The sequence below is a fragment of the Lentzea sp. NPDC003310 genome, assembly GCF_040610935.1.
Lineage (GTDB): Bacteria > Actinomycetota > Actinomycetes > Mycobacteriales > Pseudonocardiaceae > Lentzea.
In genome coordinates, this window is record NZ_JBEXNC010000024.1 from 1 (window position 1) to 113,534 (window position 113,534).

107 protein-coding genes and 1 riboswitch (1 of these 108 running past the window's edge) are annotated in these 113,534 nt (G+C 70.3%); of the genes, 73 read left to right on the forward strand and 34 right to left on the reverse strand.

Going from position 1 to position 113,534, the window contains the following annotated elements; all coding sequences use genetic code 11:
* Positions 1 to 462 precede the first annotated feature (462 nt).
* The 6 genes from pgeF (at position 463) to ABZX02_RS38060 (ending at position 4,251) form a co-directional block, all read left to right on the forward strand.
* A complete protein-coding gene (gene pgeF / locus ABZX02_RS38035) occupies positions 463 to 1,167 on the forward strand; it encodes a peptidoglycan editing factor PgeF (protein WP_355305963.1) in 705 nt (234 codons plus the stop codon).
* Positions 1,164 to 1,862: a YggS family pyridoxal phosphate-dependent enzyme gene (locus tag ABZX02_RS38040; protein ID WP_355305965.1), complete on the forward strand. Its 699-nt coding sequence runs from the start codon at positions 1,164 to 1,166 to the stop codon at positions 1,860 to 1,862. Before pgeF ends, ABZX02_RS38040 begins: the two co-directional genes overlap by 4 nt.
* A gap of 67 nt (positions 1,863 to 1,929) precedes the next feature.
* Entirely contained in the window at positions 1,930 to 2,583 is a 654-nt protein-coding gene (locus ABZX02_RS38045) for a cell division protein SepF (RefSeq protein ID WP_355305966.1), read from the forward strand.
* 18 nt (positions 2,584 to 2,601) lie between these two features.
* Complete coding sequence (locus ABZX02_RS38050; RefSeq protein ID WP_089950699.1) at positions 2,602 to 2,877, forward strand: YggT family protein; 276 nt, start codon at positions 2,602 to 2,604, stop codon at positions 2,875 to 2,877.
* A 48-nt stretch (positions 2,878 to 2,925) separates the two neighbouring features.
* Positions 2,926 to 3,741, forward strand: coding sequence for a DivIVA domain-containing protein (locus tag ABZX02_RS38055; protein ID WP_285638902.1), 816 nt, complete (start codon positions 2,926 to 2,928; stop codon positions 3,739 to 3,741).
* Positions 3,742 to 3,756: 15 nt separating this feature from the next.
* A complete protein-coding gene (locus ABZX02_RS38060) occupies positions 3,757 to 4,251 on the forward strand; it encodes a hypothetical protein (RefSeq protein ID WP_355305968.1) in 495 nt (164 codons plus the stop codon).
* 128 nt (positions 4,252 to 4,379) lie between these two features.
* Here the strand turns inward: ABZX02_RS38060 and ABZX02_RS38065 are convergent, their stop codons facing one another.
* Positions 4,380 to 4,844: a hypothetical protein gene (locus ABZX02_RS38065; RefSeq protein WP_355305970.1), complete on the reverse strand. Its 465-nt coding sequence runs from the start codon at positions 4,842 to 4,844 to the stop codon at positions 4,380 to 4,382.
* 179 nt (positions 4,845 to 5,023) lie between these two features.
* A complete protein-coding gene (locus ABZX02_RS38070; RefSeq protein ID WP_355305972.1) occupies positions 5,024 to 5,368 on the reverse strand; it encodes a DoxX family protein in 345 nt (114 codons plus the stop codon).
* Positions 5,369 to 5,616: 248 nt separating this feature from the next.
* Here ABZX02_RS38070 and ileS point away from each other — a divergent pair, with 248 nt between their 5' ends.
* Positions 5,617 to 8,721: an isoleucine--tRNA ligase gene (gene ileS, locus ABZX02_RS38075; protein WP_355305974.1), complete on the forward strand. Its 3,105-nt coding sequence runs from the start codon at positions 5,617 to 5,619 to the stop codon at positions 8,719 to 8,721.
* A gap of 50 nt (positions 8,722 to 8,771) precedes the next feature.
* Here ileS and ABZX02_RS38080 read toward each other — a convergent pair whose 3' ends face one another.
* On the reverse strand, positions 8,772 to 9,251 hold the full coding sequence (locus ABZX02_RS38080) for an SRPBCC family protein (RefSeq protein WP_355305976.1): 480 nt from the start codon (positions 9,249 to 9,251) through the stop codon (positions 8,772 to 8,774).
* A 25-nt stretch (positions 9,252 to 9,276) separates the two neighbouring features.
* Here ABZX02_RS38080 and ABZX02_RS38085 point away from each other — a divergent pair, with 25 nt between their 5' ends.
* Positions 9,277 to 9,846: a TetR/AcrR family transcriptional regulator gene (locus ABZX02_RS38085; RefSeq protein ID WP_355305978.1), complete on the forward strand. Its 570-nt coding sequence runs from the start codon at positions 9,277 to 9,279 to the stop codon at positions 9,844 to 9,846.
* Here the strand turns inward: ABZX02_RS38085 and ABZX02_RS38090 are convergent, their stop codons facing one another.
* Entirely contained in the window at positions 9,847 to 10,779 is a 933-nt protein-coding gene (locus ABZX02_RS38090; RefSeq protein WP_355305980.1) for a M28 family metallopeptidase, read from the reverse strand.
* Between the two features lie 139 nt (positions 10,780 to 10,918).
* Here ABZX02_RS38090 and ABZX02_RS38095 point away from each other — a divergent pair, with 139 nt between their 5' ends.
* The 5 genes from ABZX02_RS38095 to ABZX02_RS38115 all read left to right on the forward strand — a co-directional run bounded on the left by ABZX02_RS38095 (position 10,919) and on the right by ABZX02_RS38115 (position 16,374).
* Positions 10,919 to 12,397 carry a potassium/proton antiporter gene (locus tag ABZX02_RS38095; RefSeq protein WP_355305982.1) on the forward strand — a complete coding sequence of 493 codons (1,479 nt, stop codon included), beginning with the start codon at positions 10,919 to 10,921 and terminating at the stop codon, positions 12,395 to 12,397.
* Positions 12,398 to 12,469: 72 nt separating this feature from the next.
* Positions 12,470 to 12,584, forward strand: a riboswitch (SAM riboswitch).
* Between the two features lie 36 nt (positions 12,585 to 12,620).
* Entirely contained in the window at positions 12,621 to 13,952 is a 1,332-nt protein-coding gene (locus tag ABZX02_RS38100) for an aminotransferase class V-fold PLP-dependent enzyme (protein WP_355305984.1), read from the forward strand.
* 23 nt (positions 13,953 to 13,975) lie between these two features.
* Positions 13,976 to 14,725, forward strand: coding sequence for a signal peptidase II (gene lspA / locus ABZX02_RS38105; RefSeq protein WP_355305986.1), 750 nt, complete (start codon positions 13,976 to 13,978; stop codon positions 14,723 to 14,725).
* Positions 14,726 to 14,825: 100 nt separating this feature from the next.
* Entirely contained in the window at positions 14,826 to 15,710 is an 885-nt protein-coding gene (locus tag ABZX02_RS38110) for an RluA family pseudouridine synthase (protein ID WP_355306158.1), read from the forward strand.
* 73 nt (positions 15,711 to 15,783) lie between these two features.
* Complete coding sequence (locus tag ABZX02_RS38115) at positions 15,784 to 16,374, forward strand: NAD(P)H-binding protein (protein WP_355305988.1); 591 nt, start codon at positions 15,784 to 15,786, stop codon at positions 16,372 to 16,374.
* On the opposite strand, the gene ABZX02_RS38120 is transcribed toward ABZX02_RS38115, so the two are convergent.
* Entirely contained in the window at positions 16,363 to 17,259 is an 897-nt protein-coding gene (locus ABZX02_RS38120; RefSeq protein ID WP_355305990.1) for a LysR family transcriptional regulator, read from the reverse strand. The two genes, ABZX02_RS38115 and ABZX02_RS38120, sit on opposite strands and share 12 nt — an antisense overlap.
* A 23-nt stretch (positions 17,260 to 17,282) precedes the next feature.
* Here ABZX02_RS38120 and ABZX02_RS38125 point away from each other — a divergent pair, with 23 nt between their 5' ends.
* Entirely contained in the window at positions 17,283 to 18,056 is a 774-nt protein-coding gene (locus ABZX02_RS38125; protein ID WP_355305992.1) for an inositol monophosphatase family protein, read from the forward strand.
* Here the strand turns inward: ABZX02_RS38125 and ABZX02_RS38130 are convergent.
* Positions 18,053 to 18,892 (reverse strand): AsnC family protein, encoded by an 840-nt coding sequence (locus ABZX02_RS38130; protein WP_355305994.1) that lies wholly within the window; start codon positions 18,890 to 18,892, stop codon positions 18,053 to 18,055. The genes ABZX02_RS38125 and ABZX02_RS38130 overlap by 4 nt on opposite strands.
* A gap of 169 nt (positions 18,893 to 19,061) precedes the next feature.
* Between ABZX02_RS38130 and dnaE the strand changes: the two genes are divergently transcribed.
* Complete coding sequence (gene dnaE / locus ABZX02_RS38135) at positions 19,062 to 22,619, forward strand: DNA polymerase III subunit alpha (RefSeq protein ID WP_355305996.1); 3,558 nt, start codon at positions 19,062 to 19,064, stop codon at positions 22,617 to 22,619.
* On the opposite strand, the gene ABZX02_RS38140 is transcribed toward dnaE, so the two are convergent.
* Positions 22,616 to 24,214 (reverse strand): MOSC domain-containing protein, encoded by a 1,599-nt coding sequence (locus tag ABZX02_RS38140; protein ID WP_355305998.1) that lies wholly within the window; start codon positions 24,212 to 24,214, stop codon positions 22,616 to 22,618. The two genes, dnaE and ABZX02_RS38140, sit on opposite strands and share 4 nt — an antisense overlap.
* On the reverse strand, positions 24,214 to 24,690 hold the full coding sequence (locus ABZX02_RS38145; RefSeq protein ID WP_355305999.1) for a CGNR zinc finger domain-containing protein: 477 nt from the start codon (positions 24,688 to 24,690) through the stop codon (positions 24,214 to 24,216). Before ABZX02_RS38145 ends, ABZX02_RS38140 begins: the two co-directional genes overlap by 1 nt.
* Positions 24,691 to 24,774: 84 nt before the next feature.
* Between ABZX02_RS38145 and ABZX02_RS38150 the strand changes: the two genes are divergently transcribed.
* The 5 genes from ABZX02_RS38150 (at position 24,775) to ABZX02_RS38170 (ending at position 29,191) form a co-directional block, all read left to right on the forward strand.
* Positions 24,775 to 25,623 (forward strand): DUF427 domain-containing protein, encoded by an 849-nt coding sequence (locus tag ABZX02_RS38150; protein ID WP_355306001.1) that lies wholly within the window; start codon positions 24,775 to 24,777, stop codon positions 25,621 to 25,623.
* Complete coding sequence (locus tag ABZX02_RS38155; protein ID WP_355306003.1) at positions 25,620 to 26,276, forward strand: SDR family oxidoreductase; 657 nt, start codon at positions 25,620 to 25,622, stop codon at positions 26,274 to 26,276. Before ABZX02_RS38150 ends, ABZX02_RS38155 begins: the two co-directional genes overlap by 4 nt.
* A gap of 1 nt (position 26,277) precedes the next feature.
* The gene (locus ABZX02_RS38160) at positions 26,278 to 26,682 is read left to right on the forward strand and encodes a VOC family protein (RefSeq protein WP_355306005.1); all 405 of its coding nucleotides are present in this window, start codon (positions 26,278 to 26,280) and stop codon (positions 26,680 to 26,682) included.
* 96 nt (positions 26,683 to 26,778) lie between these two features.
* Positions 26,779 to 27,924: a cytochrome P450 gene (locus ABZX02_RS38165; protein WP_355306160.1), complete on the forward strand. Its 1,146-nt coding sequence runs from the start codon at positions 26,779 to 26,781 to the stop codon at positions 27,922 to 27,924.
* Positions 27,925 to 27,988: 64 nt separating this feature from the next.
* Positions 27,989 to 29,191 (forward strand): adenosylmethionine--8-amino-7-oxononanoate transaminase, encoded by a 1,203-nt coding sequence (locus ABZX02_RS38170; protein WP_355306162.1) that lies wholly within the window; start codon positions 27,989 to 27,991, stop codon positions 29,189 to 29,191.
* Here ABZX02_RS38170 and ABZX02_RS38175 read toward each other — a convergent pair.
* Positions 29,164 to 29,406, reverse strand: coding sequence for a glutaredoxin family protein (locus tag ABZX02_RS38175; protein ID WP_355306007.1), 243 nt, complete (start codon positions 29,404 to 29,406; stop codon positions 29,164 to 29,166). The two genes, ABZX02_RS38170 and ABZX02_RS38175, sit on opposite strands and share 28 nt — an antisense overlap.
* Positions 29,407 to 29,442: 36 nt before the next feature.
* Between ABZX02_RS38175 and bioD the strand changes: the two genes are divergently transcribed.
* The 4 genes from bioD (at position 29,443) to ABZX02_RS38195 (ending at position 32,067) form a co-directional block, all read left to right on the forward strand.
* Complete coding sequence (gene bioD / locus ABZX02_RS38180; RefSeq protein ID WP_355306008.1) at positions 29,443 to 30,162, forward strand: dethiobiotin synthase; 720 nt, start codon at positions 29,443 to 29,445, stop codon at positions 30,160 to 30,162.
* Positions 30,163 to 30,232: 70 nt separating this feature from the next.
* Positions 30,233 to 31,249 (forward strand): biotin synthase BioB, encoded by a 1,017-nt coding sequence (gene bioB, locus ABZX02_RS38185; RefSeq protein ID WP_090067528.1) that lies wholly within the window; start codon positions 30,233 to 30,235, stop codon positions 31,247 to 31,249.
* Positions 31,250 to 31,260: 11 nt separating this feature from the next.
* Entirely contained in the window at positions 31,261 to 31,446 is a 186-nt protein-coding gene (locus ABZX02_RS38190) for a hypothetical protein (RefSeq protein ID WP_355306010.1), read from the forward strand.
* Positions 31,447 to 31,473: 27 nt separating this feature from the next.
* Entirely contained in the window at positions 31,474 to 32,067 is a 594-nt protein-coding gene (locus ABZX02_RS38195) for a DUF2567 domain-containing protein (RefSeq protein ID WP_355306012.1), read from the forward strand.
* 30 nt (positions 32,068 to 32,097) lie between these two features.
* Here ABZX02_RS38195 and ABZX02_RS38200 read toward each other — a convergent pair whose 3' ends face one another.
* The 4 genes from ABZX02_RS38200 to ABZX02_RS38215 form a co-directional block, all read right to left on the reverse strand.
* On the reverse strand, positions 32,098 to 32,820 hold the full coding sequence (locus ABZX02_RS38200) for a putative hydro-lyase (protein WP_355306014.1): 723 nt from the start codon (positions 32,818 to 32,820) through the stop codon (positions 32,098 to 32,100).
* A complete protein-coding gene (locus ABZX02_RS38205) occupies positions 32,817 to 34,061 on the reverse strand; it encodes an MFS transporter (RefSeq protein WP_355306016.1) in 1,245 nt (414 codons plus the stop codon). Before ABZX02_RS38205 ends, ABZX02_RS38200 begins: the two co-directional genes overlap by 4 nt.
* 828 nt (positions 34,062 to 34,889) lie before the next feature.
* On the reverse strand, positions 34,890 to 35,570 hold the full coding sequence (locus ABZX02_RS38210) for an LON peptidase substrate-binding domain-containing protein (RefSeq protein WP_355306018.1): 681 nt from the start codon (positions 35,568 to 35,570) through the stop codon (positions 34,890 to 34,892).
* Between the two features lie 10 nt (positions 35,571 to 35,580).
* On the reverse strand, positions 35,581 to 36,249 hold the full coding sequence (locus ABZX02_RS38215; protein WP_355306164.1) for an NUDIX domain-containing protein: 669 nt from the start codon (positions 36,247 to 36,249) through the stop codon (positions 35,581 to 35,583).
* 100 nt (positions 36,250 to 36,349) lie between these two features.
* Between ABZX02_RS38215 and nadA the strand changes: the two genes are divergently transcribed.
* The 3 genes from nadA to nadC are packed head-to-tail and all read left to right on the forward strand — an operon-like array spanning position 36,350 to position 39,827.
* Positions 36,350 to 37,369, forward strand: a complete 1,020-nt coding sequence (gene nadA, locus ABZX02_RS38220; protein ID WP_355306020.1) for a quinolinate synthase NadA — start codon at positions 36,350 to 36,352, stop codon at positions 37,367 to 37,369.
* The gene (locus ABZX02_RS38225; RefSeq protein ID WP_355306022.1) at positions 37,369 to 38,982 is read left to right on the forward strand and encodes an L-aspartate oxidase; all 1,614 of its coding nucleotides are present in this window, start codon (positions 37,369 to 37,371) and stop codon (positions 38,980 to 38,982) included. Before nadA ends, ABZX02_RS38225 begins: the two co-directional genes overlap by 1 nt.
* Entirely contained in the window at positions 38,979 to 39,827 is an 849-nt protein-coding gene (gene nadC, locus ABZX02_RS38230) for a carboxylating nicotinate-nucleotide diphosphorylase (RefSeq protein WP_355306024.1), read from the forward strand. Before ABZX02_RS38225 ends, nadC begins: the two co-directional genes overlap by 4 nt.
* On the opposite strand, the gene ABZX02_RS38235 is transcribed toward nadC, so the two are convergent.
* Complete coding sequence (locus ABZX02_RS38235) at positions 39,824 to 40,603, reverse strand: carbon-nitrogen hydrolase family protein (RefSeq protein ID WP_355306026.1); 780 nt, start codon at positions 40,601 to 40,603, stop codon at positions 39,824 to 39,826. The genes nadC and ABZX02_RS38235 overlap by 4 nt on opposite strands.
* A gap of 24 nt (positions 40,604 to 40,627) precedes the next feature.
* Here ABZX02_RS38235 and ABZX02_RS38240 point away from each other — a divergent pair, with 24 nt between their 5' ends.
* Positions 40,628 to 42,127: an ABC transporter substrate-binding protein gene (locus ABZX02_RS38240; RefSeq protein WP_355306028.1), complete on the forward strand. Its 1,500-nt coding sequence runs from the start codon at positions 40,628 to 40,630 to the stop codon at positions 42,125 to 42,127.
* On the opposite strand, the gene ABZX02_RS38245 is transcribed toward ABZX02_RS38240, so the two are convergent.
* Both ABZX02_RS38245 and ABZX02_RS38250 read right to left on the reverse strand, forming a co-directional pair.
* Complete coding sequence (locus tag ABZX02_RS38245; protein WP_355306030.1) at positions 42,120 to 42,611, reverse strand: hypothetical protein; 492 nt, start codon at positions 42,609 to 42,611, stop codon at positions 42,120 to 42,122. The two genes, ABZX02_RS38240 and ABZX02_RS38245, sit on opposite strands and share 8 nt — an antisense overlap.
* Before the next feature lie 10 nt (positions 42,612 to 42,621).
* Entirely contained in the window at positions 42,622 to 42,843 is a 222-nt protein-coding gene (locus ABZX02_RS38250; protein WP_355306032.1) for a hypothetical protein, read from the reverse strand.
* Positions 42,844 to 42,870: 27 nt separating this feature from the next.
* On the opposite strand from ABZX02_RS38250, the gene ABZX02_RS38255 reads away from it, so the two are divergent.
* Positions 42,871 to 43,992 carry an aminotransferase class V-fold PLP-dependent enzyme gene (locus ABZX02_RS38255; RefSeq protein ID WP_355306034.1) on the forward strand — a complete coding sequence of 374 codons (1,122 nt, stop codon included), beginning with the start codon at positions 42,871 to 42,873 and terminating at the stop codon, positions 43,990 to 43,992.
* On the opposite strand, the gene ABZX02_RS38260 is transcribed toward ABZX02_RS38255, so the two are convergent.
* Positions 43,976 to 45,271 (reverse strand): M14 family metallopeptidase, encoded by a 1,296-nt coding sequence (locus tag ABZX02_RS38260; protein ID WP_355306036.1) that lies wholly within the window; start codon positions 45,269 to 45,271, stop codon positions 43,976 to 43,978. The genes ABZX02_RS38255 and ABZX02_RS38260 overlap by 17 nt on opposite strands.
* A gap of 132 nt (positions 45,272 to 45,403) precedes the next feature.
* Here ABZX02_RS38260 and hisD point away from each other — a divergent pair, with 132 nt between their 5' ends.
* From hisD to ABZX02_RS38280, 4 genes are read left to right on the forward strand one after another with little or no spacing between them, the layout of a single operon-like run.
* Entirely contained in the window at positions 45,404 to 46,720 is a 1,317-nt protein-coding gene (gene hisD, locus ABZX02_RS38265) for a histidinol dehydrogenase (RefSeq protein ID WP_355306038.1), read from the forward strand.
* Entirely contained in the window at positions 46,717 to 47,823 is a 1,107-nt protein-coding gene (locus ABZX02_RS38270; RefSeq protein WP_355306040.1) for a histidinol-phosphate transaminase, read from the forward strand. The genes hisD and ABZX02_RS38270 overlap by 4 nt, the downstream gene beginning before the upstream one ends.
* Positions 47,820 to 48,419: an imidazoleglycerol-phosphate dehydratase HisB gene (gene hisB, locus ABZX02_RS38275; protein ID WP_355306042.1), complete on the forward strand. Its 600-nt coding sequence runs from the start codon at positions 47,820 to 47,822 to the stop codon at positions 48,417 to 48,419. Before ABZX02_RS38270 ends, hisB begins: the two co-directional genes overlap by 4 nt.
* Positions 48,419 to 48,574 (forward strand): hypothetical protein, encoded by a 156-nt coding sequence (locus tag ABZX02_RS38280; protein ID WP_170176337.1) that lies wholly within the window; start codon positions 48,419 to 48,421, stop codon positions 48,572 to 48,574. The genes hisB and ABZX02_RS38280 overlap by 1 nt, the downstream gene beginning before the upstream one ends.
* 86 nt (positions 48,575 to 48,660) lie before the next feature.
* Here ABZX02_RS38280 and ABZX02_RS38285 read toward each other — a convergent pair whose 3' ends face one another.
* Positions 48,661 to 49,185 (reverse strand): RNA 2'-phosphotransferase, encoded by a 525-nt coding sequence (locus tag ABZX02_RS38285; protein WP_355306044.1) that lies wholly within the window; start codon positions 49,183 to 49,185, stop codon positions 48,661 to 48,663.
* A 58-nt stretch (positions 49,186 to 49,243) separates the two neighbouring features.
* A complete protein-coding gene (gene soxR / locus ABZX02_RS38290) occupies positions 49,244 to 49,708 on the reverse strand; it encodes a redox-sensitive transcriptional activator SoxR (protein WP_355306046.1) in 465 nt (154 codons plus the stop codon).
* Between the two features lie 56 nt (positions 49,709 to 49,764).
* On the opposite strand from soxR, the gene ABZX02_RS38295 reads away from it, so the two are divergent.
* From ABZX02_RS38295 to priA, 7 genes are all read left to right on the forward strand, one after another.
* Entirely contained in the window at positions 49,765 to 50,427 is a 663-nt protein-coding gene (locus tag ABZX02_RS38295; RefSeq protein WP_355306048.1) for a thiamine pyrophosphate-dependent enzyme, read from the forward strand.
* A complete protein-coding gene (locus ABZX02_RS38300; RefSeq protein ID WP_355306050.1) occupies positions 50,427 to 51,320 on the forward strand; it encodes a transketolase C-terminal domain-containing protein in 894 nt (297 codons plus the stop codon). The genes ABZX02_RS38295 and ABZX02_RS38300 overlap by 1 nt, the downstream gene beginning before the upstream one ends.
* Positions 51,321 to 51,417: 97 nt before the next feature.
* A complete protein-coding gene (locus ABZX02_RS38305; RefSeq protein ID WP_355306052.1) occupies positions 51,418 to 52,191 on the forward strand; it encodes a hypothetical protein in 774 nt (257 codons plus the stop codon).
* Between the two features lie 8 nt (positions 52,192 to 52,199).
* Entirely contained in the window at positions 52,200 to 53,012 is an 813-nt protein-coding gene (locus tag ABZX02_RS38310; RefSeq protein WP_355306053.1) for a hypothetical protein, read from the forward strand.
* A gap of 10 nt (positions 53,013 to 53,022) precedes the next feature.
* Positions 53,023 to 53,658: an imidazole glycerol phosphate synthase subunit HisH gene (gene hisH, locus ABZX02_RS38315; RefSeq protein ID WP_355306054.1), complete on the forward strand. Its 636-nt coding sequence runs from the start codon at positions 53,023 to 53,025 to the stop codon at positions 53,656 to 53,658.
* Positions 53,655 to 55,181, forward strand: coding sequence for a hypothetical protein (locus ABZX02_RS38320; protein ID WP_355306056.1), 1,527 nt, complete (start codon positions 53,655 to 53,657; stop codon positions 55,179 to 55,181). The genes hisH and ABZX02_RS38320 overlap by 4 nt, the downstream gene beginning before the upstream one ends.
* A gap of 9 nt (positions 55,182 to 55,190) precedes the next feature.
* Positions 55,191 to 55,922 (forward strand): bifunctional 1-(5-phosphoribosyl)-5-((5-phosphoribosylamino)methylideneamino)imidazole-4-carboxamide isomerase/phosphoribosylanthranilate isomerase PriA, encoded by a 732-nt coding sequence (priA, locus tag ABZX02_RS38325; RefSeq protein ID WP_355306058.1) that lies wholly within the window; start codon positions 55,191 to 55,193, stop codon positions 55,920 to 55,922.
* Here the strand turns inward: priA and ABZX02_RS38330 are convergent.
* Both ABZX02_RS38330 and ABZX02_RS38335 read right to left on the reverse strand, forming a co-directional pair.
* Positions 55,888 to 56,589, reverse strand: coding sequence for a Clp protease N-terminal domain-containing protein (locus tag ABZX02_RS38330; RefSeq protein ID WP_355306060.1), 702 nt, complete (start codon positions 56,587 to 56,589; stop codon positions 55,888 to 55,890). The genes priA and ABZX02_RS38330 overlap by 35 nt on opposite strands.
* Positions 56,590 to 57,035: 446 nt before the next feature.
* Positions 57,036 to 57,416 carry a PPOX class F420-dependent oxidoreductase gene (locus ABZX02_RS38335; protein WP_355306062.1) on the reverse strand — a complete coding sequence of 127 codons (381 nt, stop codon included), beginning with the start codon at positions 57,414 to 57,416 and terminating at the stop codon, positions 57,036 to 57,038.
* Between the two features lie 45 nt (positions 57,417 to 57,461).
* Here ABZX02_RS38335 and hisF point away from each other — a divergent pair, with 45 nt between their 5' ends.
* From hisF to hisI, 3 genes are read left to right on the forward strand one after another with little or no spacing between them, the layout of a single operon-like run.
* A complete protein-coding gene (gene hisF, locus ABZX02_RS38340; protein WP_355306064.1) occupies positions 57,462 to 58,220 on the forward strand; it encodes an imidazole glycerol phosphate synthase subunit HisF in 759 nt (252 codons plus the stop codon).
* Complete coding sequence (locus tag ABZX02_RS38345; RefSeq protein WP_355306066.1) at positions 58,217 to 58,576, forward strand: hypothetical protein; 360 nt, start codon at positions 58,217 to 58,219, stop codon at positions 58,574 to 58,576. The genes hisF and ABZX02_RS38345 overlap by 4 nt, the downstream gene beginning before the upstream one ends.
* The gene (hisI, locus tag ABZX02_RS38350) at positions 58,573 to 58,923 is read left to right on the forward strand and encodes a phosphoribosyl-AMP cyclohydrolase (protein ID WP_355306068.1); all 351 of its coding nucleotides are present in this window, start codon (positions 58,573 to 58,575) and stop codon (positions 58,921 to 58,923) included. The genes ABZX02_RS38345 and hisI overlap by 4 nt, the downstream gene beginning before the upstream one ends.
* A 3-nt stretch (positions 58,924 to 58,926) precedes the next feature.
* On the opposite strand, the gene ABZX02_RS38355 is transcribed toward hisI, so the two are convergent.
* Positions 58,927 to 59,529 (reverse strand): TetR family transcriptional regulator, encoded by a 603-nt coding sequence (locus ABZX02_RS38355; RefSeq protein WP_355306070.1) that lies wholly within the window; start codon positions 59,527 to 59,529, stop codon positions 58,927 to 58,929.
* Between the two features lie 47 nt (positions 59,530 to 59,576).
* Here ABZX02_RS38355 and ABZX02_RS38360 point away from each other — a divergent pair, with 47 nt between their 5' ends.
* The 6 genes from ABZX02_RS38360 (at position 59,577) to ABZX02_RS38385 (ending at position 65,452) form a co-directional block, all read left to right on the forward strand.
* Entirely contained in the window at positions 59,577 to 61,115 is a 1,539-nt protein-coding gene (locus tag ABZX02_RS38360) for an anthranilate synthase component I (protein ID WP_355306072.1), read from the forward strand.
* The gene (locus ABZX02_RS38365; protein WP_355306074.1) at positions 61,105 to 61,506 is read left to right on the forward strand and encodes a Trp biosynthesis-associated membrane protein; all 402 of its coding nucleotides are present in this window, start codon (positions 61,105 to 61,107) and stop codon (positions 61,504 to 61,506) included. Before ABZX02_RS38360 ends, ABZX02_RS38365 begins: the two co-directional genes overlap by 11 nt.
* Positions 61,507 to 61,638: 132 nt before the next feature.
* On the forward strand, positions 61,639 to 62,448 hold the full coding sequence (trpC, locus tag ABZX02_RS38370) for an indole-3-glycerol phosphate synthase TrpC (RefSeq protein WP_355306076.1): 810 nt from the start codon (positions 61,639 to 61,641) through the stop codon (positions 62,446 to 62,448).
* 35 nt (positions 62,449 to 62,483) lie between these two features.
* Positions 62,484 to 63,704, forward strand: coding sequence for a tryptophan synthase subunit beta (gene trpB / locus ABZX02_RS38375; RefSeq protein WP_355306078.1), 1,221 nt, complete (start codon positions 62,484 to 62,486; stop codon positions 63,702 to 63,704).
* Positions 63,704 to 64,495: a tryptophan synthase subunit alpha gene (gene trpA / locus ABZX02_RS38380; RefSeq protein WP_355306080.1), complete on the forward strand. Its 792-nt coding sequence runs from the start codon at positions 63,704 to 63,706 to the stop codon at positions 64,493 to 64,495. The genes trpB and trpA overlap by 1 nt, the downstream gene beginning before the upstream one ends.
* Before the next feature lie 396 nt (positions 64,496 to 64,891).
* Entirely contained in the window at positions 64,892 to 65,452 is a 561-nt protein-coding gene (locus ABZX02_RS38385; RefSeq protein ID WP_355306082.1) for a Uma2 family endonuclease, read from the forward strand.
* On the opposite strand, the gene ABZX02_RS38390 is transcribed toward ABZX02_RS38385, so the two are convergent.
* A complete protein-coding gene (locus tag ABZX02_RS38390; protein ID WP_355306084.1) occupies positions 65,449 to 66,597 on the reverse strand; it encodes an FAD-dependent monooxygenase in 1,149 nt (382 codons plus the stop codon). The two genes, ABZX02_RS38385 and ABZX02_RS38390, sit on opposite strands and share 4 nt — an antisense overlap.
* 528 nt (positions 66,598 to 67,125) lie before the next feature.
* On the opposite strand from ABZX02_RS38390, the gene lgt reads away from it, so the two are divergent.
* Genes lgt through ABZX02_RS38405 form a run of 3 tightly spaced genes read left to right on the forward strand, consistent with a single transcriptional unit; the run spans position 67,126 to position 70,191 of the window.
* On the forward strand, positions 67,126 to 68,103 hold the full coding sequence (lgt, locus tag ABZX02_RS38395; RefSeq protein WP_355306166.1) for a prolipoprotein diacylglyceryl transferase: 978 nt from the start codon (positions 67,126 to 67,128) through the stop codon (positions 68,101 to 68,103).
* A 3-nt stretch (positions 68,104 to 68,106) separates the two neighbouring features.
* Entirely contained in the window at positions 68,107 to 68,769 is a 663-nt protein-coding gene (locus ABZX02_RS38400; RefSeq protein WP_355306086.1) for a response regulator transcription factor, read from the forward strand.
* A gap of 48 nt (positions 68,770 to 68,817) precedes the next feature.
* The gene (locus tag ABZX02_RS38405) at positions 68,818 to 70,191 is read left to right on the forward strand and encodes a HAMP domain-containing sensor histidine kinase (protein ID WP_355306088.1); all 1,374 of its coding nucleotides are present in this window, start codon (positions 68,818 to 68,820) and stop codon (positions 70,189 to 70,191) included.
* Here the strand turns inward: ABZX02_RS38405 and ABZX02_RS38410 are convergent.
* Positions 70,160 to 71,059 carry a TAXI family TRAP transporter solute-binding subunit gene (locus ABZX02_RS38410; protein ID WP_355306090.1) on the reverse strand — a complete coding sequence of 300 codons (900 nt, stop codon included), beginning with the start codon at positions 71,057 to 71,059 and terminating at the stop codon, positions 70,160 to 70,162. The genes ABZX02_RS38405 and ABZX02_RS38410 overlap by 32 nt on opposite strands.
* 110 nt (positions 71,060 to 71,169) lie before the next feature.
* Between ABZX02_RS38410 and dctA the strand changes: the two genes are divergently transcribed.
* The 4 genes from dctA to ABZX02_RS38430 all read left to right on the forward strand — a co-directional run bounded on the left by dctA (position 71,170) and on the right by ABZX02_RS38430 (position 79,628).
* A complete protein-coding gene (gene dctA, locus ABZX02_RS38415; RefSeq protein ID WP_355306092.1) occupies positions 71,170 to 72,528 on the forward strand; it encodes a C4-dicarboxylate transporter DctA in 1,359 nt (452 codons plus the stop codon).
* A 544-nt stretch (positions 72,529 to 73,072) separates the two neighbouring features.
* Positions 73,073 to 77,596, forward strand: a complete 4,524-nt coding sequence (gene gltB, locus ABZX02_RS38420) for a glutamate synthase large subunit (protein WP_355306094.1) — start codon at positions 73,073 to 73,075, stop codon at positions 77,594 to 77,596.
* Positions 77,589 to 79,094, forward strand: coding sequence for a glutamate synthase subunit beta (locus tag ABZX02_RS38425; RefSeq protein WP_355306096.1), 1,506 nt, complete (start codon positions 77,589 to 77,591; stop codon positions 79,092 to 79,094). The genes gltB and ABZX02_RS38425 overlap by 8 nt, the downstream gene beginning before the upstream one ends.
* A 135-nt stretch (positions 79,095 to 79,229) precedes the next feature.
* On the forward strand, positions 79,230 to 79,628 hold the full coding sequence (locus ABZX02_RS38430) for a hypothetical protein (protein WP_355306098.1): 399 nt from the start codon (positions 79,230 to 79,232) through the stop codon (positions 79,626 to 79,628).
* On the opposite strand, the gene ABZX02_RS38435 is transcribed toward ABZX02_RS38430, so the two are convergent.
* Together ABZX02_RS38435 and ABZX02_RS38440 are read right to left on the reverse strand one after the other, a co-directional pair.
* Positions 79,618 to 80,583 (reverse strand): phosphate/phosphite/phosphonate ABC transporter substrate-binding protein, encoded by a 966-nt coding sequence (locus ABZX02_RS38435; protein ID WP_355306100.1) that lies wholly within the window; start codon positions 80,581 to 80,583, stop codon positions 79,618 to 79,620. The genes ABZX02_RS38430 and ABZX02_RS38435 overlap by 11 nt on opposite strands.
* Positions 80,580 to 84,185, reverse strand: coding sequence for a TIR domain-containing protein (locus tag ABZX02_RS38440; protein WP_355306102.1), 3,606 nt, complete (start codon positions 84,183 to 84,185; stop codon positions 80,580 to 80,582). Before ABZX02_RS38440 ends, ABZX02_RS38435 begins: the two co-directional genes overlap by 4 nt.
* Before the next feature lie 249 nt (positions 84,186 to 84,434).
* Between ABZX02_RS38440 and ABZX02_RS38445 the strand changes: the two genes are divergently transcribed.
* From ABZX02_RS38445 to ABZX02_RS38460, 4 genes are all read left to right on the forward strand, one after another.
* Complete coding sequence (locus tag ABZX02_RS38445; RefSeq protein WP_355306104.1) at positions 84,435 to 84,749, forward strand: hypothetical protein; 315 nt, start codon at positions 84,435 to 84,437, stop codon at positions 84,747 to 84,749.
* A 157-nt stretch (positions 84,750 to 84,906) separates the two neighbouring features.
* Positions 84,907 to 85,380, forward strand: coding sequence for a carbonic anhydrase (locus tag ABZX02_RS38450; RefSeq protein WP_355306106.1), 474 nt, complete (start codon positions 84,907 to 84,909; stop codon positions 85,378 to 85,380).
* A gap of 13 nt (positions 85,381 to 85,393) precedes the next feature.
* Entirely contained in the window at positions 85,394 to 86,722 is a 1,329-nt protein-coding gene (locus ABZX02_RS38455) for a SulP family inorganic anion transporter (RefSeq protein WP_355306108.1), read from the forward strand.
* Positions 86,723 to 86,877: 155 nt separating this feature from the next.
* Positions 86,878 to 87,690 carry a DNA/RNA non-specific endonuclease gene (locus ABZX02_RS38460; RefSeq protein ID WP_355306110.1) on the forward strand — a complete coding sequence of 271 codons (813 nt, stop codon included), beginning with the start codon at positions 86,878 to 86,880 and terminating at the stop codon, positions 87,688 to 87,690.
* Here the strand turns inward: ABZX02_RS38460 and ABZX02_RS38465 are convergent.
* Both ABZX02_RS38465 and ABZX02_RS38470 read right to left on the reverse strand, forming a co-directional pair.
* Positions 87,680 to 90,544 (reverse strand): NACHT domain-containing protein, encoded by a 2,865-nt coding sequence (locus tag ABZX02_RS38465; RefSeq protein ID WP_355306112.1) that lies wholly within the window; start codon positions 90,542 to 90,544, stop codon positions 87,680 to 87,682. The genes ABZX02_RS38460 and ABZX02_RS38465 overlap by 11 nt on opposite strands.
* 67 nt (positions 90,545 to 90,611) lie before the next feature.
* Positions 90,612 to 92,531, reverse strand: a complete 1,920-nt coding sequence (locus tag ABZX02_RS38470; protein ID WP_355306114.1) for a helicase-associated domain-containing protein — start codon at positions 92,529 to 92,531, stop codon at positions 90,612 to 90,614.
* Between the two features lie 76 nt (positions 92,532 to 92,607).
* Between ABZX02_RS38470 and ABZX02_RS38475 the strand changes: the two genes are divergently transcribed.
* A complete protein-coding gene (locus ABZX02_RS38475) occupies positions 92,608 to 93,249 on the forward strand; it encodes a DUF2461 domain-containing protein (protein ID WP_355306116.1) in 642 nt (213 codons plus the stop codon).
* Positions 93,250 to 93,265: 16 nt separating this feature from the next.
* On the opposite strand, the gene ABZX02_RS38480 is transcribed toward ABZX02_RS38475, so the two are convergent.
* Complete coding sequence (locus tag ABZX02_RS38480) at positions 93,266 to 94,468, reverse strand: transposase (RefSeq protein WP_355306118.1); 1,203 nt, start codon at positions 94,466 to 94,468, stop codon at positions 93,266 to 93,268.
* Between the two features lie 48 nt (positions 94,469 to 94,516).
* Entirely contained in the window at positions 94,517 to 94,867 is a 351-nt protein-coding gene (locus ABZX02_RS38485) for a VanZ family protein (protein WP_355306120.1), read from the reverse strand.
* A gap of 64 nt (positions 94,868 to 94,931) precedes the next feature.
* Here ABZX02_RS38485 and pyk point away from each other — a divergent pair, with 64 nt between their 5' ends.
* The 4 genes from pyk (at position 94,932) to ABZX02_RS38505 (ending at position 98,597) form a co-directional block, all read left to right on the forward strand.
* Positions 94,932 to 96,356 (forward strand): pyruvate kinase, encoded by a 1,425-nt coding sequence (gene pyk / locus ABZX02_RS38490; RefSeq protein WP_355306122.1) that lies wholly within the window; start codon positions 94,932 to 94,934, stop codon positions 96,354 to 96,356.
* Positions 96,357 to 96,468: 112 nt separating this feature from the next.
* Positions 96,469 to 97,371 (forward strand): acyl-CoA thioesterase II, encoded by a 903-nt coding sequence (tesB, locus tag ABZX02_RS38495; RefSeq protein WP_355306124.1) that lies wholly within the window; start codon positions 96,469 to 96,471, stop codon positions 97,369 to 97,371.
* Positions 97,372 to 97,453: 82 nt separating this feature from the next.
* A complete protein-coding gene (locus tag ABZX02_RS38500; protein ID WP_355306126.1) occupies positions 97,454 to 98,011 on the forward strand; it encodes a Uma2 family endonuclease in 558 nt (185 codons plus the stop codon).
* A 64-nt stretch (positions 98,012 to 98,075) separates the two neighbouring features.
* A complete protein-coding gene (locus tag ABZX02_RS38505) occupies positions 98,076 to 98,597 on the forward strand; it encodes a Uma2 family endonuclease (RefSeq protein WP_355306168.1) in 522 nt (173 codons plus the stop codon).
* On the opposite strand, the gene ABZX02_RS38510 is transcribed toward ABZX02_RS38505, so the two are convergent.
* The gene (locus ABZX02_RS38510) at positions 98,572 to 99,096 is read right to left on the reverse strand and encodes an Lrp/AsnC family transcriptional regulator (RefSeq protein WP_355306128.1); all 525 of its coding nucleotides are present in this window, start codon (positions 99,094 to 99,096) and stop codon (positions 98,572 to 98,574) included. The two genes, ABZX02_RS38505 and ABZX02_RS38510, sit on opposite strands and share 26 nt — an antisense overlap.
* Positions 99,097 to 99,156: 60 nt before the next feature.
* Between ABZX02_RS38510 and ABZX02_RS38515 the strand changes: the two genes are divergently transcribed.
* Positions 99,157 to 99,750: a LysE family translocator gene (locus ABZX02_RS38515; RefSeq protein WP_355306130.1), complete on the forward strand. Its 594-nt coding sequence runs from the start codon at positions 99,157 to 99,159 to the stop codon at positions 99,748 to 99,750.
* On the opposite strand, the gene ABZX02_RS38520 is transcribed toward ABZX02_RS38515, so the two are convergent.
* Positions 99,733 to 100,035, reverse strand: coding sequence for a DUF2218 domain-containing protein (locus ABZX02_RS38520; protein WP_189158634.1), 303 nt, complete (start codon positions 100,033 to 100,035; stop codon positions 99,733 to 99,735). The two genes, ABZX02_RS38515 and ABZX02_RS38520, sit on opposite strands and share 18 nt — an antisense overlap.
* Positions 100,036 to 100,155: 120 nt before the next feature.
* Between ABZX02_RS38520 and gndA the strand changes: the two genes are divergently transcribed.
* Together gndA and dacB are read left to right on the forward strand one after the other, a co-directional pair.
* Positions 100,156 to 101,586 (forward strand): NADP-dependent phosphogluconate dehydrogenase, encoded by a 1,431-nt coding sequence (gndA, locus tag ABZX02_RS38525; protein ID WP_355306132.1) that lies wholly within the window; start codon positions 100,156 to 100,158, stop codon positions 101,584 to 101,586.
* Positions 101,583 to 103,115 carry a D-alanyl-D-alanine carboxypeptidase/D-alanyl-D-alanine-endopeptidase gene (gene dacB / locus ABZX02_RS38530; RefSeq protein ID WP_355306134.1) on the forward strand — a complete coding sequence of 511 codons (1,533 nt, stop codon included), beginning with the start codon at positions 101,583 to 101,585 and terminating at the stop codon, positions 103,113 to 103,115. Before gndA ends, dacB begins: the two co-directional genes overlap by 4 nt.
* Before the next feature lie 54 nt (positions 103,116 to 103,169).
* Here the strand turns inward: dacB and ABZX02_RS38535 are convergent, their stop codons facing one another.
* Positions 103,170 to 105,383, reverse strand: a complete 2,214-nt coding sequence (locus ABZX02_RS38535; RefSeq protein WP_355306135.1) for a SulP family inorganic anion transporter — start codon at positions 105,381 to 105,383, stop codon at positions 103,170 to 103,172.
* 383 nt (positions 105,384 to 105,766) lie between these two features.
* Positions 105,767 to 106,084 (reverse strand): hypothetical protein, encoded by a 318-nt coding sequence (locus ABZX02_RS38540; RefSeq protein WP_089917134.1) that lies wholly within the window; start codon positions 106,082 to 106,084, stop codon positions 105,767 to 105,769.
* 166 nt (positions 106,085 to 106,250) lie between these two features.
* Between ABZX02_RS38540 and ABZX02_RS38545 the strand changes: the two genes are divergently transcribed.
* The 5 genes from ABZX02_RS38545 to ABZX02_RS38565 form a co-directional block, all read left to right on the forward strand.
* Positions 106,251 to 107,096, forward strand: a complete 846-nt coding sequence (locus ABZX02_RS38545) for a helix-turn-helix transcriptional regulator (RefSeq protein ID WP_355306137.1) — start codon at positions 106,251 to 106,253, stop codon at positions 107,094 to 107,096.
* Between the two features lie 23 nt (positions 107,097 to 107,119).
* The gene (locus tag ABZX02_RS38550) at positions 107,120 to 107,311 is read left to right on the forward strand and encodes a DUF397 domain-containing protein (RefSeq protein ID WP_355306139.1); all 192 of its coding nucleotides are present in this window, start codon (positions 107,120 to 107,122) and stop codon (positions 107,309 to 107,311) included.
* Between the two features lie 322 nt (positions 107,312 to 107,633).
* Positions 107,634 to 110,480 carry a BTAD domain-containing putative transcriptional regulator gene (locus ABZX02_RS38555; protein ID WP_355306140.1) on the forward strand — a complete coding sequence of 949 codons (2,847 nt, stop codon included), beginning with the start codon at positions 107,634 to 107,636 and terminating at the stop codon, positions 110,478 to 110,480.
* Positions 110,481 to 110,575: 95 nt separating this feature from the next.
* Complete coding sequence (locus ABZX02_RS38560) at positions 110,576 to 110,728, forward strand: hypothetical protein (protein WP_355306141.1); 153 nt, start codon at positions 110,576 to 110,578, stop codon at positions 110,726 to 110,728.
* 14 nt (positions 110,729 to 110,742) lie between these two features.
* Positions 110,743 to 113,534 carry the 5' portion of an AAA family ATPase gene (locus ABZX02_RS38565; protein WP_355306142.1) on the forward strand. The gene runs 181 nt beyond the window's last position, so the window shows 2,792 of its 2,973 coding nt (coding positions 1-2,792); it begins with the start codon at positions 110,743 to 110,745; its stop codon lies off the right edge, out of view.

The window sequence follows — 113,534 nt, forward strand, 5'->3', positions numbered from 1 at the left end:
GGGGTGTCAAAAAGCCGAAAATAGTGTCGAGTTGACACCCCTCCAGGCATGCAGCAGGAGCTATGGCGCGACTCGTGATGGGACCCCACCGCCCTGGAGTCTTGGGGAAAGACTGCTCGCCTTCGGCGTCGCTGTGGGGCGGGGCGTGCCCGTGGCCCCGCTGTTCGCGTCGGGCCGTTTCGCGACCACTCTGCCCCTCACAGCAAGCCGCTTGCTCACCACCGGCGCCGAGCCTCCCGCGCCCCTCCGCGCCGAGCCGCCCTCCGCTCCCCGCCACCACCTGAGCCAAGCCGCCCTCCGCCCCCGCGCCCGTCCGCGCCGCCGCCACCACTCCCGCCCCTCCGAGTCGAGCCCGCCCCTGCCCATGCCCCCTCCACATCGAGCGGCACCACCCCCGACCCGAGGCGTTGCGGGCAGCGGGGCATCGCTGGGGTGTGCGGTCGGGCGAACTAGGGTGTCGTCGTGCGCATTCGTCGTGTTGTCACCACCCGTGCCGGAGGCGTGTCCAAGGCGCCCTACGACTCGTTCAACCTCGGCGACCACGTCGGGGACGACCTGCGGGCCGTCGAGGCCAACCGTGTTCGGCTGGCCGAGGGGATCGGGCTCACGCCCGACCGGTTGGTCTGGATGGAGCAGGTGCACGGGCGGACTGTCGCGACGGTTGACGGGCCGCGGGCTGAGGCTCTTGAGGCCACTGATGCCGCTGTGACGAAAGAGGCCGGGCTCGGGCTCGTCGTGTTGACCGCCGACTGCGTGCCGGTGTTGCTCGGGGACCAGGAGGCCGGGGTCGTCGGGGCCGTGCACGCCGGGCGCGTTGGGGCTCGGGTCGGGGTGGTGGTCGAGGCGCTCAAGGCGATGATGGCGCTCGGGGCTGAGCTTGAGCGCATCGAGGTGTTGCTCGGGCCGTCGGTGTGCGGTGAGTGCTACGAGGTGCCGGCCGAGATGCAGAAGGACGTCGAGAAGCACCTGCCCGGTAGCGCGTCCAAGTCGCGGAAGGGCACGCCTGCGCTGGATCTGCGGGCCGGGTTGTGGAACCAGCTCGCCAGTGCCGGGGTCGGGAAGATCGGGGTCGACCCGCGGTGCACGTTCGAGGAGAAGGACCTCTTCAGCCATCGGCGGCAGGCGCCCACCGGGCGGCTCGCCTCGGTGATCTGGATCGAGCCGTGAACCGCGCGGAGGAACTGGAGGAGAACCTCGCCGAGGTCGAGGAACGCATCGCGAAAGCGTGTGAAGCGGCGGGGCGGGCGCGGGACGAAGTGATGTTGCTCGCGGTGACGAAAACCTGGCCCGCGAGCGATGTGGAGATCCTTTACGAACTGGGGTTGCGGCACTTCGCGGAGAACCGCGATCAGGAAGCCAGTCAGAAGGTCGGCCAATTGAGACATCTCGCGGACGCGAGGTGGCACATGGTCGGGCGATTGCAGCGGAACAAAGCGAAGTCCGTCGTCGAGTGGGCCGATCAGGTCGACTCCGTGGACAGCGTCCGGTTGGCCGAAGCGCTGGCGAAGGCGGCGCACGCGCGCGGCACGAAGCTGGACGTGTTGTTGCAGGTCAGCATCGACGGGGACACGTCACGGGGAGGGGTCGCCATTCCGGACGTCCCGGAACTGGCTGGCGTGATCACTCGTTCGGGTGATCTTATTCTCCGAGGTGCGATGACCGTCGCGCCCCGGACGATGAACCCGTCGCAGGCGTTTCAGGCGTTGGTTTCGGTGGTATCTCGCCTACGTGATGATCATCCCACTGCCATCGGTGTGTCAGCGGGAATGAGTGGTGACCTGGAAGATGCCATCTCGCACGGATCGACCTGTGTGCGTGTCGGAACGGCGTTGCTCGGCAGTCGGCGACTAACCTCGCCATAGGTTGTCGGGAACCTCGGGACCGTCCGCACCGTCCCTAAGAGTGGGGAACCGCCGAGGAGGGGCTGGAATGAGCGCTTTGCACAAGCTGAAGGCCTACTTCGGGATGGTCCCCGCCGAGTACGCAGACGACCCCGGCTACGACGACGACCGCGGTCGCTACGGCGACTACCGGTCCGAGTACGCGGCCGAGGCCGACGACTACGACCCTTACCCGCGGCGCAGCCGCGTGTTCACGCCGGGCCGGTCGGAGCTCCAGGGCTCCGGGTACCGGGCCGACATCGACGACTCGGACGACTACGAGCCGGAGTCGCGGCGCGGGGGTTCTCCCTCGAGCACGCGGCGCTGGAGTGCCGACGCACCCGTGCACGGCGCACTCGCGGTCGAGCCGCAGCGCGAGCCCGTGAGCAGGCTGCGTCCCGTGGCCGAGCCGGCAGGCAACCCGTTGGCGCGCATCACCACGCTCCACCCCCGCAACTACAGCGAGGCGCGCACGATCGGGGAGCACTACCGGGACGGCACTCCCGTGATCCTGAACCTGACCGACATGGACGACGCGGACGCGAAGCGTCTCGTCGACTTCTCGGCCGGTCTCGCGTTCGCTCTGCGCGGGTCCATGGACAAGATCACGAGCAGGGTGTTCCTTCTCTCACCGCCGAACGTTGACGTCACGGCGGAGGACCGGAGGAAGCTGGCGGAGGGTGGCTTCGGGAACCACGGTTAGAGTTGACCCGTGGACCCGATCCGTCTCGTCATCTTCTACGTCCTGTTCGCGTTCTCCCTGTTCCTGACCGCGCGTGTCGTGGTCGAGATGGTGCGGACGTTCGCGAGGGAGTGGCGCCCGGCTGGCGGCGTAGCCGTGACGCTCGAAACCGTCTACACGGTCACCGACCCACCGGTCCGTGCGCTCCGTCGGGTGATCCCGACTGTGCGGATCGGAGGCGTCGGGCTGGACCTATCGATTATTGTGCTGTGGCTGGTCGTTATCATTCTGATGCGATTCGCAGATCCCAGGTGACGGGGAACCGTGGGATGACCGCAGCCCAGGAGTGCGAGAGGTGATCCGATGCCGTTGACCCCCGCTGACGTGCACAACGTTGCATTCAGCAAGCCGCCGATTGGCAAGCGGGGCTACAACGAGGACGAGGTGGACGCGTTCCTCGACCTGGTTGAGGGCGAACTGGCCCGCTTGATCGAGGAGAACAACGACCTCCGTCAGCAGGTCGAGCAGCTCGACCAGCAGCTCGAGACGTCGCGTGCCGACCTCGACGACGCGCGGGCCAAGGCGTCCGCCGCCCCCATGACGACCCGCATGCCGGTCGAGGAGCCGCGCCGCCTGGCGCCGGTCCCGCCGCCTTCGGTCATGGAGCAGACGTCCCCCGGTGGTGGCGGAGACCACCACGTGCAGGCCGCGAAGGTCCTGGGTCTCGCCCAGGAGATGGCGGACCGGCTGACGGGCGAGGCCAAGGCCGAGGCCGACGGCATGCTGTCCGAGGCCCGCACGAAGTCCGAGCAGCTGTTGTCCGAGGCTCGCGCCAAGGCCGACACGATGGTCAACGAGGCCCGCACGCGTGCCGAGACCATGCTGAACGACGCGCGGACGCGTTCCGAGACGCTGGAGCGGCAGGCCCGTGAGAAGGCCACCGCGCTGGACCGCGACGCGCAGCGCAAGCACGCTGAGGTGATGGGCAACATCACCCAGGAGAAGAACACGCTCGAGAAGCAGATCGACAAGCTGCAGACGTTCGAGCGCGAGTACCGCACGCGACTGAAGACGATGCTCGAGTCGTCCCTGCGCGACCTCCAGGACCGCGGCCCGGCCGCTCCGTCCGAGGGCCGCTCCCAGGGCTACTCGTTCGGCGCACGCGCCGAAGCGGGCTGAACTACTGTTCGCTAGGTGCTCTTCGTAGTTCTGCTTCTGGTGCTCGCAGCCCTCGGGTTGCTCGTGCCTGCGCTGACCACGTCCAACACGATCTGGGCGTGGTCGTCCGTGGGCGCGAGCGTGCTCGCCGCCCTGGTCCTCGCATGGGACTGGTGGCGCCGACGTCCGGGGGACCCCGCTGCCGACGCGCCGAGTGTAGATCAACTACCTGCAGCAGATGATCATCGGGTGGTGGAGCCGGCGACAGCCGACACGCCGTCCGCTGACGAGGAACCACCGGAAGAGGACACCGACGCGGCGGACCTGCTCGTCGTGGCCGACCTGGTGGACGAGGTGCGGGTGCTGGACGAACGGCCCCGGTACCACCTCAGCTCGTGTTCCTGGCTCGCCGGGAGGCCCACGCTGGGCCTCCCGGTGCAGGAAGCACGGCAGTTGCAGTTCACGCCGTGCGCGCTGTGCACCCCCGACGCGGTGCTGGTGCGCAAGAGCCGCACGGCACAGGTGGACTGAGATCGACGCGAACGCCCCCGGCATGGGTCGAGAAGTGGCCCGTGCGCTCGGGGGCTGTTGTGCGTGTGGCGGCAGTCCCGCCGGGGTGGCCACGCTCCGCGGAGCGGGCACGACCACCCCTCACGACGTCAGCGCCGGTAGCTGATTTTCGCGCGGAACGTGCTGTCGGGTTCGTCCCGGTAGTGGTGCTCGACGGAACCTTCGAACTCCGAGATCACGCCCTCGTCGTTGTAGGCGATGTGCTCGACGGCGAACTCGGCGCCGTCGTCGTACCAACCCAGGCCGTGGTTGACGACCAGGACCCGCTGGTCGGTGAAGTCGCCCTCGGTGATGCGCTGCCCGTCGTGGCGGTACAGCTCGATCATGAGGTACTCCCACCCGTCGGCGGACTCGCCCTTGACGCGGATGAGGTTGCCCTCCTCCGGGTCTTCGCGAACGGAGAAGAGCTCGGGCGGCGTCCAGGTGCCGGAGCGGCCCTCGGTGGGCCAGGCACCCGCGTCGGAGTCCCAGATGAGGTAGCCGGTGGCGTCGGCCGAGGCAGGCGCGGCCGTGGCGAGCAGCAGGGCGACGGTGGCCAAGGTTGTGCGGATCATGGTTCCCCCAGGAACGTCAGCGGTGAGGTCGACCCGTGCGAGGGGCGGCACCTCCACGTGATCCCCCGATCACGTGGCTCCGAGTCTGGCGGGAGGTGGATCGGGCTCGCCATGAGTGCTTCTACTCAGGGCCCGACCGGCGTCCGGAGGGCGGCCGGCGACGTCCGCGGAGTGGGACCTCACCGGTCCAGGAACAGCAGCATGATCAGCAACGCCAGCAGCGCCAGGTCCACGACCACGCCCGTCGGCTTCGAGTCGTACCGCAGGCGGGTGACCGTGGCGCCGACCATCAGCAGCCCGAGCCCGACGGTGGCCGCGTGCGCCACCCAGTCCCACGTGACCAGGCCGACGACCAGGCCGGCGGCGCCCGCCCACTCCAGCGCGCCGATGGTCCGCCACAGCGCCGGGTTCATCCGGAAGTGATCGCGGGCCTCGAGCGACGCCTTCGCGCCGAACAGCTTGCCCGCGCCCGTCGCCACGAACAGCACGGCCAGCACGATCGACAACGCGATGGTCAACGACATCCGGCGAGCATACGGTTTGCGCGCCCCCGTACCCTGTAACCCACAGGCACCGATCCGGCCATCACCGGGGAGCCTCCGGAAGAACGGGCGCGCGAGCGTCTCAGTAGAACCGGACGGGACCGGCCCGTCACAGCCGAAGAACGAGAGGCTCGCCCTGGTGGCGAGCAAGCGGGGTGGTACCGCGGCCCGCCGAGCCACATCGGCGTGTCGTCCTCGCGTGTCACATCTGACCGCGAGGAGCAGTGGAGATGGCCTACCCCAGGGCCGGAGCGAACGAGGTCCCGGCGCAGCCGTCCTTTCCGAACCTCGAGCAGGACGTGCTCGGGTACTGGAAGGACGACGAGACCTTCCAGGCGAGCATCGACCGCACCCCGGCGGGTGAGCACGGCGAGAACGAGTTCGTCTTCTACGACGGCCCGCCGTTCGCCAACGGCCTGCCGCACTACGGCCACCTGCTGACCGGCTACGTCAAGGACGTCGTGCCGCGCTACCAGACGATGCGCGGCAAGCACGTCGAGCGCCGGTTCGGCTGGGACACGCACGGCATGCCCGCCGAGTACGAGGCTGAGAAGCAGCTCGGCATCACGCAGAAGCACGAGATCGACGAGCTCGGCATCGAGAAGTTCAACGAGGCGTGCCGCACGTCCGTGCTGCAGTACACGGACCAGTGGCGCGACTACGTGACGCGCCAGGCTCGCTGGGTCGACTTCGACAACGACTACAAGACGCTCGACCTCGACTACATGGAAAGCGTCATGTGGGCGTTCAAGGCCTTGTGGGACAAGGGCTTGATCTACGAGGGCTTCCGGGTGCTGTGGTACTGCTGGCGTTGCCAGACGCCGCTGTCCAACACCGAGACCAAGATGGACGACGCCTACCGCGACCGGCAGGACCCGGCGGTCACGGTCGCGCTGCGCCTCGAGTCCGGTGAGAAGGCCCTGGTCTGGACGACCACGCCGTGGACGCTGCCGAGCAACCTGGCCGCCGCCGTGCACCCGGACGTCGACTACGTGACGGTCGTCGGCTCCGACGGCGACAGGTACCTGCTCGCCGAGGCCCGCGTCGCGGCGTACGCGCGCGAGCTGGGCGAGGAGCCCGAGGTCGTCGCCCGCTACAAGGGCTCGGACCTGGTCGGCAAGAAGTACCTGCCGCCGTTCGACTTCTTCGTGGGCCGCGAGAACGCGCACCAGGTGCTGACCGCGGACTACGTGACCACCGACGACGGCACGGGCATCGTCCACATCGCGCCCGCGTTCGGTGAGGACGACAAGGTCGTGACGGATGCGGCGGGCATCGAGGTCGTCGTGCCGGTCGGGCCGGACGGCAAGTTCACCGCCGAGGTGGCGCCGTACCAGGGCGTGCACGTCTTCGAGGCGAACAAGCTGATCATCCGCGACCTCAAGGATGCGGGCCTGCTGCTGCGCCACGAGACCTACGACCACCCGTACCCGCACTGCTGGCGGTGTGCGAACCCGCTGATCCAGCGCGCGCTGTCGGCGTGGTTCGTCGCGGTCACGCAGTTCAAGGACCGGATGGTCGAGCTCAACCAGCAGATCAACTGGGTGCCGGGCCACATCAAGGACGGCCAGTTCGGCAAGTGGCTCGAGAACGCGCGCGACTGGAACATCTCGCGCAACCGGTACTGGGGCTCGCCGCTGCCCGTGTGGACCTCGGACAACCCCGAGTTCCCGCGCACGGACGTGTACGGGTCGCTGGACGAGCTGGAGCGCGACTTCGGCGTGCGCCCGGACAACCTGCACCGGCCGTTCATCGACGAGCTGACGCGCCCGAACCCGGACGACCCGAGCGGTCAGTCGACCATGCGCCGGATCCCCGACGTGCTCGACTGCTGGTTCGAGTCGGGCTCGATGTCGTTCGCGCAGGTGCACTACCCGTTCGAGAACGCGAAGTGGTTCGAGGACCACTACCCGGGCAACTTCATCGTCGAGTACAACGGGCAGACGCGTGGCTGGTTCTACACGCTGCACGTGCTCGCGACGGCGTTGTTCGACCGGCCCGCGTTCCGCGACTGCGTGGCGCACGGGATCGTGCTCGGTGACGACGGCCAGAAGATGTCGAAGTCGCTGAAGAACTACCCGGACGTCAACGAGGTCTTCGACCGCGACGGCTCCGACGCCATGCGCTGGTTCCTCATGGCGTCGCCGATCCTGCGCGGCGGCGACCTGGTGGTGACCGAGCGCGGCATCCGCGACGCGGTGCGCCAGGCCGTGCTGCCGCTGTGGAACTCCTGGTACTTCCTCGCGCTGTACTCCAACGCCGCAGGCAAGGAGGGCACGTGGCGCGTCGACTCGACGAACGTGCTCGACCGCTACGCGCTGGCGAAGACGCACGACCTGGTCCGCGACGTCCAGGCGGCCATGGACGTCTACGACATCTCCGGCGCGTGCCAGCTGGTGCGCGAGTACCTGGAGGTGCTGACGAACTGGTACGTGCGGCGCTCGCGGCAGCGGTTCTGGGACGGTGACCAGGACGCGATCGACACCCTGCACACCGTGCTGGAGGTCGTGACGCGCGTGACGGCGCCGCTGCTGCCGTACACGACCGAGGTCGTGTGGCGCGGCCTGACCGGCGGCCGTTCCGTGCACCTGACGGACTTCCCGTCGGTGTCGGACGTGCCGGCGGACGACGCGCTGGTGGCGGCGATGGACGAGGTGCGCGACGTCTGCTCGACGGCGTTGTCGCTGCGCAAGGCGAACAAGCTGCGCGTGCGACTGCCGCTGGCGAGCCTGACGGTCGCCTCCCCGGTGGCCGGCACGCTGGAGGACTTCGCCGAGATCGTGCGCGACGAGGTCAACGTCAAGGAGGTGTCGCTGTCCACCGACGTCGACACCTACGGGCAGTTCCAGCTGGTCGTCAATGCCCGCGCCGCCGGCCCGCGCCTCGGCCCGAACGTGCAGAAGGTCATCAAGGCCGTCAAGGCCGGCGACTGGTCCGAAGTGGACGGTCGGGTGGTCGCGGCGGGCATCGAGCTGTTCGAGGGCGAGTACGAACAGCGCCTGGTGGCAACGGATCCGGCCGCCACGGCCGCGCTGCCCGGTGGTGCCGGCGTCGTCGTGCTCGACACGGCGGTGTCGCCGGAGCTGGAGGCCGAGGGCGTCGCGCGCGACCTGGTGCGCGTGGTGCAGCAGGCCCGCAAGGACGCCCAGCTCGACGTGTCCGACCGGATCACGCTGACGCTGGAGCTGCCGGACGCGGTGCGCGCCGCGGTGGAGCCGCACCTGCCGTTCGTGCAGGCGGAGACGCTGACGTCGGCGGTGGTGTTCGGTGAGGGCACCGCCGAGGGCACGGTGGGCGACGGCGCCAAGGTGAAGGTGGCCGTGGCGAAGGCCTGATCGAGATCGGCAGGAGGGGCCGCTGTCTTCGGACGGCGGCCCCTTTCACGTCACGGCCTGCGCCCACTTGCCTGAGCGCGCTGTGGCTGACGTTTGCGAGGCGTGAACAGCCGCCGCACCTGGCGCACGTACCACGACCACCGGGCCGGGGACGCGGGTTCCCGGCCCGCCGCCCGTTCGCACACGTCGAACAGGTCCTCGATGCACGCGTCGTGCAGCCACCGGATCGCCAGCGCCCACCGCACCCGGTCCACGAACGCGAAGTCCCCGACCAGCTCGTGCCGCAGCACGTCCCCGGACGCCGAGAGCGTGTGCGACCCGGACAGCCGGGTGAACTCGAAGGTGATCGACTCACCGGGTGTGTACGAGGTGCAGCGGTAGCGGATCGGTCCGTGCCCGCCGTCCGCGCCGACGCCCAACGGCCGGTCGAACTCCTGCCTGCCCCACGCGGGTGGCCAGAGTTCCTGGACGCGGTCGACGAACGGGCCCGCGGGCGCGCCGAGGTCGCGGGTGTGGACGTTCCTGATCATGAGAGCCCCTTCCATACGCTACCGTATGTTCTCGGAACGTACGGTAGCGTATGGAAGTGTGGTGCGGCGGAATCGTGACGACTGGACTGAGATAGCGCTGAGAGCGTTGGCCGAGGGCGGGTTGAGCGCCGTGGCGATCGAGCCGCTCGCCGCGCGGGCCGGGGCCACCAAAGGAAGCGTCTACCACCACTTCCCGAACCGCGACGCGTTGCTGCAGGCGACGGTCGAGCGGTGGGAGCGGGAGCACACCGAGAAGGTCATCGAGCTCGTCGAGTCCGAGCGGACTCCGGAGGACAAGCTCAGAACGCTCTTCGCCATGGTGCTCGACCGCACGCGCAAGGGGTCGGTCGAGATGGCGTTGCTGGCCGGTGCGGGCAACGAGGTGATCGCGCCGGTGCTCCAGCGGGTCACCGAGAAGCGGCTGGGCTATCTCACCGACCTGTTCCGGCAGTTCGGGTTCGGCAAGGCCCAGGCGAGGAAGCGCGCGCTGATCGCGTTCAGCCTCTACCTGGGCCAGGCCCAGATGTGGGTGAGCCTGCCCGGCCTCGTCGAACCGGTGCTCGACGAGGCCGTGCGGGTGCTCACCGCGAAGTGATCAGGCCGCCGTCGCCCAGAGCGCGGAGGCGATCACGTCCGCGTTGCGGTCGAGCGCCGTCGCGCTGACGTTGGACGTCGTGTCGCACGAGCGGTGGTAGCAGCGGTCGTAGGCCTGGCCGGCCGTGCCACCCCACTTCGCCGCCTGCGCCGAGGTCTTGATGCCCTCGGCGCCGGTGAACGTGCCGCCGACCGGGATGCCCGCGCGGGCGAACGCCGCGTGGTCGGAACGGCCGCCGACGCTCGTCAGCTCGGTCTGGACGTTGATCGCCGTGAAGCCCGCCTGCAGCCTCTGCTGCAGCGCGAGCGATCCGGAGGGCTGGCCGGACGCGCTGTAGACGAAGTAGCCGGGGTTCGGCGAGCCGGTCATGTCGAAGTTCAGGTACGCCTTGATCCGCGACCTGTCCGTCGTCGACAGCGAGTTCACGTAGAACGTCGAGCCGCGCAGCCCGAGCTCCTCGGCGCCCCACCAGCCGAACCGCACGTGCTTGGTCGGCTGGAAGTTCGTCGCCCGCATCTGCAGCGCGACCTCGAGCAGGGACGCGGAACCCGTGCCGTTGTCGTTGATGCCGGGACCCGACGTGACGCTGTCGAGGTGCCCGCCCAGCATGACGGTGTTGGTGACGTCACCGCCGGGGTAGTCCGCGATCAGGTTGTAGCCCGTGGCGCCGTTGTAGGTGAACGACTGCACGCGCGTGGTGAAGCCGGCCGCGTCGAGCTTGCCCTTCACCCAGTTGATCGAGGCCAGGTACCCCGGTCGTCCGTGCGCGCGGTTGCCGCCGTTGGCGTTCGCGATGGACTGGAACTGGTTGAGGTGGGCTTGTACGTTCGCGACGTTGATGTTGGGCGCCGCCAGAGCCGACGGTGCCGCCGCCTGTGCGGTGGTTGCTCCGGTCGCCATCAAGGCGGCCGCCAGTGCGATCAGGATCCTCATGGTTCAACTCCGTGCAGGGTTGGGATTGAGCCACTGATCAACATGCTCCGTCGTGCATGAGCCCGCTAGGGGCGAACGGCGGGAGTTGTTAACTCGTCTGATTCGTCGGATTCGGTGGTGATCGATCAGAATGGTCCAGGTGGGTGACGTCACGGTCGTACTGGGCATCGGCGCCGCCGTGCTGCTGATCTCGGTGATCGCGGTGCGCGTGTCGACCCGGCTCGGGCTGCCCTCACTCCTGCTGTACCTCGGCATCGGCGTGCTGCTCGGCGAGTCGGTCTTCGGCATCAAGTTCGACGACGCCGACCTCACCCAGTCGCTCGGCATCGCGGCGCTCGTGCTGATCCTCACCGAGGGCGGCATCACCACGCGCTGGAACGCCGTGAAGTCCTCGCTGTGGCTGGGTGTCGCACTGTCCACAGTGGCCGTTGCGGTGAGCGTCGCGGTCACCGGCACGGCGCTGCACTTCCTGCTGGGCCTCGACTGGCGGATGGCGTTGCTGTGGGGCGCGGTGCTCTCGTCCACCGACGCGGCCGCGGTGTTCAGCGTCCTGCGCTCGCTGGGCGTCGGCGCGCGGCTCACCGGTGCTCTCGAACTGGAGTCCGGTCTCAACGACGCGCCGGTCTACATCGCCGTGGTGCTGCTGGCCTCCTCCGACGAGATCTCCTGGACCGCGCCGCTGCTGGTGATCTACGAACTGGGCGCGGGCGCGCTCATCGGCGTCGTGCTCGGCTTCCTCGGCGGGGCCGGGCTGAGACGCGCGGCGCTGCCCTCCACCGGTCTGTACCCGCTCGCCACGGTGGCGGTGTGCGTGATGGCCTACACGGCCGGCGACCTCGTGCACGCCTCCGGTTTCCTCGCCACGTACGTCGCCGCGCTGGTCCTCGGCAACGCCCGCCTGCCGCACCGCGCCGACACCCTCTCGTTCGCCGAGGGCCTGGGCTGGCTCGCCCAGATCGGGCTCTTCGTGCTCCTCGGTCTCTACGCCTCGCCGTCGCGCCTGCTCGACGTGCTGTTCCCCGCGCTGGTCGCGGGCGTGGTGCTGACGTTCGTGGCCCGGCCGCTGTCGGTGGTGCTCGCGTCGCTGCCGTTCAAGGTGCCGTGGCGGGAACAGGCGTTCCTCTCGTGGTCCGGCCTGCGCGGCGCGGTGCCGATCGTGTTCGCGCTGATCCCGCTGATCCAGGGGGTCGAGGGCGCGCGGCAACTGGTCGACGTGGTCTTCCTGCTGGTCATCGTGCTGACGATCGTGCAGGGCACGACGCTGCCGTTCCTCGCCCGGCGCCTGCACCTGGTGAAGGCGGGCGAGGCGAAGGAGGTCCAGGTCGACTCCTCGCCGCTCGACGAGCTCGGCGCCGAGCTGCTCCAGGTGCACATCCAGCGCGGGTCGAAGCTGCACGGCGTCTACATGTCCGAGCTGCGGCTGCCCTCCGGCGCCACGGTCAGCCTCGTGGTGCGCGGCGAAAAGAGTTTCACACCACAACCGACGACCCGGCTGCAGACCGACGACCAGTTGCTCATCGTCACCACCGAGGAGGCGCGCGACGCCGCTGAGCGGCGCGTACGTGCCGTCGACCGCGCCGGCCGCTACGCCAGGTGGAAGGGCGAGACCGGCGATTAGTCGGTCTCCGAGGCTTCTCACGATGTGATCGGGTGTCGACGTGGCGGTCACGCTCCGCTAACGTCGTCGGCAGGTCATGAGAGCCAGCGTCAAGCCCAAGCTTGCTGGCCGGCAACCCTCCAACCGCGGTGGGGTGCCCTTGGTGAGGACCTGGTCCGGCGCGTAGGGCGCCGGTCAAGCGCGGGCCTCCACGAGAAGGCCCCCTGGCCTCGGAGGCAGCTCGATGACGCTCGCGATCACCCCCAGCACCACCACGGCGGTTCCGGCTGTCGTCGGCGCCGACCTGCGCGTTCCGCTGGTGACCGGGGAGCGCGTCGGCTACGCCAACCTCGACCACGCCGCGTCGGCGCCCTGTCTGCAGGAGGTCCACGACGCCGTCGACGAGCTGCTGCCCTGGTACGCGAGCGTGCACCGCGGCGCCGGGTTCGCCTCGCAGGTCTCGACCCGCGTCTACGAGCAGGCCCGCGACCGCGTCCGCCGGTTCGTCGGCGCGCACTCCTCCGACGCCGTCGTGTTCACCCGCAACACCACGGACTCGCTGAACCTGTTGGCGCGCAGCGTTCCCCGCAACACCGCCGTCGTGCTGTTCGACAGCGAGCACCACGCGGCACTGCTGCCGTGGCGCGGGCCGAACGTGCAGCGCATCCCCGCACCGTCTTCGTCTGGCGCCGCGATCGTCGCGCTGGACCGGGCTCTTGCCGCCGCCCCGGTCGGCCCGAGGCTCGTGATCGTCACCGGGGCGTCCAACGTCACCGGGGAGCTGTGGCCGGTCGCCGAGCTCGCGAAGGTCGCCCGCCGCCACGGCGCGCGGATCGCGCTCGACGCCGCGCAGCTCGCCCCGCACCGCCCGATCAACGCCCGTGAGCTGGGCGTCGACTACATCGCGTTCTCCGGCCACAAGATATACGCGCCGTTCGGCGCCGGGGTGCTGGTCGGCCGCGCGGACTGGCTGCAGCAGGCCCAGCCGTACCTGGTCGGCGGCGGTGCCACGTCCAAGGTCACCGACCACGGCGACCGCCTCGGCGTGGCCTGGTCCGCGGTGCCCGAGCGGCACGAGGCCGGCAGCCCCAACGTCGTCGGCGTGCACGCGCTGGCCGCGGCCTGCGAGATCCTGTCGCGGCACTGGGAGCAGACGGTCGCGCACGAGCAGGAGCTGCTGACGCGCCTGCGTGAGGGCCTGCGCACGATCCCCGGCTTCCGCGAGCTCGCGATCCTGACCGACACCGACAAGGTGGGCGTCGTCAGCTTCACGATCTCCGGCTTCGACGCGGGCTTCCTCGCGGCGGCGCTGTCCGCCGAGTACGGCATCGGTGTGCGCGACGGCGCGTTCTGCGCGCACGTGATCGTGGGCCGTCTCGTGAAGCAGGTGGGTTCGCACGAGGAACGTGCCGTGCGCGCGTCGATCGGCCTCGGCACGACGGCCGAGCACGTCGACCGTCTCATTGCCGCGTTGCGCGTTCTCGTCACCGAGGGTCCGAAGTGGACCTACGAGCAGCGCGACGGCCGGTGGGTCCCCCAGGACGACAACCGAACCCTGCCGCCGTTCCTCGCGTAGTCCCTGTAGTGGACACTGACCTGGTGAGTGACGAGCCCAAGGCCGAGGAGAAAGCCTCCGCGGAGGTCGCTGACAAGCCTGCGGACGCGCAGGTCAGCGAGCCGGAGACGGTCGCGTCGGCCGTCGTCGGGGTCGAGGACGAACAGGCCGAGGCGAAGCCGGCGGAGTCTCCCGCGAAGGCGGAGGACGACGAGGAGTTCTCGATCTCCGGTTCGTTCGCCGGGTCCCTGCCGGAACCGAAGACGAAGATCCTGGCTGTCCTCGCGGCCGTCGTGCTGGCGCTGGACGTGCTCACCAAGGTCGTGTCGGTGGCGTTCCTCGAGGGCGCCGAGCCGATCAAGATCTTCGGCGGCGCGCTCTACCTGACGTTCGTGCGCAACCCCGGTGCCGCGTTCGGCCTGGCCGAGGGCATGACGTGGATCCTCGCGCTGATCGCGTTCGGCGTCGCCGGGTTCATCGTCTGGATCTCGCGCAACCTCCGCTCGCAGGGCTGGGCCGTCGGCCTCGGCCTGGTGCTGGGCGGTGCCGTCGGCAACCTCGCCGACCGCCTGTTCCGCGAGCCGGGACCGATGCGCGGGCATGTGGTCGACTTCCTGTCGCTGTTCGACCCCTACGGCCAGGTCTGGCCGGTGTTCAACGTCGCGGACATGGCGATCGTCGGCGGTGGCGCGACGATCATCGTGCTGGCGCTGATGCAGCACGACTACGACGGGACCGTCGTGAAGCAGGCCGAACCGCTCGTGGAGTCCGACGGTCAGCAGGAGACGAAGTAGCAGCTCCTGGTAGTTTCAGCGGGTTCTGCAAGGAGAAGAAGGTCGAGGCCCCCGCGTGAGCGGTTACCGAACGCTGCCGATTCCCGACGGACTGGACGGCATGCGCGTCGACGCCGGCCTCGCGAAGTTGCTCGGCCTGTCCCGCACCGCCGTCGCGGCCATCGCGGACGCCGACGACGTGCTGGTCGACGGCCGGGTCGTGGGCAAGTCCGACCGGCTCACCGCCGGGTCGATGCTCGAGATCACGCTGCCCGCGCCGCCGCAGCCGATCACCGTGCAGGCCATCCCGGTGGAGGGCCTGGAGATCATCCACGAGGACGACGACATCATCGTCGTGGACAAGCCGGTCGGCGTCGCCGTGCACCCGTCGCCGGGCTGGACCGGTCCGACCGTCGTGGGCGGTCTCGCCGCCGCCGGTCACCGCGTCGCCACGTCCGGAGCCGCCGAGCGCCAGGGCGTCGTGCACCGGCTCGACGTCGGCACGACCGGTGTCATGGTGGTCGCGAAGTCCGAGTCCGCGTACTCGGCTTTGAAGCACGCCTTCAAAGAGCGCACCGTCGACAAGGTCTACCACGCGATCGTGCAGGGCCACCCGGACCCGATCAAGGGCACCATCGACGCCCCGATCGACCGGCACCCGAAGCACGACTACAAGTTCGCCGTGATGAACTCCGGCAAGCCCTCGATCACGCACTACGAGGTCATCGAGGCGTTCCGCGCGGCGTCGTTCGTCGAGGTGCACCTGGAGACCGGGCGCACGCACCAGATCCGTGTGCACTTCTCGGCGCTGCACCACCCGTGCGTCGGCGACCTGACGTACGGGGCCGACCCGACGCTGGCCAAGCGCCTCGGCGTGACGCGGCAGTGGCTGCACGCGCGTCAGCTCGGGTTCCACCACCCCGGCACCGGCGAGTGGGTCACGTTCACGTCCGAGTACCCCGCTGACCTGGCGTCGTCGCTGGAGAAGCTCCGCGAAGAAGGCTGATTGCGTCTAGGTAAATCATCGGTTGACGACGTTGCACTTGATGTTAACCGGTGTGCTCAATAGCGTTTTCAGCATGAACTTGACCATCCTCGCGGCCTCGGGCCGCACCGGCCTCGCCCTCACCCGCCAGGCGTTGGAGCGCGGCCACACCGTCACGGCGATCGCCCGCGACCCGTCTCGCATTCCCCTCGACCACGACCGGTTGAGCAAGGTCGCGGGCGACGTGAGCGGTCCGCTGCCGATCGACGCCGACTCGGTCGTGCTGTCCGGGCTCGGCACGGACACGCCGGGGGTCCTCTCGGCGGGCGCGGCCGCGGTGGTCGCCGCCGGACCGCGCCGGATCATCTGGCTCGGCGCGTACGGCACGGGCCCGTCGGCCGAGGCGGCGGGGGAGGGCGCGGCCGTGCTCTGGAAGTTCTTCGGCGACCGCATCCCGGACAAGGTCGCGGCCGACACCGCCGTCCTCGCCGCCGGCGGCACCGTCTTCCACGCGGGCGTCCTGACCGACGAGCCCGCGGGCCCCGGCCGCACGGTCGGCCTCGACGAGGCGCCGCCGTTCGACCTGGGCGCCAAGATCAGCCGCGAGACCGTGGCCGCCGCGATGCTCGACGAGGCCGAGAACCCGCGGTTTCCCGGCGCGGTCGCGTTGCCGCTAGCCGCCTAGGACCTCGGTCAGGGTCTCCCGCACCTGCTCGCGCAGCCACGCGTGGGCGAGGTCGGAGTCGTAGCGCTGGTGCCAGTTGCAGTTGATCGGCGCCTCGGGAGACGGGACCGGCAATGGCCACGTCACCAGCCCGAACGCCTCGACCAGCGGCCGGCACAGGACGGCCGTGGTGGTGACCAGCGCGTCGCTCGCCGCCGCGATCTGCACCGCCGAGTGCACCGTCGCCACGGTCGCGACCACCCTGCGCCGCAACCCTTCCGCCGCCAGCACGTCGTCGATCGGGGCGTGGAGCCTGCCACGCCGTGAGACCACCACGTGCGGATAGGCGGCATAGGTCCGCAAGTCCAGTTCGGTGCACGGATGCCCCGCCCTCGTCACCACCGCGAGCGGGTCCGTGCCGAGCGTCTCCGAACGGAACTCCGGCAGCTCGGGCCTGCCGCCGCCGAGTTCCAGGTCGACCCGCCCGTGCCGCAGGTCGTCGGTGTCGGCCGAGTTCTCGGCCAGCACCCGCAACCGCACGCCGGGCGCCCGTTGCGCGATCCGCCCGACCAGCACCGGCACCACCGACGAGGCCAGCGCGTCGTGGCACTGGACCGTGAACGTGCGGTCGAGCTCCGCGAGGTCCAGCTCCCGGCTGGGCGTCAGCACGGCGTTGGCCTCGCGCACCAGCCGGCGCACCTCGTCGGCGATGCCGAGGGCGTAGGGCGTGGGCGTCATGGTGTGGCCGGTCCGCACCAGGATGTCGTCGCCGGTCACCTTGCGGATGCGCCCGAGCGTCCGGCTGACCGCGGGCGACGACAGGTGCAGCCGTTGCGCCGCCCCCATCACGCTGCCCTCCTCGAGGAGGGCGTCCAGCACGGTCAACAGGTTCAGATCCGCTTGCATGACAGTCAATCTTGGAGGAAGCCATGTCCACCGACATCACCGCCGCCGTCTCCGCCGTGCTCCGCCAGGCAGGCGCCCGCCTGCTGCGCCGCACCTCGACCGAGTTCCGCCCCTCGACCCTCGCCGAACTGGTCGCCGCGGTGAAGGCCAACGACGCCGCCGTCGCCGACCTCCTGAGGCCCGCCCTCGCCGAGATCCACCCGGACGCCCGCTGGCTCGACGACGAGCACGGCTCCGGCCCGCTCCCCGACGGCGACTGGTGGCTGATCGACCCGGTCGGCGGCAACATGAACGCCGTCCAGGGCATGACCGACTTCAACATCGGCGTGAGCCTCGTCCGCGACGGCCGCCCGGTGCTCGCCGCGCTCTACTTCCCGCTGTTCGACGAGCTGTACACGGCCACCGAGGGCGGCGGCGCGTTCCTCAACGGCGTGCGGCTCTCCGTCTCGGCCAAGACCTCGCTGGACGGGGCGCTGGCCGGCACCGGCCAGGCCCAGCCCGGCCAGGGACCGGAGATGGCCGACCGCGTCGGCGCCTCGTACAGCGCGATGGCCAAGCACGCCCTGTACGTGCGGATCTCGGTGCCCGTGACGCACCAGCTCGCCATGGTCGCCGCCGGACGCATGGACCTGCACTGGCAGCACGACAACGTGCGCGCGCACGCGTCCGGTGTGCTGCTCGTGCAGGAGGCGGGCGGGGTCGTCACGGACCTCGACGGCAAGCCGTGGACGCTGACCAGCCGGGAGTACCTGGCGGCGGCACCGGGGGTGCACGCCGAGGCGCTCGCGCTCCTCTAGTCCTCGACCGTCCAGACCAGGGTGTTCAGGTCCACCTCGGGGCGCACGCTCCAGCGGACCTGGATCACCTGGGTCTCGTCCGGCAGCACGAACACGCTGTGCCCGCCGGCCGTCTCACCCGGCTGCACGCCGAGCTTGTGCGCGGGCCGCGACGACAGCGAGACCGGCGCCTTCGTCACGGTCTCGCCGGTCTTGGTGACCAGCACCAGGTACATGTCCGGCAGCGAGGTGTACGGCACCTGCGAGGTGTTCGTCACCTCGGTGTGCACGACCACGGCCCGTTCGCCCTCGGCGAGCTTGTAGCCCGCCGCGGTGAAGAGGAAGTCGGCCGGGTCGACGACCTCGACCAGCTGGATCGACAGGCGGGCGCCCTCGAGGCTGTCGGCCTCCAGCGCCGAGCCGATCTTGCCGGTCCGCGAGACCACCGGCTTGGGCTGCGCCTGGTCGGCCCGCACCCAGCCCGCCGACTGCGGCGGACCCCAGGTGGCCTGGGGCGGGGGCTGCTGCGCGGGGAACGGCTGGCTGACCGGACCCTGCGGCCCGTACTGCTGCTGAACGGGGTGCGGACCGCTCTGGTGCACCGCGTACGGACCGGACGGCGGGCCGCCCATGTAGTTGCCGTAGGCGGCGGCGTTCGCGAGGGCCCTGCGGATGCCGTTCGGGTCGCACTCGACGCCGACCAGCAGCGGGAGGCCGCTGCCCGAGAGCGTGATCAGGCGCATGGCGGCCTCGCGCGGGTCCATGCCGAGGCGCTGGGCGATCTCGTGCACGGCGGCGCGGCCCGACTCGGCGAGAACGGCGAGCAGGCGAGCGTCTACGGGATCGGGGGCCACCACGAAAACGAACGCTACCCGCCGCCGTGGATCGTCGTGTCACCGCGTACCCGATCGAGATCAACGCGACAAACCCCCGTGCCTCCGTGAGGTGATCTTCGCGTCGGGATAGGGTTGGCGAATCCGGAATTCGCGTCCTTCCCACGCGTCCGTTCGATCTCCTGGAGGTACCGTGGCGGACTCGTTTGTGCACCTGCACGTGCACACCGAGTACTCGATGCTCGACGGTGCGGCCAAGGTGGCCCCGCTGTTCGAGGAGGCCGGGCGGCTCGGCATGACCGCCGTCGGCATGAGCGACCACGGCAACATGTACGGGTCCGACGAGTTCTACCAAACGGCGCAGAAGACCGGCATCAAGCCGATCATCGGCATCGAGGCCTACCTCGCGCCGCACAACCGCCTGCACAAGAAGCCGGTCTTCTGGGGCGACCCGGGCCAGCGCGGCGACGACATCTCGGGTGCGGGTGCCTACACCCACATGACGATGTGGGCGCGCAACGCGGACGGCCTGCGGAACCTCTTCCGGCTGCACACCGAGGCGAGCAAGACGGGCTACTACTACAAGCCCCGCATGGACCGCGAGCTCGTCTCGGAGCACGCGAACGGCATCATCGCGACGACCGGTTGCCCGTCCGGCGAGGTGCAGACCCGGCTGCGGCTCGGCCACACCGCCGCGGCGCTCCAGGCCGCCGCCGACTACCAGGACATCTTCGGCAAGGAGAACTTCTTCCTGGAACTGATGGACCACGGCCTCGACATCGAGACCAGGGTCCGCGAGGGCCTGCTGGAGATCAGCCGCAAGCTCGGCATCCCGCCGCTCGCGACGAACGACAGCCACTACGTCACCAAGGACCAGGCGGACACGCACTCCGCGTTGCTCTGCGTGCAGTCCGGCAAGATGCTGACCGACCCGAACCGGTTCAAGTTCGACGGCGACGGTTACTACCTGAAGTCGTCCGAGGAGATGCGGCAGATCTGGAAGGACCTGCCGGAGGCGTGCGACAACACGCTGCTCGTCGCGGAGATGGTCGAGTCGTACGACGACATCTGGTCCATCAAGGACCGGATCCCGAACTTCGAGGTCCCCGAGGGCGAGGACCAGGCGTCCTGGTTCCGCAAGGAGATCCGGCGCGGCCTGGAGTGGCGGTTCCGCGACTCCGAGGTGCCGCAGGAGTACATCGATCGCTGCGACTACGAGGCCCAGGTCATCATCGACAAGGGCTTCCCGGCGTACTTCCTCATCGTCGCCGACCTCATCAACTACGCCCGCAGCGTCGGCATCCGCGTCGGTCCCGGCCGTGGTTCCGCGGCAGGTGCCGCGGTGTCGTGGGCTATGGGCATCACGAACATCGACCCGATCCCGCACGGTCTGCTGTTCGAGCGGTTCCTGAACCCCGAGCGCACCGCCATGCCCGACATCGACATCGACTTCGACGACCGCCGTCGAGGCGAGATGATCCGGTACGCGAGCGAGAAGTACGGCGCCGACAAGGTCGCCCAGGTGATCACGTTCGGCACCATTAAGACCAAGGCCGCGCTGAAGGACTCGGCGCGCGTCCACCACGGTCAGCCGGGCTTCGCGATCGCCGACAAGATCTCCAAGGCGCTGCCGCCGCCGATCATGGCGAAGGACATCCCGCTCAACGGCATCGTCAACAAGAGCCACCCGCGCTACAACGAGGCGGCCGAGGTCCGGTCGCTGCTCGAGACCGACGTGCAGGTGAAGGAGATCTTCGACACCGCGCTCGGTCTCGAGGGCCTGATCCGCAACGCCGGTGTGCACGCGTGTGCGGTCATCATGTCGAAGGACCCGCTGTCGGACTCCATTCCGCTCTGGTACCGCGACGACGGCTCGTTCATCACCGGCTGGGACTACCCGTCGTGCGAGAACATCGGCCTGCTCAAGATGGACTTCCTCGGGCTGCGCAACCTGACGGTCATGGGCGACGCCATCGAGAACATCGAGATGAACCGGGGCAAGGACGCCGTCCCGGACTTCGACAAGCTCCCGATGGACGACCCGGAGACGTATGCGTTGCTCGGCCGCGGTGACACGCTCGGCGTGTTCCAGCTGGACGGTGGCCCGATGCGCGACCTGCTGCGCCGCATGCAGCCGACGTCGTTCGAGGACATCGTCGCGGTCGGCGCGCTGTACCGCCCCGGCCCGATGGGTGTGAACGCGCACAACGACTACGCGGACCGCAAGAACGGCCGCCAGGAGGTCAAGCCGATCCACCCGCAGCTCGCCGAACCGCTCAAGGAGATCCTCGGCGAGACGCACGGCCTGATCGTCTACCAAGAGCAGATCATGTTCATCGCCCAGGAGGTCGCGGGCTACTCCATGGGTCGCGCGGACGTGCTCCGCAAGGCCATGGGCAAGAAGAAGGCCGAGGTCCTGGCCAAGGAGTTCGAGGGCTTCCAGGCCGGTATGCGGGCCGACCCGCGCGGGTTCTCCGACGAGGCGATCCAGGCGCTGTGGGACACGATCCTCCCGTTCGCCGGCTACGCGTTCAACAAGTCGCACGCCGCCGCGTACGGCCTGATCTCGTACTGGACCGCGTACCTCAAGGCGAACTTCCGCGCCGAGTACATGGCCGCTCTGCTCACCTCCGTGGGTGACAACAAGGACAAGTCCGCGGTCTACCTCGCGGAGTGCCGCCGCCTCGGCATCAAGGTGCTCCCGCCGGACGTCAACGAGTCGGCGCTGCGGTTCTCCGCGGTCGGCACCGACATCCGCTTCGGCCTGGGCGCGATCCGCAACGTCGGCGCGAACGTCGTCGAGTCGATCATCAAGTCCCGCAAGGAGAAGGGCAACTACACGTCCTTCACGGACTTCATGGACAAGTCCGAGCTCGTCGCCTGCAACAAGCGTGTCATCGAGTCGCTGATCAAGGCGGGCGGGTTCGACTCGTTCGGCAACACCCGCCTGTCGCTGATCCAGGTGCACGAGGACGCGGTCGACGCCGTCGTGCCGATCAAGCGCAAGGAGGCCGAGGGCCAGTTCGACCTGTTCGGCGGCGACAGCGCCGACGACCAGGACGACAGCACCTCACCGCTCGCGCACCTCAAGTTCGGCACCGAGGAGTACCCGCGCAAGCAGATGCTCAGCCTCGAGAAGGAGATGCTGGGCCTCTACGTCTCCTCGCACCCCCTCGACGGCGCCGAGCGGATCCTGCGCAAGTTCGCGCCGCGGCCGATCGCCGTCGTGCTCGACGACCCGCCCAAGGAAGGCGAGCTGATCGTCTCGGGCATGATCTCGTCGATCGAGCGCCGGGTGAACAAGAACGGCCTGCCGTGGGCGATCACGGTCATCGAGGACCTGGACGCGTCCATCGAGGTGCTGTTCTTCCCGAAGTCGTACGAGGTGCTGCGCGACGACCTGGAGCTCGACTCCGCCGTGTGCGTGAAGGGCCGGGTGAACTGGCGCGAGGACAAGATGGCGATCTTCGGTGACGGCGTCGTCCCGCTCGACATCAGCGACGCGGAGATGAACCCGGACGCCGACCCGCCGCTCGTCCTCGGCCTGCACACCAAGACGTTGACGCCCGAGCTGATCGAGGAGCTCAAGGTCACGCTCAAGTCCCACGAGGGGCACGTCGCGGTGCACCTGGAGGTGCAGAAGCGCGACAAGTCGAAGGAGATGCTGGTGGTGGACAACTACCGGGTCAACACGACGCCGTCGCTCTTCGGTGATCTCAAGACCATCCGCGGCATCACCATCCACCGCTAGAGATCCAGCACCAGATCGGTTTCCGGCCGTGCGCAGCAGATCAGCGCGTTGCCGGGAGCCGGCGGTTCCAGCGGCTCCGGCGCGTTCGCGACGGTCCCGGACAGCACCGGCGTCACGCACGTGTGGCAGACGCCGGTGCGGCACGACCAGCGGGTCGGGACGTCGCACGCCTCGGCCAGGTCGAGCAGCGACTCGTCCTCGCGAGCGGCGACGGTGAGGCCGCTGCGCGCGAACGTGACCGCCGGACCGGTGCCCTGCCGTGCGGGCTGGTGCGGGGGAACCGTTGCCGCGCCGGTGATCCCGGGGTTGATCGCGCCGCGGGTGCCGAACAGTTCGGTGTGGACGCGTGCCGGGTCGAACCCCAGGTCGGCGAGGGCCGCGCGCATGTCCGCCATGAACGCCTCCGGGCCGCAGAGGTACGCGCTCGCACCGGCGGGCAGGGCTTCGAGGTCCGCGCGGGTGAGCCTGCCCTCGTCCGAGTGGTGCACGAGCAGGTGGACCGGCCCGAGTCGCCGGACCTCGCCCTCGAAGGCGTGGTCGGCCGAACGGGTCGTGTGCACCCACCAGACCTCGCGGCCGGTGTCCTTCAACGCGTGCAGCATCGCGAGCACCGGAGTGATCCCGACTCCGGCGGACAGCAGCACCACCGGTTCGTCACCGGGGCGCAGCACGAACTCCCCGCGCGGCGCCGCGACTTCCAGCGTGTCGCCGGCTTTGACGTGGTCGTGCAGCCACGTGCTGACCACGCCGTCGCGCTTGACGCTGATCCGGTACGAGTCCGCTGAGAGCGAGTAACTCCGCACGCCTCCCGGCACCCGCACGGTCAGGTACTGGCCGGGCAGCGCGTGAGGCAGGTCGTCGCCGGCGAGGTGGAACGACGTGATGGACGGGCTCTCGCGCACGACCTCGGTGACCCGCAGCGGCCGGAACCCTTCCCAGCCAACGGGTTCGGGCTCGTCAGGCGCCAGCAGGTCGCGGAACGAGCCCTGCCAGCCGGGGCTCAGCGCGGGGAGGTCGACGGCCTTGCGGAGCTGGTCCTCGTCCTTGCCCGGCAGGTACAGCAACGCGTCGATCGCGGCCACGCTCATCCGGTGCCGCCCGACGCGCGTGCGCACGATCTCGTCGCCCGCCCGGACCTCTCCCTCGGTGATCACGCGCAGGTAGAAGCCGGGGCGGCCGTGCGCGACCATCAGCGACGGCATGCGCGGCTCGCCGAGTCTCATGCCGACGCGGTAGCAGGTGACGCGGGGCTGGGTGACCTCGAACTCGGCGCCGCCGACGCGGAACCGGTCGCCGATGTGCACGTCGGTGTCGGCCAGGCCCTCGACGGTGAAGTTCTCGCCGAACTGGCCGTACTCGAACTCCCGCCCGAGTTCGGTGCGCCAGTGCTCGTACGACTCCCGCTGGTACACCAGGACGGCGCGGTTCTCGCCGCCGTGCCCGCCGAGGTCGCCCTGGCCGTCGCCGTCGATGTTGAGCTTGCGCACCATCAGCGGTCCGTCGACCGGCTGCTTGAAGATTCCGGTGTGGACGGTCCGGCCGTGCCAGTCGACGTCCTTCGGCAGACCGACGTTAAGCGAGAGCAGCCGTGCCATCACTGGCCTCCTCGGGTGCGCTGGTAGTGGCGGCGGGCCTTCATCCTGTTGCCGCACACCGCCATCGAGCACCAGCGGGCGCTGTTCGGCTTGCTCTGGTCGAGCAGGAACAGGCGGCAGTCGGGGTTCGCGCACGGGCGCAGCCGGCCGGGGCTCGCCACCCGCAGCGCGTCCCACTCGAGCACCGCCCGTGCGGCCGCCGTCCGTCCCGCCGGCAGGTCGAGCTGCCACGTCACGCCGGTCGAGTCCACGCCGGCCCGTTGCCCGACGCCCTCGACGAACGGGGCCAGCGCCGCCGGTTGCTCCTGGCCGCGCACGACGGCCTGCAGCGCGTCGCGGGCCGCGGTCAACGCGCGCAGTTCGTCGCCGGACGCGGGCTGGCCGTGCGCCGCCAGCCAGTCCGGGCCTTCTTCGGCGAGCACGTCGTGCTGCCCGTCGTCCAGCACGGGCGTCGTGTTCAACAGGTCGAGCAGCATCTCTAACCTCCAAAGTTACCCTTGACAGGTTATAGGACACTCTGCCTAACTATCAACCATCATTTAAAGGGTTAGGAGATGGTCATGGGTCTGTCGTGGCAGCAAGGACCGCTGGGGGCGAAGGCCGTGGGCCGGTTCCTCACGCCGGAACCGGTGCCGGAGCGGCTGTTGTTCGCCGAGCCGCTGCGCCGCCGGATGCGCGTGCGGCACGGAGGGGAGTGGGTCGCGGACAGCGAGGACGTCGTGCTGCTGCACGAGCCCGGCCGCTACCCGGTCGCGTACTTCCCGCGCGGCGACGTCACGGGCCTCGAAGAGGAAGCGCGCACGACGAACCACCGCGACCTCGGTGCCACCGAGTGGTTCGCGGTCGGCGGGACGAAGCACGCGGCGTGGCAGCACGTCGACCTCCCGGAGCACGCGACCGTGCTGGCGGACCGGGTCGCTTTCGCTTGGCGCGCAATGGACGCGTTCTACGAGGAGGACGAACGGATCGTCGGGCACGCGGCGGACCCGTACCACCGCATCGACATCCGGCAGACCTCCAGGCACCTCGTGGTCCGCGACGGCGACCGGGTCGTCGCGGACACGACGAGGCCGCTGGCGCTGTACGAGTCGGGTTTCGCGCCGCGCTGGTACGTGCCGCGCGAGGACGTCGACGCCTCAGCGCTGACGCTCGTCGAAGGCGAGACCTTCTGCCCCTACAAGGGTTTGGCGAGCTACTACGACATCGGTGACCGCGGGCGTGCCGCCTGGTCGTACCCCGAGGCGTGGTCCGAGGTCGCGCCGGTGCGGGACTGGGTCTCGTTCGAACCCGACCTCGTGGACGTGTACCTCGACGACCGGAAACTGGCCTTGGAACCGGGGCAGTCCGTTGTGCTGCACGGCATCGACCGCGGCCTGACCCCCGAAGAGATCAAGGAGCAGCAGCGATGAGGGTTCTGGTCATCGGGCGCTCCGGCGGCATCGCCGGAGCCGTGGCGGACGGGATCCGCGCCGCCGGCGGCACCGTCGTCCTGGCCGGGCGCAACCAGGACGAGCACGTCGACCTGACCGACGAGGGCAGCATCGCCGCGCTCGCCGAACGGGTCGGGAACGTCGACCACGTCGTGTCGACGGCGTCGGCCAGGGCACGGGGAACCGCGGCCGACCTCGACCGCGACGCCGTCCGCGCGTCGTTCGACGTCAAGGTCATCGGGTCGATCCTGCTGGCCAGGCACTTCGCGCCGCGTCTGCCGCGCACCGGCTCGTTCGTCTTCCTCTCCGGCGCCTCGGCCCGCAGGGTCGTGCCCGGCATGCTCGCGGTCGGCGCCACGAACGCCGCGGTCGACGCGGTCACGAGGAGCCTCGCCGTCGAGCTCGCGCCGATCCGGGTCAACGCGGTCTCGCCCGGCACCGTCGACACCGGCGCCTACGACGCGCTCGGCGCGGAGCGGAAGGCCGCGCTGTTCGCGTCCCGCGAGGCCACCAGCCCGGCCGGTCGCGTCGGGCGGGCGGACGAGATCGCCGGCGCGGTGCTCTTCCTGCTCACCAACGGGTTCACGACCGGCGTCACGCTGGGCGTCGACGGCGGAGAGGTGCTGGTCTGACGTGGACTACCGGATCGAGGTGCTGACGGTTCCCGTCGCCGACGTGGACCGCGCGATCGCCTTCTACACGAAAATGGCCGGATTCGAGTTGGATGTCGACTATCGGCCCAATGACCACTTTCGCGTCGTGCAACTCACCCCGCCGGGTTCGGGCTGTTCGATCCAGTTCGGCACCGGCCTCGGCAACTACCTCGTGGTGAACGACATCGAGGCGGCCCACCGCGACCTCGCCGCCCGTGGCGTGGACGTGGGACCGTTGCGGCACAAGGCGGGCATGCCCGACTGGCAGGGCGGGTTCGTGCCGGGCGCCGACCCCGCCCACCGCAACTACGCGAGCTTCTTCGACTTCACCGACCTCGACGGCAACCTGTGGACGGTGCAGGAACGAGGACGGCTCGAGAAATAGTGGCGAGCAGTGAGTAAACGGGGTTAACTGGGTGAGGTGACGACACTCACCCAGTTGCCCGACGACTACGTCCAGAACCCGCACGACGTGCACGACATGCTGCGCGCCGAGGGGCCCGTGCAGGAAGTCCGCATGCCGCGGGGGCTCAAGGTCTGGCTGGTCACTCGGTACGACGAGGCGAAGATCGCCCTCACCGCCCCGGAGGCCAGCAAGAACGTCCTGGAGGGCGGCCACCTCATGGTCGAGCACTCCTCCGACCCCGAGCAGGTCCGCAGGGGCGAGCCCCGGTTCGCCGCGAACATGCTCAACCTGGACCCGCCCGACCACACCCGCCTGCGCAAGCTCGTGACCAAGGCGTTCACCGCCCGCCGCGTCGAGTTGCTGCGCCCGCGCGTGCAGGAGATCGCCGCCGAGCTCATCGCGAAGTTGAACGACGGCGACGAGGTCGACCTGCTGGACGTGTTCGCGTTCCCGCTGCCCATCACGGTGATCTGTGAGCTGCTCGGGATCCCGATCGACAACCGCGACGACTTCCGCGAGTGGTCCAACCAGCTGCTGTCCTTCGGCACGCCGGAGCAGGTGGAGGCGGCAGGGGGCGCGATGGCCGCGTTCCTGTACCAGCACGTCACGGCCATCGCCGAGGCCGAGCCGAACGACACGTTCTTCTCCGCCCTCGTGCACGCCGACGAGTCCGGCGACCGGCTGAACACCGAAGAGCTGATCTCGATGGCGTTCCTGCTGCTCGTGGCGGGCCACGAGACGACGGTGAACCTCATCGGCAACGCGGTGCTGTCGCTGCTGCAGAACCCGGACCAGCTGCAGATCCTCAAGGACCGCCCGGAGCTGATCCCGGCGAGCACCGAGGAGTTCCTGCGGCTGGAGGGCCCGGTCAACATCGCGACCTTCCGCTACACCAAGGAACCCCTGGAGCTCGGCGGCGTCACGGTGCCCGCCGGCGAGATCCTGATGGTGTCGCTGGTCGCCGCGAACCGCGACCCCGAGCGCTACGAGAACCCCGACCAGCTCGACGTGACGCGGTCCGCGCAGGGCCACGTGGCGTTCGGGCACGGCATCCACTTCTGCGTGGGCGCACCACTGGCCCGGCTGGAGTTCGATGTCGCGCTGACGCAGCTGCTGGCGCGGTTCCCGAACCTGACGCTCGCGGCCGAGCCGGAGACGCTGGTGTGGCGCGACAGCACGCTCATCCGCGGCCTGCACACGCTTCCGGTGCGCCTCGCCTAATGTCGGGCGCGTGGACGACCTGCTGAAGCTCGACCAGGCGCACGTCTGGCACCCGTACGGCCCGATGCCGGGCACCCAGGAACCGCTGCTCGTCACCGAGGCCTCGGGTGTCCGGCTCACGCTCGCGGACGGCCGCGAACTCGTCGACGGCATGTCGTCGTGGTGGGCGGCCATCCACGGCTACCGCCACCCGGTGCTCGACGCGGCCGTCACCGGCCAGCTCGGCCGGATGAGCCACGTGATGTTCGGCGGGCTCACCCACGAGCCCGCCATCCGCCTCTGCGAGAAGCTCGTCGAGATCACGCCTTCCGAGCTGCAGCACGTGTTCCTGTGCGACTCCGGCTCGGTCTCGGTCGAGGTCGCCGTGAAGATGTGCCTGCAGTACTGGCGGTCGCGGAACCGCCCGGAGAAGCGCCGCCTGCTGACGTGGCGCGGCGGCTACCACGGCGACACGTTCACCCCGATGTCCGTCTGCGACCCCGATGGCGGAATGCACTCGCTGTGGCACGGAATCCTGCCGCGGCAGGTGTTCGCGGACGAGCCGCCGGCCGAGATGGACACCGCGTACGTCCAGCACCTGGCCGACCTGATCGAGGAACACGCGGACGAGCTGGCCGCGATCATCGTCGAGCCGGTCGTGCAGGGCGCCGGGGGCATGCGCTTCCACGACCCGCGCTACCTGCACGTGCTCCGCGAACTCGCGTACACGCACGACGTGCTGCTGGTGTTCGACGAGATCGCCACGGGTTTCGGCCGCACCGGTGAGCTCTTCGCCGCAGGCCACGCGAACGTCAGCCCGGACGTCATGTGCCTGGGCAAGTCGCTGACCGGCGGGTACCTGACGATGGCCGCCACGCTGTGCACCTCGCGGGTGGCGGACGGCATCAGCAAGGGCGAGGTGCCGGTGCTCGCGCACGGGCCGACGTTCATGGGCAACCCGCTGGCGTCGGCGGTGTCCCTCGCGTCCATCGACCTGCTGCTGTCGCAGGACTGGAAGCGCGAGGTCGCGCGCATCTCGGCGGGGCTCTCGGCGGGGTTGGAGCCCGCACGCGCGTTGCCCGGCGTTCGGGACGTGCGCGTGCTGGGCGCTATCGGTGTCGTGCAACTGCATGAGCCCGTGGACATGGCACGGGCGACCAAGGCCGCCGTGGACGCGGGTGTGTGGCTGCGGCCGTTCCGCGACCTGATCTACACGATGCCGCCGTTCGTCAGCACGGACGACGACATCGCGACGATCTGTCAGGGCGTGATCGCGGCCGCCAGCTGAGTGTCGGTCGGCTCCACCAGGAAGTCGCCGTTCGGGAGGACGACGACGGGGATGTTCCGGCGGCCCGCGATCTCGATCGCACGGTCCCGCGCCTCGTCGTCGTGCTCGACGTCGACGTAGGTGAACGGCACGTTGTTGCGGGTCAGCCAGGACTTGGCCCGGCGGCAGTCCCCACACCACTCGGCGCCGTACATCACGATCGGTTGCTCGGTCATGCCGTCACGGTATGTCACGTCCTAAGGTGAGTTCCTGTGAGCGTGCTGGTGATCACCGGAACCGGGACCGAGGTCGGCAAGACCGCCGTCACCGCGGGCATCGCGGCGCTGGCCAGGGCAGAGGGCAGGCGGGTCGCGGTGCTGAAGCCCGCGCAGACCGGTCTGCTGCCCGGCGAGCCGGGCGACGTGGCGGAGGTGGCGCGGCTCGCGGGCGACGTGACGACCCGTGAGCTGGCCAGATACCCCGACCCGCTGGCACCGGCCACCGCGGCCAGACGCGCGGGCATGGCCACCGTGCACCCCAGGGACGTCGCCGCCGCGGTGACGGAGCTCGATGAGACCCACGACCTGGTGCTGGTCGAGGGCGCGGGCGGGCTGCTGGTGCGGTTCGACGAGGGCGGCTCGACCCTCGCGGACATCGCCTGGGCCGTGAACGCCCCCGTCCTGATCGTGGCCCAGGCGGGGCTCGGGACGTTGAACACCACCGCCCTGACGGCCGAGGCGCTGCAGCGGCGCGGCCTGGAGTCGATCGGTGTCGTCGTCGGCAGCTGGCCGCTGCACCCCGACCTCGCGTCGCTCACGAACCTGGCCGACCTGCCCGAGGCGGCGGGCGCCCCGCTGCTCGGCGCGCTGCCCCAGGGTGTGACGAAGCTCGGCCCGGTGGACTTCCTGACGGTCGCCAAGAGATCGTTTTCACCCTGGTTCGGCGGGGAGTTCGACCCGGAGACGTTCGCGGCTCAATTCGCGGTCCAGTGACCTACGTCGCTCCACGATGAAGGATTCAGTGCGGCATAGTGCACGCCAGGCCACAGGAGGAGGAGAGACCGTGACCGCAGCACCGGAACAGATCGACGTGCTCGACGAAGCTCGTGAGCAGGTGCTCGAACGAGGCGTCGGGCTCACCGAGGCCCAGGTGCTGAAGGTGCTGGAACTCCCCGAGGACCGCATCCCCGAGCTGCTGGCGCTGGCGCACGAGGTCCGCGAGCGCTGGTGCGGCCCCGAGGTCGAGGTCGAGGGCATCGTCTCGCTCAAGACCGGCGGCTGCCCCGAGGACTGCCACTTCTGCTCGCAGTCCGGCCAGTTCCCCTCGCCGGTGCGCTCGGCGTGGCTCGACATCCCGGGCCTGGTCCGCGCGGCGCGGCAGACCCGCGACACCGGCGCGACCGAGTTCTGCATCGTCGCGGCCGTGCGCGGCCCGGACAAGCGGCTGCTCTCGCAGGTGCGCGACGGCATCAAGGCCATCCGCGCCGACGGCAACGACATCCAGATCGCCTGCTCGCTCGGCATGCTCACGCAGGAGCAGGTCGACGAGCTCGTGGCGATGGGTGTCCACCGCTACAACCACAACCTCGAGACCGCCCGCTCGCACTTCCCGGAGGTCGTCACCACGCACTCCTGGGAGGAGCGCTGGGACACGCTGCGGATGATCCGCGACGCCGGCATGGAGGTCTGCTGCGGCGGCATCATCGGCATGGGGGAGACGCTGGCGCAGCGCGCGGAGTTCGCCGTGCAGCTCGCCGAGCTCGAGCCGGACGAGGTCCCGCTGAACTTCCTCATCCCGAACCCCGGCACGCCGTACGAGAACTACCCGGTCGTGGAGGGCGCCGAGGCGCTGCGCACGGTCGGCGCGTTCCGGCTCGCGCTGCCGCGCACGATCCTGCGGTTCGCGGGCGGCCGTGAGCTCACGTTCGGCGACCTGGGCGCGAAGCAGGGCATGCTCGGCGGCATCAACGCGATCATCGTCGGCAACTACCTGACGAACCTCGGCCGCCCGGCGCAGCAGGACCTCGACATGCTCGAGGAGCTGTCGATGCCCATCAAGGCGCTGAGCCAGACCCTGTGATGATTGCCGTCATGTACTGCTCGTTCTGCGGCAAAGAGGAAGCTGACGGCGACCACGCGTTCTGCCGTCAGCGCCTGTCGATGATCGACCCGCCGCGGTACTGCGCGGAGTGCGCGCGCCGCATGGTCGTCCAGGTGACTCCGGACGGCTGGACGGCACGGTGCAGCCGCCACGGGGAGACCGCGTCGCGCCCCTGAGAAGATCCCGGTAGTAATCTTCCGCGAATGGACGAGAAAGCAGCGCCGGTGCGCATCGAACCCGTGCCGGAGCCGCCGTACGTCTACCACTACTACCCCCGGCCACGGCCGAAGGTGGTGGTGAAGCGGGATCTGCTGCCGGGTCTCGTGATCGCGCTGACGACGTTCGCGTTCGGGCTGCCGGCCGCGTACCTCTGGTCGTGGCTGGCACCGGCCCAGCTCAAGATCGTCTCGGCGCAGGACAGCAAGTTCTACCCGATCGGCGTGGAGAGCTACCACCGGCTCGACGCGCTCATGGTGTTCGTGCTGATCGGCCTCGGCGCCGGTGTGGTCACCGGGATCGCGACGTGGCTGCTGCGGCAGCGGCGCGGACCCGTGGCGATGCTGGGGATGACGCTCGGCTCGTTCGCGGCGGGGTGGATGGCGCAGTGGATGGGCGGCAAGCTCGCCGCGGGCGCGTACCCGATGCCGTCGTCGATCAAGGCGAACGACACCCTGCTCATCGCGCCGGCTCTGGAGACGTGGTGGGGAATCCTGGCGTGGCCGCTCGGCGCCGCGCTGGCGTACGGCTGCTGCGCGGCCTGGAACGGCCTGGACGACCTGGGACGACGCCTCGGCTGAACTGCTCCGGGGCGCCGTCCTCGTGCCCGCCTAGCCGACGCGGTAGGCGAAGTCGGGCATGTCGGTCACGAACATCTGGCCGGGCGCGTGCGTGATCGCGAACGGCGGCTTGGACTTCATCAGCACGGCCTGAGGAGTCACCCCGCACGCCCAGAACACCGGCACGTCACCGGGTTCCGGCTCGACCGCGTCACCGAAGTCCGGCGTGTGCACGTCGTCGATCCCGAGCATGCGCGGGTCCCCGGCCCCGACCGGAGCGCCGTGCACCGCGGGCATCAGCGACGTGACCTTGTGCGCGATGTCCACAAGGGACTCCGGGATCCAGCGCATCGACACGACCATAGGCCCGTGCAACCGTCCGGCGGGCCGGCACTGGATGTCGGTGACGAACATGGAGACGTTCTTCTGCTGATCCACGTGCCGCAGCGGCACACCCGCGTTGGTCAGCGCGGTCTCGAACGTGAAGCTGCAGCCGATCAGGAACGTCACCAGGTCGTCGCGCCAGTGGTCGGTGGCGTTCTCGGGTTCGGCCACCAGCTCGCCGTTCTCCCAGATCCGGTACCGCGGCGCGTGGGTGCGCACGTCCGCGTCCTGCTTGAGCGCGCTCACCGTCTCGCCCGCGTCCAGCACGTCGAGCACCGGGCAGGGCTTGGGGTTGCGGTGTGTGAAGAGCAGGAAGTCGTACGCCCAGTCCCTGGGGATGGCGATGAGGTTGGCCTGCGCCTGTCCCGGCGCCTGTCCCGCGGTCGTCACTCGAGCTCCTTGTTGACGGTCTCCGGCAGCCAGATCAGCGCGATGACGCCGATCCCGTACGCGGCCGCCCCGAACAGCATCGCACCGCCGATGCCCATCCGGTCGGCCATGAACCCGACCAGCCCGGGAAACACCGCGCCGAACGCGCGCCCGAAGTTGTAGGTGAAGCCCTGCCCCGTTCCCCGCAGCTGGGTCGGGTAGAGCTCGGACAGGTAGCTGCCGAACCCGCTGAAGATCGCCGACATGCAGAACCCGAGCGGGAAGCCGAGGAACATGACCAACGTGTTGGCGCCGTTGGGAATCTGCGTGTACGCGACGATCAGCAACGCACTGGCGATCGCGAACAGCGTGAAAGTCTTCTTGCGCCCCAGGTAGTCCGTCAGGTAGCCGCCGCACACGTACCCGATCCACGCACCGGTGATGAGGAACGCGAGGTACCCGCCCGTGCCGATGATCGTGAGCCCGCGCCCGGTCTGCAGGAACGCCGGCAACCACGTGGCGAGCGTGTAGTACCCGCCCTGCACACCGGTCGCGAGCAGCGCGGCGAACAGCGTGGTCTTGAGGATCGGCCCCTGGAAGATCTTCGGGAACGTGCCCTTCTCCTTGGGCTGGGCCTTGGTCTCCGGCGCGTCGTCGACGTTTCGGCGCACGTAGAAGATGAGGATCGCGGGCAGCGCACCGGTCCAGAACATGATCCGCCAGCTGATGGCCGGATCCGCGACGCTGGCCACGATGGTGTTGACGACGACCGCGAGCCCCCAGCCCACGGCCCACGCGCTCTGGATGAACGCGACCGTGCGCCCGCGGTACTTCGGCTTGCAGTACTCGGCCACGAGGATCGCGCCGGCCGCCCACTCACCACCGAAGCCCAGTCCCTGCAGCGCGCGGAAGACCAGCAGCGTCTCGTAGTTGGTCGCGAAACCGCACAACACCGTGAAGAACGCGTAGGCGGCCACCGTGATGATGAGCGTCTTCGACCGCCCGAACCGGTCGGCCATGACACCCGCGACGGCGCCGCCGATGGCGCTCATCAGCAGCGTGCTGGTGCCCAGCAGGCCCGCTTCCGCCTTGGTGAGGCCGAAGTAGCCGGTGATCGCGACCAGGCTCAGCGGCAGGACCCAGTAGTCGTAGGAGTCCAGCCCGTAACCGCCGAACGCGCCGACGAACGCGCGCTTGCCCTTGTGGCCGAGACTGCGGAACCAGGCGAATCGGCCTGTGTCCTCGGTCGTGGACGTGCTCATGGGACACCTCGCAGCGTGGTGGAGGAGTGGTCGACTGTGATGTGGACCTCAGGGTAAGGATTGTTCAACAATCCCACAAGGCCACAATTCAACGATCCGACAATCGGAGGGTGTGGGCTGGGCTGGGTGGCGCTGGGGGCGTGGGAAGGCGGAGGTGAGGGGAGGGTGGCGGGGTGGTCGGTTGGACGGCCCCCTCGGGGGCGGCCGAGAACTGTGGACTGCTCAGGGCCGTGGACCGCTCGGGTTCCGGGGCGGCTCAGAGTGCGGAGTCGGCTCGGAGTCCTGGTCAGGTCGGTACCCGGTCAGCCCGCCCGGCCTGCCTTGTTCTTCTCGGGTTCGCCCCGCGACCGCACCACGCGACCGCACCACGCGACCGCACGCCGCGACCGCGCATCGCGACTGCGCACGGCGATCTCCGCCCCGCGCGCACTGCCCGCGGCCCGCACATCGCGCGATCGCCGCACCGCGGCCCGCGCACCGCGATTGCCGCACTGCGGTCCCCCGCCGCGATCCGCACGTCGCGCCACCGCGCACCGCGCCCCGCACACCCGCGTTGAGGCCCGCCTACCTCGGCCTCGCCCATTTCGCCCGCATGCCGACTCGCGTCCTGCGCCGCACGACGCCAACTCTCGCCGCTCCGCACACCGCGTCCCGCACAACGCTCGCGTTTCGCCGCCCCGCACACCGCGCCCGCGTCCAGCCGCGCCCGACCCGTTCGCCTGCTCAGCCACACCTAGACTCGCCGCGCCATCGCACCAGAGCAGGCACCCCGCTCCACCCACCACGCCGTCGCCTCAAGCCACCCGAACCCGCCGCCCCAGTTCGGCCTCAGTTCTGGCTGGGCACGTGCCCGAACTCCGTCAACGGCACCGGAACAGCCTTCAAAGCGCTCAAAATCCCGGTCTCCCGGTGCAACATCCGCCGCACCAACCGCAACCGCCGAGCCGGCGACCGCTCCTCCAGCAACCGCTGCCGATCCTCCACAGGCAACAAACAATCAGCGGCCAGCAGATAAGACAAATCCCCCAACGACACGTCATCCGCCGGCGCCGACCAGTCCTCCTGGTGCCAAGCGGCCCCGCAGTACCTCTCGTGCGCCGCCCGAGCCCCGCGCTCCAGCAACGGCACGACCTCGAGAGCCGCCTCCGGCACGGGAGCGTCGTCCAGGTAGTCGACGTGCGCCAGCAGGTACGGCGCCGTGGTCGTGTCCACGTCCAGCAGCCGGAACCGCCGCACCCCGCGCGTCACGATGTCGAACCGCCCCTCGGGCAGCGGGCGCGCGTCCAGCAGATCCGCCGTGCACCCGATGTCCTGCAGCGACCGGACGTTGTCCGCGCCGACCTCCCAGCCCTGCTTGATGCACACCACGCCGAACGTGCGTCCGAACAGCGTGCCGGTCATCAGGTCGACGACGAGCTGCCGGTACCGGGGTTCGAAGATGTGCAACGGCAGAGAAGCGCCGGGCAGCAGCACGGTGCCCAGCGGGAACAACGGAAGCGTCTCTGCCACGCGTGCAACGTTACGTGGTGCCACCTCCGCCTGCTGGACGGCCGGATCCCGGCGGTCTCAGCACGGCGAACGGATCGGTCACTTTGATTCCCTTGGCGCTGAACCGGAACAACGCGGCGGGCCGGCCGCCGGACGGGCCCGGGGGAGCGGTGCCACCCGTCGGTTCCAGCAACAACCGGCGCGACAGCACGCGTTGCAGGTTCGTCGCGGACACCCGGTAGCCCAGTGCCGCGGAGTAGTGGTCGCGCAGCAGCGAGATCGTGAACTCGGGTGGCGCCAGGGCGAAGCCCAGGTTCGTGTACGACAGCTTCGAGCCGAGCCTGTGCCGGGCTCGCGCGACGATCGAGGCGTGGTCGAACGCCATCGCGGGCAGTTCCTCGACGCAGTGCCACGCGGTGTCCGAAGGGACCTCGGGGTCGACGTCCGAAGGGACCAGTCCGAGGAACGCGGTCGCCACGACGCGGGGGCCCGGGACGCGGTCCGGGGCGCTGAAGACGGCCAGCTGTTCGACGTGTGACAACTGTCGCACGTCGACTTTTTCCGCCAGCTGACGGCGAATCGAGGACTCGACGTCCTCGTCCACCCGGAGCTCGCCACCCGGCAGCGACCAGCGGTGAGCGTGTGGCTCCCGAGCGCGCTCCCACAGCATGACCTGGAGTGACGCACCTCTCACCCGCAACACAGCGGCCAGAACTTCGTGCCCCACACCTGCCACCTGGCTGATACTATCGGCCACGTTTTCGACCAATAGGCGAAAACCCCGGATCGAGGAGGCAGTGATGGTCGCTACCGCAACCGTGGAGCGAACCGCGTCAGGCGTGTACGGCGGAGTCGAGCCGAACGCGGCGTGGCGGGACGAGGTGTTGCGCCTCGCGAAGGAACGCGACGCCGTCATCCTGGCGCACAACTACCAGCTGCCCGAGATCCAGGACATCGCCCACCACACCGGCGACTCGCTGGCCCTGTCCCGCATCGCCGCGCAGTCCGACGCGCAGACCATCATCTTCTGCGGCGTGCACTTCATGGCCGAGACCGCGAAGATCCTCGCGCCCGAGAAGACCGTGCTGATCCCGGACGAGCGGGCCGGCTGCTCGCTCGCCGACTCGATCACCGGCGCGCAGCTGCGCGAGTGGAAGGCGCAGCACCCCGGCGCCGTCGTCGTGTCCTACGTGAACACCACGGCCGAGGTGAAGGCCGAGACGGACATCTGCTGCACGTCCTCGAACGCCGTCGACGTGGTGCGCTCGATCCCCGCCGACCGCGAGGTGCTGTTCTGCCCGGACCAGTTCCTGGGCGCGCACGTCAAGCGCGAGACCGGCCGCGAGAACCTGCACATCTGGGCGGGCGAGTGCCACGTCCACGCCGGCATCAACGGTCCCGAGCTGGCCGAGCGCGCCGCCGCGAACCCGGACGCCGACCTGTTCATCCACCCGGAGTGCGGCTGTGCCACGAGCGCGCTGTACCTGAGCGGCGAGGGCATCGTCCCGGCGGAGAAGGTCAAGATCCTCTCGACCGGCGACATGATCACCGCCGCGCGCAGCACGAAGGCGACCAAGGTCCTCGTCGCGACCGAGGTCGGCATGCTGCACCAGCTGCGCAAGGCCGCTCCGGAGATCGACTTCCGCGCCGTCAACGACCGCGCGTCCTGCACCTACATGAAGATGATCACGCCGGCCGCGCTGCTGCGGTGCGTGCGCGACGGCCTGGACGAGGTGCACGTCGACCTGGAGACCGCCAAGCGTGCCCAGGGTGCCGTGCAGCGCATGATCGAGATCGGCCAGCCCGGCGGCGGTGAGTGATGGCCGCGCGCTGGGAGGCGCGAGCCGACCTGATCGTGGTCGGCACGGGCGTGGCGGGCCTCACCGCCGCGCTGCGGGCTCGTGAGCTGGGACTTCGGGTCCTGGTCGTCACGAAGGCCGCGGGGGACGACGGCAACACCCGCTGGGCGCAGGGCGGCGTCGCCGTCGTCATGGAGGACCAGCACGACCCCGGCGACTCGGTCGCGCGGCACATCGAGGACACGCTGACGGCGGGCGCGGGCCTCTGCGACGACGCGGCGGTCGCGGCGATCATCACCGACGGCCCCGCGGCCGTGGCGCGACTGCGCGAGCGCGGCGCCGTGTTCGACGCCAAGCCCGACGGCCTGCTCGAACGCACCCGCGAAGGCGGTCACAGCGCGTTCCGCGTCGTGCACGCCGGCGGTGACGCTACGGGCGCCGAGGTCGAGCGCGCCCTGCTCAAGGCCACTGTGGACGGACGGGTTCCGCTGCTGGAGAACCACGTCGCGGTCGACGCGGTGAAGACGCCGCTCGGCGCGGTCGCCGGACTCCTCGTGCTGGACGGCAACGGCGTGCCCGGCGTGCTCACCGCACCCGCGGTGCTGCTCGCCACCGGCGGGCTCGGCCAGATGTACCAGGCGACCTCGAACCCTTCCGTGGCAACGGGGGACGGCCTCGCTCTGGCGCTGCGGGCGGGTGCGCTCGCGGCGGACGTCGAGTTCATCCAGTTCCACCCGACCGTCCTCTACACGGGCCGCGGCGCGCGCGGCCGGTGCCCGCTCGTCACCGAGGCCGTGCGCGGCGAGGGTGCCGTGCTGGTCGACGCGACCGGCGCCCGCGTGATGAAGGGCGTGCACCCGCTGGAGGACCTGGCCCCGCGCGACGTCGTGGCGGCCGCGATCACCCGGCACATGGCGACCGAGCCCGGTGGCGTCGACGACCACGTCTTCCTGGACGCGACGTCGTTGCACGACATGGCGACCCGCTTCCCGACGGTGTACTCGGCGTGCGTCTCGGTCGGTGTCGACCCGGCCACCGACCCGATCCCGGTCGCCCCGGCGGCCCACTTCGCCTGCGGCGGTGTGGTGTCCACCGTGGACGGACGCACCGGCGTGACCGGCCTGTACGCGGTCGGCGAGGTCGCCCGCACGGGCCTGCACGGCGCGAACCGCCTGGCCTCCAACAGCCTGCTCGAAGGCCTGGTCTGCGGCACCCGCGCCGCCGAGACCGTGGCCGCGGACCTCGCGATCGGCCTGATCGCCCCGGCCCGCGCCGTGGACCCGGTCCTGCCGACCGCCCCGGTCGCGGACCGCGACCTGCTGCAGCGCGTGATGTCCCGCTACGCCGCCATCGGCCGCGACGCCGAGGGCCTGGCCGTCGTCGGCTCGGTGCTCGACGTGTCCACTGTGGACAAGCAGCTGGAGTCGCGCGAACTGGTCGAGGACGCGGCGCTCACCACGGCCGCCCGCGCCCTGATCGCCGCCGCGCAGCAGCGCACCGAGTCGCGCGGCTGCCACGTCCGCACGGACTTCACCGAGCGTTCCGAGGCGTGGCAACGCAGTCAGCTCGTCCGGCTCACCCCGACCGGCCAGCCCGTGCTGGCCGATCCCGTGCTCGCAAAGGGTGTCGCATGACCACCGACGGCAACACCGACTGGGACGACGCGAACCGGGTCATCCAGCTCGCGCTGGAGGAGGACCTCCGCTACGGCCTCGACGCCACGACGCTCGCGACCGTGCCGGAGAAGGCGGTCGCGACCGCCGAGATCACCCCGCGCGCGGCAGGCGTGCTGTGCGGCGTTTCCGTTGCCCGCACGGCGTTCCAGCGCTACCTGCCGGACATCGAGGTGGTCACCGAGGCGCAGGACGGCGACAAGGCCGTCCCCGGTGAGCCCGCACTGGTGCTCACCGGCCCGACCCGGGGCCTGCTCACCGTCGAACGCACGGCGCTCAACCTGATCTGCCACCTCTCCGGCATCGCCACTCAGACCGCCCGCTGGGTCACCGCGATCGAGGGCACCGGCGCGGCCGTCCGCGACTCGCGCAAGACGTTGCCGGGCCTGCGTCTGCTGCAGAAGTACGCGGTGCGCGCCGGCGGCGGCGTGAACCACCGCATGGGCCTCGGCGACGCGATCCTCATCAAGGACAACCACGTCGCCGCTGCGGGTTCGGTCGGCGCCGCGATCCGCGCGGCCCGCGCCCACGCGCCGGAACTGCTGATGGAGGTCGAGGTCGACAGCCTGGAGCAGCTCGACGAGGCACTGGCCGAGGGCGCGGAACTGGTGCTGCTGGACAACTTCACGCCCGAGCAGTGCGCCCAGGCGGTGGCGCGCAGGCCGGACGGCGTGAAGCTGGAGGCGTCCGGCGGGCTCACTTTGGACGTGGCCCGCGCGTACGCCGAGACCGGCGTCGACTACCTGGCGGTGGGCGGCCTCACGCACTCCAGCCCGTCACTCGACCTCGGCATGGACCTGCGTTAGCTGGAGGTGAGGCGCCGGTTCGCGAGGACCGGCAACACCTCTCGGGCCTGGGTCACCAGGTCGAGGTCGAGATCCACCACCGTGTCCGACACCTGCTCCGACAACTGCACCACGACGTTGCCGAACGGGTCCGCCACCGTCGAGTACCCGATCCCGGTCGGCGCCGAAGACCCGAGATCCCCGGGATGAGCCTGCCCGCACGCCACCACGTACGACGTGCAGTCCAACGCCCGAGCCCGCACCAGCAGCTCCCACTGCTCCTTCTTCCCCGGCCCGGCGCCCCACGACGCCCCGACCAGCACCGCCGACGCACCCTTGTCCGCGAGCGCCCGGAACAGCTCGGGGAACCGCACGTCGTAGCAGGTCGCGACCCCCAGCGTCACCCCGTCGACCTCGAACACCACCGGCGCGGACCCCGGCGCGACCGTCCGCGACTCCTGGAACCCGAACGCGTCGCACAGGTGGATCTTGTCGTAGCCCACGTGCAGGTCCGGCCCGGTCACCAGCAGCGTGTTCGTCACGCGGTCACCGGAAGGCGTGAACATGCCCGCCACCACCACGACGTCGTGCGAAGCCGCGATCTCGTGCACCGCCGTCGCCCACGGCCCGTCCAACGGCTCCGCGACCGGCCCCAGCGGCACGCCGAACCGGCACATCGTCGCCTCGGGCAGCACCACGACCCGCGCGCCCTCGGCCCGCCGCACCGCGTCGCGCACCAGCTCCAGGTTGGAGCGGGGGTCGGTGGTCGAGCTGATCTGACTCACGGCGATGCGCATGGGGATCACTGTAGGGTCCGACTCGTGCGTTCCCCACTGCTCCTCGTCGTGTTGCTGGCCGTCGCGGGCTGCACCGAGACCGCCGCGCCCCGCCCGGACGGTGGCGCGAACGGCACGTCGATCGTGCTGGCCGACCGCGACGAGCCCACGACGCTGAACCCGCTGCTCGGCTACGGCGCGCAGGGTGTGTCCAAGATCTACGACGGCCTCGTCGAGCACCGCCAGGACGGGTCGCTCACCCCGCGGCTCGCGGCCGACCTGCCGCAGCCGTCGGCGGACGGGCTGAGTTGGACGGTCAAGCTGCGCGGCGACGTGAAGTTCACCGACGGCAGCACGTTCGGCGCAGAGGACGTCGTCGCCACGTACACGGCGGCGCTGCAGAACCCCGTCAAGGACAGGTTCAGCACCCTCAAGGGCGTGGAGCAGCTCGACCCGTCGACCGTCCGCTTCACCCTCACCCAGACGCAGGCCGCGTTCCCGCACCTGCTCGTGCTCGGCGTCCTGCCCAGCGAGCAGGCGAACCCGAACGGCCAGCCCGTCGGCACCGGCCCGTACAAGGTCACCGAGTGGAAGAAGGGCGACCGGCTGCTGCTGGAGTCCAACGAGGGCTACTTCGACGGCGCGCCGAAGGTCAAGAAGGTGACGGTCGTCTTCGTCACCGACGACAACCAGCGCGCCCGCCGCATGCAGGACGGCGAGTTCGACGGCACGGTGCTGCCGCCCAAGATCGCCACGCAGTTCGCCGGTAAGTCGGGCCTGCAGGTCAACTACCACCGCAGCGCCGACTACCGCGCCGTGCGGCTGCCCACGGCCAACCCCGTCACCGGCAACGCCTCGATCCGCCTCGCGCTGAACTTCGCCGCGAACCGCCAGGCCATGATCGACAGCCTGCTGGAGGGCAAGGGCACCACCGCGTACACACCGGTGCCGGACGCGCTGGCCGAGGAGTTCGACCCCACCGCGAAGTTCCGCTTCGACAAGTCCGAGGCCACCCGCCTGCTCGACGTCGGTGGCTGGGTGCCCGGCGCGGACGGCATCCGGGTGCGCGAAGGCGTCGCCGCCCGCTTCACGCTGATGTACCCGCTGGGCGACGACCTGCGCGCGGACCTCGCGACCGCGTTCGCCGCCGACGCCAAGGCCGTCGGCGTGGACGTGCAGCTCGCCGGCCTGTCCTGGGAGGCGATCCGGCCGCGGATGGCGCAGGACGCGCTGCTGTTCGGCGAGGGCTCGCCGTTCGACCCCGACCTGATGCTCTACGACCTGCGCGGCCAGGGCAGCCCCGCCGCCGACGCGGCGCTCGAGAACGGCCGCAGGCTGATCGACCCGGCGCAGCGGGCCGTGGCCTACAAGCTCTTCCAGCAGGCGTTCGTGGCCGCGCCGTCGATGGCGGTGCTGGTCTTCCCCGAGCACGCGTACGTGATGCGCGACTCGTGGACCGGCTACCAGCCCGTGGTCGACCCGAACTCCTACGGCGCGCTGGCCTGGGGCCCCTGGTGGAACCTGGAGAAGTGGGAGCCTAAGTAGTCCGGGCGTTGATCTCGCGGACGGCGCGGTCGGGGTCGTCCGCCCAGAACTCGACGCGCTCGACCCGCTGCACGCCCGTCTTGCCCAGGTTCACGAGCTGCGGCTCGTGGAACGGCACCGACACGTTCGTCCTGGTCAGCGACTGGATGACGAGCGCGTCGCCGATCACCGCGACGCTGCGCTGCCCCTTGTGCGTGCGCTCGGCGACCTGCGCGGCGCCGAGGTCCTCGGTCGGGATGCGCCAGTCGAAGAACCCCAGCTGCCGCAACCGCAGTTCGTCGCCGGAGACGGTGTGCGGCTGCTTGGTCAGCACGTAGAGAGCGCCCACGCACACGACCGTGTTCATCACGCCGAGCACGATCAGCGTGATGAGCAGCCACGGGATGTCGAGGCCGAACGCGACCAGCGCGACCCCGACCACCGTGATGATCAGGAACCGCACGTACCTCGGCTTCATGCGCTTGCCGTAGGGGATCTCCACCATGGCGGGAAGCCTATTTTCGCAACGCGCGAACCACGGCGCCGGGGTCGTCGGCCCAGAACTCGACCTTCGTCGGCGGGTCCAACCGCGGCGACTCGGTGGTAGAGCCCGAGATCTCCAGCACGAGCTTGCCGTCCACAACGGACCGCCCACGGTGCAGCGTCCGGCTGGTCGTGACCTGCGTCTCGCTGCCGCCGGCCGCGGGTGCGCTGTAACCGAAAGCTCGATCCCCCATGACCTCGATGGTGGCACAGTGGGACGGGTGAGCGACCTGATCTTCCTGGACAGCGCCGGTTCCTCGATCCCGCCCGCCGAGGTGGTGGACGAGGTGGTCGGGCACCTGCGGCGGGAGACCGAGATCGGCGGCTACCGGGCCGCCGCCGAGCGCCACGCCGACCTGGAGGCGGGCTACGGCGTGCTGGCCGAGTTCTTCGGCTGCCGGGCCTCCGAGGTCGCGTTCACCGACAGCGCCACCCGCTCGTGGCTCACGCTCTTCGACGCCGTGCCGCTCGCGCAGGGCGACCGGATCCTCGTCACCGAGGTCGAGTACGGCGGCAACGCGGTGCCGATCCTGCGTCGCGCCGAGGAGACCGGCGCGGTGGTCGAGGTGATCCCGTCCGACCGGCACGGCCAGGTCGACGTCGAAGCCCTCGACCTCGACGAACGGGTCAAGCTGATCTCGCTCGTGCACGTGCCCACGAACGGCGGCCTGGTCAACCCGGTGAACGAGGTCACGACGAAGGCGCGCGAGGTGGGCGCGCTGGTGCTGCTCGACGCCTGCCAGTCCACCGGCCAGCTCGACCTGCGCGGCCTCGACTACGACATGCTCGTGTGCACCGGCCGCAAGTGGCTGCGCGGACCGCGCGGCACGGGCGCGCTGGTGGTGCGCGACGACGTGCGGCGCCGGCTGCGGCCGCGTCTGATGGACCACAGCGCCGCCGAGTGGGTCGCCCCCGACCGCTACGAGCCGCGTGACGACGCGCGGGTGTTCGAGCTGTGGGAGTTCAGCGTCGCGGACCGGCTGGGGCTGATCGCCGCCGTGAGGTACGCGCTGGCCAAGGGGCCGGACGTGATCGAGGCCGAGGTCGGGGACCGTGCCAAGCGCTTGCGCGAAGGCCTTGCGACGCTGCCCGGTATCACTGTTCAGGATCTGGGCGAACGGCAGGCGGGCATCGTCACGTTCACGAGCGACCGGGTGCCCGCGATGGAGCTCAAGGACCGGCTGTGGCGCGAGGACGTCGCCGTCACGGTGTCGCAGCGCGCGTCCACGCGGTTCGACATGACCCGCCGCGGCCTGGACGAAGTAGTGCGGGCCTCCCCGCACTACTTCGTCACCCACGACGAGATCGATCAGGCGCTGGAGAGGATCAGCAGGTCTGGTTGATGATCCGCTTCACGCAGTCCGAGTAGCTCATGAACAGGTCGACGGCGCGGTCGTTGCGCGCGGTCTGCTGCGCGATGACCGTGTCCCGCGGGTAGAAGCCGTTGAGGCCGCCGCTGCTCGGGTACATCTCGAAGGTGTAGGCCCAGATCTTGTGCTGGCCCCACATCCAGTCGTCACTGCTGCCGTCGGTGATGTACAGGTCGCTCGCCTGCTCCGGCGTGTAGCCGTTGGTGGCGGCCATCTGCCGGCCCAGCGTCTGGAACGCGCGCGCCTCGTCGGCGTTCAGGCCCGTGTCCGTGTCGGCGCGGGTGTAGCCGTACGGCCACAGCACGAGCTCCGAGAACGAGTGGAAGTCGATGAACGTCTTGATCTGCTGCGTGCCGCCGACCACGCGCGAGTTCACGAAGTCGCGGATGCGCGCGGTCTCCGGCGCGGAGAACGCCGACGTGCCGCGGTAGGTGTCCGACGTCGAACTGCCGCTGGAACCGCCGCAGCAGCCCCACTTGTAGCCCCAGTTGCGGTTGAGGTCGGTGCCGTTGCCCTGGCGGTTCTTGCGCCAGCCGCGGAAGGACCCGGTCTCGATGTCGTACTCGGCGCCGTCCGGGTTCATCATCGGGACGATCCAGACCTCGCGGCTGTCGACGAGGTTCTTGATCGCGGAGTTCGCGTAGTTGTCGGTGTAGCGCTTGATGATCTGCAGGCACTGCTCGACGGTCAGGTGCTCGCGGGCGTGCTGGCCGCAGACGAGCAGCACCTCCGGTTCGCTCTCGTCGGTCGCGACGTTGTCGCTGACCTTGAGCGCCCAGATGTCCCGGTTCTGGTAGCTCTTGCCGATGCTGCGCAGGCTCGCGAGCGACGGGTGGTCGCGGACCGTCTGCTGCAGCTCCGCGACCGTCTCCGCGAAGTTGTGGTAGCCGGTGTAGCCGGACGGGAAGTCCTGGGTGCCGACCTGGCCCGGCTGCGGGTCCGCGAACTGGACCTTGCCGAGGCTCTTGAGCTGCTGCTCGAAGTCACCGAGGTACTTGATCGGCAGCCCGGTCGCCTTCAGGGCGGCGTACTGGGACTTGTCCGCGACGACCGAGACCGTGGTGAGCTTCGTCGCGCCGAGCACGTCGACGCCGATCTGGGCGACCTGGGTGCGTTCGGCCGAGGTGTTGGCCGTGACCTCCAGCAGGTAGCGGCCGGAGTCGGCCGTGCTGGGCGTCGCCATGCCCGCGACCAGCACGGGCAGGCATATCGCGAGCACTGCGGCGATCTTGCCGCGGCTCTTGGTGAACATGGGTCCTCCATCATCAGCAGGGGTTTGCGACGGAGTGGTGCTCGACCGAGCGTGGCCGGGCCGTCACAGGCTGAGTAGCGCCGATAGCGGGCTGACCGTTGACAGATTTCCGCAGGAACTAGGCTGTAGGACATGCTGAACCGCATCGACCTGCGAGGTCGGACCACGACTCCCGCTCAGTTGCGTGCCATCGTGCCGCGCGCCGAGGTGGACGTGGACGCGGTTCTGCATCATGTACGCCCCGTGGTGGACGCGATCGCGGAACGCGGCGTCGAGGCGGCTCTCGAGTACACCGAGAAGTTCGACCAGGTTCGTCCCGACTCCGTCCGCGTGCCCGCTTCGGCCATCTCGTCCGCTTTGTCCTCCCTCGACCCGTCCGTGCGCGAGGCCCTGGAAGAGGTCATCGCGCGCACCCGGCGCGTGCACGCCGACCAGAAGCGCGTCGACACGACCACCGAGGTCGTGCCCGGCGGCACCGTCACCGAGAAGTGGGTGCCGGTCGCCCGCGTCGGCCTCTACGCGCCCGGCGGCCTCGCCGTCTACCCGTCCACCGTCGTCATGAACGTCGTCCCCGCGCAGATCGCGGGCGTCGAGTCGCTGGTCGTGGCCTCGCCGCCGCAGGCGGAGTTCGGCGGCCTGCCGCACCCGACGATCCTGGCCGCCGCCGCGCTGCTCGGCGTCGACGAGGTGTGGGCAGTGGGCGGCGCGCAGGCCGTGGCGCTGCTGGCGCACGGCGGCGTCGACACCGACGGCGCCGAACTGGCCCCGGTCGACATCGTCACCGGCCCCGGCAACATCTACGTGACCGCGGCCAAACGGTTGCTGCGCGGCCTGATCGGCATCGACTCCGAGGCCGGCCCGACGGAGATCGCGATCCTCGCCGACTCGTCCGCCGACGCCGTGCACGTGGCCGCCGACCTGATCTCCCAGGCCGAGCACGACCCGCTCGCGGCGTCCGTGCTGGTGACCGACTCCGACGAGCTCGCGGACGCGGTCGACGCGGAGCTGGAGCGCCAGATCGGCGGGACCAAGCACACCGAGCGCATCCGCACTGCGTTGTCCGGCAAGCAGTCCGGCATCGTGCTGGTGTCCGATGTGGACGAAGGCGTGCGCGTGGTCGACGCCTACGCCGCCGAGCACCTGGAGATCCAGACGCGCGACGCCCGTGCCGTGGCGAACCGGATCCGGTCGGCTGGCGCCATCTTCGTCGGTGCCTACGCGCCCGTGTCGCTCGGCGACTACTGCGCCGGCTCGAACCACGTGCTGCCCACCGGCGGCTGCGCGCGGCACTCGTCCGGCCTGTCCGTGCAGACGTTCCTGCGCGGCATCCACCTGATCGACTACTCCGAGGAAGCACTCCGGGAGGTCGCCGACAAGGTCGTCGCGCTGGCCAACGCGGAAGACCTGCCCGCGCACGGGCAGGCCGTCACAGCGAGGTTCACGCGATGAAGCCGGTGATCGGTGCGCGGGTGGAGCTGTCCGACCTCCCCCTGCGTGAGGACCTGCGCGGCCGCACGCCCTACGGCGCGCCGCAGCTCGACGTCCCGTACCGCCTGAACACCAACGAGAACCCGTACCCGCCGACCGACGCCCTCGCGGCGGACGTCGTCGCGGCGGTCGCCGAGATCGCGGGCGAGCTGCACCGCTACCCGGACCGCGACGCCGTGGCGTTGCGCGAGGACGTGGCGGCGTACCTGGCCGAGGCGACGTCGGTCCCGCTGACGTCGGCGAACACGTGGGCCGCCAACGGGTCCAACGAGATCCTGCAGCAGATCCTGCAGGCGTTCGGCGGTCCGGGCCGGGTGGCACTGGGCTTCGAGCCGTCGTACTCGATGCACCCGATCATCGCGGCCGGCACCCGCACGGAGTGGTCGCCGACCCCGCGCCGTCCCGACTTCTCGCTCGACGTGGAGAAGGCGGCGGAGATCATCGCCTCGACGCGTCCGGACGTCGTCTTCGTGACGTCGCCGAACAACCCGACGGGCCAGTCGATCCCGCTCGAGGACCTGCGCCTGCTGATCGCGTCCTCGACCGGCATGATCGTCGTGGACGAGGCGTACGCGGAGTTCTCCCCGCAGGAGAGCGCGATCAAGCTGCTGGACGAGTTCGGCTCGCGCCTGATCGTCTCGCGCACGATGTCGAAGGCCTTCGCGTTCGCGGGCGGCCGCCTCGGCTACCTCGCGGCCGCACCGGCCGTGGTCGACGCGCTGCAGCTCGTCCGCCTGCCGTACCACCTGTCGGCGTTGACGCAGGCGGCCGCTCGGGCGTCGCTGAGGCACGCCGCGGAGACGCTGGGCTCGGTGGCCCGCTTGGCCGCCGAACGCGACCGGGTGTCGGCGGCGTTGACGGAGATGGGCTTCCAGGTCGTGCCGTCGGACGCGAACTTCGTGCTGTTCGGCTGGTTCGAGAACGCACGTGAGGTCTGGAAGTCCTATTTGGACCACGGCGTGCTCATCCGGGACGTCGGAATCGCGGGTCACCTGCGCGTGACCATCGGAACGCCCGAGGAGAACGACGCTTTCCTCGCGGCCAGCAAGGAGGTCGGCCGGTGAGCCGTGTTGGCAAGGTGGAGCGCACCACCAGGGAGTCGTCGGTCTACGTGGAGATCGACCTGGACGGCACCGGCCAGGTGGAGATCAGCACCGGCGTGCCGTTCTACGACCACATGCTCACCGCGTTCGGCGTGCACGGCAGCTTCGACCTGATCGTCCGCGCCACGGGTGACACGCACATCGACGCCCACCACTCGGTCGAGGACATCGCCATCGTCCTGGGCCAGGCGCTGCGGGAAGCGTTGGGGGACAAGAAGGGCATCCGCCGCTTCGGCGACTGCTGGATCCCGATGGACGAGACGCTCGCGCACGCCGCGGTCGACGTCTCGGGCCGCCCGTACACCGTGCACAAGGGCGAACCGGAGCAGTTCAACAGCTTCGTGATCGGCGGCAACTACCCGTTCGTGCTGAACCGGCACGTCTTCGAGTCGCTCGCCTTCCACGCCCAGATCGCCCTGCACGTGCGGGTCGAGTACGGCCGCGACCCGCACCACATCGCGGAGGCGGAGTACAAGGCCATCGCGCGAGCCCTGCGCGTGGCCACCGAACCCGACCCGCGCGTCGGCGGCATCCCGTCGACCAAGGGCGTGCTCTGATGCCGAAGGAAGTCGTCGTCATCGGCCTGCTGGCCCTCGCGGGCTTCCTGGCCGGTGGCGTCTACACCACGTGGAAGACCGCCAAGGTCCTGGCGATCATCCTGCTGGTGCTGCTCCTGGTGGCGGTGGGCGGCGCCGTTCTCTGGCTGCTCTGACCTTCAGTTCTTGCGGGCGAGGACCCAGTGGAACGTCGCTGGGTCCGGCTCGTGCATGGTCACCAGGTCGTCCTCGACGACACGCTTCACGCGAGCTCCAGATACCGGGCCGGCACGTGCTGAGCCAACCACACCCCGTTGGCGCTGAGCCGGAACTCGTGCCCGTCCCCGTGCATCACCCCAGCGGCAACGGTGAGGATCACCGGCCTGCCGCGCCGCGCACCGACCCGGCGAGCGGTCTCGCGGTCAGGCGACAGGTGCACGTCGTGCCGTGACATGGGCCGCAACCCGTCGCGCATGATGTCGTCGAGGTGCTGCGCGACCGTGCCGTGGAACAGCTGGTCGGGCGGCACCGCGGTGGGCAACCCGAGCTCGACCTCGACGCTGTGGCCCTGGTTGGCGCGAATGCGGTCCCCGTCGACGGTGAACCGCTTCTTGTCGTTGCGCTCGACGACCTCCAGCATGTCGGTCTCCGACATCCCGAGCGCCTCGAGCAGGTCGGCCACCGCCACCCACCCCGCGGGGTCGAGGGTGAGGCCGACGCGCTCGGGCTTGTGCCGGAGCGCCTTGGACATCCGCTTCGAAAGGCGGATCATTCTTTCGTCTTCCATCTCCTCCCCAGCAAACCACAGCACGTCCACCGGTTTTGGGAGTGACGGCGCCGCTTCTCTAGACGACGCCACCTTCGGCGGCGGGCTTGAGCTGCGGCGCCCCCGGCCCGTGTGACGCCTGCTCGTCATCGATGTTCTGCAAAGCACAGCTGCGCAACGACAGGCACCCGCACCCGATGCACCCGGTCAACCGGTCGCGCAGCCGGAAGAGCGCGTCGATCCGCGCGTCCAGCTCCGACTTCCACGACCGCGACAACCGCTCCCAGTCCGACTTGGTCGGCGTGCGGTTGTCCGGCAGCTGCGCGAGGGCGTCGCGCACGTCCTCCAGGGTGAGGCCCACCCGTTGCGCGGTGCGGATGAAGGCCAGGCGGCGCAGCACCGAGCGCAGGTAGCGCCGCTGGTTGCCCGCCGTGCGGACCGAGGAGATGAGACCCCTGTCCTCGTAGAAGCGCAGCGCGGTGTGGGGGACGCCGCTGCGCTCGGCGACCTGGCCGATGGTCAGCATTTCCGGCAGCTTGCTCACGCAGATCATGGTAACCGCTTGACCTCCAGCATGGTCGAGGTTGAACAGTTGGTGCCATGCAACGGATACCAGAGCTCTTCGCGAGGATGACCGGGGACGAGAAGCACGAGTGGGCTGCGGCGTCCACGATCGACGTGCTCTGGGTCCTCTACGACAAGGTCCTCAACGTCACGCCGGCGACGGTCGACGACCCCGACCGCGACCGGTTCCTGCTGTCCAAGGGGCACGGGCCGATGGCCTACTACGCCGTGCTGGCGGAGAAGGGGTTCATCGACGAGTCCATTTTGGACGACTGGACGTCGTGGGAGAGCCCGCTCGGCCAGCACCCCGACCGGGTGCTCGTGAGGGGCGCGGAGATCAGCAGCGGGTCGCTCGGGCACGGGTTGCCGATCGCGGTCGGCACGGCGATCGGGCAGCGCGTCGCCAAGAGCCGCGGGCGGACGTTCGTGCTGGTCGGCGACGGGGAGCTGGACGAGGGGAGCAACCACGAGGCGATCGCCGTGGCGGCGCGCAGAGGGGTGTCGAACCTCACCGCGATCGTGATCGACAACCAGTCCGCGATGTACGGGTGGCCCGGCGGCATCGCGCGGCGGTTCGCCGTCGAGGGGTGGCAGACCGCCGAGGTCGACGGCCGCGACCACGAGGCCATCTTCACCGCACTGACCGCGCCGCACGACCGCCCGTACGCGGTGGTCGCCAAGATCGAGAAGAGCTGCTGATGACCACCATGCGCCAGGCGTTCGTCCGGACGGTCAACGACCGGATCGCCGCCGACCCGCGGATCGCCGTGGTGACCGCGGTGATCTCCAGCAACGAGTTCCCGCAGGAGAACGAACGCGTCGTGGACGTCGGGATCCGCGAGCAGACCATGGTGGGCGTGGCCGGCGGGCTCGCGCTGGCCGGGTTGAGGCCGGTCGTGCACAGCTACGCGCCGTTCCTCGTCGAACGGCCCTACGAGCAGATCAAGCTCGACATCGGGCACCAGGACGTCGGCGCGGTGTTCGTCAGCATCGGAGCGTCCTACGACGACCCGGCGTGGGGGCGCACGCACCAGTCACCCGGCGATGTCGCGCTGTTCGACACGCTGCCCGGCTGGACCGTGCACGTGCCCGGCCACGCGGACGAGGTCACGCCGCTGCTCCACCAGGCGCTCGAGGACGACAACCGGGTCTACATGAGGCTTTCGCTGCACGAGAACGCCCAGGCGTACCCGGTGGGCCAGGGGTTCACGACGATCCGCCACGGCAAACGCGGCGTGGTGCTCGCCGTCGGACCGATGCTCGACCGCGTCCTCAAGGCCGTCGAGTCCGAGAACGCCGACGTCACCGTGCTGTACGCGGCCACCGTGCGTCCGTTCGACTCGGACGGGCTGCGCAAGGCGGTGCGGGACACCGACCACGCCGACGTGCTGGTGGTGGAGCCGTACCTCGAAGGAACCTCTTCCCATTTCGTGTCCGAAACACTGCAACAAATCCCGCACCGCGTTCGTTCTACAGGAGTCAAACGGCACGCAGAGCTCCGCAACTACGGCACGGCCGAAGATCATGACGCGGCACATGATCTCGACGTGGTGGGGCTGGGGAGTGCTGTGCGGAGTTTCTTCAGGGGGTGAAGAAACATGTTCGCAGTCATGGGGGATGACTGGACCGGCGCGCCTTCTCGCGCCGTATAGAGGTGAGGCGTGTGCACGATCAGGCAGGATCCTGGTCGTGCACACCCCACGCGTGGTCATCTGGACCACCTCGGACCTGGAGACGACCAGGGCGGAACTGGCCAAGCGCCCCACCCGGCCGCGGTTGCTCGTTCCCGTCGCGCACGGCACGTTCGTGCTCGGACCGGACCCGTACACGTCGGAAACGCTGATCGACGGCCTGCGCGTCGTGAAGGGCCGCCGGATCGGTCTGATGTGGACGGAGACCACCGCGTGGATCGTCTGGTTCGACGGCGTGGTCCGCGGCTGGCGGTTCGGCCCGGACGACCACTTCGAACCGGGACCGCCGAAGCGCGTCCCGGAAGGGCTCAGCTGGCTCACCGAGGCAGCGGACGCCGTGCGGGCGCAGGGCGTGCTCGACGGGGTGGGCGCGCTGCGGGTCGCGCTGGAGTCCGCCGGGTTCTCGCTGGACGCCGCGGCGCTCGTCCGGATCGACGGCGGCGAGGTCGACGACGCCGTGCCGCACCACGAGAAGAAGTGGTGGGAGAGCGTCGTCGGCGAGCGCCAGGGGATGAACGACCAGCCGTGGATCAACCCCGCGCTCTCTCTGGGCGGCGCCGTGGTGATGTCCGTTGCCGTCGTCCTCCTCCTGTCGCTGTCGAAGATCCCGGTCCTGGTCACGGTTCCCGTGTACGTGCTGATGGCGGGCGCGTTGGCGCTGCTGGGGGCGATCACCGCGGTCTCACTGCACCGGGGCGCACAGGCTGATCGGTTTCCGGTGCGCGACATCCTTGGCATGTCTGCATGGGCGAGCGAGGCGGACCAGGAATGATGTTGGTCGTGAGAATGCTGATCTGGACCCCGTTGAACGCCGCCGAACTGCAGAAGTCCATGCACAGCGGCAACGTGGGCCCCGCGGCGCTCGTCCCGGTGCAGTCCGGCACGGTGCTGCTGCCCCCACCGGGCACCAGGCTGAACGAGGCCGCGTACATGACGAACCGCGTGCGCAGGATCGGGGGCGGCGCCGCCCTCGCCGTCTGGAACGACGACGCCGCGCTGCTCTACATGTTCACCACGACGCTCGGCCGCGCCTCCATGTGGGGTTCGCGCGAGGCCGTGTTGCGGTTGTCGGCGCAGGCGAAGCAGTCGGGGCCGGTCGGCCGGTTCTTCGACCGGTCGACCGCGGGGCTGGTCGACCTGCGGGAGAAGGAGAAGTGGCAGCTCGACGCCGTCGACAAGCTCACCGCGCTCTACCCGGCGGCCAGCCGCAAGGGCTCGCTCGAACGCATTCGCGACTACGGCAACGGCCGCGCGGCGATCCCGGAGTTCTTCCGCGCGGCGGGGCTGCCGGAGGTCGCCCAGGTCGCCGAGCTCGCGGAACAGGGCCGCGCCGACTCCGTGCTCGGAACGCTGGAGGCGCCGCACGCCCAGCAGTGGCCGCTCGCGCTGATCGTCCCGCTGATCGCGCTGACGGCGCTCGCGACGATCATGTTCGGCGTCCCGGCCGTCGTGTACTACCTCACGGCCGCGCTGCTCGTCGTCGTGATGCTGGGGCTGCTGGTCGTGCTCAGGCGCCGGCTCGTGCGCACCAAGCCCATCAACACCGTGTTGCCGGTCATACCGGTGACGCAGGGCGCGGTGCCGACCGACTAACCTGGACGTCGTGGCACGTGTCGTCGTACTTGACTATGGATCCGGCAACCTGCGCTCGGCCGAGCGCGCGCTCCAGCGGGTCGGCGCCCATGTCGAGGTGACGTCGGACCCGAAGGCCGCCCGCGAGGCGGACGGTCTGGTGGTGCCCGGCGTCGGCGCGTACGCCGCGTGCATGGAAGGTCTCAACTCGGTGCGGGGCGCCCGGATCATCGGCGAGCGCCTCGCCGGCGGCCGTCCGGTGCTCGGCATCTGCGTGGGCATGCAGATCCTCTTCGAACGCGGCATCGAGCACGGCGTGCTGACCGAGGGCTGCGGCGAGTGGCCCGGCACCGTCGAGCGGCTCGAAGCGCCGATCGTGCCGCACATGGGCTGGAACACCGTGCGCGCGCCCGAGGAGTCGAAGCTGTTCGCGGGCCTCGACAAGGACACGCGGTTCTACTTCGTCCACTCCTACGGCGTGCGCCGCTGGGAGTTGGAGCCGGCCGACCACCTCAAGCCGCCGCTCGTGACGTGGGCGGACCACGCGGGCGACGAGTTCGTCGCGGCCGTCGAGAACGGCCCGCTGTGGGCGACCCAGTTCCACCCGGAGAAATCGGGTGACGCCGGCGCACACCTGCTGCGGAACTGGTTGACTACCTTGTCGTGATCACACGACTGCTGACCGTGGCCGCGCTCGTGGCCGCCGGTCTCGCCGTGCCTGGGGGCGCGCACGCCGCACCGGCGCCGTTCGAGGACACCTTCGAGGGCGCCGCGGACGCGGATCCCACCTACGGCTTGAACGACAACCTGGTGGCACGTCAGGGAACCGGCGCCGTCACGTACAGCAGGGTGTCCGGCAGGTGGAACACCGGCACCGTCCCGCGCCCGTGGTTCGCGCAGGTCGGTCACCCGAACCACCGCGGCAAGCTCTCCCTGCACCTCGGCACGACGGCCGTGCGGCTCGACGCGCCGTCCACCGGGTCGTCGATCTCGGCGACGCTGACCCCGGTGGCGGGCAGTCGCACCTCCGGCGACTGGTCGTCGATCGTGCTGAGCCGCTCGGCGAACAGCTGGGGCTACGTGTCCAATCAGGACGTCGACCTCGGTTTCCTGGTGCGCGCCAACGGAGGCGTGCAGATCTTCCAAGCCGGACAGCCGGTCGTGGACCTGCCGTCGTTCGCACAGGCCGGGGCCGACGGCTCGTTCGCCGTGACGCTCACCCTGGCCGGACCGGCGCTCGACCTCACGGTCAACGGCACCCGCAGGACGATCACGCTGGGCGCGGCGGTGCCGACCGGGCGGCTGTGGCTCTACCTCGGGCGCTACTCCGACGACGACCGGACCGTCAGCCTCGTCGACGACCTGCGGATCGAGCGGCTGAACTCCGACGACCTGCGCAAACGCCCCGGGTCCCGGCTGCGCTACTTCGGCTACTTCGGCGCGCGGCTGAACGCCGCCGGGGGCAACCACCTGCCCGAGGTGCGCGGCCGCAGCAACCTGAACTGGGTGCAGATCAGCGACGCCGACGCCTACCGGCCCGAGGTGCTGGACGACTGCGCTCCCGCGGGGTGCGTCGTCCACACGGGCAACGAGTTCTTCGACTGCGACGCGGGCCGGTGCCCGCTGTACCCGAACGCCGCCGAACGCTGGCAGGTGCTCGCCGCGAAGGTGCGCCCGTACCTCGATCGGGTGGCGGGGTTCGTGCTGCAGGACGAACCATTCCACCGCGGCGCGCTTCGAGGACGTCGAGTTCTCCGCTCGGCAGATCAAGAACGCGTTCCCGGACAAGAAGGTCATGCTGATCGAGGCGGGCGTCCGGATCGACGACGCCTTCCGCGTGCCCGGCGCCGTCGACTGGGTCGGCTTCGACGAGTACTGCGCCGGCTACGACGTGTTGGACGCCCGCATGACCGAGCTCGCCCAGCGCGCACCGGGCAAGGAGCTGTTCGCACTGCCCGAGGCCGCGCCGCAGCCGGGGTGCGCCAAGACCGACGCGGACCTCGAAAGCACGCAGTACCAGTACCTGGCGCTCGCGCAGGACCACCCCGAGTTCGCCGGGATCATGGTGTTCGGGCCGTGGACGGGCGTCGGACCCGCCGCGACCGGCCCCGGCACGCCGGTCCCGTCGAAGTTCCCGCGGGCCACCGAGGCCCAGGAGCGCGTGGCCGCTCTCGTGCTGGGGGACGCTAGGCTGCCCGGGTGACGTTCACACTCCTCCCCGCTGTTGACGTGGCCGACGGTCGTGCCGTCCGGCTCGTGCAGGGCGAAGCCGGTACCGAGACGAACTACGGCGAGCCGCTCGACGCGGCCTTGCAGTGGCAGCGCGACGGAGCGGAGTGGATCCATCTCGTCGACCTCGACGCCGCGTTCGGCCGCGGTTCCAACCGCGAACTGGTCGCCCGCGTCGTCGGCGAGCTCGACGTGAAGGTGGAGCTGTCCGGCGGCATCCGCGACGACGCGTCGCTGGAGGCCGCCCTGGCCACCGGCTGCGCCCGCGTGAACCTCGGCACCGCCGCGCTGGAGAACCCGGAGTGGTGCGCGAAGGCGCTGGCCGCGCACGGCGAGAAGATCGCGGTGGGTCTCGACGTCCGCATCACCGAGCAGGGCCACCGCGTCAAGGGCCGCGGCTGGACGTCCGACGGCGGCGACCTCTGGGAGGTCCTCGAGCGGCTCGACCGCGACGGCTGCACCCGCTACGTCGTCACCGACGTGTCGAAGGACGGCACGCTGACGGGCCCGAACCTGGACCTGCTGCGCGAGGTCTGCGCCCGCACCGACGCGCCGGTGATCGCCTCCGGTGGCGTGTCCACTGTGGACGACCTGGTGGCGCTCTCGAAGCTGTCGCGCGACGGCGTGGAGGGCTCGATCGTCGGCAAGGCCCTCTACGCCGGCGCTTTCACGCTCCCGGAAGCGCTTGCTGCGGTCCGTTGACCACGGCCTCGATGTGAGTGGCCGCGGCCGCGTGCGTGACACCCGTGTTGTGCAGCACGTCGGCCGCGGTCCCTTCGCCTTCCGCCAGCACGCCGAGCAGGATGTGCTCGGTGCCGATGAACATGTGACCCATCCGCAGCGCCTCGCGCACGGCCAGTTCGAGTGCCTTCTTGCAGTGCGTGGTGTACGGCTGCTTCTCCGGCCGTTGCCGGGCCTCTGAGTCGAGGCGGTTGAGCACCGCGATGCGCGTGCTGCCGTCGCCCGACTCCAGCTTCGCGATGGTCTTGGCCGCGAGCCCGCCCGACTCGTCGAGCAGCCCCAGCAGCAGGTGCTCGGTGCCGATCCGCTCGCTGAACCGCGCGTGGTGCCGGGCCAGTGCGATGACCCGCCGGGACCGCTGGGTGTAGCGCTCCGTGCTCGGCTTGCCCAGGTCCGGGGACTCCCGCGGGACGAACCGCTTCTGCGCCGCCTGCTTCGTGACGCCGAGGCTCTCGCCGATCTCGGCCCAGCTCGCGCCACCCCGCCGCGCCTCGTCCACGAAGTGCCCGATCAGGTGGTCGCCGAGCTCGTTGAGCTGACCGCTCATCTCGACTGCCTTGGCCAGGCGCACGAGAGCGTCGTCGGCCTCTTGAGCGACCGAGACGATCAGGTCGGTCAACTGGATCATGCGTCAACTCTAGGTTGACGCCGAGTCGCGGGTCAACCTCGGGTTGACGGCTCAACGTGGACTCAACGTTGAGCCGCGCAGTCCACGTTGACTCAACATTGACGCACGCAGGCAAGGTTGACGAGTCAAGTCCACGTGCACGGAAGACAACGTTGTCATCTGCGAGGAGGCGTGCGGAGCGAGCGTCAACCACGCATTGATCCGGAGACAGTCAACGTTGATCCGACTGAATCAATGTTGAGTCCACATTGACCGGCAGTACGTCAACATGGACTGGCAGGCGTCAACGAGCACGGCGGCGCCTCAACATGGACGGCGGACGGCAGCGTCAACCTGCCGCAAATCAACATTGATTGCCGGCGAGTCAATGTGCACTGGTGGCGAGTCAACGTTGATCGTGTGGATCAATGTTGACTCGACGTTGACGGCGATGTGTGCGGGAGGCGTCAGCCCGTGGCGGTGATCCGGATGCCGATCGACCCCGTGCGGCCGCGCCGCAGCTTGCTGCCGGTCACGGTGAGCCACCCGAACACGCCGTACTTCTTCGCGATGCGCGAGCGCACGTCGTCGCTCGCCTCGTCGTCCAGCAGCACCGCGTGCGCCCTGACCGAGTCGCCCTTCGGGTTGCCGCGGACGTCGCACGGCCCGACCTCGACGTCGCCGCTGCGCCGGATCCGCTTGACCTTGCCCGTGTCCGCGGCGCTCCACGCGTAGACGACGTCGTCGCTCTCGCCCGGCAGCACCCAGACCGGAGTGGGCACCGGGGTGCCGTTCTTGCGGAACGTCGTCAGCAGCAGGTACTTGCCCTCGCCCAGTTCCCTGATCATGGCCGCGCAGCGTAGTCCCCGAGGCTCCCCGGTAGGCTTTCCCGCATGTCAGTCGCGGTCCGTGTCATCCCCTGTCTCGACGTCGACCGCGGCCGGGTGGTGAAGGGCGTCAACTTCACCAACCTCGTCGACGCGGGCGACCCGGTCGAGCTCGCCAGGGCCTACGACGCCGAGGGCGCGGACGAGCTGACGTTCCTCGACGTGACGGCCAGCAGCGGCGACCGCGAGACGACGTTCGACGTGGTCCGCCGCACCGCCGAGCAGGTGTTCATCCCGCTCACGGTCGGCGGCGGCGTGCGCAGCCCCGAGGACGTGAACAAGCTGCTGCGCGCCGGCGCGGACAAGGTCAGCCTCAACACCGCCGCCATCGCGCGTCCCGAGCTGCTCAAGGAGTGCTCCGAGCGGTACGGCGCGCAGTGCATCGTGCTGTCGGTCGACGCCCGGCGCGTGCCCGGCGGCACCGGCTTCGAGGTCACCACGCACGGCGGCCGCACCGGCACCGGCATCGACGCGATCGCCTGGGCCGCGAAGGGCCAGGAGCTGGGCGTCGGCGAGATCCTGCTGAACTCGATGGACGCCGACGGCACCAAGGCCGGGTTCGACCTCGAGCTCCTCGAACTGGTGCGCCGCGAGGTCGACGTCCCGCTGATCGCGAGCGGCGGCGCCGGCGCGGTCGACCACTTCCCGCCGGCCGTCGCCGCGGGCGCGGACGCCGTGCTCGCCGCGAGCGTCTTCCACTTCGGGCAGCTCCGCATCAGCGAGGTCAAGGACGGCCTGCGCCAGGCCGGCGTCGTGGTGCGGTGAAGCCCGTCGAGGTGCGCGTCGCCTCGGCGGTCGCGATCGGCGGCGCGCTCGTGTTCTTCGCGGTCGGCCTGGTGCTGTGGCGCTCGACCGGCGACGCGGACGTGCTGAAGCTGCCGTCGTTCATCGCCGCCGTCGAGCTGCCCGTCGCGGCCGCGCTGCTGCTGCGGCTCCGGTTCATGCACTACCCGGCGATGATCGTGTTCGTCCTAGTCGCGTTGCTGCACCTCGTCATCGTGCTGGCCGACGGACCGGCGTGGGCCCGCGTCGCGTCCGGCGTGCTGTCCGCCGTGCACATCTACGGAGTGGTCCTGCTCAACACCGGACCGGCCCGTGAACACCTGGGAGGTCCCCGTTGAGCGCGTCGCTCGATCCAGAAATTTCCCAGCGCCTCAAGCGCACCCCGGACGGCCTGGTGTGCGCGGTCGCGCAGCAGCGCGGCACCGGTGAGGTGCTGATGGTGGCGTGGATGGACGACGAGGCGCTGCACCGCACCCTCACCACCCGCCGCGCCACGTACTACTCGCGCAGCCGCCAGCAGCTGTGGGTGAAGGGCGAGACGTCCGGCCACACGCAGTACGTGCACGAGGTCCGGCTCGACTGCGACGGCGACACGCTGCTGCTGGTCGTCGACCAGGTCGGCGCCGCCTGCCACACCGGCGACCGCACGTGCTTCGACGCCACGGTGCTGCTCGCCGACGTGTGAGATCTAGTCCAGGTCGCCCGTGAGGTAGCGCTGCAGGTTCGGGGCGATGGCCTTGACGATGGTCTCGACGTCGGTCGAGGCCAGCGGCTCGAACCCGACGACGTACCGGACGATGCCGAGCCCGACCATCTGGGTGGCGCACAGCGTGGCGCGCAGCTCGCGCTGCTCGGCGCCGAGCTCCGTCAGCAGGTTCTTGAAGATCGCGTTGATGAGGAACGACTTCAGCGCGCCCGCCACCTCCGGCTGGCTGGTGACGCTGCGGATCAGCGCGGCGAACGTGCCGCCGCCCGTCGCGTCCCACACCGCCACGAACGTGCGGATGACGCGCTCGCCCGCTTCCTCGACGGGGCCGTCGACCAGGCGCTTGAGGATCTCGGCCGGGTCGAACGGGAGCTGCAGTACGGACTGGGCGAACAGGCCCTCCTTGCCGCCGAACCAGTGGTTGACCATCGCGGCGTCCACGCCCGCCCTGGAAGCGATCGCGCGTACGGTGGCACCGTCGAAGCCCTTCTCGATGAACACCTCACGGGCGGCCGAGACGAGCGCCGCCTTGGTGTCCTCGCCCGCGGCGCGGCGGCCTCGACGTTTCTGGTTCACTTGCTCCACGTGGGTCATAGTTCAACAGATGTTGAATTTATGCAACAATCATCGGCATGGTGAGCGTCATCGGGGCTGTGGCCGCCGCTGGTCTGGGGGCCGTGAGCCCCACGCGTGAGGAGTTTCGCGAGCTCGCGGTCAACCGCCGGGTCATCCCGGTGGTCCGCAAGCTGCTCGCGGACGCCGAGACCCCGGTCGGCCTGTACCGCAAGCTCGGGGCCAATCAGCCGGGCACGTTCCTCTTCGAGTCTGCGGAGAACGGGCGCTCCTGGTCGAGGTGGTCGTTCATCGGCGTGCGCTCCTCGGCCGCGCTCACCGCGAACGGCGGCGAGGCCTACTGGACCGGCACGCGGCCCGTCGGCCTGCCCGACGGCGGCGACCCGCTGCAGGTGCTGCGCGAGACCGTCGAGGTGCTGCGCACGGACCCGTTGCCCGGCATGCCCCCGCTGACCGGCGGCATGGTCGGCTACATCGGCTACGACGCGGTGCGGCGGCTGGAGCGGCTGCCGGTCATCGCCGAGGACGACCTGAAGATTCCCGAGCTGGTCATGCTGCTGGCGACCGACCTCGCCGCGCTCGACCACCACGAGGGCACCGTCACGCTCATCGCGAACGCGATCAACTGGGACGACTCGGCCGAGCGGGTCGACGCCGCGTACGACGACGCGGTGCGCCGCCTCGACGAGATGACGACGGCGCTGCACACGCCCGCGCCGCCGACCGCCGCCGTCTTCTCGCGGCCCAAGCCCGAGTTCCGCCGCCGGCGGTCGCAGGCCGAGCACTTCGCCGCCGTCGAGAAGGCCAAGGAGGCCATCCGCGCGGGCGAGGCGTTCCAGGTCGTGGTGTCGCAGCGGTTCGAGATCGAGACCGACGCCGACGCGCTCGACATCTACCGCGTGCTGCGAGCGACGAACCCCAGCCCGTACATGTACCTGCTGCGGCTCGACGGGTTCGACATCGTCGGGTCCAGCCCCGAGTCGCTCGTGACGGTGCGCGACGGCAAGGCGACCACCCACCCGATCGCGGGCACACGCTGGCGCAGCGAGGACCCCGAGGAAGACGCGCTGCTGGAGAAGGACCTCCTCGCGGACCACAAGGAGCGCGCCGAGCACCTGATGCTCGTCGACCTCGGCCGCAACGACCTGGGCCGCGTCTGCAAGCCGGGTTCGGTGCACGTCGTCGACTTCTTCAAGGTCGAGCGGTACAGCCACGTCATGCACATCGTGTCGACCGTGACCGGTGAGCTGGCCGAGGGCAAGACGGCCTACGACGCGGTCGCCGCCTGCTTCCCGGCCGGCACGCTGTCCGGCGCGCCCAAGCCGCGCGCGATGGAGCTCATCGAGGAGCTGGAGCCCACCCGCCGCGGCCTCTACGGCGGCGTCGTCGGCTACTTCGACTTCGCCGGCGACGCCGACACCGCCATCGCCATCCGCACCGCCCTGGTCCGCGAGGGCGTGGCGTACGTGCAGGCCGGTGGCGGCATCGTGGCCGACTCGGACCCGCTGGCCGAGGACAACGAGTGCCTGAACAAGGCGGGCGCGGTGCTGGCCGCGATCGCCACCGCGCAGACGATGGCGCCGGCCGTTGAAGGCTAGTTCGCCGCTGTGGATCGCCGCGCTCCTGCTCGTGGGCGCGGCGGGTGCCTTCTGGGGTGCCGGCTCCGTGCCGGTCGCGTTGCTGTGCCTCGCGGCCGTCGCGGCGGCCGTCGCGCTGAGCGGCGTGGCGCGCCGGGTCCTCGGCGCGTTGCTGATCGTGGTCGGCATCGCGGGAGTGGTGTCCGGCCACTGGCTGGCGATCGCCGGAGGCGTTCTCGTGGTGGCGTCCGGAGCGGTGCTGGTGGCGCTCGGAGGGCGGATGCCGAAGATCGGGATGGGCGGGCAGAAGACCCGCGCGGCCGATCCCGAGACGGACATGTGGCGCGCGCTCGAACGCGGTGACGATCCGACCGACGACCCGAAGCCCGGCAGGGCAACCTCGAACGAGTGAAGATCATTCACCTGCGTTCGCGCATGTGACACCCCTACGACCTTGGTTAGCTGCGTGGACAGGTGAACCCCGGTGGCTGGGGCGTTACTCCGCCGGGGTTAGCATCCCTGTAGCGGGAAGGGGTTCAAGACTGTGACGGTTCTCGAGTCGATCCTCGAAGGTGTGCGTGAGGATCTCGCCGCTCGTGAGGCTCAGTTGTCCTTCGACGTCGTCAAGGAGCGCGCGGCCAAGACCGCCCCGCCGCTCGACGTGCTGTCGGTGCTGCGCGGGCCGAACGTGGGCGTCATCGCCGAGGTCAAGCGCCGCAGCCCTTCCAAGGGCGCGCTGGCGGAGATCCCGGAACCTGCCGAACTCGCGTCCGCGTACGAGGCGGGCGGCGCGTCGGTGATCAGCGTGCTGACCGAGCAGCGCCGCTTCGGCGGGTCGCTGGCGGACTTCGACGCGGTGCGCCGGGCGGTGAAGATCCCGCTGCTGCGCAAGGACTTCATCGTGTCGCCGTACCAGGTGCACGAGGCGCGCATGCACGGCGCGGACGTGGTGCTGCTGATCGTGGCGGCGCTGGAGCAGAACGCGCTCGTGTCGCTGCTCGACCGGGTCGAGTCGCTCGGCATGACGGCGCTCGTCGAGGTGCACACGGCCGAGGAGGCCGACCGCGCGCTGGAGGCGGGTTCGACGGTCATCGGGGTGAACGCGCGCAACCTCCACACGTTGGAGGTCGACAAAGACGTTTTCGGCAGGATCGCTCCGGGGCTACCCTTCGAGACGATCAAGATCGCCGAGTCGGGCGTGACCGGGCCCGGCGACCTGATGTCGTACGCCGGCGCCGGTGCCGACGCGGTGCTCGTCGGCGAAAGCCTGGTGACCAGCGGAGACCCCAAGGCCGCCGTGAACAAGCTCGTGACCGCGGGCTCACACCCCGCGTGCCCCCGGCCCAGCCGGTAGGGCACGGTTGATCCAAGCGCTAGAGGAGCCACCCGATGGGCCAGTTCACGCCCACACCGCATGATCCCGACGCACGTGGCCACTTCGGTCCGTGGGGCGGCCGGTTCGTCCCGGAGGCCCTGATCGCCGCGGTGGACGAACTGGCCGCCGAGTACGACAAGGCGCGGCTCGACCCGGAGTTCGTGAACGAGTTCAAGCGACTCCTCCGCGACTTCGCGGGCCGTCCGTCCCTGCTGACCGAGGCCCCGAAGTTCGCGGAGCACGCCGGCACGCGGGTGTGGCTCAAGCGCGAGGACCTCAACCACACGGGCTCACACAAGATCAACAACGTGCTCGGCCAGGCGTTGCTGACCAAGCGCATGGGCAAGCAGCGCGTGATCGCGGAGACCGGCGCCGGCCAGCACGGCGTGGCGACCGCGACCGCGTGCGCGCTCCTCGGCCTCGACTGCGTCGTCTACATGGGCGAGGTCGACACCGAGCGCCAGGCTCTCAACGTGGCCCGCATGCGCCTGCTGGGCGCCGAGGTCATCCCGGTGAAGTCCGGGTCGCGCACCCTGAAGGACGCGATCAACGACGCGCTGCGCGACTGGGTCGCCAACGTCGACGAGACGCACTACCTGCTCGGCACGGCCGCAGGTCCGCACCCGTTCCCGCTGATGGTCCGCGACTTCCACCGGATCATCGGCATCGAGGCGCGCGAGCAGATCCTCGAGAAGGCGGGCCGCCTGCCCGACGCCGTCGTCGCCTGTGTCGGTGGCGGCTCGAACGCGATCGGCATCTTCCACGGCTTCATCGACGACGCGGACGTCCGCCTGGTCGGTGTCGAGCCCGGAGGTTCCGGCCTCGACAGCGGCAGCCACGGCGCCACGCTGACGGCCGGCACGCCCGGCTCGCTGCACGGTGCCATGTCGTACGTCATGCAGGACGACGACGGCCAGATCACCGAGGCGCACTCGATCTCCGCCGGCCTCGACTACCCCGGCGTGGGTCCCGAGCACTCGCACCTGAAGGACATCGGCCGCGCCGAGTACTTCCCGGTCACCGACGCCGAGGCCATGGAGGCCTTCGCCCTGCTCTCGCGCACCGAGGGCATCATCCCGGCGATCGAGTCCTCGCACGCGCTCGCCGGCGCGCTGAAGCTCGGGCCGTCGCTCGGGCCGGACGGTCTCCTGGTCGTGAACCTCTCCGGACGTGGCGACAAGGACATGGACACGGCCGTGCAGTACTTCGGCCTTGCTGACGGGGGACAGGCCTGATGTCGACGTTGTCCGACGTTTTCGCCACCGCGCGCGCCGAGTCCCGTGCCGCGCTGATCGGCTACCTGCCCGCGGGCTTCCCCACGGTCGAGGGCTCCAAGCACCACCTCCGTTCGATGATCGAGTCCGGGTGCGATCTGGTCGAGGTCGGCCTGCCGTTCTCCGACCCGGTGATGGACGGCCCGACGATCCAGGCCGCCGCCGAGCAGGCGCTGTCCGCGGGCTTCCGCGTGCGGGACCTGTTCGACGTGGTGTCCGCCGTGTCCGAGGCCGGCGGTCGTGCGGTCGTGATGACGTACTGGAACCCGGTGCTGCGCTACGGCGTCGACGCGTTCGCGCGTGACCTCGCCGCCGCCGGTGGCCTCGGCATCATCACGCCCGACCTCGTGCCGGACGAGGCCGACGACTGGATGGCCGCCTCCGCCGCGCACGGTCTCGACCGGACGTTCCTGGTGGCGCCGTCGTCGACCGAGGAGCGCATCGCGATGACCGCGCGTGCCTCCTCCGGCTTCCTCTACGCCACCGCGGTCATGGGCGTCACTGGCGCCCGTGACGTCGTGTCGTCCGCCGCTCCCGCGCTCGTCGCACGGGTGCGGGAACACACCGAGCTGCCCGTCGGCGTCGGGCTGGGCGTGCGCTCCGGCGCGCAGGCCGCCGAGATCGCCGGCTTCGCGGACGGCGTCATCGTCGGCTCGGCGTTCGTGACGGCCGCCGGTGAGAGTGATGCCGCGGTGCGCGCGCTGGCCGCTGATCTCGCTCAAGGCGTGCGGTCGGCTGCCGCAACGGTCTGATCCTCCTTTCTTTCGCTGAACCGCTCGGTCTCTCGGCCGGGCGGTTTTGCTTTGTGTCCCTGGAGAAGCCGTCTCTGCAGCGACGGCTCCGCCTTCTGGTTGTCGGGTGGCGCGGTGGTGCTTTCAAAGGTCGAACACTGTGCTCGCCATCGAGTGGTTGTCGGGATGGCGGGTATTGAGTTGTGGAGGAGCCAATGCCTCCTTCCGGAGTCGATGACGTTCCTCCAAGAGCATGACACAGATTCGAACACCTGATCGAGTGAATCGTGGTCGGCCGGGGCCAAAACCCCCTTCGGCTGTCGGTCTGACCTGCGATCGTGGCCCTATGCACAAGCCAGCTGTTCGCCCGGCGTGCCACACTGGTACTCGTCGGGCGGCTTTCGGAGGTGATGCCCAGTGGCAGCTCCAGCGGAGACGGCGCGAGCCCAGTACCTGTTGCCGAGGCACGTGGGCCCTTGGTCGCTCGACGACGTCCTGTCGCTGCCGGAGGACAACAGCCAACGCATCGAGCTCGTCGACGGGATGCTTCTCGTGAGCCCGCTGGGGTCGGTTCGCCACCAGGAAGTGGTGTTCGACGCCGCAGCCGCGCTGCGCGCCGCTTGTCCCGACTACCTCAAGACGACGATCGAGCTGAACGTCCTGCTGTCCAGCGGGCGTCTGGTGATCCCGGACTTCACGGTGATCAAGCCGCGAGAAGCGGGCGTCATGTTCCCGGTGTCCGACGTCGTCCTGGTCGGCGAGGTGTTCTCACCGAGCACGCGCCTGAACGACGAGGGCCTCAAACGTGGCCTGTACGCGGAAGCCGGTATTCCCCACTACCTGATGGTCGACCCGAGCACTCAGGTCGTCGAAGCGGTCCTGCTGGAGCTCCAGGGTGAGGAGTACGTCGAGATCGCGCGGAGTCGGAACGGCGTGCTCGAGACCGAGCGGCCGTTCCCGGTGATCATCAAGTTCTAGCCGTAGAGCCATTCCAGCCGGTCGTGCACGTCGGCGACGGTCCACGAGGCGAACATCGCGTCCCGGGCCAGCGCCGCGTCTCCGGCGGGGTGGTAGACCTCCCGTCCCATGAACCGTGAAGCGTGGTGGACGCGCGCGGTCCGCTCCGAGCGGAGCGCCACGTACCGCGCAAAAGAGCCGGCCACGTCACGGTGGTCGAACACGGACGAGAGGCACACGGCGTCTTCCAACGCCTGACAGGCGCCCTGCGCGGCGTACTGCAGCACGGGATGGGCGGCGTCACCGAGCAGCACGACGCGGGAGTCCTGCCAGGTCGTAACGGGCGCGCGGTCGCACAGCACCCACGCACGCCACTCGTGGGCGAGCTCCATGACCTGGGTCGCGTCCGGGCAGAGGGGCGTGAAGTGCCGCAGCACCTCGGCGTGCTCGACGGGCTTGCCGGTCAAGGGTTCCACGGCGCCGTTGTCGGTGGTGGCAACGAGGTTCACGTACCGGCCGCCGGCGATCACGTACCAGACGACGTGGTAGCGCGGCCCGGCCCAGAGCGTGACGACGTTCTCCTTCAACGACCGCGGCACGTTCTCCGAGGGAATGACCGCGCGGAACGTCGTGTGCCCGGACACCGGGGGCTCCCCGTCGCCCACGAGCTGCCGCCGCACCGCCGACCGCAACCCGTCGGCACCGACCAGGGCCTCGCCGCGCACGACCTCGCCCGACCGCAACACCGCGGTGACCCCGTCCGAGTCCTGCGTGTAGGACGCGACACCGCTGTCCACCCGGAGTTCGACCCGCTCGTCGGCTCGGCAGGCGTCGAGCAACGGAGCGAGCACGTCGTTGCGGTGCACCACCGCGTAGGTGCCGAACCGCGCGCGGAAGCCGTCGTCGACGGGAAGCCCGGCGATCAGCCGCCCGGTCACGCCGCACCGCAACCGCAACTCGTCCACGTGCACGGCCCGCCGCCGCACCGCGGCACCCACGCCGAGCGAGTCGAGCATGCGGAACCCGTTGGGCCCGACCTGGATCCCGGCGCCGATCTCCGCGAACTCCGCCGACGCCTCGAGCACCACCACCCGCGTGCCCGCTCGGGCGAGCCCGAGCGCCGTCGCCAGTCCACCGATGCCGCCGCCGACCACCAGGACCGTCATGTCCGACCTTTCGCGAGTCCGCCGAGATGAGCCCGAGTATCTCGGGTCGGCCGCTCGCGGTGGGGTGCGCGGAAGGGGGTGGTGGTCCGGGGGAGACGGTTGGGGAAGGCGAGGAACGGGAGGGCGCGATGTGGCGGGGGCGCCTGGGGCTGGAGGGATTGGGCTGGAGGTGGGGCTGGAGGGAGGGAGGGAGGGAGGGAGGGAGGGAGGGAGGGAGGGAGGCGGGTGTGGGGGCGGGCCGAGCGCGGGGTGGGGGTGCGGTGACGCGAGTGAGTGAGAGGGGAGGGAGGGGGAGCGAGAGGGGGAGAGCGGAGGTGGGGCGGGGACGAGTGCGGGGCGGGACGGCTGCGGGGTGGCGCGAGCGCGGCAGTGACGAGCAGGGTGGGTGAACGGGGAAGGCGAGTACGAGTGCCGTGCGTCGGTTGAGAGCGAAGGGAGGGGTGATCGGCTCCGGCAGGGTTCGGGCTCGATAACGATCGCGCGCCCCAACGAGACGCTCACAGGGCGACCGGTACGGTGGGCGCCGTGTTGACCGCCCTTCTGGCCACGATCCCGAGTCCCGACCGCGGTGTTTGGTACCTCGGTCCGCTCCCCATCAGGGCCTACGCGCTGTGCATCATCGCAGGCATCATCGTCGCCATCTGGTGGGGTGAGCGCCGCTGGGTCGAACGCGGCGGCATCAAGGGTGAGGTCACCGACATCGCCGTGTGGGCGGTGCCGTTCGGCCTGGTCGGCGGGCGGCTCTACCACGTCATCACCGACAACCAGAAGTACTTCGGGCCGGGCAAGAACCCGCTCGCGGCGCTGGAGATCTGGAACGGTGGCCTCGGCATCTGGGGTGCCATCGCGCTCGGTGCCGTGGGTGCGTGGATCGGGTGCCGGCGCAAGGGCATCCCGTTGCCCGCGATGGCGGACGCGCTGGCGCCGGGCATCGTCGTCGCGCAGGCCATCGGGCGGCTCGGCAACTACTTCAACCAGGAGCTCTACGGTGGCGACACGACGTTGCCGTGGGGGCTGGAGATCTACCGCCGGGTGACGCCGGAGGGTCGTGAGGACGCGCTGGCGGGTGTGGCCATCGACCACACGCCGATCCAGGTCGTGCACCCGACGTTCCTCTACGAGCTGCTGTGGAACCTCGGTGTCGCGCTGCTGATCGTGTGGGCGGACCGGAAGTTCCGGCTGGGTCACGGGCGGGTGTTCGCGCTCTACGTCGCGGGCTACACGGCCGGGCGGTTCTGGATCGAGCTCATGCGCACGGACGAGGCGACGCTGATCTTCGGCACGCGCGTGAACGTGTTCGTGTCGGCTCTCGTGTTCTTCGGTGCGGTGGCGTACTTCATCATCGCCCGGTCGCGGGGTGAGCGCGAGGACGTGGCCGCGCTGCGCGGCACCACCGAGCCGGTCGAGGCCGCCGAGGCGGAGACCGAAGACGTGACCGAGGCGAAGGCCGAGGACGAGGTCGAGAAGGACAAGAAGGACTCCCCGGAGTCGGTCAAACCGGAGTGATCTGTGCGCGTGCTCGTCGTCGAGGATGACGACCGGGTGGCCCGGGGCCTGCTGACCGCACTGCGGCACGCGGGCTACGAGGTGCATCGGGTGGCCACGGCCGCCGACGCGCTGCGGGCCGCGCCTGCCGACGTGGTGCTGCTCGACCTCGGCCTGCCCGACGGGGACGGCCTGGACGTGCTGCGCGAGCTGCGGCACCGGCCGGGCACCGCCGTCATCACCGTCACGGCGCGCGGTGAGGAACGCGAGCGCGTGCTCGGGCTGCGGGCCGGCGCCGACGACTACGTGGTGAAGCCGTTCGGCACGTCCGAGCTCCTCGCCCGCATCGAGGCCGTGCTGCGCCGCACGCGCACGCACCGCGCGGAACCGGAGAGCGAGGGGCCGATCCAGATCGGTGCGCTGCGGATCAACGCCTCGACCCGCAGCGCCACTGTGGACGGTGAGCCGCTCGCGCTGACCCGCAAGGAGTTCGACCTGCTCGCCCTCCTCGCGACCCGCAAGGGCGAGGTGGTGAGCCGCGACTTCATCGTCGACCAGGTGTGGCAGGCGCACTGGGAGGCGCCGTCGCGGACGCTCGACACGCACATCGCGGCGCTGCGCGGCAAGCTCGGTGCCCACGTGAAGATCGAGACGGTGCGGGGAGTGGGCTACCGGCTCGTCACGTGACGAGTGTCCGAGAGACACGCGCGAAGAGGTGCGGAACAATCGCAGACGATGCTCCGCCGACTGCTCGTCATCACCGTTCCGCTGCTCGTCGCCCTGGTCGCGGCGCTCGGCATCCCTTTGGCGTCCGCGGTCGTGCAGCGCGAGACCCAGACGACGTACCTCGACCGCCTCGGTGACGCGAGCCGGTTCGCGAGCCTCGGCGAGAGCGCGCTGCAGTCGGACCGGCTGGAGGCGCTGAGCCAGGAGATCCAGCGCTACGACACCCTCTACGACATCCCCGTCGCGCTGGTGAGCGCGGACCGGCGGATCCTGCTGTCGTCACGGCAGGGGTTCGACCCGAGCAGCGACCCCGAGGTCACGAAAGCCCTCAACACGGCGTTGAACGGCGGTATCAGGCCCGAGCCCGAGTACACGGGGTGGCCGTGGCGGACCGGGCCGATGGTCGTGGTCGAGCCGGTCGGGCGGGACAGCGAGGTCGTGGCCGCGGTCGTCACCATCTCGCAGACCGGTGACCTGAGGGCCGAGGTGCTGCGGCAGTGGGGGCTGATGGCGCTGGCCGGGCTCGCGCCGATGCTGGCCGTGGTCGCCGCCGCCTGGCCCATGTCGCGGTGGGTGCTGCGGCCGGTCGGCCGGCTCGACGAGGCCACGGCCGCGGTGGCGGCGGGCAACCTCGACGTGCGGGCCGACGAGGTCGGCGGGCCACAGGAGCTGCGACGGCTCGCGCGCAGCTTCAACACCATGGTCGACGTCGTCGGCAAGGCGTTGAACAGGCAGAAGGCGTTCGTCGCCGACGCGTCGCACCAGCTGCGGAACCCGCTCGCCAGCCTGCGGCTCGCCGTGGACAACCTGGAGCCGCACGTGCAGGGCGAGCTCGCGCGGGAGGCGCACCAGATCGCGGTCGAGGAGGCCGAGGAGATGGGGCGCGTGCTCGACACGCTGCTCGCCGCGACCCGCCTCGACAGCGCCCGGCAGACCGAGCCCGTCGAGATCGACCAGCTGCTCACGACGCACCGGGCGGCGTGGCAGGCGCTCGCCGGCAAGTCCGGGGTGGAGCTCAGGATCGACGTGCCGCCCGGCCTCACCATGCAGGAACCGCCCGGCGGTCTCGGCAGCGTGCTCGACGAGCTCGTCAGCAACGCCATCCGCCTCGCCAACGCCACCGAGGTCGTGGTCACCGGCAGGCCCGGTGAGCTGCACGTCATCGACAACGGCGACGGCCTCACGCACGACGAGCGGGAGCTCGCGCTGCAGCGGTTCTGGCGCGCCACCAAGCACCAGAACATCGCGGGCACCGGCATGGGCCTCGCGATCTGCGCGGAGCTCATCGAGTCGGCGGGCGGCACGCTCACCCTGCACGACGCCGGGCCCGGTCTGGACGCGAAGATCGCCCTCAGCGCTTCACGGAACGGAACCAGCGCATAGCGCCGTCGTGCAGCGGCACGAGCCCGGTCGCGATGCCCGTGCGGACGTTGATCCGCGACGCCTCCGGGTGGCCCTCCACGATCCGCGCGGTCTCGGTGAACACCGTGCGCGTCACGACCTCGACGACGTCCGCGCTCAGCGACTCCCGCGCCAGCAGCAGGTTCGGCACCGCGAACGTCTGGTTCGCCGGCACGTCCTCGTAGGTGGTGCTCGGAATCGTCGCGGGGATGTACGGGCCCTTGTACTTCTCGGCGAGGGCGATCGCCTCCTGCGGGATGTTGACCAGCCGCACGTTGCCCTGCAGGTCCGTGATCGCGGGGGTCGGGATGCCGGTCAGCGCCAGCATCGCGTCGAGCGACCCGTTCGCCACGCGGCGGGACGCCTCCGCGTGCGCCATGCGTTCGTCCACTGCGGACAGTTGGAAGAACTCCAGCATCCGCTTGGCGGTGAACTCCGTGCCGGATCCGACGGGCCCGAGCGAGACGCGCTTGCCCGCGAGGTCGGCGAACGTGTGGATCGGCGAGGCGGCCGGCACGGCGATCTGCATGAAGCTGTCGTAGAGCCGGCCGACGGCGCGGACGCTCTGCGGGTCGTCGATGGGGTCCAAAGAGGACAGCGCGAGCTGGGCCTCTCCCGACCGCAGCAGCTGGAGGTTCTCGACCGACGCGGCGGTGGGGATCGCGGTGACCTTGGTGCCCGGCAGCTGTTCGGCCAGCGCCGCCGCCAGCGCGCCTCCGACCTCGCGGAACACCGCCCCCTCCGGACCGGTGGCGAGCACCAGCTCGGCGGGTGCCTCCACCCTGCGCGGAGTGCACCCGGTCAGGGCCAGCCCGGCCCCCAGCAGAAGCGTGCGACGGCTGAGTGACACCAGCGAAGCCTAGCTGTTACGTCAGGGCTGTCTGAAGTTTCCTCAGGTCGGCTTGTCGGCTCTGGTGGCGCGGCTCACTCTCTTCGCAACACGTAGTTCAAGGAGGAACAGTGGCCACCACGACCACAGGGCGCAAACCGATCTACAAGCACCTCTACTTCTGGGTGCTCGTCTCCATCGTTCTGGGCGCTGCCGTCGGCTTCCTGTTCCCGAAACAGGCGTCGGAGATGAAGTGGCTCGCCGACCTGTTCGTGAACCTCGTCAAGGTCGTCATCGCGCCGACCATCTTCGCGACGATCATCGTCGGCATCGCGGGCCTCGGAAACCTCGCCAAGGCGGGTGGCCTCGCACTCCGCACGATCCTCTACTTCACCGCGATGACCACGGTGGCGCTCGCCATCGGCCTCATCGTCGTGAACATCGTCCAGCCGGGTCACCACGGCGGTGACATCACGCTGAACGCGAGCCAGGCCGACGCGACGCTGAAGTCCGCCTCGACCGCGGAGACCGGTGTCACCGGCTTCATCCTGAGCCTGGTACCGAAGTCGTTCGTCAGCGCGTTCACCGACGGGCAGCTCATCCAGGTGCTCGTGGTCGCCATCCTCGTGGCCGTCGCGGTCGCCGGCATGGGCGAGCGCGGTGCCAAGGTCGTCTCCGCGATGGAGACGCTGTCCAAGGTCATGTTCGGCATCATCAAGATCGTCATGTACGTGGCCCCGATCGGTGCCTTCGGCGGTATCGCCTACACCGTCGGCAAGTTCGGCGGCAGCGTGCTGGGCAAGCTGCTCTGGCTGATGGGCTCCTTCTACGCCACCTGCCTGCTGTTCATCATCGTGGTGCTCGGCCTGGTCGCGAAGTTCGCGGGCTTCAGCCTCTTCAAGTTCCTGCGCTACATCAAGGACGAGATCCTGATCGTGCTCGGCACCTCGTCGTCCGAGTCCGTGCTGCCGCGCATGATGGTCAAGCTGGAGGCGGCGGGCGCCCAGAAGTCGGTCGTCGGCCTCACCATCCCGACCGGTTACTCGTTCAACCTCGACGGCACCTGCATCTACCTGACCATGGGCGCGATCTTCATCGCCCAGGCCACGGGTCACGACGTGTCGATCGGCGTCCAGATCGGCCTGCTGCTCTTCATGCTGATCGCGTCGAAGGGCGCGGCGGGCGTCACCGGCGCCGGCCTCGTCACCCTGGCCGCCTCGCTGCAGGCCTTCGAGGCGCACTCGGCCATCCCCGCGGTCGGCATCGCGCTGATCGTCGGCATCGACCGCTTCATGTCCGAGGCCCGCGCCATCACGAACGTGATCGGCAACGGTGTCGGGTCGCTCGTGGTCGCCGCCTGGCAGAAGGGGCTCGACAAGGAGCGTCTGACCGAGGTCCTGAACAACCCCGACAGCGTCGACGTCGACGACCTGCTCGCGAAGCAGACCGGCGCGGACGACGACAAGAAGGAGCCGGTCGCGGCTCACTGAGGACGTCCGTGGCCGGAGGCGACTCTTCCCGCCTCCGGCCACGCGACCTCACGACCTCCACGAATGCCGAGGTCCCGCTCTCCCCGCATGCGGCGCGGGGTGAACGGGGCCTCGGTCTCGTTTGGAGGGCAACAACACCCGGTCTGCCCGGACGGACGGCCCCGGCGCGACCGGTCTTCGAGTGGTGAGCGTCCGCTAACTGGGACGCTGGGCGGCTGAACAGCCAAAACGACGAGGTACCCAGCTCAACCAGTGGCAAACCGGGAATGTAGCGCAACTCTCATCCGACTGGCCGAAGTTGAACGGTCGGTTACGCTTACTCGGCTGTAACGAACGCCGACGTTGGCGGCAATGTCGTTCCCCAGCGGGGAATCGTTACACATCCATGACCTAGATCACCCATTGGCGGGTGTCCCTGGGTTTCGCGGCTGTTAAAGTCGCGTCAACACGCGGGCCATCGTCGTCCCGTGCTCCCACCTGTTGGTTCGAGGTCTGAGCACGAGGACTTAGTTCTTTCGCGAGGACGACGAAGGAGGTCTGCGCAGTGATCTTCTCCGCCATCCCCGGCCCCCAGGGTCTCTACGACCCGGCTGATGAGCGCGACGCCTGCGGCGTCGCCATGGTGGCCGACATCCAGGGCAGGCGTTCCCACGGCATCGTGAGCGATGCCCTGACCGCGCTCGCGAACCTGGAGCACCGGGGCGCCGCCGGCGCCGAGCCCACGTCGGGCGACGGTGCTGGCATCCTGCTGCAGCTGCCGGACGAGTTCCTGCGCGCTGTGGTGGACTTCGACCTGCCCGAGCGCGGGCAGTACGCGGCGGGCATCGCCTTCCTGCCGTTCGAGACCGAGGAACGCGCCGCGGCGATGGTGCAGATCGAGCGCATCGCCGAGGAGGAGAACCTCGTCGTCCTCGGCTGGCGCGAGGTCCCGACCGACCCGGAGTCCGCCGACGTCGGCCCGACGGCCATGTCGGTGGCGCCGCACTTCGCGCAGCTCTTCGTGAAGGGCACGCGCGACGAGGCTGGGATCGCCCTGGACCGCCTGGCCTTCTGCCTGCGCAAGCGGGTGGAGCACGAGGGCAGCGTCTACTTCCCCTCCCTTTCGGCACGAACGATCGTCTACAAGGGAATGCTGACGACCGAGCAGCTGCCGGCGTTCTTCCCGGACCTGTACGACGAGCGCCTCTTCTCGGCGATCGCGTTGGTGCACAGTCGTTTCTCCACGAACACCTTCCCGTCGTGGCCGCTCGCGCACCCGTTCCGGTTCGTCGCGCACAACGGTGAGATCAACACCGTCCGCGGCAACCGCAACCGCATGCGCGCCCGCGAGGCGTTGCTGGACAGCGAACTGATCCCTGGCGACCTCGCGCGGCTGTTCCCGATCTGCAACCCGGACGGCTCGGACTCCGCGTCGTTCGACGAGGTGCTGGAGCTGCTGCACCTCGGCGGCCGCAGCCTGCCGCACGCGGTCCTGATGATGATCCCGGAGGCGTGGGAGAACCACGCCACGATGGACCCGAAGCGCCGCGCGTTCTACCAGTTCCACGCGTCGCTGATGGAGCCGTGGGACGGCCCGGCCTGCGTCACGTTCACCGACGGCGAGCTCGTCGGCGCGGTCCTCGACCGCAACGGCCTGCGCCCCGCCCGCTGGTGGCAGACCGCCGACGGCCGCGTCGTGCTCGCGTCCGAGACCGGTGTGCTCGACGTGCCGTCCGACCAGGTCGTCGCCAAGGGCCGCCTGCAGCCCGGCCGCATGTTCCTCGTCGACACCGCGCAGGGCCGCATCATCGACGACGAGGAGTTCAAGTCGAACCTCGCGTCGGAGCAGCCCTACGACGAGTGGCTGCACGCCGGCCTGCTCGACCTGGCCGACCTGCAGGACCGCGAGCACGTGGTGCAGAGCCACGAGTCCGTCGTGCGCCGCCAGCTCACCTTCGGCTACACCGAGGAGGAGCTGCGGATCCTGCTCACGCCCATGTCGATCATGGGCATGGAACCGCTGGCGTCCATGGGTTCCGACACCCCGGTCGCGGCGCTCAGCCAGCGTTCGCGGCTGCTCTACGACTACTTCGTGCAGAACTTCGCGCAGGTCACGAACCCGCCGCTGGACGCGATCCGCGAGGAGATCGTCACGTCGGTCAAGCGCGTGATGGGTCCCGAGCAGAACCTGCTCGACCCCGGCCCGGTGTCGTGCCGCCACGTGACGCTCGACTACCCGGTGATCGACAACGACGAGCTCGCCAAGCTCATCCACATCAACGACGACGGCGACCTGCCGGGCTTCGCCTGCACCGTCCTGTCCGGACTGTACGAAGTGGACGGTGGTGGCGAGGCGCTGACCGCCGCGATCGAGCGCGTGCGTCGCGAGGCGTCGGAGGCCATCGCGAACGGCGCCCGGACGCTGGTGCTCAGCGACCGCGACTCCGACCACCGCATGGCGCCGATCCCGTCGCTGCTGCTCGTCTCCGCGGTGCACCACCACCTGGTGCGCACCAAGGAACGCCTGCGCGTCGCGCTCGTCGTCGAGTCCGGTGACTGCCGCGAGGTCCACCACGTCGCCGCCCTGCTGAGCTACGGCGCCGCCGCGGTGAACCCGTACCTCGCGTTCGAGACGATCGAGGACCTGATCAGCCAGGGCGCCATCACCGGCGTCCCGGCGCACAAGGCGATCCGCAACTACGTCAAGGCGCTCGTCAAGGGCGTCCTGAAGATCATGTCGAAGATGGGCATCTCGACCGTCGGCGCCTACACCGCCGCGCAGATCTTCGAGGCCGTCGGCCTGTCCAACGACCTGCTGGACGAGTACTTCACCGGCACGCAGTCGAAGCTCGGCGGCGCCGGCCTCGACGTCCTCGCCGAGGAGGTGGCCGTCCGCCACCGCCGCGCGCACCCGGACAACCCGACGGCGCGCGAGCACCGCCGGCTCGAGGTCGGTGGCGAGTACTCGTACCGCCGCGAGGGCGAGCTGCACCTGTTCACGCCGGAGACGGTGTTCCTGCTGCAGCACGCCACGAAGACGCGCAAGGAGGAGGTCTTCCGCCAGTACACGGCGGAGGTCGAGCGCATCTCGCGGCAGGGCGGCACGTTGCGCGGGCTGTTCAAGTTCCGCAACGAGGGCCGCACGCCCATCCCGATCGACGAGGTCGAGCCGGTCAGCTCGATCGTCAAGCGCTTCAACACCGGCGCCATGTCGTACGGCTCGATCTCGGCCGAAGCGCACGAGACCCTCGCCATCGCGATGAACCGCCTCGGCGGCCGGTCCAACTCCGGCGAGGGCGGCGAGGACCGCGAGCGCCTGTACGACCCCGAGCGGCGTTCGGCGGTCAAGCAGGTCGCGAGTGGACGGTTCGGCGTCACGAGCGAGTACCTCGTGAACTCCACGGACATCCAGATCAAGATGGCGCAGGGCGCGAAGCCCGGCGAGGGCGGCCAGCTGCCCGGCTTCAAGGTCTACCCGTGGGTCGCGCGCACCCGGCACTCCACGCCGGGCGTCGGTCTGATCTCGCCGCCGCCGCACCACGACATCTACTCGATCGAGGACCTGGCGCAACTCATCCACGATCTGAAGAACGCGAACGAGCAGGCGCGGGTTCACGTGAAGCTCGTCTCGTCCATCGGCGTCGGCACCGTCGCCGCCGGTGTGGCGAAGGCGCACGCGGACGTCGTGCTGATCTCGGGCTACGACGGCGGCACCGGCGCCTCGCCGATGAACTCGTTGAAGCACGCGGGAACGCCGTGGGAGATCGGCCTCGCCGAGACCCAGCAGACGTTGCTGCTCAACGGCTTGCGCGACCGCATCACCGTCCAGGTCGACGGCGCGATGCGCACCGGCCGCGACGTCGTGGTCGCCGCGCTGCTCGGTGCCGAGGAGTTCGGCTTCGCCACGGCACCGCTGATCGTCGCGGGCTGCGTGATGATGCGCGTCTGCCACCTCGACACGTGCCCGGTCGGCGTCGCCACGCAGAACCCCGACCTGCGCGCCCGCTACACCGGTCAGGCCGACCACGTCGTGAACTTCTTCGAGTTCATCGCGCAGGAGGCCCGCGAGATCCTGGCCGAGCTCGGTTTCCGCACGATCGACGAGGCCGTCGGTCACGCGGAGCTGCTCGACAAGGACGACGCGATCGAGCACTGGAAGACCGAGGGTCTGAACCTCGCGCCGGTGTTCGAGGTGCCGGAGACCCCGTACCCGACGGCGAAGCGCAAGGTCCGCGACCAGGACCACGGCCTCGACAAGGCCCTGGACCGCACGCTGATCCAGCTCGCCGAGGCGGCGCTCGAGGACGCGCACCAGGTCAAGCTGGAGCTGCCGGTCCGCAACGTCAACCGCACCGTCGGCACGCTGCTCGGCGCCGAGGTCACCCGCCGCTACGGTGGCGAGGGCCTGGAGGACGACACGATCCGGGTCAAGTTGACCGGGTCCGCGGGCCAATCGCTCGGCGCGTTCCTGCCGCGCGGCATCACGCTCGAGATGGTCGGCGACGCGAACGACTACGTCGGCAAGGGCCTGTCGGGCGGGCGGATCATCGTGCGGCCGTTCGAGGACGCGCCGTTCCGCGCCGAGGACCAGGTGATCGCGGGCAACGTGATCGGCTACGGCGCCACGTCCGGCGAGGTCTTCCTGCGCGGCCGGGTCGGCGAACGCTTCTGCGTCCGCAACTCCGGCGCGCTGCTCGTGGCGGAGGGCGTGGGCGACCACGCCTTCGAGTACATGACCGGTGGCCGGGCCGTGGTGCTCGGGCCGACCGGGCGCAACGTCGCGGCCGGCATGTCCGGTGGTATCGCGTACGTGCTCGACCTGGATCCCCTGTCGGTGAACCAGGAGATGGTGAATCTGCAGCGCCTCAGCGCCGAGGACCTGCGTTGGCTCAAGGACGCGGTCACCAAGCACCACAACGCGACGGGTTCCGCCGTCGCCGCGTCGCTGCTCGGGGACTGGACCCGCAGGGCCGGTGCGTTCACGAAGGTCATGCCCGGCGACTACCAGCGCGTTCTCGAGGCCATGCGCCTCGCGCGCGCCGAGGGCCGGGACGTTGACGCGGCTGTCATGGAGGCGTCTCGTGGCTGATCCACAGGGATTCATGAAGTTCTCCCGCTCCGACGCGCCGAAGCGTCCGAAGCCGGAGAGGTTGCAGGACTGGAACGAGGTCTACCTCCACGAGGCACCGGAGGAGCGCAACGCCGCCGTGCGCACGCAGGCGACGCGGTGCATGGACTGCGGCATCCCCTTCTGCCACAGCGGAACCGCGGGCTGTCCACTCGGGAACCTCATCCCCGAGTGGAACGACCTGGTGCGCCGCGGCGACTGGGAGCTCGCCTCGGACCGCCTGCACGCCACCAACAACTTCCCGGAGTTCACGGGCCGGTTGTGCCCGGCACCGTGTGAGGCCGCCTGCGTGCTGTCGATCTCGCACGACGCCGGCGGCGCCGTCGCGATCAAGCGGGTCGAGGAGACCATCGCGGACGTGTCGTGGGAGAACGGCTACGTGCAGCCGTCCCAGGCCGCGGTGTCCTCGGGCAAGCGCGTCGCGGTCGTCGGCTCCGGTCCCGCCGGGCTCGCCGCCGCGCAGCAGCTGACCCGCGCGGGCCACGAGGTCGTGGTGTACGAACGCGACGACCGCCTCGGCGGCCTGCTGCGGTACGGCATCCCCGAGTTCAAGATGGAGAAGAAGGTCCTCGACCGCAGGCTGTCGCAGCTGCGCAAGGAGGGCACGAAGTTCGTCACCGGCTGCGAGGTCGGCGTCGACGTCACCGTCGAGCAGCTGCGGGCGGACTTCGACGCGGTCGTGCTCGCCGTGGGCGCGCTGCGCGGCCGTGACGACAAGTCGACGCCCGGTCGTGAGCTCCAGGGCGTGCACCTCGCGATGGACCACCTGGTCCCCGCGAACCGCGCGGTCGAGGGCGACGGCCCGTCGCCGATCTCCGCCGAGGGCAAGCACGTCATCGTCATCGGCGGTGGCGACACCGGCGCCGACTGCTACGGCACCGCGACCCGCCAGGGCGCGCTGTCCGTGACGCAGCTCGACCAGTACCCGATGCCGCCATCGGTCCGCGACGACGACCGCTCGCCGTGGCCGGTGTGGCCGCACATCCTGCGCACCTACCCCGCGCACGAGGAGGCCGGCGAACGCCGCTTCACCGTGGCGGTCCGTCGCTTCGTCGGTGACGAGGCCGGCCACGTGCGGTTCATCGAGCTGCAGCAGGTGCGCGTCGAGAAGGACTCGTCCGGCCGTCGTTCGGTCGTGCCGCTGTCCGACGAGATCGAGGTCCTGCCCGCGGACATGGTGCTGCTGGCGATCGGCTTCGAGGGCGTCGAGCACATGCGGCTCCTGGACGACCTGGACATCACGCTGACGCAGCGCGGCACGATCTCGTGCGGCTCCGACTGGCAGACGACCGCGCCCGGCGTGTTCGTCTGCGGGGACGCCCACCGCGGCGCGTCCCTGGTGGTGTGGGCGATCGCGGAGGGGCGGTCCGTGGCCAACGCCGTGGACAAGTTCCTCACAGGTGCCTCGAACCTGCCCTCGCCCGTCATCCCGAACCAGCTTCCGCTCGCTGTGGTCTGACAACGGCGTCCGACAGCGGAGAGCAGCATGACGCCCCGCGCGACAACGACGTCGCGCGGGGCGTTCGCCTTTCTGCCGCTTGGCGGAGGACGAATTCGCCGTCCTGCCGACGCCGTGACCCGCTACCGTGCGCTCGTGAGCGACTGGGACGGCATCTACCGGATCATCGGCACGTCCGGGACCGGGACCTGGGACGAGGTCGGCACGACGTGGCGCGGCCGGTACGCGGGCGCCCGCGCGTACCGGTCGTCGATCCAGATCGTCGACAGCGTGCTGGCGAGCGGGATCGCGGGCCAGCTCCTCGTGGCCACGGCGATGGACGACCTCGCGGTGGCGCCCGCGGCCCCGAAGGCCGGCCGGGACGGGACGATCACGGTGATCTCACCGGTGAGCTACCCGGTCGTGCCCGAGCACATGGGACTGGCCTTCTGCACCTCGAGCGGCCGGCGCCGGGAGTTCCGCCAGCACCCCATCGAGGACGCGGTCACCGGGTTCTGGCGGATGGTCGAGGAGAAGTTCGGCCTCACCCGCTAGGTCGTGGCCCGGAAGTTCGTCCGATGGCAGGTGCGGGCGAGAGACCCGGAGACGGCCTGGGCGCGCACGAGGTTCTCCCGACGCGCCGGCACACCGCGCGCACCGGGTCGTACAGCGAGTCGTCCACCTCCGCGTACCCCCACGCCGTCGCGTCGCCGACCGGGCACTCGCCCTGGCAGAACCCGTTGGCGCGCAGGTGGTCCGCGGTCGCCTTGAAGCGCAGCGCCGTGACGATCCGTCCCCGCAGCGGTTCCGGCAGGTCGTCCGCGACGACCAGCGGCGCGCCGGGGATCGGGCCGGACGTCCAGAACTTCGTCAGCTGTCCGGGCTGGAGCTGGCCGCGTTCCACCAGGTGCCGGTCGACCATCTCGTCGAACGCGAAACCCGCGTCGCACTGCCGGTTCGCGACGGCCAGCGCCGTCGCCTCGTGGCCGCTCGTGAACACGGGTGCGGTGTCGCGCAACGGATCGATGCCGATCTCGTGGAGCGCCGCGCTCGGGTACAGGAACCCGGACGTGGACATCCGGTCGGCGTAGCAGACCTTGCGGCCGCGCAGGTCCGTCAGCGAGGTGATGGACGAGTCGGCGTGCGTGAAGCCGAACGCGCGGTACGAGGGGTCCGCGCCCTTCTCCTTCACCTGCGCGGAGACGGGGGTGACGCGGGCGCCCCGTTCGCGCGCCACGACGTAGGACAGCGGGCCGAGCGCGCCGATGTCGACCGTGCCGTCACGCATGCCGTCTACCAGGGCGTCGTAGCTCGTCGACTCCTGCACGCGGATCTCGGCGCCGGTCTCCCGCCGCAGCATGGCGACGATCGGCAGGAACGTCTGCTGGGTCGTGATCGAGCTCGCCGTGGGGAGGCCGCTGAACACGAGCACCTCCTGCGCGGACGTCCCGCCGCCGGGTGGCGTCGCGCACGCGGTGAGGAGCAGGAGCGCCGGGAGGACGCGCTTCATCGCAGGTCTCCCGGGCAGGTGTCGCGGTACGGCAGGGCCGGGAGGTACTGCAGCCACTCGGCGCGGGTGAGGCCTCCGCCCGCGATCGCGCAGGTGCGGTGCGCGACGTTGTCCAGCAAAGTCATGTCCCACAACACGGTCGTGCCGTCCGAGCCCGCCGTCGCGAGCACGGTGCCGCTCGGGGCGAACGCCGCCGAGTTCACCGCCATCCGGTGGCCTTCGAGCCGGCGGCCGATCTGGCGGGGCTGGTTCGGGTCGGTGACGTCCCAGACGACCGTGCCGCCGGTGGAGGTGCCGGCCGCGAGCCGCGCGCCGTCCGGGGAGAACGCCAGCGCGGTGACCTGGTCGTTCTGGCCCAGGGGCTGGCCGAGCGCGAGCGGGCGGCCGGGGTCGGCGACGTTCCACAGGACGGTCGTGCCGTCGGTGCTGCCGACGGCCAGCACGGTGCCGTCGGCGGAGAACGCGGCCGCGCTCACCCCGGTGTTGTTGCCGGACAACGGGCTGCCGATGGGCTTGCGATTCGGCGCGTCCCACAGCACGACCGTGGTGCCGTCGACGACCGTCGCGTCCATGTCCCCGTGCGACGCCAACGGGTACAGCCGCGAGGCGCCCGAGGTCTCGCCGATCTTCTTCGGCTGCTGCGGGTAGCCGACGTCCCAGTGGATCTGGCGGTTGTCCGCGCCGGTGGTGACGAGCGTGGTGCCGTCGGTGAACGCGACGGACTTCACCAGCATGCCGTGCCCGGTGAGCGGCAGGCCGATGCGGCCGGGGCGGTCGGCCATCTCCCACACGATCGCCGGTCCCTGCGAGCTGCCGGTGACGAGTCGCCTGCCGTCCGGGGAGAACGCGAGCGACGAGACCGAACGTCGTTGTCCCGCCAGGGGTTCGCCGTGCTGCCGGGGCTGGGCCGGGGTGCCGACGTCCCAGACCAGCACCGTGCCGTCGTAGCTGCCGGCGGCCAGCAGGGGCGAGGCCGGCGAGAACGCGACGGAGGACACCAGTCCGCTGTGGCCGGTCATCCGGGTGTGCGTCCGGTTCGCGAGGCCCCACACCGTGGTCGCGCCGTCCGAACCGCCGGCGGCCAGCAGCGTGCCGTTGTCGTTGAACGCCACCGAGGTCACGGCCTTGCGGACGCCGTCGTTCAACGGCTCACCCGCGACGGGGCGCTCCGGCGAGCCGATGTCCCACACCACGACGGTGCCGTCCTGGCTGGCGGTCGCGAGCCGCGTGCCGGCGATGGCGACCGCCGACACCCCGTCGCCCTGGCGCCGGAACGGCTCGCCGAGCTGCACCGGCCGGGTCCCGAGCTGCCACAACGCGGTCGTGCCGTCCGAGCGGCCGATCGCGAGCAGCGTCCGGTTCTGGTCGAACGCCACCGAGGTCACCGGCGCTCCGGACGGCAGGCGGTGCCGGCGCGAGGTGTTCCCGGTGTCCCACACCAACACCGAGCCGTCGGAGCTGCCGATCGCGGCGACGTCGAGCGCCAGCGCCACCGAGGTGACCGCCGCGCCGGTACCGGACTCGGTCGCGAGCGGCCGCGGTTCGCCGGTGAGGTCCCACAGGCTCGCGGTGCCGTCCGTGCTGCCGATGACCGCGGTGTGCCCGGTCGGGCCGAACGCCACGGAGGACACGGTCGTGCCGAACGCGCCGCCGTACCGGGTGATCAGCAACGTGTTGAGCAGTTCGATGTCGGTATCCGAACTGGGGGCGAGCTCGTGCGCGGCGAGCCCGAGCCGCAACGCGAGCTGCGGCGACGAGGTGCGCGCGACCTGGGCCTGCGCGATCAGCGCTCGTGCCGTGGCCCGGTCGCGCTCGGCGCTGGCGGTGCTCCACTGGCCCGCCGCGAGCCCCGCCGCGCCGATCGCGGCCACGAGGAACACCGCGAGCCAGCCGACCGTGCGCCTGCGGTCACGGCGGCGTTCGTCGCGCAGGGAGTGGATCCGGGCCCGGCTCACGGCGAGGAACCGCAGCGCGTCGGGGGAGAGGTCGTCGTCGGTCACCAGCGGCGAGACGGCGGCGACCGTGTCCTCGTTGAGCAGCAGGTGGTGCGGGCGCCCGCCCTCGATCCACTGCGAGGCGTCCAGCTCGACGGACTGGGCGGCGCGCAGGCCGATCTGCCGGTCCTCGATCGCCCCGCGCAGCGGCAGCCACTCGGTGAACAACGCCTCGTGCGCCACGCCGATCCAGCGCCCCTGCTGGTCGCCGCTCGCGGTGAGCAGGCGGTGCCGGACGAACACCTCCAGCGCGACGCGGGCCCGGGAGTCGAGCTGGGCCAGGCTGACGCGCTTGCGGGTCGGCCTGCCGGTGTGATCGAGCGTGGCGAGGGACGCGAGCCGGGCGAGCAGCTCCTCCCTGCTCGTCCCGGTCTCCGCGACAGCGCTGTCGAGGACGTCGTCGGCGTGCCGGGCGAGGGCGCCGTGCACCCCGCCGAGGTGCTCGTACCGCTCGCTCGACAACGTGCCGCCGCGCGGTACCCCCATCGCCAGGTGCTGCAACGTGAAGGCGAGCAACGGCAGCGCCTCGCCGCTCGCCGTGTCCTCGACCAGCCGCGCCACCAGTTCGGGGTGCACCTTGATCCCGGCCACGCGGGCGGGGCCGGTGATCACGACGTGCAGCACCTCCCGCGCGAGCGGCGCCAGCACGAACCCGCCGAGGTGGACGCCGCTCAGCTCGGGCAACGTCCGCAGGTCGTCGAGGAACTCCGAGCGCAGGGTGGCGACGATCCGCACGTTGTCCGCGAGCGCGTCCTTGAGCAGGGTCGCGACGAGCTGGCGGTCCTTCTCACCGGCTCGGGTGAAGAGCTCCTCGGCCTGGTCGATGGTGATCAGCAGTCGGCGGTCGGAGTCGACGAGCTCCTGGGCGACGCCGCGCAGTCCGTCGAGGACGAGCCGGTCCCGGGTCTCGGCGAGTGTCCAGTCGAGACCGACGCGGGCGGCGGTCTTGCGCATCGCGCGGGCGAGCGCGTCCAGCGGGTCGTTGCCCGGTAACCACGGCGGCACGACGAGCCAGCGCGGGTCGTCCGCCAGCTGCGCGAGCAGGCCGGCCCGGACCAGTGAGGACTTGCCGCAGCCCGACGGGCCGACGACCGCGAGCAGGCCGGGGCGGCGGCGCACCTTGCGGGCGAGCGCGCGGGTCTCGGTGTCCCGGCCGAAGAACACCGCGCTCAGCGCCGTGCTGAACGCGTCCAGGCCGGGGAACGGTTCCTGGTCCTGCGGGAGCTTGCGGCCACCGGCGTCGAACTGGCGCAGCGCCTTCTCCAGGTGGCCGCGGGCGGTGGCGTGCGGGATGTGGTTGAGGTGCCGGATCAACGGGTGGATCACGCCGCCCAGCTGGACGGGCAGCAGCAGGCACCCCAGGGCGTCCGCGATGGCGACCTCGGCGGTGCACCAGCTGGACACGACCGAGGACTTGCTGACGACGCAGACGACGGCGTCCGCCCGGCGCAGCTCGTGGTGCAGCCGCTCGCGCCAGGCCTCGCCGACCTGGATCCCGTCGTCGGGGTGAACTTCGAGGAAAGTCTCGTGGTCCCGGTCCAACCAGTCGCGTATCTGTGTCGCGATCGCCACATTCTGCGTCGCGTGGCTGATGAAAACTCTCGCCACGGCCCGTCTCCTTTGGGATTCGTCACCGATTGTGCAGATTCGGCAGGGATCGATGGCTGGTGGTCCACTAATCGGCGCATCTACAACGCGACAGGACCACTCTCTGCATACATACGTTTCTGTGAAACAAGAAACCCTTTCGGGTGAAACTCCTGTGTGATGCGGGCGATCTCAGTCTCGTATATCGCGAAGGTTGTCCACTTCGGGCGAAACTGATAGCTGTAGATCAACTCGGTCGGGGGGTGAAGCGTGCGCAGCGTTCTTCTTGCTGTCGTCGTCGCCCTGTGCGCGGTGCTGACCCCGGCCATGTCGACCGTGTCCGTCGGCGCGCCGCCGCCGAAGTCGAAGACCTCTGTCCCCAAGGAGGAAGCGCCCCGCGAGGAGCGCGAGCCGAGCCGGCTGCGCCTGCTGGTCGCGTCCGTCGAGCGAACGTCCAACGTGGCCACACCGTCGTTCGTGACGGTGCTGGCGCCGCGTCCCGCCCGCGGGGTCGCTCCGGTGACCGAGGCCGAACCCATAGCCGTGTGGCGCACACCTCCCGCACTGCAGGTGTTTCGCAACTGATCGGTCCTTGGCCCCACCGATCAACCGAACACATTTCCTACCGCAGTGAGGGACTCCCATGGACTTCCATCGCTTTGTTCAGCATGCCCGCGCACACGCCGCATCGCGTCCGAGTGCGCTCGGCCGTGAGCTCGCCGCAGGTCAGCAGCCCAGCACGATGTTCATCACGTGTGCCGATTCCCGGATCGTGACGGCGGCGATCACGGGCGCCGAGCCCGGCTCGTTGTTCGAACTGCGCACGGCGGGCAACGTGATCCCGCCCTATTCGCTGACCGCGCCGTCCAGCGAGATGGCCACGATCGAGTTCGCGGTGCTGCAACTCGGTGTCAGCGAGATCGTCGTCTGCGGCCACTCGCACTGCGGCGCGGTCGGCGCGCTCAACGGCGGCGGTATCGACCACCTGCCCGCGATGCGCGGCTGGCTGCGTCCCGGACGGCCGCGCCAGGCGTCCGGCCCGGCCATGCGCCCGGAGGGGCAGGAGCACGTGCGCGCACAGCTCGAGGTGCTGCTGGCGTACCCGTTCGTGGCCGAGAAGGTCGCGGCGGGACAGCTGCGCGTCCACGGCTGGTTCTACGACATCGAGACCGGCGAGGTCTCCGCGTGTGCCGAGCACGCTTTCCTTCCGCTGTAGGGGTTTCGACGTGATGAAGACGAAGTGGACCGATCTCGGCGCATCGGTCGTCGTGTTCCTCGTGGCGCTGCCGCTGTGCGTGGGCGTGGCGGTGGCGTCCGGGGTGCCGGCCGAGCTCGGCATCGTGACGGGGGTGGTCGGCGGCATCGTCGTCGGCCTGCTGCCCGGCAGCACGATGCAGGTGAGCGGACCGGCGGCCGGGCTGACGGTGTTGGTGGCGGACGCCGTCAGCAGGCACGGGATCCAGGCTCTGGGCGTGATCGTGCTCAGTGCCGGACTGATGCAGGTGGTGCTGGGCTTAGCCCGGTGCGGACGGTGGTTCCGCGCGATCTCCCCGTCCGTGGTGCAGGGCATGCTCGCGGGCATCGGGCTGGTGCTGATCTTCGGCCAGCTCAAGCACCTGGTCGTGTCGCCGGTCGCCCTGGCGCTCGGCCTGCTCACGGTGCTGATCATGTTGCTGTGGCAGCGCACGCCGTTGCGGGTGGTGCCCGGCATCCTCGTCGGCGTGGTCGTCTGCACGGGACTGGCGGCGGTGTTCGCGTCCGGGGTCGAGAAGATCACGGTCGGCACGCTGTCGGCGGACGTGCACCTGCCGGACTTCTCGTTGCTGGACACGGGAGTCGTCGGCACGGCGGTGGTGTTCGCCCTCGTCGCCTCGGCCGAGTCGATGTTCAGCGCGGCCGCCGTCGACCGCATGCACGACGGCCCGCGCACGCAGTACAACAAGGAGCTCGTCGCGCAGGGCGTGGGCAACACGATCTGCGGCCTGCTCGGCGCGTTGCCGATGACGGCGGTGATCGTGCGCAGCGCGGCGAACGTCAACGCCGGGGCCAGGACGAAGGCGTCCAGGGTGCTGCACGGCGTGTGGCTGCTGCTGTTCGTGGTGCTGCTGCCGGGACTGCTGACGCTGATCCCGGTCGCCGTGCTGGCGGCGGTACTCGTGCACGCCGGGTGGAAGCTGCTGGGCCTGCGCGAGGTGGTCGCGCTGTGGCGCACCGACAGGGCCGAGAGCCTCGTGTTCGTGCTGACGGCCGGTCTCATCGTGGCGACCGACCTGCTGACCGGCACCGTGGCCGGTCTGCTCGCGGCGGTGGTCAAGACCGCCTGGGACGTCTCCCGGCTGCAGGTCACCGTGACGCCGGAGGGGGTGGCGTTGCGGGGCAACGCGACGTTCCTGCGGCTGCCGGTGCTGCTGGACGAGCTCGACCGGGTGGACCGGGAGCACGTGCGGATGGACCTGAGCGGGGTCCGGCACCTCGACCAGGCCTGCGGGCAGGCGATCGACCAGTGGGTGGACCAGTCCCGGCGGGCCGGGAAGACCGTGGAGCTGGTCGGTAGATAGGCGGAGGGCGCCGCGACCCCGAGGTCGCGGCGCCTGCTCGTCCGACGGCGAACTCGTCGGGAAGAACCGATGAACACTGGGCCGTTCGGGTGTACGCGGCTAACGGTCCCGTGGGAGACGTCGACCCTGCAGGTGAACCAGTAGGGGGCGACACCATGACCAGTGCGGGATTCGACGCGAAGTTCCTCGGCACCGCTGCCGGGACCCCGGTCCTGACCGAGTCGGGAGCGGCCGACGCGGTCGAGCTCGACGGCTCGACCACGATCGACTACACGCACTTCTCGCTCGCGATGAGCAAGTCGCGCAAGTTCGCGAGCTGGGTCGCGTGGAACATCGACGGCGGCGAGATGAAGGCGTTGAGCCGCAGCAACATCCCGTTCGTCAAGGACCCGCGCGTGCCGGCGCAGTTCCAGACCGGCGACGAGCTGTACCGCGACAACCGGCTCGACCGCGGCCACCTGGCCCGCCGCGCCGACCTGTGCTGGGGCCCGAAGGCCGAGGCGCAGAAGGCGAACAGGGACTCGTTCTTCTTCACGAACATCACGCCGCAGATGGACGACTTCAACCAGAGCACCAAGGAAGGGCTCTGGGGCAGGCTCGAGGACGCCGTGCTCGCGGACGTCGACGTCGACAACCTCAAGGTCAGCGTCTACGGCGGACCGGTCTTCAACGCCGACGACCGGATCTTCCGCGGTGTCGCGATCCCGCGCGAGTTCTACAAGGCCATCGCGTTCGTGGTGGACGGCGAGCTGCGGTGCAGCGCGTTCCTGCTCACCCAGAACATCGTGCTGGCCGAGGCGCTCGACCTCGACGAGTTCCGCGTGTTCCAGGTGTCGCTGACCGAGCTGGAGAAGCGGGTCAGCCTCACCTTCCCGGCCGAGCTGCACGCCGCCGACACCGCGTCGGTGCAGCTGCTGGACGAGTCGGAGCGCAAGCCGCTCGACAGCCTCGACGACATCAGGTGGTGATGGTCAGCCCCGGCAGTTGAGCACGCAGTTCCGCCAGGCGCGCCGGCGACTCGGGCTGGTGCACCACCAGGTGTTCCAGCCCGGGCAGCGCACGCAGGTCTTGCGCTGACGGCAGTCCGAACACCTCCAGAGTCCTGATGGTCGGCCACCGCTCCAGCCCCGCCAGCGAGTAGGGCGGGCGGTGGTCGATCGCCAGGTCGCGCAACGCGGGCAACGCCGGCAACGCGGCCAGCCCGTCGTCCGTCGCCGAGTCGCGCAGCTGCAGCCTGCGCAGCGCCCCGCCCTCGAGCGACGCCAGGTCGACCCGGCTGAAGTGCAGGTGCAGCTCGTCCAGGTCCTTCACCGGCGACAGGTCGATCCGCCCGAGCGGCCGGCACCGGCTCAGGTGCAGCTCCTTCAGCGACCGCGATCCCGCGAGCGGGGAGAGGTCGCGCATGACCTCGTTCTGCCACAGCTCCAGGCGGTGCAGCGACGGCATGGCGCCCAACGGGTCGAGTGGGTTGATGTTGCCGATGCACCGCACGTACCGCAGCTTCTCCAGGTGCATGATGAACTGGATCCGGTGCCAGCCGCGGACGTCCACCCGCCGGTCGCCGAAATCCACTTTGGACAGCACGGACCGCGCGTACTTCTCCGCGTCCGGGGTGTTCCGCCACGCGCGCAGCAGCTCGTCGATGACCATCGCGTGGTCCACGGCCACGAACTCCGCGATCCGTTCCCACGCGGCTTCGCCGCCGATGTTCGCGAGCGTCCGCACGACGTACGCGGCCTCATCGGCGGCTTCGGGGCCCGGCAGCAGGTCCACCACGAACGACCCTGCCTCGGACAGCGCGTCGGCGTGCGCGAAGCTCGTCGGCGGGATCAGGGCCGCGGCGGCCTGGGTGACCTGCGCCCGCGCGGTCTCCGGTTCGATCACGTCGGCCTGGTCCAGGCAGGCCAGCGCGAGCAGCCGCAGCCTGTCCCGGCCGCGCTCGTCCTTGCGCGTGTCGTCGTTGCCCGCCAGCAGGTCCATCAGCACGCGGGCCCGTTCGCGCGGCCGGGCGTGCGCGACCGCCATCACCACCACGTCGTGCCACTCGTCCAGATGTGCCCTGTCCACCAACAGGTTCAGGTCACCGGCGTCCACGACCTCCTTGGCCGCCAGGTAGTCCCGGAACGTCCGGTGCACGAACTGCACCCGTTCCGAGGACACCTCCCGCAGCAGCCCGGCCCGTTCGAGCAACCGCTGCATCGCCTCGTCCGGGTCGACGTCGTGCGACCGCAGCCCGCGCATCGCGTTGCCGAGCCGGTGCACGGCCTCCTCGCGCGGCACCATCAGCTCCCGGTTGCGCACCAGCGAGTACGCGAACCGCTGCAGCAGGACGAGCTGCTCCTCCTTGGAGAACGACGGCAGCGCGAGCCCGCGGTCCTCGTCCCACCGCACCAGCAGCAGGTCCAGCGCGGCCTCGTAGAGCGACCGGCGGTCGCGCGGCAGGTGCATGTTCCGGTCCTGGTGCAACGCGCACAGCAACCCCGCGAGCAACGGGCTCGACGCGAGCCGCCGCAGGTCGGGCCGCTTCACGAGCGTCGCCACGAGCCGCGCCTCGCACTCGGTCAGCCACACCCGCGCGTCCCGCGTCAGTCCCGGCTCGTCGCGGGCGGCGGTGTGCCAGGCCTCCACGAAGTCGCGGACCCCCTTGTCGCTCAACGGCAGCAGGTCGAACGCGGCGAAGTCCAGGTCCTCCAGCCAGTCCTCGGGCACCGCCGCCGGCCGGGTCGTGACCGCGTACCGGGCCTGCGGGTAGGCGGTGACGAGCTGCTCCAGCCACTGCCGCGCCTCGGCCCGCCGCTCCCACACCAGCTCGTCCACGCCGTCGACGAGCACGAGCGCGCGTCCCTCCCGCAACCGCGCGGTGACCCACCCGGACGGCTTCTCCTCCGCGATCATCGAGGCCGCCGGCGAGATGAACTCCTCCGGCTTCGGCAGCGTCGCGTACTGCCGCAGCGGCACGAAGAACGGCACCAGCCCGAGCCACTCGTCGCCCGAGGTCCGCGTCTCGCCCAGCGCGTTCATCGCGAGCCAGCGCAGGAACGTCGTCTTGCCCGCGCCCGCCCCGCCGCGGACCAGCACGCGGTGCGCGTCCGCGAGCGCCGCCGCCACCGGCAGCCCGGCGCCGGTCAGCTCGTCGGTGTCGCCGACCCTGGCCACCGCCAGCGACACGTACGAGGTGTCGAACGACTGCCGCCGCGGCGCCCGGCCGCGCGAGACACCGAACAGCTCCAGCCCGCCCAGCGCGTGCGCGACCTGGTCGGCGTAGCGGTCCTCGAAGTCCCGGTGCGCCGCCGTCAGCGCCAGCCGGGGCTGGTCCGCGAGCCGCGCCACGGCGTCCGCGGTCGCCCGGCCCACCCGGAACACCTCCACCGCGAGCCGCCGCGCGTACTCGGGCTGCGACCACACCAGTTCCACGACCGCGACGCACACCCGCAGCAGCACCGCGTCGTAGACCGCCGCCGCCCGGTCCGACAGCCCCGCCGCCCGCCGGATCCGCTCGGACCTCGACAGCACGTGGGCGCGCAACGACTCCGGCGTCAGCATGACCCGCAGCGCCTCGTCCGGGCGCAGCGGCAGCGACACCTCGATCGACTCGCGCACCGCGTCCACCGCAGCCCGCCACTCGTGCTCCTCGACACCGGCGAGCTCGCCGCGCGCCAGCTCCGCGCTGACCCGTTCCACCAGCGGACCGGGTCTGGTCAGCTCGCGGCGGCGCCTCTTGTCCCGCGCGCCCTTGTGCACCACGTCGAAGAGACCGAGGAGCACGCGTTCCAGCACGGTCTCCAGCACCATCAGCAGTCCGGCGGAAATCGGGTCGGCCACCCGTCCAGTATCAGCGGGTGATCACGACCGGCCGGGGGACTTCACCAGCTGTTCACCCCGGCAGCGTTCACCCCGGCAGCGCGACCTTGCGGACGTGCCCGATCTCGAAGTCCCGGCTCGTGCCGTCCTCGCAGTCCGCGCTCAGCACACCCTCGAGGTGCTTGGTCGGGACGATCACGTGCGTGTCGGTCCGCCGCGGCCCGCTCGCGTACTTGATCTCGACGCGGCTGCCGTCGACCAGCGCCGACGACAGCAGCACGACCTCCTCGTCGCGCAGGACGACGTTCTGGTCGCGCAGCATCCGCGCCGCGTTCGCGCGCGGCGTGCCCCGGCCGACGCTCGGCCGTTCCTGCTCCACCAGCCGGATCGCGAGCTGGGTCAGCTCCAGGTCGTCCATCTCGGCGCGCCACCACCGCTGCGGGCGGCGCTCGCCCCGGGCCGGCGCCCGCAGCCGGGTGACGGTCTCCAGCACGGCCTTCTCCCCGGCGTCGAGGCCGGTCGGCGCGTACCCGCAGCGGCGCAGGGCGTCGAGCGTCTCGGCCGTCGGCCGGGCGGAGGCGAGCACGGTCGGCGCGAGGAACCGCAGCTTCAGCGACGCGAGCCGCTTGGACTTCACGATCTCCTGCAGCAGCAACGGGTCCGCCGCCCGCACGCAGCTCGCCACGTCCGTCACCGTCAGCTGCCCGTGCCGCCGCGCCACGTCGCGCACCTGGTACTCGATCACCTGGGGCAGCGCGGCCTCCGAGACGGCGCTCAGCCGCGCGAGCACCTCGTCGGCGGACAGGCCCGAGTCGAGCGCGCGCCGCACCGACCCCGCCGAGATCCGCCAGACCCGTGCCGCGTCGTTGTCCTCCAGGTCCGCCACCAGGTTCAGCGTCGCGCTGAGCTCCGGCGACGGCAGTCCGTTCACCACCGCGGTCATGTCCGTCTGGAACGCGGCCTTCTCGGTCGCGGGCGGCATCAGCTCGCCCGCCGGGGTGTCGACGTCACCGTCGTGCAGCACCGCGACACCTAATGGCGTGAGCGCGCCACCGGCCACCAGGCCGAGCGACTCCACCTCGCCGATCACCGCGGCGGTCGCGCGGACGTCGTGCACGGCGGGCAGCTCCCACGCGAGCTCCGCGACGAGCTCGCCGACGTCGGTGAACGCCTCCCGCGCCGAGAACCGCTCCAGCACGCCCCGCCGCAGCAGCAGCCCGTTCGAGCCCGGGTAGTCGCGCAACGCCGCCCGCGCGAGGTCCGGCTCCGGCCGCCAGTCCATCCGCCGCCACGCCGCGACCAGAGCCGCGAGCCGCGGTCCCGGCTGCGCGGCGAGCCACGCGTCACCCTGCTTCGTGGGCAGCAGCCGCGACCTCTCCACCCCGACCAGCTGCGCCTCGGCGGCGAGCTCCAGCCACAGCCGCAGCACCCCGTCCGGGACCCGCAACGCCCTGGCCACCCGCCGGATCTCCACCGTCGCCACCCCGCCGGTGTGACGGGCGTCGAACGTGTCCTGGTCGCAGTGCGCCAGCAGTCGCGCCACTCCGTCCACAGTGGACATCGCGGCCACGATGGGCGACACGGCGGACGCCTTGCGGGTGGCCGGCTTCTTCGGCCGCGGCGTCAGCTGCCCCTGCGCCGCACCGTTCGCGCGCACCGAGTTCACGGCGGCCAGCCGCGACCCCTCCGGCCACGCCAGTGCCCGTTGCTTCAGCTCGCCGAACGCCCGCTCGAACTCCTCGGTGGTGCAGTGCAGCTCGGCGCACACCGTGTCGACCGTCCCGGAGTTGTTCTGCGCCACAATCGCGCCGAGCACGTCGAGCGCGCCCTGGTCCAGCGTGTCCTCGACCGCGTGCACCGAGTCGGAGTCGGTCAGCTGCGCCGCCAGGTCCTTCACCGTGCGGAGGTAGCGGTCGGCGACGTCGCGGCGGTGCGTCAGGATCGCGGCCACCTCGTCGGGACCGAGTCGGAGGAGCCAGGTCGCGAGCGCGTTGATACGGCGAGGCATTCGTCGGATTATGGCCCCGGTTGTGTGTCCTCAAACGAATTTTCACGCTCATGGGCGATCGGCCTAGGCTGACTCGGTGACGTTCAGCGGTTTCGGCGAGTACGCCATCGACTTCTACGACGGCCTGGTTCTGGACAACTCGAAGGCGTACTGGGACGACAACAAGGAGACTTACCTGCGCGACGTGCGCGCCCCGATGGAGGCGCTGCTGCGCGCGCTGGAGAAGGAGTTCGGCGAGGGCAAGGTGTTCCGGCCGTACCGCGACGTGCGGTTCGCCAAGGACAAGACGCCGTACAAGGACCACTGCGGCGGCGTGATCGAGAAGGGCCGCGGCGGCGGCGCGTACTACGTGCAGCTCAGTCCCGAGGGGCTCATGGTGGGCGGCGGCTCGTTCCACATGCAGTCCGACCAGCTGGCCCGCTACCGCGCTTCGGTCGACGCGCACGGCGTGCTGCTGCGCAAGATCGTCGACGAGCTGGTTGGGCAGGGCTGGACGCTCGCCGGCGACGTGATGAAGTCGAGGCCGCGTGGGTTCGCCGACGACCATCCGCACCTCGACCTGCTGCGGTACCGGTCGATCTACGTGCGCAAGGTGTGGGAGCCGGACGACGTGCTGCACGAGCCGGGGTGCCTGGACCGGGTGCGCAAGTCGTGGAGGCAGCTCAAGGACTTCAACGCGTGGTGCGAGGACCACGTCGGCTTGAGTCTTCCTCGCTGAAGCGAGGATTTCTGGCTCACGCTGCCTGACCGTCCGGCGGACGGTCAGGTCTTGTGCGATCAGCACCAGCCGGGACGAAACCTGCCCGGTTGATCATCACGTGCGCGGAGTTCACGTCGCGTGGTTGAGTGTTTCCGCAGGTGTTGCAGGTGTAGACGCGTTGACCGAGCGGCAATGCGTGCTTGGTTCTCGCTCCGCATCGAGCACAGTCCGTAGTGGTGTGGCTGGGATGGACGAGACGGAGATCCCGTCCGTGTTTGGCGGCCATCTCGATCAGTTCGCGCTTGGTCGCGCCGATCGCGGCGTCCGCTGCCTTGCGCGCCAGCGTGGACTTCGCCATGAACGCCGGCTTGAGGTCCTCGACGGCGATCTGGTCGAAGTCCGCCACCACGCGTTTGGCCCACTTGCGGGCGGTGTCCTGCCGCTGGCGCACGACCTTCTTGTGCGCTTTGGCGGCATGGAGTCGTGCCCGCTGGTACCCCTTCGAGCCGGGCTTGCCTTCACGGCCCTTCCGGCGGGCCATCTGGCGCTGGTAGCGCGTCAGGCGGCCCGAAGCGTTCTTGCCGTGGTGCGGGTGCGGCAGGTCGTGCTCGGGGCTGGTGGTGGTCGCCAGGCGCCGTACTCCCCAGTCGATGCCGATCGCTTTCCCGGTCGCCGGGAGAGGCTGGGGCCGGCCAGGCAGCACGAACGAGGCGTACCAGTGGCCCAGGCTGTCCTGGAAGACCCGTACCGACGAAGGCTCCGCAGGTAGTTCGCGTGACCACACCGGCCGCACCGATATCCCGCCTGCCAGTAGCAGCTGGCGCTGGACCAGCCGAAACCCGCGCTTCGTGTAGTTCAGCGTTGGCCGAGTACCACGCTTCTTCCGGTATCTGGGCATGCCCGCACGGCGGTGAACCGGAAGTCCGGACTTGATGTCCTTCATCGCCTTGGCGCGTGACTGCCCGAAGTCGCGGATCGTTTGTTGCTGAGCCACGCTGCTGCCCGCCCGCAGCCAGGCGACCTGACCGCGGGCGTCGGTCAGCATCTTGTCCAGTGCGGCCGGGCCGCATGTCTGTCTGCCCACTTCAGAGGGATGGACCTGGTTGAGCGCGTGCACTTCTCGGGACTTGGCCACGCACTCGTTCCACAGCCACCTGCAGCGTCCCCACTCCGCCGTCAGCGACGCAAGCGCATGCTTCGACATGCGGAGTCGATAGGTGAAGCGGACGTGGTCCATTAACGGAGAGTAGAACAGCCGTTCGGTGTCAAAAGGGGGTTTGATCGCTCAGCTTTCACGGCGCCGCGGTCGCCGAGTCCTCCAGGCGGAGAACCTCGTGAACGCCAGCCAACCCACGCCGATGCCGAGCACGTCCACCAGCGCGTCCACCACGTCGCCGCTGCGGTGCAGGGGAGTGATGACCTGCTGGAGGACCTCGGAAAGCCCTGCGTACGCCACGAGCGCGAGCAGGATGTGAGGAATTCTCGCGTACAGGCCGGTGAACGCCAGCAGCGCGAACAGCACCGTGTGCACCACCTTGTCGGTGCCGGGCGGCGAGCTCGGCACACCTGACTCCGGGGTGAACAGAACGATGACGCTGAGCAACGCCGCGATCACGAAAGGCAGTACTCGACCCATTGCCGAAACATTACCGAGGAGTAGTTCGGGATCGGTCCAGGAACGGGGTCTACTCTCTCTAGACGTGAGTCGACGCGCAAAGATCGTCTGTACCCTCGGTCCCGCCACTGGCACGCCGGACAAGGTCCGCGACCTGGTAGCGGCCGGTATGGACGTGGCCAGGATGAACTTCAGCCACGGCAGCCATGCCGACCACAAGCAGGTCTACGACATGGTCCGCGCGGCAGCCGACGAGTCCGGCCGCGCCGTGGGCATCCTCGCCGACCTCCAGGGCCCCAAGATCCGCCTCGGCCGTTTCGCCGCGGGTCCCGTGGACTGGAACACCGGCGACGTCGTCCGCGTCACCGTCGAGGACGTCGAGGGCACGCACGACCGCGTGTCGACGACGTACAAGGAGCTCGCGAAGGACGCCAAGGTCGGCGACCGCCTGCTCGTCGACGACGGCAAGGTCGGCCTCGTGGTCATCGACGTCGAAGGTTCCGACGTCGTGTGCGAGGTCACCGAAGGCGGACCCGTCAGCAACAACAAGGGCCTCTCGCTGCCCGGCATGGACGTCTCCGTGCCGGCGCTGTCGGAGAAGGACATCGAAGACCTCGAGTTCGCGCTCTCGCTCGGCGTGGACTTCATCGCACTGTCGTTCGTCCGCTCGCCCGCCGACATCGACCTGGTCCACCAGGTCATGGACCGCGCGGGCAGCCGCCGCCTCCCGGTGATCGCCAAGATCGAGAAGCCGGAGGCCGTGGACAACCTCGAGGCCATCGTCCTCGCGTTCGACGGCGTCATGGTCGCCCGCGGTGACCTGGGCGTCGAGCTGCCGCTGGAGAGCGTGCCGCTGGTGCAGAAGCGCGCGATCCAGATCGCCCGCGAGAACGCCAAGCCGGTCATCGTCGCGACCCAGATGCTCGACTCGATGATCACGAACTCCCGCCCGACCCGCGCCGAGACGTCCGACGTCGCGAACGCGGTGCTCGACGGCGCGGACGCCCTGATGCTGTCCGGTGAGACCTCGGTCGGCCGCTACGCCATCGAGTCCGTGCAGACCATGGGCCGCATCATCGAGGCCGTCGAGACCGAGTCGACCGTCGTGCCGCCGCTGACGCACGTCCCGCGCACCAAGCGCGGCGTGATCTCGTACGCGGCCCGCGACATCGGCGAGCGCCTCAACGCCAAGGCCCTGGTCGCGTTCACGCAGTCCGGCGACACCGTGCGCCGGTTGGCGAGGTTGCACACGCACCTGCCGCTGCTGGCGTTCACGCCGGAGCCGTCGGTCCGCTCGCAGCTGTCGCTGACGTGGGGCACCGAGACGTTCCTGGTCCCGAAGGTGGAGTCCACCGACGAGATGGTCCGCCAGGTGGACGTGGCCATGATCGAGATCGGCCGCTACCAGGCCGGCGACCTGATGGTCGTCGTCGCGGGCTCGCCCCCCGGCACCATCGGCTCGACCAACCTCATCCGGGTGCACCGCCTGGGCGAGGACGACCACGCGTAAGTGCTCTGACTCTCAGTCAGGTCCGTCGTGATGCCGGCCCTGCTCCCGCATACTGGACGTGTGCCGGGAGCAGGGCCGGTGCGTTCGCTGGAGACCTAGGGAGAGTTCTGCCGTGACTGAGGCAGCCCGTGCCGCCGCGTCGAGCCCGTCGGGCCTGAGCGGGCAATCCGCAGTGGACGACCTGGTCGCGTTGCTCGACCTGGAACGCATCGAGGAGAACATCTTCCGCGGTGTCTCCCCGGCCGAGTCGCCGGTGCGCGTCTTCGGCGGCCAGGTGGCGGGCCAGGCCCTAGTCGCCGCCGGCCGCACCGTCCCCGTCGAGCGCCGCGTGCACTCGCTGCACTCGTACTTCATCCGCCCCGGCGACCCGCGCGTGCCGATCGTGTACGAGGTGGACCGGATCCGGGACGGACGGTCCTTCACGACCCGCCGCGTCGTCGCCGTGCAGCACGGCAAGGCGATCTTCTCGCTGTCCGCGTCGTTCCAGGTGGAGGAACAGGGCGTCGAGCACACCTCGGACATGCCGTCGGTGCCGGACCCCGAGTCGCTGCCGACGTGGAGCGAGTCCGCCAAGAGCTACCCGCTGGTGAACCTGAAGTTCCCGCGCCCCATCGACGTCCGCTACGTGACCGAGCCGCCGTGGGAGTCGCGTGAGGACGGTCCGGGCGAGGCGGCGTCGCGGGTGTGGATGAAGGCGGACGGCAAGCTGCCGGACGACCCGATGCTGCAGCTGTGCGTGATGACGTACGCGTCGGACATGACGCTGCTGGACGGGGTTCTGGCGCGGCACGGGGTTTATTGGGGGCTGGACAAGGTCCTCGGGGCCTCTTTGGACCACGCGATGTGGTTCCACCGGCCGTTCCGGGCGGACGAGTGGTTGTTGTACGACACGACTTCGCCGTCGGCTTCCGGGAATCGGGGGTTGGCCACCGGGCGGTTCTTCACGCAGGACGGGCACTTGGTGGCGACGGTGGTGCAGGAGGGTCTGATCCGGGTGATCAAGCCGTCCGAGTGATGGCATGGAGGATCTCCAAGCAGGAGGCTGGTGAGAGCTGGTGGCGGAAGAGACTCCAACGAGGCCGGACAAGGGTGACCACATGACTGCTGCAGAGTGGCCGGATCACCTGGTGAGCCTGGACGAGTGGGACGCGATGCCAGAGGACAAGAACCTCGAGCTCGTAGATGGAGTCCTGCACGTGTCGGCCGCAGCCATACCCTCGCATCAGCTGGCACAGAACAGGTTGGCCTACTGGCTCGACGAGCAGTTGCCGCCGAGTCTGGCCGCCTACGCCGACGTCGACGTCACGTTCGACCGCTCGCACCGGCCGACCGTGCGCAAGCCCGACATCACTGTGGTGACGGCGGAGGCGGCGGACCGCCACCCCAAGCGGTTCGACGTCGAGGACGTGGTTCTCGCGGTGGAGATCGTGTCCCCTGGTTCCGAGCGCTCCGACCGCGTCACCAAACCCACCCTGTACGCCAAGTCCGGCATCGCGCACTACTGGCTCGTCGAACTCGGCACACCGATCAGCCTGACCGCGTTCGAACTCGTCGACGGCGTCTACAAGGTCGTGGAGGACGTAGTGGGTGAGGTCCGGCTGACTCGCCCCGCCCCGCTGGCGTTCGACCTCGACAGGCTCGCCCGTCCCCGTTAGCCCTCATTCGCACCCTTGAGTGATCAAGCGCGACACCGGACGCGTCGATGACCGTGGCGTGACCATGACGCTGGCGGGCTACGACGCGATGCCCGACGAGGACTGCAAGCGACACGAGATCGTCGGCGGCGAGCTGGTCGAGATGCCGGGGCGCACCATTCGGCACCAGCGGGCGCTCATGGTGCTCCTGCGCATGCTGCTCGACCACTTGCCGGACCACCTCGAGGTGGTGCACTCCTTCGACGTCCTGCTCGAGGACGGCCCCCGGCCGCTCCTGCGCAAACCGGACCTGGTGGTGACGCGGGACTTGCGGGACGACGTCACCCGGTTCGACGCCAGGGACGTGGCGCTCGTCGTCGAGATCATGTCCGAGGAGAGCGAGCACGTCGACCTGTCCGTCAAGCTGCGCGAGTACGCCGCCGCGGGCATCCCGGACTACTGGATCGTCGCCCTGGACCGCCCGGCCAGCATGGCGGCCTACGCCCTCGCGGACGGCCGGTACGAGCTCTCGGCGGCCGGCACGCGGACCATCGACGTGCTGCGGCCGGCACCGATGGCGCTCAACCTGGATGAGCTGATCCGCTAGCCCGGCGGCGGTGCTTCGGGCGCAGGGTCGCGGGCGGGGTCAGCGCGCGCGTCTCCACGCGTTCCAGCACCACCGACGACGTCAGGTTCCGGACCTCGGTCCGCGAGGCGATCTTGTCCATCAGGAACGCCTGCAGGTGCGTCGAGTCGGCCACCGCGATGTGGATCAGGAAGTCCGCCTGGCCGGAGACGTGGAAGATCGACCGCGTCTCCGGCTGCGCCATCACGAACGCGCGGAACGACGCCACGACGGACCTGGTGTGCGGGCGGACGTTCACCGAGATCACGGCCTCCAGGGGCAGGCCCGTGGTGGCCGGGTCGACGACGGCGTGGCAGCCGGTGATGACGCCGAGGTCGCGCAGCCGCCGGACGCGTTGCAGGCACGAGGACGGCGCCAGGCCGACGATCTCGGCCAGCGCGCGGTTCGGGAGGGTGGCGTCGTTCTGCAACTCCTCCAGGATGTGCCAGTCGACCGAATCCAGTTCGGCTTGTTCGCGCATAACCGAACATCGTACTGAGCTACTGGAACGTACACGAACGAACAGCAGACGATCTGCGTCATGCACATCGCGTGGACGTCGTTCCTGCTGGCGCTCGTGGTCATCACGGTCGTGCCCGGCCCCGACTTCGTACTGGTCATGGGGAACGCTGTCCGCAGCCTCCGCAAGGGCGTCGAGGCGGCGCTCGGCGTGCTGACCGGGTTGTTGATCCACGGCACGCTCGCGACGCTCGGGCTGTCCGCGCTCGTGGCGGCGGCGCCGACCGCGTTGTTCGTCGTCAAGGCGATCGGCGCGGTCTACCTCGCTTACATCGGCTTCATGACGTTGAGGTCGGCCAACAAGCCCATCGAGGAACAGCCCGTGCAGAAGAACGTGTTCCTGCGCGGGATGTTGTGCGACCTGTTGAACCCCAAGGTGATGCTCACGTTCCTGAGCCTCATCCCGCAGGCGATGGACCCGCACGCCGCGCCGCTGCCGCAGGCCGCGCTCCTCAGCGCCGTCACGGTCGGTGTGTTCGCGGTGTTCTGGGTGATCGTGGTGCCGTCGGCACGTCAGCTGGGGCGGTTGCTGAGCAGGCCCAAGACCCGTGCGCACTTCGAACGGGTCTGTGGGACCGCTCTCATCGGGCTGGCGGCGTCAGTTCTCGCTACCTGAGTCCCACGTGACGGACAGCTCGTCACGGGTGCCGAACCGGACCAGGTGCCGTTCCACGACATCGCGCAGGCGCGCCACGTCCTCCTCCGACGTGCACACCACGCGCATGATCAACGCGTCGTCCGCGGCCTCGAACTCCGCGAGTCCCGCGGAGAAGCGGACGAAACCGCGGGTGTCCTCCCAGGACCCTTCGAGGTCCTTGGCCGTGAAGTGCTTCACCAGCTGCGATCCGTACCTCGGGGCACGGTCGGTCGCCGAGCGTCCCACGCTCGTGAATTCCGTCATGAAGCCAACTTACGCCTAGCACTACGTACCGGCACGTGACGCGGTTCACCTGGCAAAACGGAGTCTGAGAACACCCTGTGACACCTCGCGCAAAGTCGAAGAACACGGCAGGCTGTGCGCATGACGGAAGGCAAAGCACGTATCGCGGTCACCGGTCTTGCCACCATGGGCAGCAACCTCGCGCGCAACCTCGCGCGCCACGGGTTCAAGGTTGCCGTGCACAACCGGACGCCCGCGAAGATGAAGGCCCTGCTCGACGAGCACGGCCACGAGGGCGACTTCGTCGGCGCCGAGACGCTGCAGGACCTGGTCGACAGCCTGCAGACGCCGCGCCAGATCATCATCATGGTCAAGGCGGGTGGCCCGACCGACGCCGTCATCGACGAGCTGAGCGGCATCCTCGAGCCGGGCGACATGGTCATCGACGGCGGCAACGCCCACTTCAACGACACGCGTCGCCGCGAGGCCGCGTTGAAGGAGAAGGGGCTGCTGTTCGTCGGCGCCGGCATCTCCGGTGGCGAGGAGGGCGCGCTCAACGGCCCCAGCATCATGCCGGGCGGCCCCGCGGAGTCGTACCAGCACGTCGGGCCGGTGTTCGAGGAGATCGCGGCCAAGGTGGACGGTCAGCCGTGCTGCGTGCACGTCGGGCCGGACGGCGCCGGGCACTTCGTGAAGATGGTCCACAACGGCATCGAGTACGCCGACATGCAGCTGATCGCCGAGGCGTACGACCTGCTGAGCCGCATCGGCGGGCAGTCGCCGGCGGAGATCTCCGAGGTCTTCACGCAGTGGAACTCGGGCGACCTGGAGTCGTACCTGGTCGAGATCACCGCCGAGGTGCTCAAGCACGTCGACGCCGACGGCAATCCGCTCGTGCAGGTGATCGAGGACGCCGCCGAGCAGAAGGGCACCGGCCGCTGGACCGTGCAGGAGGCGCTGGAGCTGGGCGTCCCGGTCACCGGCATCGCCGAGGCCGTGTTCGCGCGCTCGCTGTCCGGTCACACCGATCAGCGCAAGGCCGTGCGCGACGCGTTCGGTGCCAGCGAGGTCGTCGCGAAGCCGGACGCCGAGCTCGTCGACGACGTGCGCCAGGCGCTCTACGCGTCGAAGGTCGTCGCGTACGCGCAGGGCTTCGACATGATCCGCGCGGCGTCGCAGGAGTTCGACTGGAACATCGACCTCGGCGCGATGGCGACGATCTGGCGCGGCGGCTGCATCATCCGCGCGCAGTTCCTAAACCGCATCCGCGAGGCGTACGACGCGAACGCGGACCTCGCGTCTCTTCTGGTGGACAACTACTTCCGCGACGCGGTGCAGAACGCGGAGGCCGCTTGGCGCAGGGTCGTGGTCCGTGCGGTGGAGTCCGGCGTGCCGACTCCTGGCTTCGTGTCCGCTTTGGCCTACTACGACGGACTTCGCTCCGAGCGACTGCCCGCCGCGCTCGTGCAGGGACAGCGGGACTTCTTCGGGGCGCACACGTACAGGCGCACGGACAAGCCCGGTAGCTTCCACACGTTGTGGTCGGGTGATCGATCAGAGGTGGAAGCGTGAAATTTCGTGTTCTGGGGGCGGTCGTCGCTGTGGCGGCAGGGTTTTCCCTGACGTCCAGCGGCGGCGCCGTGGCGGTCGGCAACGAGGCCCTCACGGCTGATCTCGACACGATCCTGGCCGACAACGCGCTCAAGGGCGCGGACGTCGGCCTGGTCGTGCGGGACGCCAACTCCGGAGAAGTCATCTACACCAGGCAGAGCAGCAGGCGTTCCCAGGTGGCGTCGAACCTCAAGCTGCTCACCACGACGACGGCGCTGGACCTGCTGGGTCCGGACTACCGCTGGAAGACCGAGCTCGTCTCGGCCGGCACCAGGTCCGGGGCGACGCTCAACGGCGACCTGGCGCTGCGCGGCGGCGGCGACCCGACGATGTCGCGGCTGCGCTACCAGCAGCTCGCGGACGCGCTGAAGGCCAGTGGTGTCACGACGGTCAACGGTTCGCTGGTCGTCGACGACACCAAGTTCGACTCGCAGCCGTACGGCTCGGGCTGGGCGTGGGACGACGAGCCGTACTCCTACAGTGCGGAGACCTCGGCCCTCACGCTCTCGCCGGACGCGAGGTTCAGCGCGGGCACGGTGGTCGTGCGCGTCAAGCCGGGCGCCGCGGCGGGCGCCCCGGCTGTCGTCACGACCGAACCGGCGAACGACCACGTGCAGGTCGTGTCCACGGCGACCACCGGCAACGGTGGCGTCTCCGTGGAACGGGAGCACGGCACGAACCGGATCTTCGTCAGCGGGTCGACGTCGGTCGAGACGACGGCGCTCTCGACGGTCAAGGACCCGACGGGGCTCGTCACCTCGGTGTTCCAGAAGGCCTTGCAGGCCAGCGGGATCACCGTGACCGGCGGGGTCACGAGGCAGAAGGCGCCGGCCGGTGCCGCCGTCCTCGCGACCGACACGTCGATGAAGCTCAGCGAGCTGGTCAGGCCGTTGCTCAAGGACAGCAACAACATGCTGGCCGAGGTGCTGGTCAAGACCGCGGGTGGCTCCTTCACCAACGGCGTCAACCAGCTCAGCACCAAGTGGGCGGGTCTCGGTGTCGACCCGAACGCGGTCGAGGTCTTCGACGGCTCCGGCATGTCGCGGCTCGACCAGTTCTCGCCGGACGACCTGACGTCGGTCCTCGTCAAGGCGAAGACCAAGCCGTGGTTCTCCGCGTGGCAGGCGTCGCTCCCGGTCGCCGGGGTCGACGGCACGCTGGTCAACCGCATGAAGAACACCCCGGCGGCGGGCAACGTGAAGGCCAAGACCGGGTCGCTCTCGGGCGTCTCGGGCCTGTCCGGCTACGTGACCACGGCCGCGGGCCGGGAGCTCGTGTTCTCGGTGGTGCAGAACAACGTCCTGCTGTTCAACAGCCCGCGGGCCATCGAGGACAGGATCGCCGTGCGCCTGGCCTCGGACGGTGGTTCGGCGGTGGCGCCGCAGGTCCAGTCGGTGCCGCAGCAGCGCAAGGCTCCGGCGCAGGACCGCACCGAGGTCCCGGCGAAGGAGCGCGTCGACGTGGAGTGCTCCTGGATCGGCACCTGCTAGGAACTGTCGCAAGTGGAGCCGCCCCGAGTTTTTCCGGGGCGGCTCCTCGCTTTTCTAGGCCGGTGACGGCACGGGTTCGAGCCCGTTGCGGTCCGGGTCGACCAGGTACACGCGGGCGTTCGAGATGTCGAAGTACATGCCCTTCAACGTGAGCGTGCCCGCCGCGATCGCCTCGCGCACGCTCGGGTAGCCGAGCAGGTTGTCAAGCTGCTGGGCGACGTTCGCGACGGCGAGCCGGTCGGCCACCGGCAGGTCCGCGCAGCCGGGCGCCGTGGGCGCGTGGAACCGGATCAGCGACGGTTCCGCGTTGCGCAGCCACGAGTGCAGGTGCGAGCCGCGCGAGACGGACCCGTTCACCAGCGCCTTCATCGCGCCGCAGTCGGAGTGCCCGCACACGACGATCGTGCCGACGTTGAGGATCTCCACCGCGTACTCGATCGCCGCCCCGACCGACCGGTCGTCGGCGGACGCCATCGGCACCAGGTTGCCGATGTTGCGTACGCAGAACAGGTCGCCCGGCCCGGACGTGGTGATCAGGTTCGGCACCACGCGGGAGTCCGCGCACGTGATGAACAGCTGCTGCGGCCGCTGCCCGCGGACCGCGAGCTCGTGCAGGAACGGCCGCACCAGCGGCGCGGACCGGCGCTCGAACTCGTGCATGCCGAGCAGCATCGGGTCGCTCTCCGCGGAGGACCGCTGGGCGGGCAGCGTCACCGGGTCCGGCGTGCCCTGCCAGTGCGACCACGGCGCGAACCAGCGCGGCAGCGGGCCGGGCAACGTCTTGCGCCGCCCCGGTTTGCCCTGGCTCGCCCGGTCGTACCAGGTGTCGTGCACCTCGTCGACCCGCACGTGGCCGCCGAGCCGTTCGTAGTCCTCGCGCCAGTCGTTGATCGCCTCGTACGACGCGTGGTCCAGGTAGTCGATGTGCAGCTCCAGCACCACGGTCCGGCCCGCGGGCATCCGGCGCAGCTCGCGCACGAGCCGGCCGACCCCCAGGAACACCAGCGACCCGCGCACGCACACCCGGTCGCCCTCGACGCGCACCGAGCAGTGCGTCAACCGGTACAGCGCGCGTAGCAACGCGATGGCGAGCCCGACGACGACGCCCTCGAGCAGTCCGAAGAGGACGACACCCAGCGCGGTCGCCGCGTAGACCACGAACTCCTGGTGCCGCACCAGGTTCCGCATCCGGTCGACCGACACGAGCTTGAGCCCGACGAGGAACAGCACGCCCGCCAGTGCGGGCAGCGGGATCAGCTCCAGCGCGGGGGTGAACGCCAGCACCGCCACCGCGATCCACGCGCCCTGGAAGATGGCGGCGTACCGGGTCTTCGCGCCCGCCGCGACGTTCGTGGAGCTCCGCGCGAGACCACCGCTGATCGGGAACCCGCCGAGCGCGCCCGCGAGCACGTTGCCCGTGCCCTGCGCGATCAGCTCCTTGTCCAGCCGGGCGCGCGGCCCGTCGTGCAGCCGGTCCGTGGCGACGGCCGAGAGCAACGACTCCATGCTCGCCACGAGCGCGACCGTGACGACGGCGGTGACCACCGTGCCGGTGCTGCCCTGCGGCATCTCGGGGAACGTCAGCGCGTGGCTGTCCGGCAGGTCGACCCGCGCGACGTCGAGGTGCAGCAGGGACGCGAGCGCGGTGGCGGTGGCGACGGCCACGAGCGGTGCGGGGATCACCGAGACACGCGGGACACGCGGCCACAGCAGCAGCACCGCGATCGCGACCGCGCCGGAGATCACCGACCCCCAGGCGAGCGCGGCCAGTTCGCCCGGCAGCAGCGCGAGGTTCGCGGGCACGGTCGACGACGCCGTGCCGCCCAGCAGGACGACCAGCTGGCCGACCGCGATCGAGATGCCGATGCCCGCGAGCATGCCGTGCACGACGGCGGGGGACAGCGACATCACCAGCCGGCTGATCCCGGTGAGCCCCAGCGCGAGCTGCAGCACGCCCGCCGCCAGCGTGATCGCCGCGGTGGCCGCCCAGCCGAACTGCGCCACCAGACCGGCGACGATGACGACGAGCCCGGTGCCGGGCCCGCTGATCTGCAGTGGTGCTCCGCTGATCGCGCCGACGACGACGCCGCCGATGACCGCGGAGATGATCCCGGCCATCAGCGGCGCGCCCGTGGCGTGCGCGATGCCGAGCGACAGCGGGATCGAGATGAGGAACAGCACGAAGCTCGCGGGCAGGTCGTGCTTCAAGATCAGCGGAGGACCGTGCGGGGTGTGCTCGCCGGCGTTGGACCTGGGTTGGTGGTTCACGTTTTCTTCCCTTTGTGGAATGGCGGCATGGCCCTGTGCAACGGGTGCACAGGGCGGGGAGGGGGAGCTGGAAGGGGTGCGCGCTACGGGCGCTCTAAGGGCAGCAGTCGGCGCGGCCGGACGGCATCGAGCTCGTCGGCGCGGTCATGCGGGGTCGGCACGGGAACACCTCCGTGTCGGCACAGGCATCGTGGGGCGGGATCGGGCCGCGTCACCTCAATGATGAGGCCGGAATCGGGGCTGTGACAGAGGTGTCAGCCAACCGTGTTGATCTTCGCGGGCACCGTCACGCGAGGTGATGACGTAGCAGGGCCGGCTCCGGTCGGGGGGTGCGGAGCCGGCCCAGGTCACGTGGGAACCGAAGAACTATCGAGTTCCGAAAATCAGCCTACCGAGCGCAGGTGCTTGCCGTGCGAAGTCTCCTGCCCGACGACGGTCAGGATCAGCTGCGCCGAGAGGTAAGCACGGCACGGTGCGGGCATCCGCCTGGAGAACCAGCCGCGCTTGCAGGTGGCGCACCGGCCGTGCTCGTCGGGCTGGTGCTCGTCGAGCAGCGCCTTCACCACCGCGACCACCCTCGGCAACTCAACCCTGGCGAGTACGAGGGCGGTCTGGTCGTCGCCGCGTTCGGCGAGGTCGGTGAGTGTGGCCAGGTGTGAGTGCAGCGACTTGTCCAGTTGGCTGAACACCGTGACGGCCATCAGGCTCAGAGCTCCAGTCCGTGCGTAAGCAACTTCAGCAGACTGTCGTGCCGAACCTGCGATCTGCAAGTTGCAGTACACGAATGGATGACGTCTCTTTGCGACGCGCTCCTTTGCTCTCAAACTGAGGGGGACCAGTGAGTGCGGGTGCCACCCAGGAGGTGTCATGCGGGGCAGCAGCCCGACGCTGCGCAAGCGCCGGCTCGTGAGCGAGCTCAGGCGACTGCGCGAGGTGGCCGGGCTGACGATCGAGGAGGTGGGCGAGCGCCTGGAGTGCTCGGCCTCCAAGATCAGCCGCATCGAGACGGGGCGAGTCGGAGTCAGCCCGCGCGACGTGCGGGACATGCTCACCGCCTACGACGCGGACGCCGCCGCCCTCGAGGAACTGGTCCAGCTGGCCAGGGAGGCCCGCCGCAAGGCGTGGTGGGACGAGTTCGGCGACATCGTGCCCGGACGGTACGTGGGGTACGAGGCCGACGCGGACTCGATCAGGACCTACCAGGGCCTGATGATCCCGGGCCTGCTGCAGTGCGAGGCGTACACGAGAGCGTTGATCTCGCAGGGACTGCCGAACGCGAGCAGTGCCGAGATCGACCGGCGCGTCCGGTTGCGCAAGGCCAGGCAGGCCTTGCTGAGCGAGGACGATCCGTTGCGCCTGCACGTCGTGATCGACGAGGCTGCCCTGCGCAGGCTCGTCGGCGGCGCCGGGGTGATGCGCGTGCAGCTGGCGCGTCTCCTCGAAGTCGGTGCACTGCCGAACGTCATGATGCAGGTCGTGCCGTTCGACGCCGGTGGTCATGCTGCGATGGACGGCCCGTTCGTCATCCTGAGCTTTCCCGAGCAGCTCGATCCCGACGTGGTGTACATCGAAAGCACAAGGAGTGGCGTCTACCTGGAACAACAGTCGGACGTCCTTTGGTACGCCGAGATGTTCGAGCGGCTGGTGAGCTCCTCGCTGGACCAGCGGGAGTCGGCAGCCCTGATCGCCGAAGCCGCTCGCGCTCTCGCGTGACTGCGACCGGGAGTGAACGAACAGTGGAGAGCTTGCGTTGGCGCAAGAGCAGCCGGTCCTCGGCCGGTGGTCCGGACTGCGTGGAGATCGCGCTCGTCCGGTCCGGTGCGGCCGTCCGGGACAGCAAGAACGCGGACGGAGCACGGCTGCGGTTCGGTGACGCGGGGTGGGACAGCTTCCTGCACGCCGCGAAGATCGGCTCTTTCGTCAGCTGATCGTAAGACGACGACGAAGGCCCCGGCTGGATGATCCAGCCGGGGCCTTCGTCGTGGAAGGGGGACGAGGGCCGGCCGGCGTTCCGCCGCCGCGGGCTGGATGCCCCTTGCACGCCGGCCGACCCACGTCGATCATGGGGAGCAGCGGGTGTTCCGCTGTCCGGTCCAACCTGTACCGACTCGGCGATCTCCGGTTTCCGTTGATCTCGCCGTCTGTGGTTGGTTGGACACGCTAAGCGTAAGAATGCGCTCTACAGCACGACTGGAGCCCGACTGAAGTGATCTTCAAGCTCCAGGTGGCCCACAGGCGAAGGACAGATCGGTGACGCACGGCGAGGAACCCCTTCGGTTCGAGGTTCTCGGCCTTCTCCGAGTCGTTCGCGCAGGTCAAGAGGTTGATCTCGGTGCGGCGAAACAGCGCGCCGTGCTCGCGGTGCTGCTCCTCGCGCGCAACACGCCGGTCAGTCGCGGGCAGATCATCGAGGCCGTCTGGGGCGACAACGCGCCCTCCAGCGCGGTCAACCTCGTCCAGACCTACGTCGCCGGGCTGCGTCGCGCGCTCGAACCGACCCGTGCGCGCCGGGCCCCTGCCGAGCTGCTGACCTCGGTCGGCGACGGCTACCTGATGCGGGTCGAGCCCGGTGCGCTCGACCTCGACGTGTTCGAACGTCAAGTCCTGCTCGCGCACCGCCTGCGCGCCGCCGGTGACCTGGCCGGAGCCGCGGTCGAGCTGGACGACGCGCTGGCCCTCTTCCGCGCCGAGCCGCTGGGCGGCGTCTCCGGCCTGCACGCCGATGTCGAACGCGGCCGTCTCGTTGAACGCCGGCTCGCGGTGCTGGAGGAACGCGCCGAGCTCGGGCTCGCGATCGGGCAGGGACCGGAACTGGTCTCGCAGCTCGGCACGATGGTCGTCGAGCACCCGTTGCGCGAACGCGGCCACGGGTTGCTGATGCGGGCGCTGGTCCAGGCGGGCCGGCAGGCCGAGGCGCTCGCCGCCTACCGGGAGGCCCGCGCAGTCCTGATCGAGGAGCTCGGCGTCGAGCCCGGACCCGAGCTGCGCCGCGTGCACCAGGCCGTGCTGGCGGGCGACAGCCCCGAGCCGGAACGGGCGCCCGTGCGCGTGCCGCAGCAGGCGGCCGCTCCCGAACCCGCGCCGAGGACGATCCCCGCGCAGCTGCCGCGCAAGCCCGCCGCGTTGATCGGCCGGGACCCCGAGCTCGCCGCCATGGACGCGGTGCTGCGCGGCCACGACGGCCCGGTGCTGCTCGTGACCGGCCCGGCGGGCGTGGGCAAGACGGCGCTGGCGCTGCACTGGTCGCACCGCGTGCGCGAGGAGTTCCCGGACGGCCAGCTCTACGTGGACGTGCACGGGTACGACCCCAACCGCGAGCCGCTCGAGATCGGCGAGGTGCTCAACCGGTTCCTGCGCGCGCTCGGCGTGCCCGCCGGGGACACCCCGGTCTCGGTCGACGAACGCTCCGCGCTGCTGCGCACCGTGCTGGCCGACCGCCGGATGCTCGTGATGCTCGACAACGTCCGCGGCTCGGCCGACCTGGTGCCGTTGCTGCCGGGTGCGCCGTCGTGCGTCGTCGTGACGTCGCGCCGCCGCCTCGTGGGGCTCGTGGCGCAGGTGGAGGCGAAGCTGATCGAGCTGGACATGCTCGACGCCGACGCCGCGGTCGACGTGCTGGGCCGCGTTTCGGGCCGGCCGGACGTGGAGGCCGGGGGCCTGCGTGAGCTGGCCGCGCTGTGCGACGGCCTGCCGCTCGCGTTGCGCATCGCCGCCGCCCGGCTCGCCGTGTCGCCGCGGCTGCGCGTCGCGGAGCTGGTGGAGGAGCTGCAGGACGAGCAGGGCCGGCTGGCCGCGCTCGGCCTGGAAGACGGTGAGGGCACCGTACGAGCCGCATTGGACGCCTCGCGCCGTGCGTTGCCCTCGGAACCCTCGCGGTTGCTGGCGATCATCGGCCTGCACCCCGGCGCCGACCTGACGCCGCACGTGGTGGCGGCGATGGGCGACGTGTCGTTGCCGGAGGCCCAACGCGCGCTGGACGCGTTGACGGCCGCGAACCTGCTGTCGGTCGGCGAACCCGGCCGCCACTTCGCGCACGACCTCGTCCGTGTCTACACGAAGACGCTGGCGGGGGAGCTGTCCGAACCGGAACGCCGTGCCGCCACCGGCCGGATGCTCGACTACTACCTGCACTGCGCCGACCTCGCCGACGGCCTGCTGCCGATCAACCGCGGCAGCGTCCTCGTGGCACCGGAACACCGCCCGGTCCACGTCCCGGCCATCTCGGGTCCCGCGGAGGCGACGGCCTGGTTCGACGCCGAGCGCGCCAACCTGATCGCCGCCGCCGAGCTGGCCTCGGGCTCCGGCTGGCACGTGCACGCCTGGCAGCTGCCGTACACCCTGTCGCGCTACCTGTGGCTGCGCACCGAACGCGAGACGTCGTTGCGCCTCACCGAGGCCGCGCTGCAGGCCGCGATCGCGCTGAACGACGACGACGCGCGGTTCGTCATGCAGTTCAACCTGGGCGTCGCGCTGCTGCAGTTCGAACGCTTCGAGGAGGCGTTGCAGGCCCAGCAGGGCGCGCTGGAGGTGGCGCGCCGCAAGGAGGACGTGCACCAGCAGGCCCGCGCGCTGACGACGGTCGCGGGCACGCTGCAGGACCTGGGCCGGCACGCCGAGGCCGAGGCGCACTACCGCGAGGCGATGGAGATCTCGCGGATCGCCGGCTCGAAGTGGGCTGAGGCCAACGCCCACCACCACCTGGGGCTGCTGTACCTGAGCACCCAGCGCTTCGACGACGCCATGCCGTGGCTGAGGGTGGCGCTGCGGATGTACCACGAGGTCGGCGAGCAGTGCGGTGAAGCGGCCTGCCACGTGGACATCTCGACGGCACTGCTGGAAACCGGCGACACGGACAGTGCGCTGTCCTCCGCGCGCACGGCGCTGGCCGTGGCGTGCGACGCCGTCTCGCCGTACCACCAGGCGCTCGCGCACGACCGGCTAGCGGCGGTGTTCGAGAAGCTGAACGCGGCGGGAGCGACGGCGCACTGGCAGCGGGCGCTCGCGCTGTTCACCGAGCTCGGGGCGCCGGAGGCGGACGGGGTCCGAGCCCGGCTGGCCAGGGCGCGCGCGGTGACGGTGAGCGGCGCCGCGGGGTAAGGGGTCGGCTGGGCGGCCCCGGGTAAGGGGTCGTCCGCCTGGGACTGCGTGATCGCCCGATGCCCGGCACGGGGCCTCAGGACGACTCTCGTGGCATGACCGAATGGACCCCTGAGGCGATCAAGGCGGAAATCGACTACCGACGTGGCAATGCCGTCTGCAACTGGCGGCGGGCCAACCGCGACATGCCGTCGTGGATCAGCCGCGTGATGCACCGCACGTCCGGAAAACACAGCGGCACCGGCTGATGACGTGTGAAACCATGCCCCTTGTGGCGCGTCTCGGTTCCGGAATTCCCCTGGTCGCGCGCGATCGGGAGCTCGACCGGTTGCGCGCAGCACTGGACCGGGCCGGGACGGGCACCGCGGGGGCGGTGCTGCTCGCCGGGGACGCCGGTGTCGGCAAGACCCGGCTGATCGACGAGCTGGCCTCCGGCGCCGGCGACACCCTCGTCCTGATGGGACGGTGCCTCGACGCCGGCGAGACCGGTCTGCCCTACCTGCCGTTCGCCGAGGCCCTGGGGGCGTTGAAGAACGACGTGGCGAACCGGCCGGCGCTCGCGATGTTGCTGCCGCAGCTCGCGTTGCCTGCCGAACGCGAGCCCGGCACCGAGGGCATGATCGCGCCGAGCCTCATCCCCGGCCGCAGGCCCGAGCAGGACGTGGGACAGCTCCAGCTGTTCGACGCCGTGCTCGGGCTGCTGAGCGATCTCTCCGAACGGCAGCGCGTGCTGCTGGTCGTCGAGGACCTGCACTGGGCCGATGCCTCGACCCGCTACCTGCTGTCGTTCCTGTTGGCGCGCCTGCGTTCCCAGCGCCTGCTGGTCGTCGGCACCTACCGCGCGGACGACCTGCACCGCAGCCATCCGTTGCGCCCCTTGCTGTCCGAGCTGGTCCGGCTGCCCGCCGTCGACCGCATGGACCTCACGCCGTTCAACGCCGCGGACGCCCGCCGGTTCGTCGAGGCGCTGTCCGACGACCTGCCGCGTGACGTCCTGAAGCAGGTCGCGGAACGCTCCGAGGGCAACGCCTTCTTCGCCGAGGAGCTCATCGCGGTGGCCACCTGCGACGACGCCAGGTCGTTGCCGTCCGCGCTCGCCGACGTGCTGCTCAGCCGGGTCGAGAGCCTGAGCCCCGAGGCTCAGCACGTCGTGCGCGTCGCGTCCGTGCGCGGGCGCCGGGTCCGGCACTACCGGCTGCACGAGGTCTCCGGCATGGCCGACCTCGCGTTCGACGCGGCGTTGCGGGAACTGGTCCAGCACCACCTGTTCGTCGTGCACGACGACGAGGTCTACGCCTTCCGGCACGCGTTGCTGCGCGAGGCGGTCTACGGCGACCTGCTGCCCGGCGAACGGGTCCGGCTGCACGCCGCGTACGCCCGGCACCTGGCCCAGCACCTGGACGAACGCGGTGCAGCGGCGGCGCTCGCCCACCACGCGTTCGAGAGCCACGACCTGGCGCAGGCGTTGACGGCCTCGATCGCGGCGGCCAGGGAGGCCGAACGCGCCGGTGCCCCTGCGGAGTCGTTGCGGTACCTGGAAAAAGCGCTGAACCTGTGGAACGCGGTGCCCGCCGCCGATCGTCCGTCCGATGTGGACGAGTCGGTCCTGCTGCGGCGCGCGTCCTGGGTCGCGGGCACGGCGGGCCAGCCGGAACGGGCCGTCGCGTTCGCCCGCAGCGCCACCGAGGCCATCGGCGCCGACCAGACGCCGGAGGAGGCCGCGGAGATCTGGCTGCGGCTCTCGCAGGCGCTGTCGATCCTCGACGGCAACGAGGAGGAGGGCTTCCTGGTCCTCGCCAAGGCGTTGCAGCTCGTGCACGACCGCGAGCCGAGTCCCACCCGCGCCAGGGTGTTCGCGGGCAAGGCGTCCTCCCTGCGCCAGCAGCGCAAGGACGCCGAGGCGCGCGAGGCGGCGGAGCTCGCGATCGCGGACGGCCAGACGGCCAACGCGCCGGGCGCGGTCGCGGACGGCCTCGGCACCCTCGCGATCCTCGACGACCACGCGGACCAGCCGGAGGCGGCGAAGGCGAGCTTCGAGCGCGCGATCCAGTGCGCCCGCGAGGTCGGGGCGTTCAACAACGAGCTGAGGGCTTGGTACTACTACGGCCTGATGCACTACGACCGCGGCGAGCTGGCCGAGTCGGCGCGCGTGTTCAACCTCGCGGGCGACCGGGCCAAGGAGACCGGCCTGACCTGGAGCATGTTCGGGCTGGAGATCCGCATCCTGCAGGTGCTGGTGCACTACTACCTGGGCGACTGGGACTACGCGGCGTGGGCCAGCGAGCCGCCCGGCATGTCGGTGTCCTCGACGGTGCTCGCGCGCCTCGCGTCGGCGAGCACGCACCTCACGGTCTCGCGCGGCGACCTGGCCGAGTCCGAGCGGATGATCACGAAGCTGCGCAGCGACTGGCACCGCGACATCCAGATCGCCCTGATCAACGGTGGGACGGGCGCGGAGCTCGCGTTGTGGCGCGGCCGTCCGGAGCTCGCCGTCGAACGGGTCACCGACGCGCTCGCGTGGGCCCGCAAGCTCGGCGGCCCGTGGATGCTCGCGGGCATCAGGATCGGCGCGATCGGCATCGCCGCGCACGCGGAGATCGCCGCGAAGGCCCGCCGCAAGCGCGACGCGCAGGCCGAGGAGAACGCCGTCCAGGCTGGTCTCGACCTCGCCGAGCACGTGCGGCTGACCGCGCAGAACGGCAAGCCGCGGGCCGGCACGCTCGGTCCGGAGGGACGGGCGTGGCTCGCGCGGGCCAACGCCGAGGAGACGCGGCTGCGCGGCGCGGGCGATCCGGGGCTGTGGCAGAAAGCGGTCGACGAGTTCGGCTACGGCGTCGCGTTCGAGCAGGCGCTGTGCCGGTGGCGGCTCGCGGAGGCGTTGCTCGGCGCGGACCGCCGCGACGAGGCCGTGGAGCAGCTGCGCCAGGCCGACGAGGTGGCGACGCGGCTCAAAGCCGTGCCGCTCGCCGAGGCCGTCGCCGCGAGCGCCAAGCGGGCCCGCATCACCCTGCGGGCGGACGAACCGGTGCGCGAGCAGGTCGACCTCTTCACCCC

Bases quoted from the DNA above. Each gene is read 5' to 3' on its own strand.
- ABZX02_RS38435 (WP_355306100.1), bottom strand. From the start codon at position 80,583: ATGAAGCGCGTCCTCCCGGCGCTCCTGCTCCTCACCGCGTGCGCGACG.
- ABZX02_RS38070 (WP_355305972.1), bottom strand. From the start codon at position 5,368: ATGTCGTTGACCATCGCGTTGTCGATCGTGCTGGCCGTGCTGTTCGTG.
- ABZX02_RS38115 (WP_355305988.1), top strand. From the start codon at position 15,784: ATGAACTTGACCATCCTCGCGGCCTCGGGCCGCACCGGCCTCGCCCTC.
- ABZX02_RS38460 (WP_355306110.1), top strand. From the start codon at position 86,878: ATGACCAGTGCGGGATTCGACGCGAAGTTCCTCGGCACCGCTGCCGGG.
- ABZX02_RS38170 (WP_355306162.1), top strand. From the start codon at position 27,989: ATGCCGGGCACCCAGGAACCGCTGCTCGTCACCGAGGCCTCGGGTGTC.
- ABZX02_RS38125 (WP_355305992.1), top strand. From the start codon at position 17,283: ATGTCCACCGACATCACCGCCGCCGTCTCCGCCGTGCTCCGCCAGGCA.
- ABZX02_RS38520 (WP_189158634.1), bottom strand. From the start codon at position 100,035: ATGACGGAATTCACGAGCGTGGGACGCTCGGCGACCGACCGTGCCCCG.
- ABZX02_RS38235 (WP_355306026.1), bottom strand. From the start codon at position 40,603: ATGCGCATCGCCGTGAGTCAGATCAGCTCGACCACCGACCCCCGCTCC.
- ABZX02_RS38560 (WP_355306141.1), top strand. From the start codon at position 110,576: ATGACCGAATGGACCCCTGAGGCGATCAAGGCGGAAATCGACTACCGA.
- ABZX02_RS38120 (WP_355305990.1), bottom strand. From the start codon at position 17,259: ATGCAAGCGGATCTGAACCTGTTGACCGTGCTGGACGCCCTCCTCGAG.
- ABZX02_RS38190 (WP_355306010.1), top strand. From the start codon at position 31,261: ATGTACTGCTCGTTCTGCGGCAAAGAGGAAGCTGACGGCGACCACGCG.
- ABZX02_RS38545 (WP_355306137.1), top strand. From the start codon at position 106,251: ATGCGGGGCAGCAGCCCGACGCTGCGCAAGCGCCGGCTCGTGAGCGAG.
- ABZX02_RS38335 (WP_355306062.1), bottom strand. From the start codon at position 57,416: ATGATCAGGGAACTGGGCGAGGGCAAGTACCTGCTGCTGACGACGTTC.
- ABZX02_RS38100 (WP_355305984.1), top strand. From the start codon at position 12,621: ATGACGCTCGCGATCACCCCCAGCACCACCACGGCGGTTCCGGCTGTC.
- hisF (WP_355306064.1), top strand. From the start codon at position 57,462: ATGTCAGTCGCGGTCCGTGTCATCCCCTGTCTCGACGTCGACCGCGGC.
- hisD (WP_355306038.1), top strand. From the start codon at position 45,404: ATGCTGAACCGCATCGACCTGCGAGGTCGGACCACGACTCCCGCTCAG.
- ABZX02_RS38175 (WP_355306007.1), bottom strand. From the start codon at position 29,406: ATGACCGAGCAACCGATCGTGATGTACGGCGCCGAGTGGTGTGGGGAC.
- ABZX02_RS38155 (WP_355306003.1), top strand. From the start codon at position 25,620: ATGAGGGTTCTGGTCATCGGGCGCTCCGGCGGCATCGCCGGAGCCGTG.
- nadA (WP_355306020.1), top strand. From the start codon at position 36,350: ATGGTCGCTACCGCAACCGTGGAGCGAACCGCGTCAGGCGTGTACGGC.
- ABZX02_RS38150 (WP_355306001.1), top strand. From the start codon at position 24,775: ATGGGTCTGTCGTGGCAGCAAGGACCGCTGGGGGCGAAGGCCGTGGGC.
- ABZX02_RS38505 (WP_355306168.1), top strand. From the start codon at position 98,076: ATGACGCTGGCGGGCTACGACGCGATGCCCGACGAGGACTGCAAGCGA.
- ileS (WP_355305974.1), top strand. From the start codon at position 5,617: ATGGCCTACCCCAGGGCCGGAGCGAACGAGGTCCCGGCGCAGCCGTCC.
- ABZX02_RS38510 (WP_355306128.1), bottom strand. From the start codon at position 99,096: ATGCGCGAACAAGCCGAACTGGATTCGGTCGACTGGCACATCCTGGAG.
- ABZX02_RS38390 (WP_355306084.1), bottom strand. From the start codon at position 66,597: ATGACGGTCCTGGTGGTCGGCGGCGGCATCGGTGGACTGGCGACGGCG.
- gndA (WP_355306132.1), top strand. From the start codon at position 100,156: ATGACGGAAGGCAAAGCACGTATCGCGGTCACCGGTCTTGCCACCATG.
- ABZX02_RS38500 (WP_355306126.1), top strand. From the start codon at position 97,454: ATGACTGCTGCAGAGTGGCCGGATCACCTGGTGAGCCTGGACGAGTGG.
- ABZX02_RS38260 (WP_355306036.1), bottom strand. From the start codon at position 45,271: ATGTTCACCAAGAGCCGCGGCAAGATCGCCGCAGTGCTCGCGATATGC.
- ABZX02_RS38540 (WP_089917134.1), bottom strand. From the start codon at position 106,084: ATGGCCGTCACGGTGTTCAGCCAACTGGACAAGTCGCTGCACTCACAC.
- nadC (WP_355306024.1), top strand. From the start codon at position 38,979: ATGACCACCGACGGCAACACCGACTGGGACGACGCGAACCGGGTCATC.
- ABZX02_RS38470 (WP_355306114.1), bottom strand. From the start codon at position 92,531: ATGCCTCGCCGTATCAACGCGCTCGCGACCTGGCTCCTCCGACTCGGT.
- trpB (WP_355306078.1), top strand. From the start codon at position 62,484: ATGGGCCAGTTCACGCCCACACCGCATGATCCCGACGCACGTGGCCAC.
- ABZX02_RS38165 (WP_355306160.1), top strand. From the start codon at position 26,779: ATGCTGCGCGCCGAGGGGCCCGTGCAGGAAGTCCGCATGCCGCGGGGG.
- ABZX02_RS38195 (WP_355306012.1), top strand. From the start codon at position 31,474: ATGGACGAGAAAGCAGCGCCGGTGCGCATCGAACCCGTGCCGGAGCCG.
- ABZX02_RS38285 (WP_355306044.1), bottom strand. From the start codon at position 49,185: ATGGAAGACGAAAGAATGATCCGCCTTTCGAAGCGGATGTCCAAGGCG.
- ABZX02_RS38405 (WP_355306088.1), top strand. From the start codon at position 68,818: ATGCTCCGCCGACTGCTCGTCATCACCGTTCCGCTGCTCGTCGCCCTG.
- ABZX02_RS38450 (WP_355306106.1), top strand. From the start codon at position 84,907: ATGTTCATCACGTGTGCCGATTCCCGGATCGTGACGGCGGCGATCACG.
- ABZX02_RS38110 (WP_355306158.1), top strand. From the start codon at position 14,826: ATGCGCGTCGACGCCGGCCTCGCGAAGTTGCTCGGCCTGTCCCGCACC.
- ABZX02_RS38090 (WP_355305980.1), bottom strand. From the start codon at position 10,779: ATGAGGATCCTGATCGCACTGGCGGCCGCCTTGATGGCGACCGGAGCA.
- trpA (WP_355306080.1), top strand. From the start codon at position 63,704: ATGTCGACGTTGTCCGACGTTTTCGCCACCGCGCGCGCCGAGTCCCGT.
- ABZX02_RS38485 (WP_355306120.1), bottom strand. From the start codon at position 94,867: ATGGGTCGAGTACTGCCTTTCGTGATCGCGGCGTTGCTCAGCGTCATC.
- ABZX02_RS38085 (WP_355305978.1), top strand. From the start codon at position 9,277: ATGTTCTCGGAACGTACGGTAGCGTATGGAAGTGTGGTGCGGCGGAAT.
- ABZX02_RS38045 (WP_355305966.1), top strand. From the start codon at position 1,930: ATGAGCGCTTTGCACAAGCTGAAGGCCTACTTCGGGATGGTCCCCGCC.
- ABZX02_RS38515 (WP_355306130.1), top strand. From the start codon at position 99,157: ATGCACATCGCGTGGACGTCGTTCCTGCTGGCGCTCGTGGTCATCACG.
- ABZX02_RS38360 (WP_355306072.1), top strand. From the start codon at position 59,577: ATGGTGAGCGTCATCGGGGCTGTGGCCGCCGCTGGTCTGGGGGCCGTG.
- ABZX02_RS38300 (WP_355306050.1), top strand. From the start codon at position 50,427: ATGACCACCATGCGCCAGGCGTTCGTCCGGACGGTCAACGACCGGATC.
- ABZX02_RS38225 (WP_355306022.1), top strand. From the start codon at position 37,369: ATGGCCGCGCGCTGGGAGGCGCGAGCCGACCTGATCGTGGTCGGCACG.
- ABZX02_RS38205 (WP_355306016.1), bottom strand. From the start codon at position 34,061: ATGAGCACGTCCACGACCGAGGACACAGGCCGATTCGCCTGGTTCCGC.
- ABZX02_RS38080 (WP_355305976.1), bottom strand. From the start codon at position 9,251: ATGATCAGGAACGTCCACACCCGCGACCTCGGCGCGCCCGCGGGCCCG.
- ABZX02_RS38480 (WP_355306118.1), bottom strand. From the start codon at position 94,468: ATGGACCACGTCCGCTTCACCTATCGACTCCGCATGTCGAAGCATGCG.
- ABZX02_RS38145 (WP_355305999.1), bottom strand. From the start codon at position 24,690: ATGCTGCTCGACCTGTTGAACACGACGCCCGTGCTGGACGACGGGCAG.
- ABZX02_RS38295 (WP_355306048.1), top strand. From the start codon at position 49,765: ATGCAACGGATACCAGAGCTCTTCGCGAGGATGACCGGGGACGAGAAG.
- ABZX02_RS38330 (WP_355306060.1), bottom strand. From the start codon at position 56,589: ATGATCCAGTTGACCGACCTGATCGTCTCGGTCGCTCAAGAGGCCGAC.
- ABZX02_RS38245 (WP_355306030.1), bottom strand. From the start codon at position 42,611: ATGGTGGAGATCCCCTACGGCAAGCGCATGAAGCCGAGGTACGTGCGG.
- ABZX02_RS38250 (WP_355306032.1), bottom strand. From the start codon at position 42,843: ATGGGGGATCGAGCTTTCGGTTACAGCGCACCCGCGGCCGGCGGCAGC.
- ABZX02_RS38280 (WP_170176337.1), top strand. From the start codon at position 48,419: ATGCCGAAGGAAGTCGTCGTCATCGGCCTGCTGGCCCTCGCGGGCTTC.
- ABZX02_RS38455 (WP_355306108.1), top strand. From the start codon at position 85,394: ATGAAGACGAAGTGGACCGATCTCGGCGCATCGGTCGTCGTGTTCCTC.
- ABZX02_RS38065 (WP_355305970.1), bottom strand. From the start codon at position 4,844: ATGATCCGCACAACCTTGGCCACCGTCGCCCTGCTGCTCGCCACGGCC.
- ABZX02_RS38055 (WP_285638902.1), top strand. From the start codon at position 2,926: ATGCCGTTGACCCCCGCTGACGTGCACAACGTTGCATTCAGCAAGCCG.
- ABZX02_RS38270 (WP_355306040.1), top strand. From the start codon at position 46,717: ATGAAGCCGGTGATCGGTGCGCGGGTGGAGCTGTCCGACCTCCCCCTG.
- ABZX02_RS38140 (WP_355305998.1), bottom strand. From the start codon at position 24,214: ATGGCACGGCTGCTCTCGCTTAACGTCGGTCTGCCGAAGGACGTCGAC.